The organism is Micromonospora sp. NBC_00421 (genome assembly GCF_036017915.1).
In the GTDB taxonomy this organism is placed as follows: domain Bacteria; phylum Actinomycetota; class Actinomycetes; order Mycobacteriales; family Micromonosporaceae; genus Micromonospora.
In genome coordinates, this window is record NZ_CP107929.1 from 4,664,395 (window position 1) to 4,779,737 (window position 115,343).

Consider the following 115,343-nt stretch of genomic DNA (forward strand, 5'->3'; position numbering starts at 1 on the left):
GTGCAACCCGGAGCCGCAGGACTTCGCCCCGGCGCAGCTCGGCAGGACCGGGCTGCCGACCGCCGCCAAGCCCTGCCCGCTGCCGGCAGCCGGTGCGCTCGGCGGGCAGAACGGCACCCGGGAGAACAGCCCGGTCAACCACTCCTACGGCCGACAGCTCACCCTCGCCTGGGAGCCGGGCTCGACCGCGTCGCTGACCGCCGCGATCCCGGCCGCGTCCGGCGACGTACGGCACCTGAAGGCGCTCGCCCTCAGCGCCGCCGTGAACTTCTTCGACACCCGCAACCCGGGTGCCGACAACCGGGGCGACAACACCCGGGACACCACTGTCAACGGCACCCCGACCAACCCGGTCTGGCCCAACGAGAAGCCCACGTCGTACGACCCGTCGTCGACCACCCAACGGTTCGTGATCGCGCTGCGCGACACCGCCGGCCACGAGGGGACCGTCGACGCCGGGGATCCCCGCTGGGGCAACGCCCTGCACATGTCGACGGGCACCAACACCCCGAACACCCACGTCGTCCTCGACCAGATCCGGGTCCCGCTCGCCGAGTTCGCGGCGCAGGGCGTGGACGTGGGCGCCCTGGCGAAGCTGGAACTCCGCTTCGGCGTGGGCGACCTGCCGAAGTCCGGCTCGATCGAGCTGGCCGACGTACGTTTCCAGGAGACCGAGGCGGGGGCGCAGATCCTGTCCGACGGCGACAAGGCCGACGGCGCAGGTCACGGCCCGGCCGCCCTCGGCGGCCCCGACCCGGCGACCTACCTCGCCGGCTACGACAACACCCCGGGCAACGTCGCGCTCGTCGACCCGGTGGCCAACCCGCAGGGCAACACCACCTGGACTGTCGACGACGACCGGAAGCAGTGCCCGACGGCGGACTTCACCTCGATCCAGCGGGCAGTCGACTTCGCGTCGCCGTGGGACACCATCGTGGTCTGCGCGGGGGTCTACCAGGAGTCGTCGACGCCGGTGAACCACGCGTCCAACCTGGTGCAGACCGGCGCCCGTAACGGCCTGACCATCACCAAGCCGCTGAAGATCAAGGGGGCCGGCGCGGACAAGGTGACCATCAAGCCGGACCCGTCGTTGGGGAACCTGGCGGGCGACCAGCCGTACCTGCGCGACGGCGGCGGCAACGTGATCACCGTTTCCCGCCAGTCGCTCGGCTCGACCGACACCAACGAGATGTTCCTCGACCTGTCGGGGGTGACGGTCACCTCCGGTGAGGTCTGGGCCGAGGCGGGCATCGCGTTCTTCGGCGCGGCCGGCCGGGTCGCGGACAGCGTCGTCGGCCCGCTGCGGGTGGCGAGCACCGACGAGGAACTGGCCGCGCACCCGCACGGCTGGGGCATCGTGAAGACCGGCGTCATCCGGGGAGCGGGCACCGGCACGGTGGAGAGCGAGGTGACGGTCACCGGCAGCGTGGTCAGCGGCTACCAGTCCGGGGGCATCCTCTTCGACGGCGCGCGGGGCCGCGACGGCACCCCCGACACCACCGTCCGCAGCGGCATCAGGCAGCACGGGTACGTGACCGACACCGTCGTCACCGGCGAGCCGAACAGCCGGTTCCCGCAGACCGGCATCGCGTACACCAGCGGGACGGACGGCTTCGTGAACACCAGCCGGATCACCGGGAACTACTATGCGCCCGCGCCGTCGCGGTCGTACGGCATCCTGCTGACCGACGCCGGCACCGGGACGGCCGGGGCGCTCGCCGGCACCCGCAACGTGCTCACCGGCAACGGGTTCGCCGTCTACAACGCCAACGCCGACAACACCGCCGTCCGCGAGGGTGCACCGTTCGCGCTGACCGGCAGCTACCTCGGCAGCGGGCAACCGGTGCCGGGCGGCCCGGCGGTCCCGGAGACCGGCGTCGAGGCGGTCTCCGGCGTGGACAGCACCGGTGCGGCCACCGTCACCGTCACCAAGCGCCGCCCGACGCCGCCACCGGCGGTGCCCACCGGAGTGGGTCGGGTCGCCGACGCCGCGCCCTCGGCCGAACTGGCCGACCCGGGACGCGGCGCGGTGTTCCAGGTCGGGACGACGGTGCACCCGCTGATCCGGGGCACCGACGACTTCGCCATCGCCTCGACGAGCCTGTTCGTCAACGGCACCCTGGTCGGCACCAGCACCACCGCCCCCTACCTGTTCGACTGGACGCCGACGGCGAAGGACGCCGGCCGGCAGGTCAGGTTCCAGGCGATGGTGGTCGACTCGTCCGGGCAGTCGACGCTGTCCAAGCCGATCGTCGGCACCGTGGATCCGGCGACGCCGCCGCCGACGGTACGGATCGACAAGGTGGAGGCCAACGCCGCGTCGGGGACGGCGACGCTCACCGCGACTGTCAACACGGCCGGCACCCTCACCCTCACCGGTGAGAAGGTGAATGCGGTCACCCGGCAGGTGGCGAAGGCGAACACCGTGACGATGACCGTGATGGTGGCACCCGCGTACCGCCAGACCCTTGTCAAGACCGGTCGACTCGACGTGGCGTTCACTGTCGGGTTCGCCAACGCGGCCGGGCAGAGCCCGGACGAGACGGTGCAGATGACCCTGATCAGGTCGTGACGGCCCGACGCTGAGGGGAAGGGTCTCTCCGCAAGGGGGCCCTTCCCCTCGGTGTGTCCGGGGTCGCCGACGTGCCCTGCCCTGTGCGGATCGGGCGTCGGCGTGACTAGCTCGTCGGGTCGGCCTTGAGGCTGGTCAGGAAGCTGGCCCAGGAGCGGCCGTCGAAGGCGAGCACCGGGCCGCTGCGGTCCTTCGTGTCGCGGACGTCCACCGCTCCACCGACGAACCGCACCTCGACGCAGGCCGCGTTGTTTGAGCTGCGAGAGGACTTGAACCAGCCACGATCGGGGGTGGGGAGAATGGTCATCACGTCATCTCCTTGGCGATCCGCCGGATCAGCTCCAGCGACTCCGTCGAGCTTAACGCCCGTTCCCGCGCCTCGGCGAAGGTGACGACGTAGTCCGCGACCCGGCTGGACTGGTCGATGATGTCGCTGGAGGTCAGCACCTCCTGCCACACCAGGTCGGGCAGTCGGGGCGACGGGAACGACAGGATCTGGAACGGGCCACCGAGCGCGGGATGCGCTCCGGCGGTGAACGGCATCACCCGGATCTCGATCTGCTCCGGGCGCTCGGTCAGCAACCGGCCGAGGTGGTCGAGCTGGGCGCGCATCACCTCCGGCCCGCCCACCTGCTGCCGCAGCACGCCCTCGGCGATCACGGTGGTCACGCGGATAGGGTAGTCACCGTCCAATCGCCGTTGCCGCGCCATCCGCGCGGCAACGCGCCGGTCCATCTCGGTCAGTCGCACGTAGGTGTTGCCGCCCCGGATGACGGCGCGGGCGTATTCCTCGGTCTGCAACAGCCCATGGAGCAGCTCGTTATCGTAGGTGCGGATGTGGTCGGCACCTGCCTCGTAGCCGAGGAAGCGCAGGAACTCGGCCGGGAAGAGCTGCGAATACTGGTGCCACCAGGCCCGCTGCGCGGCAGCGACCCGCAGCCCCTCCAGCTCGGCCGCGTCGGCAGGATCGAGTTCGTAGACCGTGACCAGCTGGGCCAGTCGGTCGGCGGGCAGCTTGACCCGCCCCGCCTCCACCCCCGAGATGTACGCCTGCGTGATGCCGCTCGCGCGGCCCGCCGCGACGGCTGTCATCCCCACCTCTTCCCGGCGCTCCCGCAGCCGCATGCCCAGCTCCCACGCCTGCACGGTGGGCGACACGAGCGGCGGTGGCGACTTGCGGCGCGTCTTTGCGGGGTTCGGTGTCATCTCAACTCCATCCGTCCATGGTCTGCATGGCAACCATGACCATAGTCGGCTGACACTCCGAAGACCAGGGTCTTGATATCATCATCTTCATCGGTAATGCTCTTTGGCAGGAGGTTCATCGACAGGAGGAGGCAGCATGTTCGAGCCGGGCAGCTGGACCAGCCAGGAGCCGCAGGTGCGGCACGCGTTCTCGCTCTGCCGGGTCGTCGACGCCGGCACCCCCGACCAGTGGTACGACCTGCTCGGTGTCGTCCGGGTGCCGGTCGACCGGCTGGCCCCCGACAAGCAGCGTGACCAGCTCCGCCCCTGGGCGCTGGCCACGCTGACGGCCGGCGGTTACGGCTTCGGCCGCTACTACGCGTGCTACTCCACGCTCGACGAAGACGACGAACCCGACAAGGCCATCACCGACGAGGACATCAACTGGTCCGGCAGCACCATCCTGGTCCCCGCCACGCCACCGGCCACCCCGTGCTGAAACGTGGCCTTCATTAGACTGCCCTGGTTGAGACGTAAGTCAATTTCTGCGGAGGCGCTGCACACCCAGGGGGTCACGAACGAAGCGCGGTACAGCCGGCAGCACTAGCTGCGGCGTATGTCGCGTTACCGCAAGCTCAACATCCGAGTCACTGACGCTGCGGGCAGGCGGGAATCGGATGGCCCCCACCGCGGGCCAGATGGGTACCCAACAGTCTGGGCGACGCCGAGGAACTGGCACTCCCCAACCTGTGACGGTATAGGTCAACAGCGCCACACCCCGGAAGACGAGGCACGTCCACATAGCGTGCCGCACCTCGGAGTCATCCCATGACCGGTCTCTTCGGATAATTCTCACCGTGGCTTGAGGAAGCGAGAACTCGCGCTCTCCAACGTGCCTCCCCAGCCAAACCGAACTGTGCTCGGGTGGAAGCTCAGTCTGTTGGAGCCGGCGACGCATTGCTAAGGTTGTCGTCGCCGGCGTCGGTGTGGAAACTTCCCGCATCCACGCCGTCTTGATTGCCCAGGTAGCAAGATCGGCTGCCCGATCTGGCTGAATCACAATTGCCTGCCGGCTACCCGCCGAGTCGATCAGGTCTGACACGGTGGGTTGCACCCGCTGCTCAAGCCGACTCATCCACCCGTTGTTGCAGCCCCGACAAACCTCTCGCGCAACCAACGTCAGGACAGAACCTTGGCGTTCAGTCACTACAGTCGGATCCTCGGTGAAAGCATCGACAGCGGTTCGCCGAAAGCCGGCATGGTGTACGTAACGGGTGGGGTTCGGAGTCTCCAGGTACCCGTGCATCCACCGTGGCCAGATGTGCTCTTTGCTGAGCGATCCGGTGAGGCCACAAAACGCACACGCCCGCCCCTGGCGTGTCCGGCCGCGCTGTCCATTCGCCACGGTGCCCTTCCCCGTCCACGCTCACCCCGCCGGGTCCTCTATCAACTTTCATCATCTGGCGTCAGGAAGGTAGCTTCCACCGCACGAGCGCGTCGCCATACTCGCACCTGACCTGCCTCAAGAAACCTGGCAGCCGGACCGAAGAGGGCAAACTGCGACCTCGGGCCACCAAGAACCGAAGGCCATTGCTTTGTAGCAGGTGGCGGCCGTACCGTCACGTCCACTTCATGATCCACCCACCCAGGTCGGGCAAAGTGACCGCCGTCACGTAGTAGCTTCGGACGGGTCGTGGACCGCGTCCGGGGCCGAATAGGGTCAAACAATCAAGGGCTTGCTCATCAAATTCGATGAGCAAGCCCTTGATTCGCTACCTAAGGGTGGAGCCGAGGGGACTCGAACCCCTGACCCCCACACTGCCAGTGTGGTGCGCTACCAGCTGCGCCACGGCCCCTTGCGGTCGGCCCGGTCGCCCGGGCACGGAGAGAACTATACACACGACGCCCGGCATGGTCATCTCGCGGGGGTGCCCCCGGAAGCGCCCGGTGGATCAGTTCAGTGCCACGTCCGGGGGGAAGTGCGCGACCGCCGCCATCATGCCGCCCTGCCGGCGCAGCACCATCGGCCAGAGGTCGTCCGGGCGGTCGACGAAGGCGTCGCCGGGCAGCGCGTCGAGCACGAACCAGGAGCCGTCCTCGATCTCCTGCTCCAACTGCCCGGCGCCCCAGCCGGAGTAGCCGGCGAAGACCCGGATGCCGCCGATGCTGTCCCGCATCCGCTCCGGGTCGACCGACAGGTCGACGGTGCCGACCGCGCCGGAGATCGGCTGGAAGCCCTTCAGCCGCCGCATCGGGTGGCGCATCCGGGCCAGGCAGATCGCCGACTCCGGCTGCACCGGGCCGCCTTCGAAGAGCACCGCCGGGTGCCGGGCGAGGTCGCTCCACTCACCGAGGACGTCCGCGACGGCGACCTCGGTGGCCCGGTTGAGCACCACCCCGAGCGCCCCGTTGGCCTCGTGGGCGACAAGCAGCACCACCGTACGATCGAAGTTCGGGTCTTTGAGGGCCGGTGTCGCGACCAGCAGTCGCCCGGTCATCGACTCCACGGCACGACCGCTGATCGCCGGTCCCTCCCCCTGCATCTCGGACATCGTCAGCCGCGCACCGGGTCCGACAACCGGGCACCACCGACCATCCGTGCTGTCACCGCCATGTCTGGCACCATAGCCTGCACCCGGTGCGGTGGCTAAGGTCTGACCGACAGGTGATCGAGGGCGGTCGAGGGAGGGTCGATGGGTCCGACGGCGGACATCGCGGTGATCGGCGGTTCGGGGTTGTACGCGCTCCTCGACGACGCGACGGAACACCGGGTGGAGACACCGTACGGCGACCCTTCGGACGTGATCACCGTCGCACCGGTGGGCGGCCGGCGGGTGGCCTTCCTGCCCCGGCACGGGCGTGACCACCGCCACCCCCCGCACCTGATCCCGTACCGGGCGAACCTGTGGGCGCTGCGCACGCTGGGGGTACGCCAGGTGCTCGCCCCGTGTGCCGTCGGCGGGCTCCGCCCCGAGCTGGGCCCCGGCACCTTCGTGGTGCCCGACCAGCTGGTCGACCGGACCAGTGGCCGGGTGCAGACCTACTACGACCAGGGCGCGGTGCACGTGGCGTTCGGTGACCCGTACTGCCCGGTGGGGCGGCGTACCCTGCTCGACGCGGCGACCGGGCGGGACGTGCCGGCGGTGGACGGCGGCACGGTGGTGGTTGTCGAGGGCCCCCGCTTCTCCACCCGCGCGGAATCCCGCTGGTACGCCTCGATGGGCGGCGCGGTGGTCAACATGACAGGCCACCCGGAGGCGGTGCTCGCCCGCGAACTGGCCCTCTGCTACACCTCCATCGCCCTGGTCACCGACCTGGACGCCGGTGTGGAGGCCGGCGACTCGGTCACCCAGGACGAGGTCTTCCGGGTCTTCGGCGAGAACACCGACCGGCTGCGGGGCGTACTGCTGGACGCGGTGGGCGCCCTGCCCGCCGACCGCGACTGCTCCTGCGGGCACGCGCTGGACGGCATCAGGACCCCGTTCCCGCTCCCCTGAGCCGCGCCCGGCGGGCGCGGTCCGGGAGGCGATAGCCGGCAAAGCGCCTGAACCGCAGCCTGCCGCCCGATAGATTCGGCAGGTCGGGGGCGGATCGCCGGGGCCCGGCGGGCAGCGGCGCGGGCCGGGGACACGGAGGCGGGGGCGATGGCGACCGTCCGGGAGACCACCTACGACCTGCTCCGCGCCCTCGGCCTGACGACGATCTTCGGCAACCCCGGTTCGACCGAGGAGCCGTTCCTGCAGGACTTCCCGGCCGACTTCCACTACGTGCACGCCCTGCACGAGGCGTCGGCGGTGGCGATGGCCGACGGGTACGCCCAGGCCACCGGCCGACCGGCGCACGTCAACCTGCACACCGCCCCGGGCACCGGCAACGGCATGGGCAACATCGTCACCGCCTGGCACAACCGGACCCCGCTGATCGTCTCCGCCGGGCAGCAGAGCCGGGAGATGCTGCTGCTGGAGCCCCGGCTGGCCAGCCGGCGACCGACCGAGCTGCCCCAGCCGTACGTGAAGTGGAGCCACGAGCCGGCGCGGGCGCAGGACGTGCCGGCGGCCTTCATGCGGGCGTACGCCACGGCGGCGCAACCGCCGACCGGACCGGTCTATCTCTCCCTGCCGCTCGACGACTGGCAGCAGCCGGCGGACCCGCCGCCACAGGTGCGGACGGTGGCCACCCGGTTCGCCCCCGACCCGCGTCGGCTGCGGGAGTTCGCCGCGGTGCTGGCGGCCGGCCGCAACCCGGTGCTGGTGCTCGGCGCGGCCGTGGACCGGGCCGCCGCCTGGCCGGTCGCGGTGGCGGTGGCGGAGCGGCTCGCCGCGCCGGTCTGGTCCGCGCCGGCACCGGAGCGGGCCGCCTTCCCGGAGCACCACCCGCATTACCGGGGGGTGCTGCCGTACGCGATCGCCCCCCTGGCCGAGAAGCTCACCGGGCACGACGTGGTGCTGGTGGTCGGTGCGCCGGTGTTCCGCTACTACCCGCACGTGCCCGGCGACCACCTGCCGCCCGGGGCCCGGCTGCTGCACGTCACCGACGACCCGGACGAGGCGGCCCGCGCCCCGGTGGGCGACAGCCTGCTCGGTGACGCCGGGCTGACCCTGGCCGCGCTGCTGGACCTGCTGCCGGCGGCCGACCGGCCCCCGCCCGCGCCCCGCCCGACACCGCCGCCCCCGGAGCCCGGTGACCCGCCCGGCGCGGACGCGCTCTTCGCCGCGTTGGCCGCCTGCTGGCCCACCGACGGGGTGCTGGTGCAGGAGTCACCGTCCAACCTGGCGGCGCTGCGTCGCCGGCTCCCGGTGACCCGCCCGGCGTCGTACTTCACCATGGCCAGCGGCGGGCTCGGCTACGGGCTGCCGGCCGCCGTCGGCATCGCCCTCGCCGAACGGGACACCGGGCGGGGCCGGCCGGTCGTCGCGGTGATCGGGGACGGCTCCTTCCACTACTCGGTGCAGGCACTGTGGACCGCCGCCCGGCTGCGGTTGCCGGTGGTCGTGCTGGTCCCGGTGAACCAGCAGTACGCCATCCTCAAGGCGTTCGCCGAGCTGAAGTCCACACCCGGCGTGCCCGGACTGGACCTGCCGGGCCTCGACCTCACCGCCATCGCCCGGGGCTACGGCTGCGCCACCCGCGTCGTCGACACCCCGGCCGACCTGGACGACGCCCTGACCGAGGCACTACGCGCGAACCGACCGACCGTACTGGCCGCCCCCATCAGCCCCACCATCCCCAACCTCCTCTAACCCCCCACCCCCCCCCCACCCCACCCCACCCCCACCCTCCCCCTCGCCCCACCCCCCACCCTCGCCCCGTTGATCAAGAGGTTTACGTCAAGTTGATCGCCGGGGATGACGCAAACCTCTTGATCAACAGCGGCATCGGGGTGGGGGCGGCGTTCGCGTCAGGGGGTGGTGAGGGTGAGGAGTCGGCCGGTGGCGACGTCGAGGACCGGGCGCGTGCCGAGGGGGGCCGCCAGTGTCACGGTGACCGGTTTGAGTGCCGCGAGATCTATGCACTCCCCGGTGGCCTGGACCACGCCGCCGCCGACCACCACCACGTCGTCGCTCTCCCGCACCAGGGCGGTGGGCCCGCCGTCGCAGGCGCCCAGGGCGACCGTGTACGTCAACCGGGTCCCGTCGACCCGTTGGAGCCGATCGGCACCGGCCACGCCAGCCGGAAGTGGCCGGGTCGGCGTGGACGGTTCGGGCACGGCGGTGACCGCCCGGGGGGCCACCGCGAGCCGGGCCACCTGGGTGGTCAACTCGGCCACGGTGAACAACCAGGCCGGCACGACGGCGACCCCCCGGCTGGTGCGTACCTCGGTGGTGCCGAGGACCACGCCGGTGACGGTGAGCGGGATACAGGGGGTGACGGCCTGGGTGGAGACCGAATCGTCCGGCCTGGCGGCGTCGGTAGAGGTGGGAGCCTGCGGTGCCCGGGGCCGCCCCTCGCACGGCTGCGGATCCCCCTGGTCCAGTTCCCGGTACGCCTCGGCTGCGCTGACCAGCGGAACAGTCAGGGCACCGTCCGGGAAGCGGATCGCCGCGTCGGCGGGCACGGCCGTCGGCAGTGCGATCTGGTCCCGGTACCAGCCGGCGCGGAAGGCCGCCTCGGTCTCGGCGCTGAAGCCGGGATCGCCGACGAGCACCGTGACGTCCTGCAGCGGCAGGTAACCGCCCGACCAGTCGGCCCCGGGCCGCCACGCCCCCGCGACCTCGGCGGCCCGCTTGTCGAACTCCTCCCGATGCCACCCCGGATCACCCCCAGCCACCCCACCCGGCCCAGCCCCGGCTGGCGCACACCCACCCACCCCCACCACCAGAAGGCCCAAGCCCACCAAAACAAGTCGCCGCATACCCCTGAGACGCCCCACCCCCGCCCCCGGTTCCCCACCCGCCCCGCCCTCGCCCCGCCCCGTTGATCAAGAGGTTTAAGTCAAGTTGATCGCCCCAGATGACGCAAACTTCTTGATCAACGGGGCCGGGGCCGGGGCCGGGGCAGGAGCCGGGGCCGGGGCAGGGCAGGGGCAGGGCGGGGCGGGGAGAGACGGGCGGGGGCGGGGAAGGCCCGGGAGTGCGGGGGCGGGTGGGTCAGGGAGGAATGGCGATGCGCCCCGGTCCTTGGGGACCGGGGCGCATCGTGTGGTGGAGGTGCCGGGAATCGAACCCGGGTCCTTCGCCGGTTTGTCAGGGCTTCTCCGAGCGCAGCTCGCTATGCCTCTACTCGGCCCCACCGCTCACGCGAGCAAGTTGGTGTGACGGGCCCAGTCGCTGATTGATCTCGCCGCACGGACCCCGCGACCGGGTCCGGTTGGCCAGCCTCCTAACTGATGCCGGCTATTGGGACGAAGGCGTTCCCAGGCCGACAGACTCAGCTACTCGCCTCAGGCGGCGAGAGCGAAGTCAGCGCGATTTTGCTTGGCGCTTATAGTTTTCCGACGACCGATTCTCGAGACGACGTCGGCTTCCTCGGCTCGCTTCCCCTGTCGCTGCGTACGAAGTCGAAACCAGTCACCCCCTCGACGGGCCGCCGATGTGGCGGCACTGACAAGACTAACGCCTACCGCAACGGGTTTCATCCCGAGCCCCGGGTCGGCGCGTCCAGCCCGACAAACGGGACGAATCAGTCGTCCATTCCCTTGCCCCGCCGGCCCGAGACCCGGGCGATCTCCCGGTCGGCGTCCCGCTTGGCGAGGTCCTGCCGCTTGTCGTACGACTTCTTGCCCTTGGCCAGGGCGATCTCCACCTTGGCCCAGCCGTCGGAGAAGTAGACCTGCAACGGGACCATGGTCAGGCCGCCCTCGCGGGTCTTGCCGACCAGCTTGTCGATCTCCAGCCGCTTCAGCAGCAGCTTGCGGGTACGCCGGGGCTCGTGGTTGGTCCAGGTGCCCTGGGTGTACTCCGGGATGTGCATGCCGTGCAGGAACAGCTCGCCGTCGCGCTCCTGGGCGAAGGCGTCGACAAGCGAGGCCCGCCCCGCCCGCAGCGACTTCACCTCGGTGCCGGTCAACGCCATGCCCGCCTCGTACGTGTCGAGGATGGCGTAGTCGTGGCGGGCCTTCCTGTTGGAGGCGACCACCTTGCGGCCCTTTTCCCGTGGCATCGGCGCACCCCCTTCCTGGTCCGCGCACCGGCCGTCCGGCCGGCGAGCGGGGATCATGCTACCCGAACGACAAGGACCCTTCCGCGCCGTTTGTTCCCGGCGCGGAAGGGTCCTCACGGAACACCCCTGCGGTGACTAGACCCGCAGGTAGAAGCGGAGCGTGACCCAGGCGGTGGCGGCGCTGATCAGACCACCGACGCCGGCCATCAGCGGGAACATCAGGAAGATGTCCGACCACTGGATCGGCGAGAGCAGCCCCTCGAGCGCCTTCAACGAGCCGCTGAACAGCAACTGCTTCGCACCGATCAGCGCGACCAGGCCCAGCAACGAGCCGATCAGGCCGGCGACCACCGCCTCCAGCACGAACGGCGCCTGGATGAACCAGTTCGACGCGCCGACCAGCTTCATGACCGCGACCTCACGCCGCTTGCTGTAGGCGGCCACCTGGATGGTGTTCGCCACCAGCAGCAGCGCGGCGATGGCCATCACCACCGCGGCGGCCAGCGCGATGTTCTGGATCGCGGTGAGCACGTTGAAGATCTTGTCGAGCAGCCGGCTCTGGTCGACGATCACGTCGACCCCCTCGGTGCCCTGGTACTGGTCGTAGATGTTCTTGTACTGCTCCGGGTTGACCAGCTTCAGCCGGAACGACTCGGGCAGCAGGTCCGGCTTCACGGCGTTCACCAGGTCGGGCGCGTCCTGGTACATCTCCTTGAAGGTCTTGTACGCCTCGTCCTTGTTGACGTAGAGGACCTCCTTGACCAGGGGATCGCCCTTCAACTTGGCGTCGAGGTCGGTGCGCTGCTGCTCGGTGACGTCGGTCTTCAGGAAGATCGAGACTTCGACGTTCTTGTAGTAGAGATCCTTCATGTCGCCGACCTGTTTGTACATCAGGCCACTGGCGCCGAGCATGGTCAGCGAGACCGCCATCGTGATGATCATCGCGACGGTCATGGTGACGTTGCGCCACAGTCCGACCAGTACCTCGGACAGGACGTACTTCATCCGCATCGGGTGTTCCTCCGGCTCTCCGGCGTGAGGTGTTCGTCGTCAGGTCGTACGGCAGGGGTGGAGCGCCGGCTCACCCGTAGACGCCGCGGGCCTGGTCGCGCACGATCCGGCCGCTCTCGATCTCGACGACCCGGCGGCGCATCTGGTTGACGATGTTGGAGTCGTGCGTGACCATCACGACGGTCGTGCCGGTGCGGTTGATCCGGTCCAGCAGGCGCATGATCTCGATCGAGGTGTCCGGGTCCAGGTTTCCGGTCGGCTCGTCGGCCAGCAGGATCAGTGGACGGTTCACGAACGCCCGCGCGACCGCGACCCGCTGCTGCTCACCACCGGAGAGCTCGTGCGGGTAGCGGTGCTCCTTGCCACCGAGACCGACCAACTCCAGCACCTCGGGCACGACCCGGCGGGCCACCGCCTTGGTCTTGCCGATCACCTCCAGGGCGAACGCCACGTTCTCGTAGGCGGTGCGGTTCGGCAGCAGCCGGAAGTCCTGGAAGACACAGCCGATGGAACGCCGGAAGTGGGGTCGCTTCCAGGAACGCATCGAGGTGACGTCCTTGCCGTTGACGACGACCCGGCCCTTGTTGGGGGCGACCTCGTGCAGCAGCATTTTGATGATCGTGGACTTCCCGGAGCCCGATGGCCCGATGAAGAAGACGAACTCGCCCTTCTCGATCGAGACGGACACGTTGTCGAGCGAAGGCCGGGACGCCTTCGGGTACGTCTTCGTCACTTGCTCAAGCTGAATCACGGGTCGTGAGTCTACGCGGTGTAACCGCAGAGCCAAGTGCCACGCCCCGCCGATGCGAGGCGCGTCGTCGATTCACCCGGTCAACCCGGCATCGATGACGCGCCCCGTCCACGATCGATCACGCAGCGTCGTTGGCGAGCTGCTGCTGTTTGCGCCAGCGGATACCGGCTTCGATGAAGCTGTCCAGCTCGCCGTCGAAGACCGAGGACGGATTGCCGGTCTCCTGCTCGGTTCGCAGATCCTTCACCATCTGATAAGGGTGCAGCACGTACGAGCGCATCTGGTCGCCCCAGGAGCTGGTGCTCCCGGTCTTCAGACCGGCCAGCTTCGCCTCCTCCTCCTGCCGCTTGCGCTCCAGCAGCCGGGACTGGAGCACCCGCATCGCGGAGGCCTTGTTCTGGAGCTGGGACTTCTCGTTCTGGCAGGTCACCACGATGCCGGTGGGGATGTGGGTGAGTCGCACCGCCGAGTCGGTGGTGTTGACGCTCTGCCCACCCGGGCCGGACGACCGGTAGACGTCCACCCGTACCTCGTTCTCCGGGATGTCGATGTGGTCGGTCTGCTCGGTGACCGGCAGCACCTCGACCCCGGCGAAACTGGTCTGCCGACGGCCCTGGTTGTCGAACGGGCTGATCCGGACCAGCCGGTGGGTGCCCGACTCGACGCTGAGCGTGCCGTAGGCGTACGGGACCTTCACGGTGAAGGTGGCGGACTTGAGGCCGGCCTCCTCGGCGTACGAGGTCTCGTAGACCTCCGTCGGGTAGCCGTGCCGCTCGGCCCAGCGCAGGTACATCCGCAGCAGCATCTCGGCGAAGTCGGCGGCGTCCACCCCGCCCGCGCCCGCCCGGATGGCGACAAGCGCCTCCCGGGAGTCGTACTCGCCGGAGAGCAGGGTGCGGACCTCCATCTCCTGGATGGCCCGGGTCAGCCCGGCGATCTCCGACTCGACCTCGCCGAGCACCCCGGAGTCTGCCTCGTCCTCGGCCAGCTCCAGCAGCACCCGGGCGTCGTCCAGCCCGGACCGCAGGCTGCCCAGCTTGCTGATCTCGCCGTTGACGTACGACAGCTGCGAGGTCACCTGCTGTGCCCGGGCCTGGTCGTCCCAGAGATCCGGCGCGGACGCCTGCTCCTCCAGCCGGGCCTTCTCCTCCCGCAGGCGGTCGAGGTCGAGCACCGACTCGATGTTGCGCAGGGTCGCGTCGAGTTCCTTGAGTTGTTCGGCGTAATCGGCAGCGGTCACGACAGACAAGGGTACTGTGCGTGCGGCGGTCCGCTCACTGCACACCACCTACCAGGGCGGATGATCAGCCGACCGGGGCGGTCTTGAGCCAGGACAGCGCGGCCTTGTGGTAGGCGACGGCGAACTCCAGCGCGCTGGCGTCGTACTCGTCGCCCTCCTTCTTGGCGGTCTTGACCTGCTCCCGGACGTACGCGAGGGCCTCGGTGTGGTATTCGTTGGCCGAGGTGTAGAGGTTCTTGAGCTGACTGGCCGAGTGCAGGTTGCCGAACGCGATCCGCAGGGCGATCGGGTTGCGGATGGTGTCCCGGCCGGGGTTCTCCGCCAGCCAGCGGGAGAAGGTCCGCTTCCCGGACGCGGTTATCGCGTAGGGTTGGCTCATCCGCGGCCCGGGCTTGCCCAGCCGCACGAAACCACGCTCCGCCAGCACCGGCAACTCACGGTAGACCTGACTGCGTGTCATAGACCAGTACGGCGCCAGTCGGCGCTCAGCGGCGGCCATCAGCTGGCCGCCTGTCATCGGGCCCTCATGCAACAACCCCAGCAGGGCCGCCGCAGTGGGGTTGACTCCGGAATCCGCCATGCCCTCTAAGCTGCCACTTTGCGGTCCCGGCGTCCAGGATTTCCGGATTTGCCACCCGGGAGGATTTCCAATGTGCACTGTCGGCCGGCGACAGTGCTCCCAGGACCACCGTCGGTCACCCCGCGCGGCGGCGTGGCCGGCGGTGACCTGGGGCGCGGCACCGCCGGCCGACGCCGGTTCAGCCCATGTGCGGGTACGTGTGGTCGGTCGGCGGCACGAACGTCTCCTTGATGGTCCGGGGTGACATCCAGCGGACCAGGTTGTGCCACGACCCGGCCTTGTCGTTGGTGCCGCTGGCCCGCGCGCCGCCGAAGGGCTGCTGCCCGACCACCGCGCCGGTCGGCTTGTCGTTGATGTAGAAGTTGCCGGCCGCGTACCGCATCTTCTCGGCGACCGCGTCGACCACCCGGCGGTCGGTGGCGAAGATCGACCCGGTCAGCGCGTACGGGGCGATCGACTCGGCCTGGGCGACCACGTCGTCGAACCGGGCGTCGTCGAAGACGTGCACGCCGAGGATCGGGCCGAAGTACTCGGTGGTGAACGTCTCGTGTGCCAGGTCGGCGCACTCGAACAGGGTCGGCCGCACGAACCACCCGACCGAGTCGTCGGCGGTGCCCCCGGCCAGCACCCGGCAGCTGTCGTCCCCGGCGATCAGCTCCAGCGCGGCGGTGTGCCGGGCGTACGCCCGGGCGTCGATCACCGCACCGCCGAAGTTGCCGAAGTCGGTCACGTCGCCGTAGGTCAGCGAGTCGGCGGTGGCGGCCAGCCGGTCCCGCAGCCCACCCTCCCAGAGCGACCGGGGGACGTACGCCCGCGAGGCGGCCGAACACTTCTGGCCCTGGTATTCGTAGGCGCCCCGGAGCAGCGCGGTGTGCAGGGCGTCGACGTCGGCGCTGGAGTGCGCCACGACGAAGTCCTTGCCGCCGGTCTCGCCGACCAGCCGGGGGTAACCCCGGTAGCCGGCGATGTTCTCGCCGACGGTGCGCCACAGCTGCTGGAACACCCTGGTCGAGCCGGTGAAGTGGATGCCGGCCAGGTCGGGGTCGGCGAGCACCACGTCGGAGACCTCCTCGCCCCGCCCGGTGACCATGTTGATCACGCCGGGGGGCAGCCCGGCCGCCTCGAACAGCCGCATGGTGAAGTGCGCCGCGAACTGCTGGGTCGGGCCCGGCTTCCAGACCACGGTGTTGCCGAGCAGAGCCGGCGCCGAGGGCAGGTTGCCGGCGATCGCGGTGAAGTTGAACGGGGTCACCGCGTAGACGAAACCTTCGAGCGGACGGTGGTCGAACCGGTTCCACACCCCCGGCGACGAGTTCGGCTGGGCCGCCAGCAACTCGCGGGCGAAGTGCACGTTGAACCGGAGGAAGTCGATGAACTCGCAGGCCGAGTCGATCTCCGCCTGGACGGCGGTCTTGGACTGGCCGAGCATGGTGGCCGCGTTGAGGGTGTCCCGCCATGGGCCGGCGAGCAGCTCGGCGGCGCGCAGGAAGATCGCGGCCCGCTCCTCGAACGGGAGCGCCCGCCACATCGGCGCGGCGTCCTTGGCGGCCTGCACCGCAGCACGGGCGTCGTCGTGGGTGGCGTGGCCGGTGACCCCGAGAACGTGCGCGTGCCGGTGCGGCTGGACCACGTCGATCGGGTCGCCACCGGCCATCCGCCGGGTGCCCGCGATGGTCATCGGCAGGTCGATCCGCTCGGCGGCCAGCTCGGTCAGCCGTCGCTGGAGCCGCTCCCGGTCGGCGCTGCCCGGCTCGTAGGTGCGTACCGGCTCGTTGTGCGGCTCGGGTACGGAGAAGACGGCGTCCATCACAGGCTCCTGGGCGATCTCGACAGCGGCGGCGAAATCGGCCCCGCAGGCGTCGACCGGACGGCCGGACGCCGGACGCCACGCGGCGTACCTGGCGCGGCGGCGGGACCTGGCGACGATTCTCCCACGCCCATCCCGGTCGACTCACGCCCCGCCCGGCCTGCGCCGTGGATAGCGAGGCACAATCGCCCATCCGGCGACGATTCCCTTCGGAACGCGTCGGTGGGCCGACGAAAAGCAGGGTCGCCGGTTCGGGCGGCCGAGGCCGACCGGGCCGGTCGGGAGCGCCCACGCCCAGCCCGGGTCGACCCGGCCCGCCCGCGTACGCTGGTTGGCGAGAAGGGCCCGTCCCGGTGCCGGGGTGGCGCGGTGTCGAGAGGGAGACGATGAGCAACCAGCCCGGCAGTTCGACGGCCGCGTCCATCGACCCGCCGACCGACGAGCCGGCCGGGCGGACGGGCTACGCCCCCGGCACGCCGGTGCTGGCGCTGCTGGCGGTCGGCTGGCTGGCCGCGATGCTGTGGTCCACCCGGGAGGCGATCCACTCGGCGGCGGTCGGCCTCACCGCGATCACCCTCTCCGCCTTCGCCCTGCCCGGGGTGATCTCCGCCGCACTGGTCGCCGGTGCGGCCGTCGCGCTGGCCGCGAGCGAGCTGACCGCCCGCCGGCTCGGCGACCGCGCCTCGCTGCGCTTCGCGGCGGCGATCGGCGCCGGCATGCTGCTCGGGCTGGGCACCGCCCTGGCCATCAACCTGACGTACGCCGACAACGCCACCACCAACACCATCGCCGGCACCAGCGCGGCGGCGGCAATCATCGGTGGGGCGCTCGCCGGAGCCCGTACCCCGGGACCGGTCGGCGCGGCGGTCACCGCCGCGCTCGGCACCCTGCTCTTCGTGGTGCTCTTCAGCCAGGCCCGCGACCCGCTGTTCGACCTGTTCGGCGCCGACGACTCCCAGGCGTCGCTGGTCGGGGCGGCGAAGTGGGTCTCCCGCACCGAGTCGCTGCTCGCCGGGCTGCTCGCCGGGCTGCTCGCCTTCGGCTACCTCACCTGGGCCCGCCGCCGGGCGATCCGGCACGCCCCCGACGCCCCGGCCCCGCGCTGGCCCGCCTACCTGGTCGCCGGGGGCGGCCCCGGCCTGCTCCTGCTGCTCACCGAGGTGATCATCCGGGTCGGCGGCCGGACCCTGCTGGACCTGGCCGGCGCGTTGAGCGAGGCGGACGCGGTGGCCCAGACCAGCATGGGCACCTCGCGGGTCGACAACGGCATCTGGGTGCTCTTCGTCGGCGCACTGACCGCGGTCGTCCTCTTCGGCCGCACCCTCGGCCCGACCCCCCGCGACGACGACCCAGAGCCCGCCGAGGACTGATCCCGGCCGTCACCCGGCGTCCCACCGCCGCCAGGCACCACTCCCGTCCCGCCGGCCGGCGGGCCCGCTTCGGCGGGAGGGTCAGGAGGCGGTGCGGAGCAGCAGTTCCCACTCGGAGGGGGCGTACCACTCCAACTCGTGGTCCTCGGCCCCGTCGACGGTGAACTGGGCGTCCGGGTCACCGTCGAGCGCCTCGACCACCACGTCGACGGCGGCGGCCACGTCCTCGACCGCGTCGGTCCCGTCCACGTGCAAGGCGGCCACCGCCGACGCCGGCACCGGCCCGTCGAGCTCCACCACGCTGGAGCCCAGCTCGCCGTCGCCCCGACCGACGGCGGTCGCGGGCAGGTCCACCGAGACGACCACCCGACGGCGGGGCGCGGCCGAATCCTCCCGCAGCAGTTGCAGGGCGTCCTGGGCGGCCCGGGTGAAGGCGACGTACTCCAGCTCCTCCTCGTCGCCCTCGGCGTACCACTCCCGCAGCATGGGGGTGACCGCGTGCCCGCCGCTGGCCGGCAGTCCCCGCTCGCGCAGCAGGGCCAGCATCGGCACGGTCGCCGGCACGTACACCCGGACCAACTCGTCGCCCACCATCGTCTCCCCTGTCCGTTACGGTCCCACCCGGCCGTGCTCGCCGGGCCTCTCGACCCGGGCCCACGCCGGCTCGTGACGGCCCTCGCCGTCCGGGAGGGACCATGGAAACCCCGAAGGCCGATCATGCCGTACGCCGAGACCGTCATACACCGCGCACCGCCCCGGGGGAAGCCGCCGCACCGACGGACGACACCACCCTGCGCCCGGGGGACCGCTCCACACGGACGGGCACCGACGGCCGGGGCCGGTCGGGTCAGAGCCGCTCGGTCAGAGCCGGTCCGAACCGGTGGGTCGGTCGGAGCCGGTCGGTCAGAGCCGGTCGGTCGTGGACCTGACAGTGAGGGCTGGCCGGCAGGGTCCGGTGCTGGGCGGGGAAGGCAGTCGGTGGCAAACTGAGCCCAACGACGCCAAGCCGAGGGGTTTCCGTGGAGCCGAGGTTTCTCCTGCTCTCCGACGTGGCCGCCGAGCTGAACGTGTCGGACTCGCAGGTCTACCACATGGTACGCAGCGGCGAGCTGCCCGCCATCAAGATCGGCGGACGGGGTCAGTGGCGGGTCGAGCGCGCCCGGCTGGAGGAGTACATCCAGCTCAAGTACGCCGAGACTGCCGAGTGGGTACGCGGCAACCCGCTCACCGACCGCGACCCGGAGTGATCACGCCAACCCGCTGAGCCATTGACCCCGCGCGTTGCCATGCCCGACAATCGACGCTGTCGGAAGCAAACGTAGGCAAACGTAGAGAACGAGGGGGCAGCGATGGCCGACTCCCGCCGTCCGGGGCCGACCCGACCGCCGATCCGGTTGCGCCCCGCCCCCGTCGCCGATCCGCCCTACGTCGACGAGGTGCCTGATCTGTGGCCCCGGCCAGCCGGCCAACTCGCCCTCGACCTGTTCGGTACGGGACAACCGCCCGTCGGCCGCCCGGCCAGCAGGCGACCCGACCCCCGGCCCCGCCCCGGGCATCCGGCCGCCCCGCCACCGCCACCGCCCGCCACCGCCACTCCCGAGGCGACCCGCGCGGCCCACCGGTTCGTCGGCACCTGCCTGGAGATCCTCAACGGCTACCGGCCCCCCGGCCAGATCCGGGCCCTGGTCGAGCCGGGCTCCACCGTCGAGGTGACCGAACAACTCGCCCGCGCCGCCTCCCGCACGCCGCCGGTGCGTCGGCGCTCCACCCGGCCCGCCGTACACCTACGCCGGCTGCGGGTGTGTGAGCCACGAGCCGCAGCGGTCGAGGTGGCCGCCGTGGTCACCGCCGGCGGTCGCACCTGGGCAATGGCGCTCCGCCTGGAACACCGCCGGGGCCGCTGGCTCTGCACCACCCTCCAGGTCATCTGACCCCGCCCCCCACCCCGCCCCGCGCCCCGCCGCCCCGCGCCCCGCCGCCCCGCCCCGCGCCGCGCCGCGCCGCGCCGCGCCGGCGGAGTGTTGATCAAGAGGTTTAGGTCATCCCCGGAGATCGAACTGACGCAAACTTCTTGATCACCGCGGAAGGCGGCACACGGGGGTGGCAGGACGGGGGTGGCAGGACGGGGCAAGCGTCACGACAGGAACGGCAGGACGCCCGCCCGCTAGGCAGCGCGGGCGGGCGTCCTTTCGGTGCGGATCAGGCGCCGCCGTTGGGTGCGCCGTGGCAGCGCTTGTACTTACGGCCGGAGCCGCACGGGCAGGGGGCGTTACGGGACGGGCCACCCTCGGCCGCCCGGTCGACCGGGCCCGTGTTGCGTCGGGCGGTGCTGGCCGCGGCGGCCTGGCCGCTCGCCCCGGCGGCAGCCGGGCGAGGCGACGGACCGGCGGCGGGCCGGGCCTGGGGCCGGGGCTGCTGCTGCCCGCCCCCGATGCCGAGCGCCGGCGCCGAAGGCGCCGGCTCGGGCCGCTCCACGGTCACCGCGCCCGCGCCGGCCTCACCGTCGATGGTGGGGGCGGAGTATTGCAGGCCCTGCTGCTGCGGCGCGCGGTTGAGCCCCTTGGCCCGGATCTCGACCGGCTTCTCCAGCAGCTGGACCTCCTCGGCCTCCGGCTCCGGCTCCTGGACCTGCACCTCGAGGTTGTAGAGGAAGCCGACCGTCTCCTCCTTGATGCCCTCCATCATGGTGGCGAACATGTCGAAGCCCTCGCGCTGGTACTCGATGACCGGGTCGCGCTGGGCGTACGCCCGGAGGCTGATGCCCTCCTGGAGGTAGTCCATCTCGTAGAGGTGCTCACGCCACTTGCGGTCGATGACCTGGAGCAGCACCATCCGCTCAAGCTGCCGGGTGGCCTCCTCGCCGAGGCTCTCCTCGCGCCTGTCGTACGCGGCGTTCGCGTCCTCCCGGAGGCGGGCGAGCAGGAAGTCCTGGTCCAGGCCGGCCCGGGAGCCGACCTCCTCCTCCAGTTCCTCCACGGTGACGCCGACCGGGTAGAGCTGCTTGAGGCTCGTCCAGAGCTGGTCGAGGTCCCAGTCCTCGGCGTAGCCGTCGCTGGTGGCTCCCACCACGTACGCGCCGACGGTGTCGTCGATCATGTTGCGGACCTGGTCGGAGAGGTCCTCGCCGTTGAGCACGCGCAGCCGCTCGGCGTAGATCACCTGGCGCTGCTTGTTGAGCACCTCGTCGTACTTCAGGACGTTCTTGCGGATCTCGGCGTTCTGGCCCTCGATCTGGGCCTGGGCGTTCTTGATCTGCCGGGTGACCATCTTCGACTCGATGGGCACGTCCTCCGGGATGTTGAACCGCTCCATCACCGCCTCGACGGCACCGGCCCGGAACCGCTTCATCAGCTCGTCCTGCAGCGACAGGTAGAACCGGGACTCGCCCGGGTCACCCTGCCGGCCGGCCCGACCGCGCAGCTGGTTGTCGATCCGGCGGGACTCGTGCCGCTCGGTGCCGAGCACGTAGAGGCCACCGGCGGCGGCGACCTCCTCGGCCTCGGTCTCGCACGCCTGCTTCCAGGTGGGGAGGACCTCCTCCATCGCCTTGGCGTACTCGTCCTCCTGCTCGGCCGGGTCGAGGCCACGCTGGCGCAGCTCGTTGGCGGCGAGGAACTCGGCGTTGCCGCCGAGCAGGATGTCGGTGCCGCGGCCGGCCATGTTGGTGGCGACGGTGACCGCACCCTTGCGGCCGGCCTGGGCGACGATCTCGGCCTCGCGGGCGTGGAACTTCGCGTTGAGCACCGAGTGCGGGATGCCCCGGCGGCGCAGCAGCGTGGACAGGATCTCGGAGTTCTCCACCGAGACGGTGCCGACCAGCACCGGCTGGCCGGCCTGGTGCCGCTCGGCGATGTCCTCGATGACCGCGTTGAACTTGGCCTTCTCGGTCTTGTAGATGACGTCGGCCTTGTCCATCCGGACCATCGGCCGGTGCGTCGGGATGGTCACCACGCCGACCTTGTAGACCTTGTTGAACTCGCCCGCCTCGGTCTGGGCGGTACCGGTCATGCCGGAGAGCTTCTCGTAGAGGCGGAAGTAGTTCTGGAGGGTGATGGTGGCCAGGGTCTGGTTCTCCTGCTTGATCTCCACCCCCTCCTTGGCCTCGATCGCCTGGTGCATGCCCTCGTTGTAGCGGCGGCCGTGCAGGATGCGCCCGGTGAACTCGTCGACGATCAGGACCTCGCCGTCGCTGACGATGTAGTCCTTGTCGCGCTTGTAGAGCTCCTTGGCCTTGATCGCGTTGTTGAGGTAGCCGACCAGCGGGGTGTTCACCGACTCGTAGAGGTTGTCGATGCCGAGCCGGTCCTCCACCTTGGCCACGCCGCGCTCGGTGACCGCGATGGTGCGCTTGGCGTAGTCGACCTCGTAGTCGCCCTCGCCGTCCTTGCCGGACTGGAGGCGGGCCACCACCCCGGCGAACTCGCCGTACCAGCGGGCGGAGTGCTCGGCCGGGCCGGAGATGATCAGCGGGGTCCGGGCCTCGTCGATCAGGATCGAGTCGACCTCGTCGACCACCGCGAAGTTGTGCCCACGCTGCACCAACTCGTCATGCGACCACGCCATGTTGTCGCGCAGGTAGTCGAAGCCGAACTCGTTGTTGGTGCCGTAGGTGATGTCGCACTCGTAGGCGGCCTTGTGCTCGACGGCCGGCCTGTTGGGCAGCACCACGCCGACGGTCAGGCCCAGGAACTCGTGCACCTGGCCCATCCAGGCGGCGTCGCGCTGGGCCAGGTAGTCGTTGACGGTGACCACGTGCACGCCCTTGCCGGAGAGCGCGTTGAGGTAGACCGCCATGACCGAGGTCAGCGTCTTGCCCTCACCGGTCTTCATCTCGGCGATGTTGCCGAAGTGCAGTGCCGCGCCACCCATCACCTGGACGTCGTACGGCCGCTGGCCGAGCACCCGGGCAGCCGCCTCGCGCACCGTGGCGAACGCCTCGGGCAGCAGGTCGTCGAGGGTCTCACCGTCGGCGAGCCGCTCCCGGTACTGATCGGTCAGTGACCGCAGCTCGTCGTCGGTGAGGTTGACGTAGTCGTCCTCGATCGAGTTGACGGCGGCGGCGATGGCCTTCAGCCGGCGCACCATACGGCCCTCGCCCGCGCGGAGGACCTTTTCCAGAATCGACACGGATCAACGCTCCCCTAGACAGTCTCGAACCATCGTAGGCGCTCCGTCGGCGCGATGGTCACTGGTGGCGGCGGTCCGGCCCGACTAAACCGACATAACACTCGGCTCGGCCCGCCACCGGCGGTTATCCGGTTACGCCTACCGCGAACGATCCGGCACGATGACTCGGATGGAGCCTGTGGAGATCATCGAGGGCGGCATGCTGCTGCGTCCGTGGCTCGCCGCGGACGCCGACGACGTACACCGGGCTTGCCAGGACCCGGACATCCAGCGCTGGACCACCGTACCGCGTCCGTACCGGCCTGAACACGCCCACGGATTCGTCACCGAGATCGCTCCCCGGGCCTGGGCCGACGGCACCGGCGCGCCGTTCGCGGTCTGCGACGCGGCCACCGGCGAGCTGCTCGGCTCCTGCGGCCTGGTCTCGATCGACCGCGCCCTCGACTCCGCCGAGATCGGCTACTGGACCGCCCCCTGGGCCCGCGGCCGGGGGGTCACCGTCCGGGCCGTCCGGGCGGTCGCCCGCTGGGCCTTCGGGGCGCTGGCGCTACGCCGACTCGTCTGGCAGGCCGAGGTCGGCAACCACTTCTCCCGGCTGGTCGCGCTGCGGGCCGGCTTCCAGGTCTCCGGCGAACTGCGGCTCGCCCACCCCGTCGAGGGCGGTCGGGCCGAGGGCTGGATCGGCTCGCTACTGCCCGGCGAGGTGCCGGCCGGCCAGGTGCCGGCCGGCGGTGCACCCGGTCCGGCCGGGCCGGGCACCCTGGACGCCCGCCGGGCCGCCGTGTTCGGCCGACCGCAACCCGTCCTGTTCGCCACCACCGGCGGCACCGAGCTGCGGCTGCGGCCGATGGAGGAACGGGACCTGGACGGGGTGGTCGCCACCTGCCGGGACGCCGAGACCGTCCGGTGGACCAGCGTGCCGCACACATACCAGCGCACCGATGCGGAGGACTACCTGGGCTACGGCGGGCTGTCCTGGGCGCGGGGCAGCAGCGCGTGCTTCGTGCTGGCCGACCCGGACGACGCCTACGCCGGCACCGTCGACCTGCGGTTGAGCCCCACCGATCCGCTGCTGGCCGAGGTCGGTTTCATGACCGCGCCGCACGCACGGGGGCGGGGCTGGATGCCGGCCGCGCTCGGCGCGCTCGCCGCCTGGGGTGTCACCAGCCTGGGCCTGGCCCGGGTCGAGTGGAAGGCCCACGTCGGCAACACCGCCTCCCGCCGGGTCGCCGAGAAGGCCGGTTTCACCGTCGAGGGCACGCTGCGGGGCGGGGTGTCGCAGCGGGGGAACCGGATCGACGCCTGGGTCGGCGCGCTGCTCGCCGAGGACCTGACGTGACGCCGGAGATCATCGAGGCCGGCCGGCTGCGGCTGCGGCCGTACCGCCTGACCGACACCGACGACCTCGCCGCCGGGTGTGCCGATCCGGTGAACCTGCGGTTCAACCCGACGATGCCGAAGCCGTACACCCTGGCCGACGCCCACCGGTGGATCACCGAGGGCGCCCCGGCGGCCTGGCGGAGCGGCGGCGTCGCGTACGCGATCGTCGACGCCGGCACCGACCGGCTCGTCGGCGGTGCCGGGCTCGGCCACCTCGCGCCCGGCCGGGGTCAGGCGGAGCTGGGCTACTGGGTGGCACCCTGGGCGCGGCGGCGCGGGATCGCCACCGCGGCCACCCGGGCGCTGGCGACCGCCGCGTTCCGGGCCGGCCTGACCCGGCTGGAGCTGCTCGTCCACGCCGAGAACCCGGTCAGCCAGCGGGTCGCGCTGGCCGCCGGTTTCCACCCCGAGGGGGTACGCCGGTCCGCCGGCCAGGACCGCGACGGCAGCCGGCACGACCTGCTCGCCTGGGTACGCCTCGCCGGCGACCCACCCGGCCCGGCCCCGCGCCCGCTGCCGGATCTACCCGACGGCCGGCTCACCGACGGGGTGGTGACGTTGCGGCGGCTCTCACCTGCGGACGCCGAGCCGCTGTACCGGCTGTACACCCGCCCCGAGGTGGTGGCGACCCGGGTCCGTCAGGCCCCACCGACCCGGGCAGACATCGCCCGACGTTGCGCCGTCGCCGAGAGCGAATGGCTGACCGGCCGGTCGGCCGACTTCGCGCTGCTCGACGCGGTGACCGGCGCGATGGTCGGCGGCTGCGCCCTGATCTACGACGAACCGGCCACCGGCCAGGCGATGATCGGCTACAGCCTGTTGCCCGAGGCGCGCGGCCGGGGTCTGGCCACCCGGGCCGTCCGGCTGCTCTCCGGCTGGGCGTTCGGCCCGGTCGGCCTGGCCCGCCTCTGGGCCGGCAACGCCCCCTGGGACACCGCCTCCCAGCGGGTCCTGCAACGGGCCGGCTTCCACCAGGAGGGCCTGATGCGCGCCCGCCTCCCCGCCCAGGGCACCACCCCCCGCCCCGACACGGTCCTCTGGTCCCTCCTCCCCACCGACCCCCAATAACCCCGCTCCCCCACCCCGCTCCCCCCACCACCCCACCCACCCCGCCCACCCGCGCCCACCCCCGCCCACCCCGGTGATCAAGAGGTTTGCGTCATTCTTGAAGATCGAATTGACGCAAACCTCTTGATCAACACGGCGGGGGCGCGGGTGTGGCCGGCGCGGGAGGGGCGGGGGGCGGGGGGCGGAGGGCGGGAGGGTCAGGTGTCGAGGGAGATGATGCCGTAGTCGTAGGCGTGGCGGCGGTAGACGACGCTGGGGCGGCCGGACTCCTTGTCGTGGAACAGGTAGAAGTCGTGGCCGACGAGCTCCATCTGGAACAGGGCGTCGTCGACCGTCATCGGGTCGGCGGGGTGCACCTTGGCCCGGGCGATGTGCCAGGGCTGGTCGTCGTGCTCCTCCGGGCGCTCCTCGACGGCGGTCGCGGTGGCCGTGCCGGTGGCGGCGACGGCGACGTCGTCCAGGCCGGCCACCGGCAGACCGGCGGTGGCGGCGGCGACGGAGATCGGCGCGTGCCGGCCCCGGTGTACGCGGCGGCGGTCGGCCGCCCGGCGCAGTCGGGTGTCCAGCTTGGCGATGGCCGCGTCCAGCGCGCTGTAGAAGTCGTTGGTGCAGGCCTCGGCCCTGATCACCGGCCCCCGGGAGACACAGGTGATCTCCACTCGCTGGCAGGTGTCGGACTGCCGGGGATTGCGTTCGTGGAACAACTCCACATCGACCCGGATGAGCTTGTGATCGTAGCGCTCGATCTTCGCGAGTTTCTCCGCTACGTGTACCCGGTAATGGTCCGGCACTTCGACGTTTCGACCCTTGACCACGATGTCCACGTGACCTCCCTTTTCCGGATGGTCGGCTGATCTACGAATCCGGTCGAGCACCCTCGGGAGGGCCCCTGGGAGCGTCGACCGGTCAGGTACGGCTACGCCTCCTTCCACCGTCGGGGGCGGGTGGGAAACCCTTCCTACCCCGACACGAAAACGCTAACTCCTGTTCGCCCGACAGTCACCCCCGGTTGTGGGAAACCCTCAGAGAATTAACAGCAACCAACACCATGGGGTGAAACGGAAACACGAAGCGTCACCAATGCCGCCGCTTTTGCGTTGCACCCAACACGGCCGCGCCGTATGGCGTCATTCCCGCCGCGCGCAAGGTACGACTCATCGCCGCCAGGGTCGCCCCGGTGGTCAGGATGTCGTCCAGCACCACCACGGTCCGGCCGCCCGCGCCCCGACCGGCCCACCCCGGTCGCAGCCGGAACGCCGACGCCGCCGCCTCGGCCCGTCCCGCCCGGTCCAGCTCCACCGAGTCCGGCCGGGGTAGGGCCCGCACCGGCACCGCCGTCCGTACGTCCCAGCCGGCCCGCCGCAACCTGGCCGCCGCATGCCGGGCCAACCGGGTCAGGTGGTCGCCGTAGCGCGCCCGGGCCGCCGCCGCCCGGTCCGGCACCGGCACCAGCAGCACCGGCCGGGCCGCACCCACCGATGCCGCCACCACCTCCGCCAGCAACCCACCCAGCGGCCGGGCCAGCCCGTGCCGACCCCGTTCCTTGTACGCCAGCAGCGCCTCCCGCAGCGGGCCCGCGTACGGACCGAGGGCGTGGCAGGGCGGCAGGTCGGGCGGGGCAGGGGTGGGGCGGGCCGGAGCCGGACGCAGTGCGGCGAGCCGGTGTACGCAGTCCGGGCAGCACCCCTGCCGCAGGGTCGCGTCCCGCCGACCGCAACCCGCGCACCCGGTCGGGAAGACCAGATCGGTCAGGTCCGCCCAGAGTCCGCCGACGTCCCGCACGACCGGCTCAGAACAGGAAGAACGGCGCGGTCGGGCTGCCCGCCCGACCACCGGCGGGCGGGGGCGGCACGTCCAGCACCTGCTCGGCCCGGATCGTCTCGACCGACGGTGACCGGTAGCGGTAGGCGACGCCGTTGGCCTCGTACATCATCATGCCCGTGGGCAGCACGTACGTGGGGTTGGCCGGGTACACCGACAGGTGGGTGACCCGGGCACCGACATCGGTGACCAGCCCCGACTGCTGCACCCCGTCCACGCCCAACTCGTACACCCCGGAACGGTCGGTCGATCCGGTCACGGCCAGGGTGTTCTCCTGCGCCCAGTCCACCGCCGACAGCTCGGTCAGCGTGGTGGCGACCTGCCGCACCGGCCCGAGCGAGACCACCCCGCCGTCGAGGCCCGCCGCGCTGAGGTAGAGCCGACCACCGACGATCAGTGCGATCCGGTGCCCGTCCAGCGAGGCGGCGACCGCGCTCACCGGCCCCGCGGCGCCCACCGCGACCGGGAGCATCCGGGCCCGGTCGTCGAACCGGTAGAGCCGCCCGTCGGCCACCACCAGCCCGTAGGGCTGGGCCGCCGCGAGCGGGCGTAGCCAGACCGGCCGCCCGATCGCCGTGAACGTCTGCGTCCCCACGGTCATCGCCTGCACCGGTGCGGCACCCGACCCGGCCACCAGCCGCTGCCGTCCGCCGGGGGCGGTGCCCACCAGGGCGGCGAGGATCTTCCCGTCGGCCCGCCGCAGGGCGGCCGAGACGATGTCGTGGTTGTCCTCCGTGCGGATCGGGACGGCGCCGACAGCCTCGCCCTCGGAGGCGAGCGGCCGGATCGCCCTCTCGTAGACGGTGAACCGCTGCGGCCCCTCGGTGAGGGGGTATACCGGGTTGTCGGCGCGGTGGGCGGCCAGATCGTCGATGGTCACCCGGGACTGGTTACGGGTGGTGAGCTGAAGCGGCCCGTTCAGATCGGACAGCGTCCAGGCCAGCTGGATGCCGAGCTTCTCCAGCTTGCGGCGGTCGTCCCCGGGCAGGTCGAGGTTGACCTCCCATCGGCCGTCGGTCTTCACCGCGTTGTTGATCAGGGCGGTCCGGTCCGGCAGGCCGCTCACCCCCTGCCGGAGCCAGTCCGACGGCCCGGCGATCAGCCACTTGACCGCCTCGCTGACCAACCGCTCGGCCGGCACGGCACGGGGCAGGTAACGCTGGTCGGCCACCAGCCGGGTGGAGTCGGAGTTCCAGAAGTAGACGTTCCGGCTCTGGTAGTACGTCAGCAAGGCCACCGTGTTCAGCAGCAGGACGCTGGGTGGATCGGTGACGTAGTACCCGGCGTCCTCCGCGTCCTCCCGGCCCGGCTCGGCGGATCCGCGCAGCGAGAACCGGTACTCCGTGTCGGTCGCCACCGGCGGGCCGAGCACCCCGTTGGACCGCAGCACCCCCACCTGCTGCACCGGCACCCGGACGGTGAGCAGTCCACTGGCGTTCTGGGTGATCACCGGCTTCTCGGTCGGCCGGACCACGTTGATCACGACCTCGCTGCCCTGCTTCTCGGCCAGCCGGTCGCGGTCCTCCCGGGCGATGAACTGTTTGACCCGCGCGTACGCCCGCTCCGGCTCGCCGGCTGCGGCGGCCAGGAAGTTCTCGACGAATTTCTCCCGGTCGCTACCGCTTGCCGCGCGGGTGGGTGGCTCACTACGACCGAAGCTGGACGCGCCCGCCGAGACGGCCGGTCCCGAGCCGTCCACCTGCACGTCGGTGTGGTCGGGGATGCCGCAGCCGGCCGGGACGAGCGCCAGCAGCACGGCGCAGAGCAGCCCGGCCAGCGCGCGACGGCGGTCCACGACCGGGCCTCCAGCCGCGCGGCGGCGGTCCACGACCCGACGTCCGCCCGCGCGACGGCCGTTCACGACCCGACCTCCGCCCGGTCATCGGTGGCGGTCGGCCCCGGGCCGATGGCCAGGACGCCGTCGCCGCCGGGGCCGATGGCCAGCAGGTCGCCGTCGCGGGGGCCGCCGAAGGGCAGGGTGGCGTCGGCCGGCACCAGCCGCAGCGGTGAGGTGGTGAGTCGGTCCCCGGAGCGGACCGGCAGGGTGAGCCGGAACTGCGCGCCCTGCCCGGGTGCGCCCCACGCCTCCAGCCAGCCGCCGTGCAGGCGGGCGTCCTCCAGGCTGATCGACAGGCCGAGCCCGGTCCCGCCGGTCTGCCGGGCCCGGGACGGGTCGGCCCGCCAGAACCGGTTGAAGACCAGCTTCTCCTCGCCCGGCTTGAGCCCGACCCCGTGGTCACGCACAGTGACCGCGACGGTGGTCTGGTCGACGCCCAGGGTGATCACCACCGGTTTCGCCTCGCCGTGCTCGACGGCGTTGCCGACCAGGTTGCGCAGCACCCGCTCGACCCGGCGCGGATCCACCTCGGCGATCACCGGGGTCGTCGGCACGGCCAGTTCGATGGTGACGCCGACCCGTTCGGCCAGCCCGGCGAGGCGGTCGGCGACCCGGTGCACCACCGGCACCAGGTCGGTCGGCTCGGAGTCGAGCATGGCGAAGCCGGCGTCGAAGCGGCTGATCTCCAGCAGGTCGGTGAGCAGCTCCTCGAACCGGTCCAGCTCCGCCTGGAGCAACTCGGCGCTACGCGCCACCGCCGGGTCGAACTCGTCGCGCTCGGCGAAGATCAGGTCGGCGGCCATCCGGACGGTGGTCAGCGGGGTACGCAGCTCGTGCGACACGTCGGAGGTGAACCGGCGCTGCAGCCGGGACATCTCCTCCAGGCGCAGGATCTGCCGTTGCAGGTTGGTCGCCATCTGGTTGAAGGAGGCGGCGAGCAGGGCGAGGTCGTCCTCGCCGTTGACCACCATCCGTTGGTCGAGCAGGCCGGCGGAGAGCCGCTGGGCGGTCCGCGCGGCCACCCGGACCGGGGTCACCACCAGCCGGGTGACCAGGGCGGCGAGCAGGCCGAGCAGCAGCACCAGGGCCACCCCGGTGGCCAGCACGGTGGACCGCGCGTCGGCGGCGGTGGCGTCCTGCCGGTTGAGCGGGACGAGATAGTAGAGCTCCAGCTGGCCGAAGCTGGTCGGCACCGGGGAACCGTAGACCAGGTACTTCGTCCGCTCGCCGTTGAGCCGGCCGGTGCGGATCTGGTGGGCCACCTTGCCGTCGGCGACGGCGGCCCGCAGCTCCCGGCTGACCAGCGGCCGGACGTCCGTCGCCGGTGAGGTACGGGTCTCGATGATGCCGACGTAGTTGTCGGCGGTGATCGCCACCACCACCCCGCTGGTCTGCTGAGGATCGCCCCCGGCCAGGTAGTTGACGGTGCCCTCGATGGTGTCCTGGAGCTGCGCCTCCTGCGGCTGGCTGTAGAGGGTGAACTGCTTGGCCGAGTAGTCGCTGCCGTTGCGCAGCCGCAGCAGCACGTCGGTCTCGGCGTTGTCGAGCAGGATGCTGGTGATCTTGTCAGCGATCAGGTAGGCGAAGCCGCCGACCAGCAGACTGGACACCACCAACGTGATGGTCACCACCCGGACCTGCAACGACCGCCGCCAGGTCTGCCGCAGGCCGGCGGTCACCCGCAGGCAGCGGCCCACCAGCACACGGTGCAGCGCCCGCGCGGCAGGACGCCAGCCGGCGGTGTGCTCGGGGGTGGGGTTCGGTGCGCTGGTCACTGTGTAGACCAGGCTATCCGGTACCCGCCTTGTAGCCCACGCCCCGCACGGTCAGGATGATTTCCGGCCGCTCCGGATCCGGCTCGATCTTGGCGCGGAGCCGCTGGACGTGCACGTTGACCAGGCGGGTGTCCGCCGCGTGCCGATAGCCCCAGACCTGCTCCAACAGGACCTCCCGGGTGAAGACCTGACGCGGCTTGCGGGCGAGCGCGACAAGCAGGTCGAACTCCAGCGGCGTCAGTTTCACCTCCTCGCCGTCCCGGCTGACGGTGTGGGCCGGCACGTCGATGGTGATCTGGTTGCCGGGCGGCCCGATGGTCAGCATCTCCGGTGCCACGTCCTCGCCCCGACGCAACCGGGCCCGCATCCGGGCCACCAGTTCCTTGGGCTTGAACGGCTTGACCACGTAGTCGTCGGCACCGGACTCCAGGCCGAGCACCACGTCGACGGTGTCGCTCTTGGCGGTCAGCATGACGATCGGCACGCCCGACTCGCCCCGGATGGCCCGCGCCACGTCGATACCGCTCATTCCAGGCAGCATCAGGTCTAGTAGCACGATATCGGGGCGACTGTCCCGGAACGCGGCCAACGCCCGTTCCCCGTCGGCGACGAACGAGGGCAGGAAGCCCTCACTGCGCAGGACGATGCCGAGCATCTCGGCGAGCGCGGGGTCGTCGTCGACCACCAGTACCCGGGCTCTCATGGGGTTTATGTTTCCATCCCCGTTCAGTTGGTGGGATCGGAGTCTGGATGGCACGGTACTGCCGGAAGAGGTGTCACCGCACGTCCCACGCGCGATATCTCCCCCGATGGCCGCATCGATGGGCCGCACGGCGGGTCCACCCGGCCCGTCGGGCCGTGTCACCATGATCCCCGGGCAGGTCGCCGCCCGCCAGCCACCATCCGCAGGAGTACGCGTGCCCGACGTCGGCCCGACCGCCGTGCTCCCCAGGCGTCCGCTCACCGTCGGTGAACTGCTCGACTCCGCCGTGCTGCTGCTGCGCTCCCAGGGGCGGGTGCTGGTCCCGGCGGGCGTCCTGCTCGCCACCGGTGAGCAACTACTGCTGTACCCGCTGCGCCGGCTCGCCGACGCCGTACCCCCGGTGTGGTGGAACGACAGCGGGTCGTTCCCGCTCTGGTGGCAACTGCTCGCGGTGGGCGCGGCCAGCGAGGCGGTGATCGTCCTGCTGCTGGGCAACCCGGCCGCGCGGGCGGCCGGCGTGGCGCTGCTGGGTCGCCGGGCCGGCGTGGGCGAACTGCTCCGCCCGGCCGGGGCCCGCTGGGGCGTCACCCTGCTGCTCGCCCCGGTGGTCGGCCTGCTGATGCTGGTCACGGCGCTGCTCGGCCCGGCCTGGCTGGTCGGCTACGGCCTGCTCGGCTCGGTCGCCGCGGCGGTGGTGCTGGACCGGACGCCCGGGGTGTCGGTGGTGGTCCGCGCGGCCCGCGTCGCGACCCGGGGCCGGGCCGCCGCCGTCCGGGTGCTCGGATACCTCGGCTGGTGGGTGCTGCGGGTCGGCCTGGCCCTCGGCCTCTTCTTCGGCGTCCAGTCGCTGCACCTGGTCGACCTGGCCGACCCGACCGTCCGGGTCGCCGCCACGATGGTCGCCTGGGCGGCGGTGAACAGCGTCGCCTACCCCGCTCTGGCCTGCCTGGACGCGGTGCTCCACCTGGACACCCGGATGCGCACCGAAGGGCTGGACATCCAGCTGGCCCGTACCCCCGCCCGGGTCCTCGCGGCCGGCCTGCCGGCGGCCGACCGGTGAGCCGGTGGTGGACGGAGTCCGTCGCCGCGCTCGGCGACGTGCTGCCGCTGCCGCTGGCGGCGCTGCTGCTGGTGCTGGCCGCCGGGCTGACCGCGCTCGCCTGGTACCACTTCCCGGCCTGGGTGCCGCGCCGACTGCCCCGGTTCCGGCTCCGGTTCCCCCGGCTCCGGTTGCCCCGGTGGCGGCGACGATGCCGGGCGCACCGGCCGGCCGACGGCACGGCCGCTGCCGGGCTGCCCCGCCCCCGCACCGGTGACGACACCACCCCCGTCGGCCCCGGGCGGTCCCTGGCCGACCGGCTGGCCGCCGAGGGCCGGTACGCCGAGGCCGTCCGGGAGCGGCTGCGCGACATGGTCCGCCGGCTGGTCGCCGTCGGCGCGGTGGCCCCCCGCCCGGGGATGACGGTCACCGAGTTGACCGACGCGGCGGCCCGCGCCCGCCCCCAGGTCGCCCCGCCGCTGCGCGCCGCCGGGGCGATCTTCACCGAGCTGTGGTACGCCCAACGCCCGGCCGCCGCCGGACACGACCACCGGATGCGGGAACTCGCCGACGACCTGGACCGGGCGCTCGCCACCCCACCGCCGGACGGGAGCGCCACGTGACCCGACCCACCACCGCGCGACGGCACCCGGTGACCCGGTCCACCGCCCCAGCCGCGCCCCGGGATCTGCCGTGACCCGTCCCGCCACACCGCCGACCGGCGGCCCACCTGTCGCACCGCCGACCGGCAGCCCACCACCTGTCGCACCGCCGACCGGTGTACGCCCGCAGGCCGGTCCGCCGGCACCGGCCCGGCGGCGGCGACGCCGGCACCGGGTGCTCGTTCCGTTGGCGCTGGCCGCCGCACTGATCGCCGGCACCATCGGTGCGCACGCCCTGGACCAGCCCGACCCGACCGATCCCGGTTTCCTCTCCCCGGTCGCCACCGACGACGACGGTGGCAGCCGCCTGGCCGACGCGCTGCGCGCCCGGGGCGTCACCGTCCAGCGGGAGACCGACCTGCTGCCCGCGCTGCTCGCCCTCGACAGCACCGCGTCCACCCTCTTCGTCCCGGCACCGGAACTGCTGCATCCGGACACCCTCGGTGCGCTCGGCGAACTGCCGGCCGGGCGGCGGCTGGTCCTCGTCGACCCCTCCCGGCGGGTACTGGAATCGGCCGGCCTGCCGCTGGTGCCGACCGACCGTCGGTGGGCCACCCGGGCGGTCGGACCGGAGACCGACGGCCGGCCCTGCCCGCTGCCCGAGACGACCCGGGCCGGGGTCGCCGCCGCCCAGCTCCAGCGGTACGCCGCCGCACCCGGCATGCCGGTCGCCCTGGACCGCTGCTACTCCGCCGGCCTGGTCCGGCTGCCCGGCCGGGCCGAGACGGTGGTGATCGGCGCCAGCGACCCGTTCCGCAACGACCGGATCGCCGAACGGGGCAACCGGGCGCTCGGCACCGGCCTGCTCGGCGTCCACGACCGGGTGGTCTGGCTGGACCTGGACGGTCCGGCACCGGCACCGTCGTTCGGCCGTACCGACGGCAGCGGAGAACCCGCCTGGTCGCCCACCCCCGGCGGCTCCACCGAGTACGACGGCGGCGGCACCGGTGAGGGCGAGGGTCGACCGGGTGGCCCCCGTCCCTCCTCCGGCGACGACGGGTCGGGCGACCCTCCGGACCAGGCCGGTCCTCCACCACCGGCCGACCATCCGCTGCTGGACGCCTTCCCGCCCTGGTTCTGGGCGTTGCTGGTGCAGCTCGCCCTGGTCACCCTGCTGGTCGTGCTCTGGCGGGCCCGCCGACTCGGCCCGCCGGTGACCGAGCCGCTGCCGGTCGAGGTCCGCGCCGCCGAGACCGTCCTCGGCCGGGCCCGGCTCTACCAGCGGGCGCGTGCCCGGGGTCCGGCCGCCGCGACCCTGCGTACCGCCGCGCTGGACCGGCTGCGTGGCCGGCTCGGTCTGCCCGCCGCCACCGGGCCCGGGGAGCTGGCCGCCCGGGTGGCCGAGCGGGTCGGCGGCACCCCGGAGCAGATCCGCGAACTGCTCTACGGCCGGGCCCCGGAGACCGACGCCGAACTGCTGGAGCTGGCCCGGTCGCTGGACCGGCTGACCCGTACCGTGGCGGCAGCCCCCGGCCGCCCGACCGAAGGAGACCACAGGTGACCCGACCCGCCACCGCCGTCGAGCCCACAGCCGGCCCGGACGACGCCCGGGCCGCCCTGCACCGGCTGCGCACCGAGGTGGCCAAGGCGGTCGTCGGCCAGGACGCCGTGGTCACCGGCCTGGTCATCGCGCTGCTCTGCCGGGGGCACGTCCTGCTGGAGGGGGTGCCGGGGGTGGCCAAGACGCTGCTGGTCCGCACCGTCGCCACCGCCCTCGACCTGGACTCCAAGCGGGTCCAGTTCACCCCCGACCTGATGCCCGGCGACGTCACCGGTTCGCTGATCTTCGACCCGCGCACCGCCGCGTTCACCTTCCGGGAGGGGCCGGTCTTCACCAACCTGCTGCTCGCCGACGAGATCAACCGGACCCCGCCGAAGACCCAGTCGGCGCTGCTGGAGGTGATGGAGGAACGTCAGGTGTCGGTCGAGGGGGCCCGCAGGCCGCTGCCGGACCCGTTCATCGTGGCCGCCACCCAGAACCCCGTCGAGTACGAGGGCACCTACCCCCTGCCCGAGGCGCAGCTCGACCGGTTCCTACTCAAGTTGACCGTGCCACTGCCCAACCGGGACGAGGAATTGGGCGTGCTGCGCGCCCACCACGCCGGGTTCGACCCGCGGGACCTCGGCGCGGCCGGCGTACGACCGGTGGCCGGGGCCGCCGACCTGGCCGCCGCCCGGGAGGCGGTCGGCCGGGTGCACGTGGCCGAGGCGGTGCTCGGCTACATCGTGGACCTGTGCCGGGCCACCCGGGCCACCCCGGCGCTGGAGCTGGGTGCCTCGCCCCGGGGCGCGACCGGGCTGCTGAGCACGGCGAAGGCGTGGGCCTGGCTCGCCGGCCGCGACCACGTCACCCCCGACGACGTGAAGGCCACCGCCCGCCCCACGCTGCGGCACCGGCTGCGGCTGCGCCCCGAGGTGGAGTTGGAGGGGGTCGGGGTCGACGCGGTGCTGGACACGGTGCTGTCCACCGTGCCGACCCCGCGATGACCTGGCGGGCGGCCGTCCTGCTGCTGGCGGGCGTGCCCACCCTGGCGTTCTGGCCGGACCCGTTGGGCGGGGTGGCCGTGATGACCGGCGCGGTGCTGCTGCTGACCGCCGTGGACTGGGCGCTCGCCGCCCCGCTGCACGGGATCACCGTCGACCGCGAAGGTGACCGGGCGGTCCGGCTGGGCCACCGCGCGACCGTCACCCTGCGCCTGTCCAACACCTCCGGCCGTACGCTGCGCGCCCAGGTGCGCGACGGGTGGGTGCCGTCCGCCGGGGCCCGTCCGGACGTACCGCCGGGTCGGGTGTCGCGGGTCGGACCCGGCGGGGTGCTGGTGCTGCCCAGCCGGCTCACCCCCACCCGGCGCGGCGACCGGCCGGCGGTGACGGTGACGGTGCGCTCGCTCGGGCCGCTCGGGTTGGCCTTCCGGCAGCGGGCCGGTCGGCCGGTCGCCCCCGGCTGGACGCTGCGGGTGCTGCCCCGGTTCGACTCCCGGCGGCACCTGCCGGAGAAACTGTCCCGGCTGCGGGTCATCGACGGCACCCAGGTCACCCGGGGGCGGGGCCAGGGCACCGAGTTCGACACCCTGCGCGAGTACGTGGTCGGCGACGACGTCCGGTCGATCGACTGGCGGGCCAGCGCCCGCCGCTCGGACGTGCTGGTCCGCACCTGGCGGCCGGAGCGCGACCGCCGGTTGGTCTGCGTGCTGGACACCGGCCGCACCTCGGCGGTACGCGTCGGCGACGAGCCCCGGCTGGACACCGCCATCGACGCGGCGCTGCTGCTGACCGCGCTGGCCTCCCGGGCCGGCGACCGGGTCGACCTGCTCGCCGCCGACGCCGGGATCCGCGCCACGGTCACCGGCAGCGGCCAGCCGGCCCTGCTCCACCGGCTGGTGCACGCGCTCGCGCCGCTGCACCCGGCGCTCGTCGAGACCGACTTCGAGCTGATCGTCGCGGAGATCCTGCGCCGGCACCGGCGACGCAGCCTGGTGGTGCTCTTCACCGCCCTGGAGGCGGGCGCGCTCGCCGAGGGTCTGCTGCCGGTGCTGCCCCGGCTGGCCGCCCGGCACCGGGTGATCGTGGCGGCCGTGCACGACCCGGTGCTCACCACGCTGACCACCGCCCCGCCGGTACGCCCCGAGGACGCCTATGCCGCCGCGGCCGGCTGGCGGGCGCTCGCCGAACGGAACCAGGTCCGCACCGCCCTCGGCAGGTACGGCGTGACAGTGGTGGACGCCCCGGCGGCCCGGCTCGCCCCCGCCCTGGCCGACACCTACCTCCGCCTCAAGGCCCTCGGCCAGCTCTGACAGTGGGATCCCACCCTCCGACAGTGGGGAGGTCAGCGCGGGCGGTGGGTGGGGTACCAGGCGCGGGCGGGATCGGTGGAGGGCCAGAGTTCGGCCAGCCACGGGTCGGCCCGCTCGGCCGGTACGCGTCCGGCGGCGACCGCCCGGCGACCGAGCAGCACCACGTACGCCAGGAAGCCCAGCCACACCGCCGCGCCCACGCCGACCCGCAGCGCCACCGGCACCGGTGACGGGGTGACGAACGCCTCCAGCAGTGCGGAGATCGCGAAGAGCCCCACCAGGCCCACCGCGACCAGGATCGCCGAGCGGCCCGCCTCGGCGACCGCCCGGCCCCGGCCCAGGTGATCCGGCGGTGAGATCCAGGCCCAGGCGGTCTGCAACCCCACCCCGGCCGCGACGAAGACCCCGGTCAGCTCCAACAGCCCGTGCGGGGTGATCAGTCCGAAGAAGACGTCGGCCCGGCCGTAGGAGACCATCACCCCGCCCACCACGCCGACGTTCAGCGCGTTCTGCCACAGCAGGTAGAGCACCGGCACCACGAGCACCCCCGACGCCAGGCACTGGGCGGCGATCCAGGCGTTGTGGGTCCACAGGTGGAAGGCGAACGTCGGTGCCGAGAACTCGGTGTAGTAGCCGGCGAAGCCGGAGTCGACAAGGTCGGCGGCGGCCTCCTGGCCGATGAACGCGGCGGCGGTGCCGGGGTTGGCCGCGACGTACCAGATGAGGAAGCCGCTGAGCAGGCTGAACCCGGTGGCCACCGCACACCACCACGGCCAGGCCCGGTAGACCGCGCCGGGGAACCCGACGGTGACGAACCGCCCGAGGGCGGCCCAGGACGGCCGGCGGCGGCCGGTGATCCGGGCGCGGGCCCGCAGCACCAGCTGGGAGAGCCGGCCGACCAGGGCCGGATCGGGTGCCCGGCTGCGCAGCGCCGACAGGTGGGTGGCGGTGCGCTGGTAGAGGACGATCATCTCGTCGATCTCGTCGACGTCGAGCCGGCGACGGTCGCAGTACAGCTCCAGCCGTCGCCACTCGTGGCCGTGCTCGGCGACGTACGCGTCGAGATCCACTGGTCCTCCCCCGTCCCGCGCCCATAGTGTTCACTGTCCGGGTGAGCGCGCAACCACCGGTGCCGGCCGGCGTCGGCCCGGCGGGCAGTTGGGCAGACCTCGGAGCAGCCGTCGGCCCGGCCGATCGAGGGGCGGACGCCGGGCTGGTCAGCGGCGAGGCCGTCGAGCTGGACGTCCGGGCGGCACGACTCGGTTCCCGGGTGCTGGCGCTGCTGATCGACATCGCCGGTCAACTGCTCTGCGCGGTCCTGCTGGCCCTCACGCTGACCCCGCTGGTGCTGATCCTGCTCCCCGAACCGGTGGTGGACCGCGCACTCACCGGAGCACTGGAGACGCTCGGCCTGGTGCTGGTGGTCGTCGGTTACCCGGTCGCCTGGGAACGCCTCAACCACGGCCGTACGCCCGGCAAGCTCGCGGTGGGGCTGCGGGTGGTCAGCGCCGACGGCGGTCCGGTGGAGTTGCGGCAGTCGTTGACCCGGGCGCTGGTGGGGGCGGCGGTGGAGTGGCCGGGGCTGGTGCTGCCGCTGCTGAGCTGGGTGGCCGGGGCCACGGTGATGCTGACCGACCCGCGCGGCCGACGGCTGGGCGACCTGGTGGCCGGCACCATGGTGGTGCACACCCGGACCACGCAGACCTGGCGACCGGCCCCACGGATCATCCCACCGTTGGCCGGATGGGCGGCCACCCTGGACCTGACCAGGCTCGACGACGCGCTGGCCCTGGCGGTACGGCAGTACCTGACCCGGGGCGAGCAGATCGTCGAGCCGTACCGGAGCCGGTTGGCCCGGGGGTTGTGGGGCGAGGTGGCGGCGGTGACCACCCCGACGCCGCCGCCCGGCGTACCGGAGTCGTTGCTGTTGGCGGCGGTGCTGGCGGAACGCAACAGGCGGGGTGCGCTGCGGCTGCACCGCAACCGGGCACTCACCGCCACCATCTGGTCCGACCCGAATCCGGCCCCGGCCAGCCCCGCCCCCGCCGGTCCGCCGACCACCACCGGTCAACCGACCACCCTCGGGCCGCCGACCACCACCGGTCAACCGGCCACCGCCGGGGTACGCCCGGTCGGGCCGGCGCTCCGGGCGGCATCGCCGGACCGGCCGGCCTGACCGGATCGGTGCTCAGCTGAACAGGGCGCGGCCCCACCAGTCGGCGGCGTCGCGCACCCCGGGCGGGCAGGCGAACAGGCCGCTGGAGACGTGCCGCAGGTACTCGTTCATCGAGTCGTTGCGAGCGAGCTGGGTCTGGATCGGCACGAACTGCCGGCGCGGGTCCCGCTGGTAGGCCATGAAGAACAGCCCGGCGTCGAGCCGGCCCAGCCCGTCCGACCCGTCGACGTAGTTGTAGCCGCGGCGCAGCAACCGGGCACCGTTGTTCAGGGTGGGATGGGCGAGCCGCACGTGCGAGTCGACGGCGATCACCGGCTGGCCGTCGTCGCCCTTCGCGGCGAAGTCCGGCTCGTCGAACTCGTCCCGACGGCCCAGCGGAGCGCCGCTGCCCTTGGTCCGGCCGACGATCTGTTCCTGCTCGACGAGCGAACTGCGGTCCCAGGTCTCGATCTGCATCCGGATCTTGCGAGTGACCAGGTAGGACCCGCCGGCCATCCAGTCCGTACCGTCGTCCGGGTGGGCCCAGAGCTGCTCGCGCAGCAGCCCGGCGTCCTCGGCCTTCAGGTTGGCGGTGCCGTCCTTGAAGCCGAAGAGGTTACGCGGGGTCGCCTGGTCCCGCGACGTCGACGAGGTACGCCCGAAGCCGAGCTGCGACCAGCGGACGCTGACCACGCCCATCCCGATCCGGGCCAGGTTGCGGATGGCGTGCACCGCCACCTGCGGGTCGTTGGCGCAGGCCTGCACGCACAGGTCACCACCGGAGATCTCCGGGCGCAACGCGTCCCCGGCGAAGTGCGGCAGGTCGGCCAGCGCGGCGGGCCGGCGGGCGGCGATGCCGAACCGGTCCCCGCCCTGCGCGTCGCGGAACAGCGTCGCACCGAAGCCGACGGTCAGGGTCAGCTGCGACGGGGGTAGGCCCAGCGCCTCACCGGTGTCGTCCGGCGGCGCCTCCGGCATGCCGCCGACGGCGCCGATCACCCCGGCGTCCTTCCCGCCGGTCATCCGGGCGGCGGCGGCCGTCCACTCCTGGAGCATCGCGACCAACCGGTCCCGGTCCTTGGTGATCACGTCGAAGGCGACGAAGTGCAGCCGGTCCTGGGCCGGGGTGGTGATCCCGGCCTGGTGCTCACCGTGGAACGGCACCGCCCCGGCGGCCCCGTCGTACGCGGCGGCCCGGTCACCGTCGCGGGTCAGCGCGCCCGCTCCGGCGGCCACCCCGGCGACCCCGGCGACGCCGACCCCGGCGAGGGTGATCGCCCGCCGTCGGGACAGCCGGCGCCGACCCCGGCCGGCGGTGCTGCTCTGCTCGCTCATCGACTCTCCTGGGAGGGACCGGCCACCCTCGGGCGGCGGCGACCTTGCTGACCCGTCGTCACCTGGCGACGGCGGCGGCGACCTTGCTGATCGGCTCGGCGAGGGCGTTGATGCTGTCCGACAGCTCCTTGAGCTCGGCCTTGCTCAGCTGGGTGTGCAGCTTCCAGCCGTCGCCGTCGCGGTGCTTGCCGAGCGCCGCCTCCACGTTGGCGAACTCCTTGTCGAGCTGGGCGACCAGCTCCGGGGCGCGCTGTTCCAGCGCCGGGCGCAGCGCGGCGACGGCCGCCTTGGAGCCCTCCAGGTTGGCGTTGAAATCCCAGAGGTCGGTGTGCGAATACCGCTCCTCCTCGCCGGTGATCTTGCCGCTGGCCACCTCGTCGAGCAGTGCCTTGGCCCCGTTGGCGAGCTGGAGCGGGGTGAGCTTCTCGGCGTTGGCCCGTGCCACGATCTCCTTGACGTCGGCCAGCAGCCGGTCGGCGATCGGACCGTCCTTGCTGATGTCGCCGGTGGTCCAGAGGTCCTTCTCGATGCGGTGGAAGCCGGTGAACTCCATGCCCTCCTCGACCACCTCCTCCCGACCGTCGATCTTGGGGTCGAGGTCGCCGAAGCTCTCCGCGACCGGCTCGATCCGCTCCCAGTAGGTGCGGGCCACCGGGTACAGCGCCTTGGCCTTCGGCACGTCGCCGGCCTTGACCGCGGCGACGAACTCCTCGGTCTTGGTGAGCAGGGCGGCGGTCTGGCTGGTCACGTACCGCTGGTAGCTGGCGGTGGCCTCGGTCAGCGCGGCGTCCGGGGCGACGGTCGCGGCGGTGCCGCTGACCTTCAGCGCGCCCCGGATGCCCCGGCCGCTCATCCCCGGCTTGCAGGCCGTCTCGTACGTCCCGGCGGGCAGCTCCACCCGCAGCTCCCGGCTGAGCCCGGGGGCGATGTTCTCCACCTCGCCCATCACCCGGTCACCGGCGGCATAGACGTAGAACTCGTTGACCTTGCTGCCGGAGTTGGTCACCGTGAACGTCGCCTGGCCGGCGTCCAGCTCGGTCACGTCGACCTCGCACACGCTGTCGGTGGCCTTGACCTTGACCGTGTTGCCGGTGCCGGCGTCCTGCCGGTCGTCCTTGGCACCGCAGGCGGTGACACCGGTGAGGGCCAGCGCGCCGACGGCGGCGGGCACCAGGAAACGGGTGGTACGCATGTTGCTTGTCTCCTCGCAGAGGGCGGTGGATCAGACGCGCCGCGACCCGGCCGGCTGCGCGGTGGTGTCGGGGGTGGCGGGTCGCTCGGGTGCGTCGGCCGGCACGGGCTTCGCGGGGGTCGCCGGTCGACGCAGGAACAGCACAAGCACCGGTACGGCGTACGCCACCCAGGCCACCGTCTCCAGCACGCTCGGCGCGGCGGTGATGTTGAACATGCCGGCGAGCAGGGCGGCGTACCAGGTGCTGGGGTCGAGCACACCGGTGATGTCGAAGGCCAGGTCGTTGAGGCCGGGCAGCACCCCGGCCTCCTGGAAGTCGTGCACGCCGTACTTGAGGATGCCGGCGGCGACCAGGATCAACAGCGCGCCCGTCCAGGTGAAGAACGTCGACAGGTTGATCCGCAGGGCGCTGCGGTAGATCAGGAAGCCGATCCCGACGGCGGTGGCGATGCCGCCGACCAGGGCCAGCAGCGGCCCGGAGCCGGTGCCCCCGGTCGCGCTCTGCGCCGCCGAGTAGAAGATCAGGGCGGTCTCCAGACCCTCCCGGATCACCGCGAGGAAGGCCATCCCGGCCACCGCTAGGGAACCGACGGCGAGCGCCTCGCTCAGTTTGCCGCGCAGCTCGCCGGCGATCGTCCGGGCGGCCCGGCGCATCCAGAAGATCATCCAGGTCACGAAGACCACGGCGGCCACCGAGGTGACCGCCTCGAACAGCTCCCGGTCCTCGGAGCGGGCCAGCAGCGAGGTCGAGGTGTACTCGATGAGCCAGCCGAAGAGGATCGAGAGCGCCACGGCGAGCCCGACGCCGGCCCACACCTGGGGTAGCCGGTCGCGGCGCTGCGACTTGACCAGAAAGGCGATCAGGATGCTGACGACGAGCGTCGCCTCCAGGCCCTCCCGCAGGCCGATCAGGTACGTGGCGAACATCGGTACTCCGTGTGGTGGTCAGGCATGCCTCAGGTAACTTAGGGCAGCCATACCTTCCTCCTGATCGAGGGCCACGTCAAGTCGTTCATGACAAGGTTCACCCTGGTCGGGAGCAGCGCTCGGAGAGCCTGCCGAGGGGTGTCCCACCGCCGCCCGACGTGACACGATCCCAGGTGTTCCCCAGGACAGGACGGTCATGCCCGACGCGCTGCGCAGCCCCCTCCGCCGCCCACCGGCCGGTTCGCCCGCCCCGGGTGCGCTTCACCACCGTCGGCCGGGACACCGCCGGTGAAGGGCTTCGGCCCGTGGCTGGGCGTACTCACGCTGGTGCTCGTCCTCAACGCGCTCCGGCTGCGCCCGCTGGCCGTGGCGGTCTCCCTCGCCTGGCTCGTCTGGTGCGTGTGGACCTGGATCCGCCCGGCCCGCCGCAGACCCGACGCACCCTGACCTCGACACGAGGGAGGGGGCCGGCCATGTCGCGGTCGGCCCCCTCCCTCGTCAGGCGCGGTGCTCAGTAGCGGTAGTGCTCCGGCTTGAACGGGCCCTCCGTGGAGACGCCGAGGTAGGCGGCCTGCTCCTTGGTCAGCTCGGTCAGCCGGGCGCCCAGCGCACCCAGGTGCAGCCGGGCGACCTTCTCGTCCAGGTGCTTGGGGAGCACGTAGACGCCGGTCGGGTACTCGTCGGTCTTGGTGAACAGCTCGATCTGCGCGATCGTCTGGTTGGCGAACGAGTTCGACATCACGAAGCTCGGGTGACCGGTGGCGTTGCCCAGGTTCAGCAGGCGGCCCTCGGAGAGCACGATGATGGCGTGACCGTCGTCGAAGCGCCACACGTCGACCTGCGGCTTGATGTTCTCCCGGGTGACGTCCGAGCGCTTCATCAGGCCGGCCATGTCGATCTCGTTGTCGAAGTGGCCGATGTTGCCCACGATGGCCTGGTGCTTCATCCGGGCCATGTGCTCGTTGGTGATCACGTCGAAGCAGCCGGTCGCGGTGATGAAGATGTCGGCCTGCTCGACCACGTCCTCCAGGGTGGCGACCTGGTAGCCGTCCATCGCCGCCTGGAGGGCGCAGATCGGGTCGACCTCGGTCACCACGACCCGGGCGCCCTGGCCGCGCAGCGACTCGGCGCAGCCCTTGCCCACGTCGCCGTAGCCGAGCACGACTGCCATCTTGCCGCCGATCAGCACGTCGGTGGCCCGGTTGATGCCGTCGATCAGCGAGTGCCGACAGCCGTACTTGTTGTCGAACTTGCTCTTGGTCACCGAGTCGTTCACGTTGATCGCCGGGAAGAGCAGGGTGCCGGCCCGGTGCATCTCGTAGAGCCGGTGCACGCCGGTGGTGGTCTCCTCGGTGACGCCCTTGATGCCGGCGGCGATCCGGGTCCACCGCTGGTTGTCCTCGGCGAGGCTGCGGTGCAGCACCTCGAGGATGACCGCGAACTCCTCGGAGTCGGCGGACTCGACAGGCGGGACGACCCCGGCCTTCTCGAACTCGACGCCCTTGTGGACCAGCAGGGTGGCGTCACCGCCGTCGTCCAGGATCATGTTCGGGCCCTGGCCGTCCGGCCAGGCGAGCACCTGCTCGGTGCACCACCAGTACTCCTGGAGGCTCTCGCCCTTCCAGGCGTAGACCGGGACGCCGGCCGGTGCCTCGGGGGTGCCCTCGGGGCCGACCACGATGGCCGCGGCGGCGTGGTCCTGGGTGGAGAAGATGTTGCAGGACGCCCAGCGGACCTGCGCGCCGAGGGCGACCAGGGTCTCGATCAGGACGGCCGTCTGGATGGTCATGTGCAGCGAACCGGTGATCCGGGCGCCGGCGAGCGGCTGGGCGTCGGCGAATTCACGGCGGATCGCCATCAGGCCGGGCATCTCGTGCTCGGCGAGGCGGATCTCCTTGCGCCCGAACTCGGCGAGCGACAGATCCGCCACCTTGTAGTCGCCCTCGGCGAGGGCGCTCGGCCGGGCGTCGCTGGATGACGCCGGGAGGGTGCTGGTCATGAAGGCTCCTGTCGAACGATGGCTGCGCAACCATCCACCTTACGCGCATCCGAGGGATGCACGGCGGGCCGTCCCCGGAACGACGCACGGCGGTGGGTGCCGGACAGCGCACGGGACGGTCGGTGCCCGGACAGCGCGCGGGGCGGCCGGCGTCGGACGGAAACTCCGCCCACCTGCCGACCGCCCCGTGCATCCCCCCGGTTTGGTTCCCCCGCGCGCCGCCGGACCTTCGTCACGACAACGCTGCGCACACATGAAGTTACCCTAAGCCATGGCGCTATCACGCCAATTCCGGAAAGTCGGATTTGTGGCGTGTCGGGGTTTCTATGATTTTTCGCTGCCGACAACGATCTGACCGCCCCGCCCCGCCCCGCCCCGCTGCGGGCTGCGGGCTGCGGGCTGCGGGCTGCGGGCTGTCGGCTGTCCGTACCGTCAGGCGCCGCAGGTGGCGACGAACGCCTCACCCGTACCTGAGACGACCAGGGTCGTCGCGGTGGCCGCGCCCACGGCGGCCTGTCCCGGCCCGAGCGTCACCGCGCCGGCCCCGTCGTCCACCGCGACCCTGCCCCGGTGGCAGAGCACCACCCGGGGGCCCGGCAGCGGCAACCGCACCTGCGGCCCGGCCGCGTCCACAGTCACCCGGTGCAGCGCGAACTCGTCCACCGGCACCGGCCAGCGCACCACGCCGGGCATGACCGGACAGGCGACGACCACCGGATCGTCGAGCACCTCGAAACGCAGCACCCGCAGCAACTCGTCGACGTCCACGTGCTTCGGGGTGAGCCCGCCACGCAGCACGTTGTCACTGGCCGCCATGATCTCCACCCCGGTGCCGTGCAGGTAGGCGTGCAGGTTGCCGGCCGGCATCCAGATCGCCTCCCCCGGCGTCAGCCGCACATGGTGCAGCAGCAACGCCACGAGCACCCCCGGGTCGGCCGGGTAGCGGGCCGACAACTCCCGGGCCAGTTCCGCATCCGGCCCGGCGACGTCCGCCGTGCGCACCGCGTCGATCAGCCCGGCACGGTCCACGTCCGGCCAGCTCAGCAGCGCGCGTACGGCCTCCCTCAGCCCCGCCGGCCCGGCCCGCAACGCGGCCACCACCGGCGACAACTCCGGTACGCCGAACCCGGCCAACGCCGTCGCCGACACCCCCGGGTCACGGAACCCGCAGAGCGCGTCGAACGGTGTCAACGCGACAAGCAACTCCGGCTTGTGGTACGGATCGACGTAGTTGCGCGGCCCCTCCGCCCGGCCCGCCTCGGCCGCGTGCCCGCCCCGGGCCTGCTCGGCCGCGTAGCCGGCGCGGGCCTGCTCGGCGTCCGGGTGGGCCTGGAGACTCAGCGGGGCGTCCGCGGCGAGCACCTTCACCAGGAACGGCAGTCGGGTGCCGAACCGGCCGACCAGCCGGTCGCCGAGCCAGTGACCCGGCTCGGCGACCAGCAGGTCGGTCAGGTTCACCCGCTCGCCGCCGCGGTCGACCGTGGCCGGGCCGCCCGGGTGGGCGCCCAGCCACAGTTCCGCCTCCGGGCCGGCGCTGGGCACCGGTCGCCCCTGCAGCTCGGCGATCGCGGAGCGGGATCCCCAGGCGTAGTCGCGGATCGACCCGTGCAGCAGTTCCACGGTCAGCCTCCGGCCCGACCGGCCACCTCGTCCGACTCGGTCGCCGGGGATACCACCGCGGTCGGCGCGGCCGTTCCGGTGCCCGCCCGCTCGGCGGCGACGCTGTAGATGTCCGGCTCCAGGTAGATCACCCGGGCGATCGGCACGGCCGCGCGGATCCGCGCCTCGACCGCGTTGATCCCCCTGGCCAGCTCCTCGGCGCTCTCACACGCCGGGACGCCGATCTTGGCGGCCACCATCAGCTCCTCCGGGCCGAGGTAGAGCGTCTTCATGTGGATGATCCGCTCGACCTCCGGGCCGCCGGTGACGGCCCGCTCGATGGTCGCCAGGTCGCCCGGGTCGGCACCCTCACCGAGCAGCAGGCTCTTCGTCTCGATCGCCAGCACGATCGCGATGATCACCAGCAGTACACCGATCATCGCGGTGCCGGCGGCGTCCCACATGCCGTTGCCGGTGATCAGCGTGAGCCCCACGCCGAACAACGCGAGCACCAGACCGACCAGCGCGCCGAAGTCCTCCAGCAGCACCACCGGCAGCTCCGGCGCCTTCGCCCGGCGGATGAAGTTCACCCAGGACTGGTTGCCCCGGGTGTGGTTGGACTCCTTGATCGCGGTACGGAACGAGAAGCCCTCCATCACGATGGCGGCCAGCAGCACCGTCACCGGCACCCACTGCCACGCGGTGATCGGGTGCGGGTCGGACGCCTTGTGCCACGCCTCGTAGAGCGCGAAGAGACCACCGAGGCTGAACAGCACGATCGACACGATGAACGCGTAGATGTAGCGCTCCCGGCCGTACCCGAAGGGGTGCTCCGGGGTGGCCGCCCGCTTGGCCCGCTTGCCACCGAGCAGCAGCAGCGCCTGGTTGCCCGAGTCGGCCACCGAGTGGATCGACTCCGCCAGCATCGACGAAGAGCTCGTCAGCAGGAACGCGATGAACTTGGTGATCGCGATGCCGACGTTCGCCAGCAGGGCGGCGATGATCGCCTTGGTCCCGCCGTTCGCGCTCACGCCGCCACCCCGCCGCGCGACGCGGCGACGTGGGACGCCGCACTCCTAAGCCCGATGGCGCGGTCCCTGCGTCCGTTCACTGGTTCGACAGCTCCTTCATCTCGGTGACGGCCGGAACGGCCATCGGGTCCAGCCCATGGGCCAGGGCCAGATAGATCGACGCGAAGTCGGGCACCGCGATGAGCGAGGCGAGCCGTTCCAGCGCGGAACCACCCTCGGCGGTGACCACGTCGCAGCGCACGCCGCGCCGCTCCGCGAGGGTCTGTACCGCGTCGGCGCGGCGCTCCTCGACGGCGAGCGGCTCGTCGGTGTCGTCGTCGGCGTTGAGGCCACCGTCGCGCAGCAGCACCAGCCGCAACCGGGTCGGGTCGGGCTCGGCCTCGTCCGCGTCGGCGAAGATGTCCCGGGTCGACTCCACCAGGCCGCCGAAGACGCCGTCGAGCAGGCCGACCCGGCCCCGGCCGGCCTCACCCAACGCCCCGGTGACCACCGGGTAGCGGGCGTTGGCCGACAGCGTGTCGCCGAACCGGCGGGCCGCCACGGTGGCCAGCGGGGACGAACCCCAGACGATCGGGATCGACCCGGCCAGCCCCAGGGCCAGCGACTTCGCCGGGTTGACGAAGGACTCGGCGGTCGACCGGCACCGGTCGGCGTCGGCGTCCAGCCGGGCCGCCGTCTCGGCCAGATCCGCCTCGTTGACCTTCACCAGGCCGAGCGTACGGGCGGCGAGCAGAACCGGCACGGTGAGCGCCCAGAGGCTGGCGCGGGCCGGGGCGCGACGGGGCACCGGGATGAACGGTGCCCTGGCCCGTTCGGCCACCGACTGCAACTGCGAGTCGGGGGCGCCGACCGCGACCAGCCGGGCACCCCGGCGGTGCGCGGCCTCGGCGGCACCCAACGCCTCCGGGCTGCGACCGGACGCGCTGACCGCGATCACCACGTCGGCCGCGCCGACCCAGCCGGGCACCCCGGCGCTGCGATGCGGGATGACCGGCACCGGGCAGCGCGGCCCGGCGACCGTGGCGAGCACGTCCCCGGTACGCCCGGCGGTGCCGATGCCGGCGATGACTACCGCCCGGGGGCGGCCCTCGTCCTCCAGCAGCGCCAGGTTGGCCTCGGCGGCCAGCGCGGCGGACTCCCGCACCTGGGCCCCGGCCGAGGCGGTGAAGCGCAGCATGCCACCCGGGTCGTGGCTGGCGACCGCGTCCGGGTCGTCAAGCATCGATTCGTTGGCCACCCGCCGGCCACTGACGCCGGCCGTTCCGTCCATCACCGCTGCGCCTCCGGCCCGCCGCGCGCCTCGTCCAGCAGCAGCACCGGCACGTCGTCACGCACCTCGAAGATGCGACCGCACTGCGTGCAGGTGAGGGTCTGGGCCTGAGCGTCGTAGTCCAGCGGTGCGTGGTGTGTGTCCGGGCAGGCGAGGATCTCGAGCAACTGCGGGTCCAGGGCCACGGCGCGGCTCCTTCCACGTGTGTGGTCTGTGCCGGTCGGCGGTGCCGACCGGCGGAGGGGATCTTATCGGCGAACCCGTTCCAGCACCTCGTCGCGCAGCGAGGTCATCCGCTCCTCGGTCGGGCCCTCCACGTTGAGTCGCAGCAGCGGCTCGGTGTTGGAGGCGCGCAGGTTGAACCAGGCACCGTCGGGGAAGCGCAGGGTGAGCCCGTCCAGCTCGTCGGCCTCCGCCTGCGGGTACGCGGCGCGCACCTCGGCCACCCGGGCGGCCTGGTCGGTCACCGTGGAGTTGATCTCGCCGGAGGCGACGTACCGTTCGTAGACGCTGGCCAGCAGCGACAGTGGCTGGGACTGCTCGCCCAGCGCGGCCAGGGTGTGCATGGCGGCGAGCATGCCGGTGTCGGCGAACCAGAAGTCCCGGAAGTAGTAGTGCGCGGAGTGCTCACCGCCGAAGATCGCGTTGGTGCGCGCCATCTCGGCCTTGATGAAGGAGTGGCCGACCCGGGCCACCACCGGCACGCCCCCGTGCTCCCGGATGATCTCCGGCACCGCCCGGGAGGTGATCAGGTTGTGGATCACCGTGGAGCCCGGGTGCTTGGCCAGCTCGCGGGCGGCGACCAGGGCGGTGATCGCCGACGGGGAGACCGGCTCACCCCGCTCGTCGACCACGAAGCAGCGGTCGGCGTCGCCGTCGAAGGCCAGGCCGAGATCGGCGGAGTGCGCCACCACCGCGCGCTGGAGGTCGACCAGGTTCTTCGGATCGAGCGGGTTGGCCTCGTGGTTCGGAAAGGTGCCGTCCAACTCGAAGTAGAGCGGCACGATCTCCAGCGGCAGCGCCGGCAACGCCGCGTCGCCGAGCACGCTCGGCACCGTGTAGCCGCCCATCCCGTTGCCCGCGTCCACCACCACCTTGAGCGGGCGGATGGTCGACAGATCGACCAGCTTGCGCAGGTGGGCCGCGTAGTCGGGGAGCAGGTCGCGCCGGTCGACCGGGGCCGGCGACGCGGCGGGCGGCCGGGTGCCGGCGTCCAGCAGTGCCTGGGCCCGGACCCGGATGTCGGCAAGACCGCTGTCCTGACCGATCGGGCGGGCACCGGAGCGGCACATCTTGATGCCGTTGTACTGCGCCGGGTTGTGACTGGCGGTGAACATCGCCCCGGGCAGGCCCAGCGCGCCGGAGGCGTAGTAGAGCAGGTCGGTGGAGGCCAGCCCCAACTCGATCACGGCCCGCCCCTCGGCCCGTACGCCGACGGCGAAGGCGGCGGCCAGCCCCGGGCCGGTGGCCCGCATGTCGTGCGCGACCAGCACGGCGTCGCCCGGCTCCCCGGACTCGTTGAGCACCTGGGTGAGGGCGGCACCGAGCGCCTCGGCGGCCCGCTCGTCCCACTGGTCGGGCACCGTCCCCCGGACGTCGTACGCCTTCACGATCTGGGACAGGTCAGACACCGGTTTCAGCTCCTCGGCAGGGGTCGTCAACGACCCTGAGCGTATCGGAGCGGTGGCGTCCACCCCCTCCTAGCCGGGGAGCTGGGGCGTGATCGCCGTCGGGTCACCACCGGTCGAGGGCACCGAGGCCGGTCGGCCCTGGGCTGGCGGAGCCGGGACCGGACCGCCCTGAGCGGGCGGGGCCGAGACCGGACCGCCCTGAGCGGGCGGGGCCGAGGACGGCGCGGTGGACGACGGGCGGGCACCGTACACCCCGCCGGCCGGGCGCGGGGTGGGTGTCACGGCCGGGTAGGTGCCGGGCGCCCCGTACAGACCGCCGGGGCGGATCGGCGCGGACGGCGGCCCGCCGTCGGGGCGAACCGGCGCGGACGACGGCCGCTGTCCCCCGTACACCTGGCCGGATGGCGTCGGTGCCGGGCCTGGCACCACGCCCCCGGAGCGGTAGGTGGTCGGACCCGGGTTGCGGGGTTGCGGCAGGGCCGGAAAGTCACCCGGGTCGGCGTGGCCAAGATCGGCACGGGCCGTGTCGGCGTGGGCGGTGTCGGCACGGGCCCGGTCGGCGCGGGACCGAAAGATCAGCAGGGCGATGAGCCCGGCGCCCAGGATCACCAGGGCGATGCCGGCAAACATGATCATGGATCCTCCGGAGGTCTCTGCGGCGGCGCTGGCTCGGCCGGCGGGCGGGGCGGCGAGCACGGCCTGGGTGGTCGCCGGCTCGGTCGCGGGGATGGTCGCGTCGGGGGTGGGGGTGGAGGTGGGCTTCCTGGTCGGGGTGGGACTCGGGGTCGGGGTGGAGGCGGCCCGCCCGCCGACCCTGGACGTGTCGGCGCCCCGGCCGATCAGTCGGCCGACCGCCGTCGTCGCCTCACCGACCACCTCCAGTCGACCCGCGGGCGCCCCGGCCAGGAACGCCACCCGGTAACGGACGGTGCTGCTCTTCCCCTTGCACAACGCCGACTCTGCCGGCGAGGTACGGGAGACCCGCACCATGCCACCGTCACCGGAGACGGGCACGGCGGACCAGCGCCCCCCGACATTCACCTCTACCCGCACCTGATCTGCGGTAACCCCGGTGAGGCTCAGCCCCAGACCGGTGCGCAGCAGGACGCACCCGTCGGTGCGCTTGCGCACCTCGATCGAGACCCCGCCCGGAGAGCCGCCGGCGGCGAAACCACCCGGGGCCCGGACCCGCACCCGGTCCGCGTCCGCGTACGCGGGGAGCGCGCCGACCGCCACCAGGCCACTGAGCAGCGCGCCGATGGTCACCACCCGCGCCGCCTGTCGACGCACGGACATCTCCCACCTCACCATCCCGCCCCGGCGGCGGCCGCCGGTCAGGGTACTACCAGGTCAACAGGGCACCCGTCGACAGCGCGCCCCGCATGTGTGCCGCATTACCCTCCTCGGGAGGCGGCACCGAAGCCGTCGCCGATGCGGTGCGGGACCGCGGGCATCGGTGACGCTCGACCCGTCGCCGGGTGGCTGCCGTGTCCGCTCAGCCGGTGCGGGCGGGACCGGTGGCGGTGGCGAGGGTGTCGCGGCAGAGCCGGTCCGCGGTACGGGTGGTCTCCGGCAGCCGGTACCGCGGCGTCAACGCGAGCACCTGGTCCACCGCGTTGTCCAGACTCATCCCATGCCCGACGCTGACGAAGACCGGCCGCACCCCGTCCCGGGTACGCAGCACCCGTCCGACCACCTCACCGGCGTCGACCAGTGGGGCATCGTCCCCCCGGCGTGGACCCGGCCCGGCCCACTCGCCGACCAGCGGGGTCTTGCCCACCCCGATCGCCGGGAGCCCGGTCACCACGCCCAGGTGACAGGCCAACCCGAAACGACGCGGGTGGGCCAGCCCGTGCCCGTCACAGACCAGCAGCTCGGGACGGGTCGTCAGCCGGTCAAGAGCGGCCAGCAACGCCGGCAGCTCCCGGAAGGCGAACAGCCCCGGCACGTACCCGAAGGAGGGCCGGCCGACACTGACCGCCTTGTCCACCACCTCCAGGGTCGCGGCGTCGAGCACGGTCACGGCTGCGGCAAGCAGGTCACCATCCTCCGCGTACGCCACGTCGAGGCCGGCCACCGTCGCGGGCCGACGGGGACCCGGCCCGACCAGGTCCGCGCGGGGCCGCAACCGATCCTGTACGGCCACCGCCTCGGCGACCGTCAACTCCTGCGGCCCGGTGCCGTGGTGTCGCTCCGGCCGCCGGGCCGGCTCAGCTCGGCCCACCGTCGCGCCCGTCCTGCTCTTCCTTCTTCCTGTCGAAGGCACCGAAGGCGACGGCGAAGGCGATGCCGATGGAGATCCCGAACGCCACGCCGACGGCGTCCTGGAACAGGATCCATCCGACGATGACGCCGATGACCAGGCCAGACACCCAGGCGGTGGTCCGACGTGTCTTGGCAGCGGGGTCCGTCATCGCTTCATCCTATGTGAACACCGCAAATCACCCTTTTCACCAGCAGACCAACCCTGGCACCCACCTCACCCGCCGAGATCCGGATCAGCAGCCGAATCCCCGGCGGAGCGGAGCGCCTCCTCGAACATCACAAATGTCCTCCGCCTGATACCCCGCACGATCGCCTGTTCCTTGGCGGTCGGACTGCGCCGCTCGCGCCGAGCCGAATCGAGAATCGCCGCTGCAGTCTCGTACAGAGCGAACACCGGCCCGTCGCCGGACAGATAGTCCGACCTGTACCTCTCCACGTCCTGCACGAACTCTTCAGCCGAACGCTTCGAGATCTCACCAGCGGTGGCGAACACGAGCTCGTCAAGGATGCTGTCGTCCCGCTGCCACCCGCCCGTCTCCATGGCGATGCGGCACACCTGCGGGGACCCGTCCTCCGCCGCGACGACCTTCACGGGAGAGTCGTAGTAGGAGTAGTAGGCCGGCAGGTCCCCGCCTGCGCCCATGGCGGACATCATGTCTCCCCGAGTGTCGACATCAACGCGCGCCAGAACAACTGTTGCTGCTGACGCAGAATGCTGGTCACGAGTGCCCACTCCACCCCGGTGAGGGTCCGGCCGTCCTGACGAGCAAGGCTATCCAGGTCACGGCGGACCTCATAGAGGGCATGCTCCCAGGCGGCCACCTCATCGAGCGCCGCCAGGTGCAGCCGGAACTCGGCGAGATGGCCGTTCGTCATCTCAAGAACGAGCTGCACATCCCGGTAACCACTCTCCTGCGGGACGACGAATCTATCCTCGCAACGCACGATCCGGGCTTCGGGATAGCTTCGCAGGCGGTCAAGGGCGCGATAGAGATCGTGCAGGGACTGGAACTCCACCTTGGCACCGGCAAGGTCCCGTAGCCGGGACACGTCACCCCGATACTTACGGACCTTGTCCTCGGCCCGCTGGCGATCCTTCGGGCCTCGCCGCCAGCCAGCCGAGCCGACGACCCCGCCACCGTCGTACGTCAGGTCGACGGCGAGTTTGTTCAACTCCAGTTGAGCCACCGCAGCGGCGGCATACAGCGAATCCAGGTATGTCGCCCGATAGGCCGGGTCCACCGCACGACGACGATCGAACCCGGGCTGCCGGACATCCTCGCCGGTGGTCACGACACTGGCACTGACCAGAAGCTGCTCCGGAGAGAGCGGTGTCGGCAGGGGTACCGGTGGTTGTTGCCTGGCAATGGTGTCCGCATCCCTCACAGCCACCTCGTCGAGCAGCGAGCCGAGTGCATCGACTGCTGCTGGATGTGCGGCGAGATGGTGCAGCGTCAGCGGGCGTGCGGTCAGCGAGTTGGCCAGTTCGGGTGTCGTCAGGATCATGCGGGCGAGTTCTGGTCGCTGCGTCAACTGTCGTACGAGTGTCAGGGCGAGGGCTCGTTGACCGTCGGGCGGGTTGCGCCAGGTCTCGTCCAGCATCCGCAGGACCCTCGAATCGCCGAGCAGCCTCGCCACGTCCGCCGCGCCGGCCTCGTCCAGATGCGGGACGAGCCGTCGGATGGTCGAAGCGTCGGCGCCCGCGGCGATCTCTGCGGGCGGCAGACCGGCGCTGAGGACGGCATCGAGGCCGGCACCGCTGGACAGCAGCTCACGCAACCGGTCGGCAGGGCCTCCTGGTGATTGATCGGCCACCCGCTGCGGTTCCTCGTCGGCATGGTGGCCGGCAGGTGCCGGCGGTCGCTCGGGGTTCCCGCCCGCTGGTCCCACCTGCTCGGCAGATCCATGCCCGTCGAGCAGGTGCATCCGGTTGAGGTACGGGTCGCCGTACCCCTGTTCGTCGTCGGGTGCCGGCGGGTGGTCGGGCAGGTCGGGATGGACGCTGAACCGCCCCCGGGCCAGTCCGCCCAACGGCATCGGTCGGCCGTCACCGCCGAGGATCAACGCGTCGACGCCGACGACGTTGTCGGGGTGCCGCCGACCGGCATGTGCATAGAGCGGACGGTCGTGCACCGCTCCCGACTGCGGGTCGAGGTAGAGCACCGTGCCGTTCTGGTTGAGCGCCACCCAGGCGTGCGAGCCGCCGTCCTCCCACTCGGTGATCAGGAAGGCGTAGCTGCCGTGACCGCCGAGGACGAGCTGGTCGTGCAGGTTGCGGTAGCCCCGCTCGACGGACCGGCGCAGGGCTGCCGGCCCGGGTGTACCGCCCTCGTCGACGGCGAACAGCTTCTGGAACCGTCCGCCGGTGACTTCCTCGACCCGGCCGGGTCCGCCGGTCTCGCCATTGACCGGACGCCGGACGTCGCCCTGCAGATATCCGTCGAAGGTACGAGGCGCGGCAACCCTGGGCCGACCGTGCAGCCACGTCTCGTACAGGGACAGGGTGCAGTCCAGGCAGTTGATGCCCCGGGTCGGATCGGCCTGTGGCCCACCGTCGTTGGCCAGCGCGAACCACCCGCCCTGCCGGGGGTCTGCGGTACGCACCACGCTGCCGTCCGGATGCCGGGGCAACTGCCGTTCGAGGTCGGTCTGGTGCAGGGCGAGCGGAGGACGCAGTCCACCGACCTCCCCGTACCGGCGGGAGCGGTCGATGGGCGGCGGATCGTCGTCACCGCTCAGCGCCGACCGGTCACCCGTCTCGACCGCACCCCTCGCCAACTCGGCAACATCGTCGTTGATGCGGTGGAAGTCATCAGGATCCTCGACGAAGGTGTCTTCCGGGGCAATCGAACCGTTGCTGATCGCGTCGGCCAGGTCCAGCTCTCGGTAGCTGTCGGCCTGTTCCAGGTTCGCGATCTGCTGGTACCAGCCGGCCATCTCAAGACGGCCTTCACGCTGCAGCTGAATCGCACGACGGGCGGCCCGATGTGCCCTGGCTTCGTGCTCACGAGCGACCTCCCTGCGGAAACCGGCGTTGTCTCTTCGCCGCCGGTCCTCGAACCAGTGCCGCTGCGACTCGAAGTAACCCTGGTAGCGACGCCGTTCGAGCGCTTCCCGTTCCGCCGCCCACTTGGCGGCGTACCACTGCGGTGTTCTCGGGCGCGGTGGCCCGTCGCCTGCGGACGGTGTAGAGGCGATCGGCTCGGGAGCGGGCGAGAGGACGGGAGCGGGCGAGACGACCGGGGCCGGTGCCAGCGCCTCCAGGAGCGGGAACCGCCTGGCACCCTGTCGGTCGACGTCGCTGTCGTCGATGCCCGGTGGACCCGGGTCGCGGGCGGTCGGCGGGGTGTGCGGCCCCGCGACCGGTGCGCCGCCGTGGTTCGGGGGACCCGACGTCGGTCCGCCCGCTGTCGTCACGGTCGCGGCCGCACCGGCCTGTGCGGTGTCGGCACCGGGCGGTGCGGTGACCGCAGCGGTCGTCGTCGTGACCGTCTCGACGGGCCGACCTGCCAGGGGTGGGGAGGCTGGCTGATCCGCCAGGGGTGGGGAGGCCAACTGATCCGCGGTGGCCGATGACAGAGTGGGGCTGGACGCCACCGACTCGACGACGGCCGGCGGTGCGGCAGCATCGGCGGAGAGGTGGGCGGCCGGCCCGGGTGGAGGCGGATATGCCGCCGGGGCGGGTTCCGCCTGCCTGTCGAACTGGCCGAGGGCGGTGGCGCGACCGTGGTCGGTCGTCACCGGCAGATCGTGTGGTAACGGCGTCTCGACACCAGCGCCTGGTCCGCCACCGGTCCCGACGACCGACCCGGCCGCCACCGCCTGTCCCGGCCCGGACGCGCCGACAGACGGCGTTGTCTGGTCACCCACGGCCGGAGGCGGCAGTGGTGGGGCCGGAAGACCGGCGGACAATGGGGATGCATCGGTCAGTGAGCGCAGCCGGGCGTGCAGCGCGGCGTCCGCCTGCCCGGTCGCCGACCCGCTGACTCCGGAGACGGCGGCCCGGGTCGCATCCTCCAGCGACATCGCTCCCTGGCCGGTGACCAGGCCCGCCGCGCCCTCCGCCAGCACCTCACCGGTCATCTCTCGGCCGAAGTGCTCGCCGATCCGGGCCGCCCGGCCGGTGGCGTGCCGTCCCAGACCCGCCAGCGGCGCGACCGCGCCACCGGCCAGCCCACCGAGCGCCGACGCACCGAGGTCGGCCAGGTCGAGGCCGTGCCGGCGACCGGCGGAATTCTGGTACGCCTGCGTCGCCAGACTGACGCCGGCCTCCTGCCCGGCCTCGAACAGACCCCCCTTGACCGCCTGCCTGCCGAGCCCGCGCACTCCGCCCCTGGCCACCTCCTTGACGGCCCGCTCGCCCGCTTCCTTGAGCCCCTGCCGGAGCGCCTTGTCGGCCAGTCGCGCCATCAGCCGACGGAAGATGTTCTGGATCACGAGTCGGCTGGCGGTGACCGCCGCACCCGCGGCCGGGGAGGCGGCCCCGGCGGTGAGCGCGGCGGCGACGGCGAGGGCGAGCAACTCGACGACCAGGAGACCGAGCTCGATCCACACTTCGATCTTGGCGGCCTCGATGTCGCAGCCGCACTCCTCGACCAGCCGCCCCAGGTCGGTGCTGGCCGCGAGCAGCACCGGCAACGGGGCTTCGTCCCCCTCGGCCAGCCGCCGCCAGGCCGCCTCGAACGCCTCCGGGACCGCTCCCACCCCGCCGTATCCGCTGCGGACCTCGGTGGCGGCGGTGATCGCGTCGTCGCGCGGGCCGGCCAGGGCACCCGCCATGGCGTACCACTTGTCGGCGAGGTCCCAGACGGCGCGTTCGTTTCCCTCCGGCCATTCCACGCCGACCACCCAGTCGAGCGCCTCGTAGGCCCAACCCGGGAGGTCCCACGGGCTGTATTCGAGGGGGTGCGGAATCGGGCTCGGTAGCACGCTCAAGGCTTCCCCTGCAGGTCAGCGCCGGCGGTCGCGCGGGTCGACCACCCCGTCGAGGCGTCGGCCGCTCGCTTCGTCGGTCCGCACGTCGGCGTCGACCGAGCTGACCACGTCGGTGCCGAGCCTCTCCAGCGACCGGCCGAGCCCCGCCCAGGCGCGCAGCAACGTCTCTTCGTAGGACCGGTAGTTCTTCTCGAAGGCGGCGCCGATGTCGTCGCGACCCCACGGGCGGATAGCGCTCGCCGCCGCGATCTCCCCACCGTGGGCGGCGCGGCGGGCAGACATCGATTCACCGGCCAGGTGCAGGTCGGTGCCGCCCCGGCGGGCCCGGCCCGGGTCGAGCCAGAGCTGCCCGTCACCCATGCCGCTCCCCCTCCCGCCGGAGGACCGCGTCGGCCCGCCCGAGCAGCGCGCCGAAGTCGCCCGTACGCAGGAACTCCACCGACCCCGAGCCGGCCGGCAGGTGCGTGGCCACCAGTTCCTGGGTTGCCCGGCTGGCACGGGCGCAGGCCCGGTGCACGGTCGTGGTGATCTTCCGGCTCAGCGCCTGGTGGTCGCGGTCGTGATAGACGGCACCGGTCAGCTCCACCGAGATCAGCTCACCCCGGGCACCCACCGTCGCGGTGACCTGGCCGTCGTCCGAACGCTCGGTGATCCGCAGCGCGGCCAGCTCGGACCGGAGATCGTCCACGCCGGACCGCAACCGCTGGTATTGGCCGTACACCTCGTCGAACCGCGCCCGGAGCGCCTGGTTCGCATCGCGGTCCACCTTCTCGGCCAAGGCCACCCTCCCCGGTCACCGTCAGTCAGGCGAACCATACCGGGCGCCACGAATCCGTGGGGTCCGGTACTTTCGGGCGGTGATCGATCGCCAGCAGGCCGAGCAGCTCGCCGACGTGTGGGCCCGGCGTGACTCGCAGCGCCTCGGCTACGAATGCCGGGCCACGCTCGACGAGTTCGACCTCGGCTACGTGATCAGGTCGACCGTCGACCGCGCGGTCGACACGAACCCCGGCGACCTGCCGACCACCGTCGTCGACAAGGAGACCGGGGAGGTCACCACCTGGCCCCGGGTGCCGGCGGCCGTGGTGCAGCAGATGTACCGCCGCAGCCGGCCGGCCGGCGTGCCCGCGCCCCGGACCGTCGACCCGGCCATCCTGCTGTTGCGCGAGATCCGCCGCCTACCGACACCCGCCACGGTCGCGCACCTGACCGTCGACGGCCGCACCTACGTCGGCCACGGCGCCAAGGGCGACGTGGAGCTACGCCACCACCCGCTGGTCCGGGCCTACCTGGACGAACTGCCCCCGGGCCACCTGGTCCGCGGCGGCGACCGGCACGCCGAGCTGATCGTCGTCTCCGACCTCCTCCACGAGTACGACCACCGCCGCGCCGCCGCCGGCCAGCCCTCGCTGACCATGCCCGAGGCGGAGTCGCTGCTCCTGGCCACCGGAGTGGACGTGTTCCTGGTCCGCGAACCCGGCGACCCGAACGCCGGCCCGGCGGAACGCCCGTGCGACTCCTGCCTCAACTTCCTGGTGCACTTCGCGGTCGTCGGCTGGTCGGAGCTCGCATTCACCAGGCAATGGCGACCAGGCCGACAAGCCGCCCCCGAGCCGGGGCGCTTCCCGCCCGAGGTCGCCGATGCGCTGGTGAGTGCCGGCTGGCGGCCCGGCTTCGGCGACGACGGGCTTGCCGAGGAGGCGATCACGGAGACGCGGGAGATCTCCAGCCGACACCCCGCCCTCGATGCCGCGCTGGACGCCCTCACCAAGTTCCCAGGGCTCGCCTCCGGTCGGCGTGGTCCGGGTCGGCAGGTGTGGATATCGCGGTTCTCCATCGACCCCGTGCACGCCGCGTACACCGTCGACACGCTGGCGGACTTCGGTGCCGTGCTCGGCGTGCGGCTCTTTCCGATCGGGGCGCAGCACCCGGACGGCATCCTGGCCGTCGACGAGCACGGCCGGGTCTTCGCGTTGGACCAGGCCGGTGAGTGGTTCCTCGGCGACGACGTCGACGCCGCGCTGACCACCCTGCTCCTCGGCCTCACCCCGCCCCGGGTCCGGGACGACGGCACCTGGTGAAACGGCTGTGCCGGGCCCACAGCTGCACCCCGGTCAGCGCATCGGCAGCGTAGACGACCCGGGGTCGCACGGAAACAGTCGCTCAAGCCCTTGTCTGCCGCGAATTCAGTAGCCAAGATGGCAGTCAGACTGCGATTACCTCCGCTGACCCGACCCTCAGCCACCCTGGAGCGACCTCACCATGAGCGACCAGCAGCAGCTGCGCAACTTCGTCGACGGTGCGTACGTCGACCCGGTGGACGGCGGGTACGCCGACCTGATCGACCCCTGCACCGGTGACGTCTTCGCCCAGGCACCGGTCTCCGGAACGGCGGACGTGGACGCGGCGATGCGGGCCGCCGCCACCGCCTTCGAGACCTGGCGGGACACCACCCCGGCGGAGCGGCAGCGGGCGATGCTGAAGCTCGCCGACGCGGTGGAGTCCCGGGCCGCCGAGCTGGTCGACGCGGAGGTGCGCAACACCGGCAAGCCGCGTCAGCTCACCGCCGAGGAGGAGCTGCCACCGGCGGTGGACCAGTTCCGCTTCTTCGCCGGGGCGGCCCGACTGCTGGAGGGCCGCTCGGCCGGGGAGTACCTGGCGGGGCACACGTCGTACGTGCGACGGGAGCCGATCGGCGTCTGCGCGCAGGTCACCCCGTGGAACTACCCGCTGATGATGGCGGTCTGGAAGATCGCCCCGGCGTTGGCGGCCGGCAACACGGTGGTGTTGAAGCCGTCGGACACCACGCCGGTGTCGACGCTGCTGCTGGCCGAGATCGCCGCCGAGTTCTTCCCGCCGGGGGTGTTCAACGTGGTCTGTGGCGACCGGGACACCGGTCGTACCCTGGTGGCGCATCCGACCCCGCAGCTGGTGTCGATCACCGGCTCGACCCGGGCGGGCATGGAGGTCGCCTCCGCTGCCGCGCCGGATCTCAAGCGGACCCATCTTGAGCTGGGCGGAAAGGCCCCGGTGGTGGTCTTCGACGACGCGGACGTGGCGGCGGCGGCCGAGGCGATCGCGATGGGCGGCTACTTCAACGCCGGTCAGGACTGCACCGCGGCGACCCGGGTGCTTGTCGGTCCGGGCGTGCACGACGACTTCGTGTCGGCCCTCGCCGAGCAGGCCCGCAACACCAGGACCGGCGGCCCGGACGACGCGGACGTGCTCTACGGCCCACTGAACAACGCCAACCAGCTGGCCCGGGTCAGCGGCTTCGTCGACCGGTTGCCCGACCACGCCGAGCTGCACACCGGTGGCGCGCGGGTCGGTGGGCGCGGCTACTTCTACTCCCCCACCGTGGTCTCCGGGGTACGCCAGGCCGACGAGATCATCCAGCAGGAGGTGTTCGGCCCGGTCATCACCGTGCAGCGGTTCGACGACGAGGACGAGGCGGTGCGCTGGGCCAACGGCGTCGACTACGGCCTGTCCGCCTCGGTCTGGACGAAGGACCACGGCCGGGCGATGCGGATGACCCGCCGGCTCGACTTCGGCTGCGTCTGGGTGAACACCCACATCCCGTTCGTCTCGGAGATGCCACACGGGGGCTTCAAGCACTCCGGGCACGGCAAGGACCTGTCGGTCTACAGCCTGGAGGACTACACCCGGATCAAGCACGTCATGCACCACATCGAGGGCTGACCCATGGTCTCCAGCGCGGAGCTGCACCGGCGGCGGGGTGCTGCGGTGGCCCGGGGTGTCGGCAGTGTGATCAGTTCCTACGTGGACACCGCGAGCGGCGGCACCATCGTCGACGTCGAGGGGCGGGAGTGGATCGACTTCGCCGCCGGCATCGCGGTCACCAGCGTCGGCAACTCCGCACCGCGGGTGGTCGAGGCGGTACGGGCGCAGGTCGAGCGGTTCACCCACACCTGCTTCATGGTCGCGCCGTACGAGTCGTACGTGGCGGTCTGTGAACAGCTCAACGCGTTGACCCCGGGCACCTTCGAGAAGCGTTCCGCGCTGTTCAACTCCGGTGCCGAGGCGGTGGAGAACGCCGTGAAGGTCGCCCGGCACGCCACCGGGCGGCAGGCGGTGGTGGTCTTCGACCATGCGTACCACGGCCGGACCAACCTGACCATGGCGTTGACCGCGAAGAACATGCCGTACAAGCACCGGTTCGGGCCGTTCGCCGGGGAGATCCACCGGGTGCCGATGTCGTACCCGCTGCGCGACGGTGGGCTGTCCGGGGCCGAGGCGGCGGCCCGGGCGATCGACACGATCGAGAAGCAGGTCGGGGCGGAGAACGTGGCCGCGCTGCTGATCGAGCCGATCCAGGGCGAGGGCGGTTTCGTCGTACCGGCGGCGGGTTTCCTGCCGGCGATGCGCCAGTGGGCGACGGCGGCCGGGGTGGTGTTCGTCGCCGACGAGATCCAGACCGGTTTCTGCCGTACCGGGGACTGGTTCGCCTGCGACCACGAGCGGGTCGTGCCGGATCTGGTCACCCTGGCCAAGGGCATCGCCGGCGGGCTGCCGCTGGCGGCGGTGACCGGCCGGGCGGAGCTGATGGACGCGGTGCACGTCGGTGGCCTCGGCGGCACCTACGGCGGCAACCCGATCGCCTGCGCGGCGGCGCTGGCGAGCATCGAGACGATGCGGGAGCTGGACCTGGCCGCCGCCGCCCGGCGGATCGGGTCGGTGCTCGCCGACCGGTTGCGTGCCATCGCCGCCCGCGACCCCCGGATCGCCGAAATACGCGGCCGGGGCGCGATGCTGGCCGTGGAGCTGGTCCGGCCGGGCACCCTGGTCCCGGACCCGGCCGCCGCCAGCGCCGTCTCGGCGGCCTGTCACGCGGCCCGCCTGCTCACCCTCACCTGCGGCACCTACGGCAACGTGCTGCGGTTCCTGCCGCCGCTGGTGATCTCCGACGACGAGCTGGCCCGTGGCCTGGACATCCTGGACGCCGCCTTCGGCTGACCGCCGACGGCGCTCAGCGCACCAACTCGACCAGGTTGCGCCGGATCACGTTCTTGCCGGGCTCCCGGACCAGCTCCATCGCTGCGGCGTTGAGCAGCACACAACTGCCCGACGGCCCACTCACCGACACCGTCGCCGCCCTGCCGTTGTCCAGATTCGTCACCCGCAACCGGGTGCCCACCGGGAACCGGTCACTCGTCGCGGCCGGGGCACCGCCCTCGGCGGAGAAGGTGATCGATCCACTGCACGCACCCGGTTGGGCAGCCACCCCCGTCGACGGCTTCGTCGGCCGGGGGGCGGCCGGAGGCTGGGCGGCACCGGGCCGGGTCTCGCCGGGCGCGGGGGCCGCCGGCACCTCGGCGACGGCCCGCTCCACCAGGTTGCGCCGGATCACGTTCTTGCCAGGCTCCCGGACCAGCTCCATCGCGGCGGCGTTGAGCAGCACACAACTGCCCGACGGCCCACTCACCGACACCGTCGCCACCTTGCCGTTGTCGAGATTTGTCACCCGCAACCGTGTCCCGACCGGAAACCGGTCACTCGTCGCGGCGGGCTCCCCACCCTCGGCGGAGAAGGTGACCGACCCGGAGCAGAGGCTCGGGCGGGTGGGCGTGGTGTCGGCGAACCCGAATCCGGTCCCCACCGCCACCACCGCCGTGGCGATCACCGCCACCCCCGCCGCCAGTACGTGCTTGCGCTGCACCTTCACCACGTCTCCCCTCGCCGCCGTTGCCTGCACCGCCTGATACGGCCCCCGACCCTCCCCCGTTCAACCCCACCCGCCACCACCCCCGCGATCCCAATGTCGATCAAGGAGTTGCGGTGGGCCTTTCACCCCTCTGATGCCGATTTCCGCTCCCCACAACTCCATGATCGACCAGTCAGGTTCGGAGGAGTTCGGCTATCTGGGTGGTGATGTGGGAGGGGCGGTGGTAGAGGTCGCGGGCGGTGAAGTGGCGCATGCGCCAGCCGCGGGCGGCCAGCCAGTTCATCCGGGTACGGTCGTGGTCCAGGCGGTCGCGGTCGAGATGGGACAGGCCGTCGTACTCGATGCCGACCCGTGATCGTCGGTATCCGAGGTCCAGTCGGTAGCGCTGGAAACCCGCGTCGTCCGACACCCAGATCTGCGGTTCTGGCGTCGGCAGCCCGCCGTCGATCAGGACCAGCCGGAGTTGGCTCTCCTGCCGGCACTCCGACCTGGGATCGGCGAGCCGCACCAACTGCCGCGCCTGGTCGACACCCCGCAACCGCGCGTGCCGACCAAGCTCGGCAGCCAGTTCCTCAGCGTGGCAGGCACCCACCCGTAGGCACAGGTCGAGAAGTGGCAGTGCGTCCAGCCGGGCGACCGTCCGGGCCAGGTCCACCGCGCACCGGTCCGCGGGTGCGCACGGGAGGCCGGCCAGCAGGACCGGATCAGGTACGGGAAGCACCGCCTGATGCACCACGACGCCCCGAATCTGCGGCACCCGCCCGCCGACCGGCACGATCACATGAAGATCCTCGCTGGGTACGGCACCGAACCCGTGCAGTTGAGCACCCGAGTGAAAGCCGACAACGGCCCCCTCCGGAAGCCGATGCAAGAGGGCCTGCCACCGGACGCCCTCCTCACCCCCCGCCCCGCCGACACCCCTCGGGTGCCGCCCACTCCCCGACAGCCGCCCAATCCCCGGCGGCCGGACACTCCCCGACGGCCGGACACTCCCTGGCCCACCGACATCCCCCGGCCCGTAGACGCCTCGCGACCACCGGCGCAGTTCCCCATCACCGACCGCCCGCCGAACCCCCTCCCGACTCCATCCAGCCGACAACAACTCCGCATACCGAAACAGCTGCCCCGCCACAGTCACCCACCCTGCCCACCACCCCACCTCCCCACCACCCCCTGTGGACAACCCCCACCCTTATCCACAACCCCCACCCCACCCCACCCCCACCCCCACGCCCACCCCCACGCCCACCCCCACGCCCACGCCCACGCCCACGCCCACGCCCACGCCCACGCCATGATCGACGTCGATCATGGAGTTATGGTGGCCCAAAAAGCCACGGAAAGAGACAAATTCCCCACCACAACTCCATGATCGACGGGCAGAGTGGACGGGACGGGCAGCTTGGGGCGGGGCAGGGCGGACGCGTGAGGAGGGCGGGGGGCGACGCAGAGCGGGGCAGGACGCGGGGGCGACGCAGGGCGGGGCAGGGGCGGGGCAGGGGGTTATCGTTCCTCCATCGCCCAGGGGGAGCCGTAGGCGGTGAGCAGGTCGAGGAACGGGCGCGGGGGCAGCGCCTCCGGGCCGAGCACCCCGACGCCGGACCAGCCACCGGTGGCGAGCAGTTCCAGCGCCACCACCGGGTTGACCGCGGTCTGCCAGACCACCGCCTGGTGGCCGTACTCCCGCATGGACCACTCGTTGTCGACCACGTGGTAGAGGTAGACCCGGCGCGGCCGGCCGTCGGTCCCGGTGCCGGTGACGTACGTGCCGGCACAGGTCTTGCCGCGCATCCGGTCGCCGAGGGTGGCCGGGTCGGGCAGGCTGGCGGCGACCACGTCGCGGGGCGAGACCTGCACGCCGCGCACCGACACCGGGATGGTCGAGTCGAGACCGACCTTGTGCAGCGCCCTGAGCACCTCGATGAACTCGTCGCCGAGGCCGTACTTGAAGGTGACCCGCCTGGCCTTCACCCAGCGCGGGATCAGCAGCACCTCCTCGTGCTCCACGTTGACGCACTCGACCGGGCCGATGCCGGCCGGGAAGTCGAAGACCTCCGGCTCGCTGAACGGTTCGGTGGTGAACCAGCCCCGGTCCTTCTCCCAGATCACCGGCGGGTTCAGGCACTCCTCGATGGTGGTCCAGATGGAGAAGGACGGGGCGAAGTCGTACCCGTCGACGGTGAGGTTCGCGCCGTCACGGATGCCGATCTCGTCGATCTCGCTGAACAGCTCGTCGGCGGCGTACCTGGCGAACACGTCGGACAGGCCCGGTTCGATGCCGATGCCGCACAGCGCCAGCCGGCCGGCGTCCGCCCAGGTGGTGGCGGCGGCGAACTGCGCGTCGCCGAGCTTCACCCCGGTCTGGGTGTACGGCAGCGCCGGGTGCGGGTGGGACAGCGACATCGCCATGTCCAGGTAGTCGGCCCCGGCGGCGAACGCCCCCTCGAAGATCGGCATGACGAAGCGCGGGTCGACCGCGTTGAGCACGTGGGTGATCCGGTGTTCCCGGCAGAGCGCGGCGACCGCGTCCGCCGAGGAGGCGTCGAGCCGGGCGGCGACGAACCGGTCGCCGTGCCCGGCGACGGCCCGTTGCGCCCGGGTCAGGTCGTAGTCGGCGACGACGACGGTGGCGAAGAAGGACCGGCGGGCGGCGATGGCGACGGCGGCGGAGCCGACCCCGCCGGCACCGACGAGCAGGATGCGCATCAGGAATCGAACCCCAAACCGAGACGATCGAGCGTACGGAGCCAGTGGTTGCGCCGGCCGTCGTGCGCGTCGGCACGCGCCAGCGACCAGCGGGTGAGGTGGATGCCGGCGGCCCGGACGGGCTCCGGCGGGAACGGCAGCGGTGCCCGGCGGACCAGGTCGAGCCGGGTCAGCGGGGTCGGCTCGCCGGCCAGCAGGTCGAGCATGACCCGCGCGCCGAACCGGGTGGCCCCGACCCCGAGACCCGTGTAACCGGAGGCGTACGCCAGCCGCCCGCCGAAGGCGGTGCCGAAGTACGCGCAGAACCGGGTGCAGGTGTCGATCACCCCGCCCCAGCGGTGGCTGAAACGCAGCCCCGCCAACTGCGGAAAGGTGGTGAAGAAGTGGTCGGCGAGGGCGGTGAAGGTGGCCTGGCGCTGTGCGAGTTCCGGGGCGACCCGGTTGCCGAAGTGGTAGACCGCGTCGTAGCCACCGAAGAGGATCCGACCGTCGTCGGTGATCCGGTAGTAGTGGAACTGGTTGCCGGTGTCGGCCAGCCCCTGCCTGTTGCGCCAGCCGATCGACGCCCGCTGCTCCCCGGTCAGCGGCTCGGTCATCAGCGCGTAGTCGTAGACCGGCACGGTCCGGGCGCGCAGCCGGCGCAGCAGCGGCGGGAAAGCGTTGGTCGCCAGCACCACCTGCCGGGCCCGCACCACCCCGGGCACCCCGGCCGCGCCCGGCACCGTGCCGCCGCCCGTCGACCCGCCCCGTGGGCGACCACCGTCGAGTGCCGGGCTGCCACCTGTCGACCTGGCACCCGGGCCACCACCGGGGCGTGCGGCCGGGCTGCCGAGGGTGTCAGCGCGCAGCCCGGCTCCCTCGCGGCGCAGCCCGGTCACCCGGGTGTGCTCGTGGATCCGCACCCCGAGCGTCAGGCAGGCACGGCGCAGGCCCCAGGCCAGCCGCGCCGGGTCGACCAGGGCCACCCGGTCGGCGTCCCACAACCCACCGAGGTACGTCGGCGAGTCCACCTCGGCGCGCACCTCGTCTGCGTCGAGCAGCCGCACCCGGTGGCCGTACCGACGGGCCAGGTCGGCGTCCTCGGCGAGCCCGGCGAGCTGGTACGGGGCCACCGCCACCGCCAGTTCGCCGGTGCGGGCGAAGTCGCAGTCGATGTCGTACTCGGCGATGGTGGCGGCGATGGCGTCCAGGTTCTCCCGGCCGAGGCGCTCCAACTCGTCGATCTCGTCGGGAAACCGGGCCACCCCGTTGGCCAGGCCGTGGGTGAGCGAGGCGGCGCAGAACCCGCCGTTGCGCCCGGACGCCGCCCAACCGCAGACGCCCGCCTCGACCAGCAGCACGTCCCGCCCGGGGTCGGCCCGCTTGGCGAGCAGGGCGGCCCAGAGTCCGCCGTACCCGCCGCCGACGACGAGCAGGTCGGCGGGGTGCGTACCGTGCAGGGGCGGCAGCGGGTCGGGGCGTTCCGGGCGGTCCAGCCAGTAGGGCACGGGCGTCGCGTCGGCGAGCGCCCGGCCGGTATGCGGGAGGATCATGACGGGCCCGTCGCCCGTCGGCCGGGCCGGATCGGTGCCGGTGCTCCCCGGCCGCCGGTCGCGGCGACCGGGAGTGCGGCGCGGCGGGACCGTCGACCGCGCAGCGAGCTGAGCCCGACGAGCAGCAGCGCGATGGCGAACATCGCCGTGCCGATCACGTTGACCTGGGGCGGGATGCCCCGCTGGGCAGCGCCCCAGACGTACATCGGGAAGGTGACCGTGGTGCCGGCGTTGAAGTTCGTCACGATGAAGTCGTCGAAACTCAGCGAGAAGGCGAGCAGCGCGGCGGCCACGATGCCGGGCAGCACCAGCGGCAGGGTGATCCGCCGGAAGGTCTGCCACTCGCTGGCGTAGAGGTCCATCGCGGCTTCCTCCAGCCGCCGGTCCATCCCGGCGAGCCGGGCCTTGACCGTCACCACCACGAACGACACGCAGAACATCACGTGCGCGATGACGATGGTCCAGAAGCCCTGCGGCACCCCTGCGGAGACGAACAGGGCGAGCAGCGAGGTGCCCAGCACCAGCTCCGGGGTCGCCATCGGCAGGAAGATCAGCAGGTTGATCCCGCTGCGGCCCCGGAACCGGTGCCGGACCAGGGCGAACGCCATCAGGGTGCCGATCACGGTGGCCCCGACTGTGGCGAGGAAACCGATCTGCGCGCTGCGGACCACCGCGTCGCACATCTCGGGCGTGGCGCACGGCTGTCGCCAGTTGTCCAGGGTGAACTCGTTGAAGTCGTACGACAGCCGGCTGGACGGGCGGTTGAGGGAGAGCCCGGCCACCACGGCGATCGGCAGGAACAGGTAGCCGAGCACCAGCAGGGCGACGATCACCACCCACCGGTCGGCCAACCACCGCGACACCCTCAGGAGCCCACCTTCATTCGCGACTGCGGGGCTCCGCTTCGCTGCACTCCTCGCGCTCATCAGAGCCCACCTTCATTCGCGACTGCGGGGCTCCGCTGCGCTGCACTCCTCGCGCTCATCACAACACCTCCTCCGTGCCGGCCCGGCGCAGGTAGACGAAGACCACCGCGAGGATCGCCGCCATCAGCAGGAAGGACAGGGCGGCGCCCTGCGGATAGTCCAGCCGGACCAGGAACGCCGAGTCGATGACGTTGCCGATCATGTACTCGTTGGGGGTGCCGAGCAGTTCGGCGTTGATGTAGTCGCCGGTGGCCGGGATGAAGAAGAGCAGCGTGCCGGCGATCAGGCCGGGCATCGACAGCGGCAGGGTGACCTTGCGGAAGGCGTGCAGCGGGCCGGCGTACAGGTCACTGGCCGCCTCCAGCAGCCGGTGGTCGAGCCGCTCCAGGCTCGCGTACAGCGGCAGCACCAGGAACGGCAGGAAGTTGTACGTCAACCCGAGCACCACCGCGACCGGGGTGGCGAGCAGCCGCCCGTCCGGGCCGAGCAGGTGCACGTCCCGCAGCAGCCCGACCAGGGCGCCGTTGTCCGACAGGATGGTCTTCCAGGCCAGGGTGCGCACCAGGAAACTGGTGAACATCGGGGCTACCACGCAGACCAGCAACAGGTTCTTCCACCGGCCTGCCTTCTGCGCTATCGCGTACGCCAGCGGGTAACCCATCAGCAGGGCCAGCACCAGCGCCGCCCCGGCATAGCCGAACGACCTGGCGAACTGCGGCCAGTACGCCTGTACCGCCTCCGGATAGTTGCCGAACGCCCAGGTCAGCACGTACCCGGTGGAGAGCGAGCCGGTCGGGTCGTAGAGGCTGGCGGCGGCGAGTTGCAGCAGCGGCACGGCGAAGAAGACGAGCAGCCAGGCCGCCCCCGGCAACAGCAGCAGGTACGGCAGCAGCCGGTGCCGACCCGGCCGGGCCGGTGACGGCTGCCCGGTCGCCGGCGTCCCGCCGCCCAACTGCGCCAGTGCGGTCACGACGGTGCCCCGACCGGCTCGTCGACCAGCGGGACCGTCCGGTCGTCCTGCCCCGGCTCGCGGGGCAGCAGGAAGGCGTGCCGGGGGTCCCAGTGCGCCACCACCGACCCGCCGACCGGGTGCTGCCCGCCGACACCGCTGTTCGCCGCGAACGCGGACAGTTCACTGCCCCACCCGGTGCGCACCAGATACTGGGTGCTCACCCCCACGTACGACGCGTCGGTGATCACCCCGGTCACCTGCTGGTGGCCGGCGGGCACCTGGTCGGCGGCCTCGACCAGGTGCAGCTTCTCGGGACGTACCCCCAGGTAGACCGCGCCCCGGTCGGCGCGGGCGCGGGCGACGGGCACCGAGAAGCGGACGCCGTGTGCGGTGACCGGCACCTCGGACCCGGCCGGGCCGGCGGCCTCGGCGGCGAGCAGGTTGGACTGGCCGAGGAAGTTCGCCACGAACGCCGTCGCCGGGTACTCGTAGAGTTCGGCCGGGGCCCCGAGCTGTTCGATCCGCCCGGCGTTCATCACCGCGACCGTGTCGGCCATCGTCATGGCCTCCTCCTGGTCGTGGGTGACGTGCACGAAGGTGATGCCGACCTCGGTCTGGATCCGCTTCAGTTCGATCTGCATCTGCCGGCGCAGCTTCAGGTCGAGCGCGCCGAGCGGCTCGTCGAGCAGCAGCACCTGCGGGTGGTTGATCAGGGCGCGGGCCAGCGCGACCCGTTGCTGCTGGCCGCCGGAGAGCTGGGTCGGGCGACGCCGGCCGTAGCCGTCGAGCTGGACCAGTGACAGCATCCGCCGGACCTGGTCGTCGACCCGGCGGATGCCCCGCCGGCGCAGCCCGAAGGCCACGTTCTCGGCGATGTCGAGGTGCGGAAAGAGCGCGTAGCTCTGGAAGACCGTGTTGACCGGCCGCTTGTACGGCCGTAGCCGGGTTATGTCCCGGTCGCCGAGGAGCACCTGCCCGCTGGTCGGCTCCTCCAGCCCGGCGATCATGCGTAGGGTGGTCGTCTTGCCGCAGCCGGACGCCCCGAGCAGCGCGAAGAAGGAGCCCTGCGGGACGGTCAGGCTCAGCTCGTCGACGGCGGTGAAGATGCCGAACCGCTTGGTCAGGTGGGCCAGCCGCAGGTCACCGGCCGGTGCCTCGTTCGCCATCCCGCTCACGCCCCGATGACCTGCTGGAACTTCGACTCGTATTCCTTTTCCTGTTTCTCGTCCAGGGCCATGAAGACCTTGGACTTCGCCAGCAGGGCGTCGTCCGGGAAGATCAGCGGGTTGGCGGCCAGCTCCGGGTCGATCTTCTCCATCTCGGCCTGGGCACCCTTGACCGGGCAGATGTAGTTGACGTACGCGGCGAGCTTCGCGGCCACCGCCGGTTGGTAGTAGTAGTCGATCAGCGCCTCGGCGTTGGCCTTGTGGGTGGCCTTGTTGGGCACCAGCATGTTGTCGCTGAACAGCATCACGCCCGAGTCCGGCGCGACGAACTTCACCTTGGGGTTGTCGCCGGCCAGTTGGATCACGTCGCCGGACCAGCCGACGCACGCGGCGATGTCACCCTTGGCCAGGTCGGGGGCGTAGTCGTTGCCGGTGAACCTGCGGATCTGCTTGGACTCGACGGCCTTGCGCAGCTTGTTGAGCGCGTCGTCGAACTGCGCGGCGGTGAACTTCGCCGGGTCGTGCCCGTTCGACTGGAGCAGCAGGCCCATGGTGTCCCGCATCTCCGACAGGGCGGTCACCTTGCCCTTGAGATCGGGGCGGGTGAGCAGCTCGTCGACGGTCCGGACCTCGCCGGTGACGCTGCCGTTGTAGGCCAGCCCGGCCAGGCCGGACTGCCACGGGACGGCGATCCGGTCCTCCGGGTCGAAGGAGCGCCCCCGCAGGGACGCCAGCAGGTTGGCCGCCACGTTCGGCACCTTGGCCGGGTCGAGCTTCTGGATCCAGCCGAGCCGGATCATCCTGGCGGCCATCCAGTCGGTGAGGACGATGATGTCCCGCCCGGTGCTCTGGCAGCCGGCCAACTGGTTCTGCACCTTGCCGAAGAACTCGTTGTTGTCGTTGATGTCCTCGGTGTAGGTCACCTTGATGCCGCTGCCGGCGACGAAGGCGTCGAGGCTGGGGCGCTTCGCGGCGTCCTTGTCGTCCACGTCCATGTACTGCGGCCAGTTGGAGAAGGCGAGGGTCTTCTCCGTGGCGGACAGGTCGTCGCTCTTACAACCGTCCTCGGTCTGGGTCGCGGCCTTCGTGCCGCAGCCGGCGAGGCTGCCGCCCGCAGCGAGCAGGGCGGCCGATCCGAGGGTGCCGGTGAGCAGTCCACGCCGGGTGAGGGGCCGGAGGGGAGTACGCATGTGACGACTCCTAGGGGGTCGTCCGTCGGCGGCGGGGACGGGGGTGCGGCGCCGGCGGGAGGGGTCGGGTGCCTGAGACGAATGATCCTGGCATGAGGTCACCAGCCCCACAAGGGATTCCGTTGCCGCAATAGCCTCTGACGACGAATTACGCCAGACTGCGCGATGGCACTAGGCTCGGCTCGGAGAACGGACATGGGGAGCGGTCGATGACGATCCGGCAGCAGGAGAACGGCACCGGGGGGCGGCGCGTCACGGTACGTGAAGGTTCCAGCCACGCACTGTTGGACGACGTGGCGAAACAGATCATCGAACAGCTACAGGAGGACGGCCGTCGGCCGTACGCGACCATCGGCAAGGCGGTCGGGCTCTCCGAGGCGGCGGTCCGCCAGCGGGTGCAGCGGCTGCTCGACGCCGGGGTGATGCAGATCGTCGCGGTGACCGACCCGCTCCAGCTCGGCTTCCCCCGACAGGCCATGATCGGCCTGCGCACCGACGGCGACCTGGAGGCCGTCGCCGACCGGCTCGCCGAGTTCGACGAACTCGACTACGTGGTGATCACCGCCGGCTCGTTCGACCTGCTCGCCGAGGTGGTCTGCCGCAACGACGCCCACCTGCTGGAGATCCTGCAACGGCTGCGCTCGGTGCCCGGGGTGCTCGCCACCGAGGCGTTCGTCTATCTCAAGCTGCGCAAGCAGACCTACACCTGGGGTACGGCCTGAGCCCACCCGCCGTGGTCCACTCCCCGGGGCTCAGCGGGCGGCGACGAAGGCACGCCAGGCGTCGGGGCTGAAGCTCAGCGTGGCACCTGCCCGGTCCTTGCTGTCCCGCACCAGCACCCGACCCGCCAGATTGTCCGCCACCTCGACACAGTCACCGCCATTGCTGCTGCTCCGAGTTGCCGTACGCCAGCGGGGCTCGATCACGTCCACGGCAGCGGCACTCACTTCTGGGCGGCGACGAAGGCTCGCCAGATCTCGGGGGTGAAGCTCAGCGTGCCGCCGGCCCGGTCCTTGCTGTCCCGCACCAGCACCCGACCCGGCAGATTGTCCGCCACCTCAACACAGTCACCGCCGTTGTTGCTACTGCGGCTGGCGGTCCGCCAGCAGGGCTCGTCGATCACGTCCATCTCTCCACCGCTTCCCGGATCAGCTCGTTCGATCGACGAGCGGGCAGCGCCTCGCCGGCCACGCTCTCCCACCTTCTGCCCAGGCTAGCAATGTCGGCGCTCTCAGTCACCAGCTCGCCACGGAGCTGGTTGTCCAGATAAGCCAGCTCGCTGCCGTCGGGCAACCGCGCCAGCATGAACGGCCCAGCCAGACCGGTGTGCCAGGGTCCACCGAGCGGAATTACCCGCACCTGCACGTGCTCCCGCGCGGCGACGGCCGCCAAGTGGGCCACCTGTCCGGCCATGGTCGCGCGATCGCCAACCACTCGATGGAGCACCGCCTCGTCGATCACGAAAACCAACTGGGCCGGAGGGTCACGGTCGAGCAGGACCCGTCGCTCCAACCGCCCGCCCACCAGTTGAGCAACCTCGTCAGGCGGGAGCAGGCCGCCGGTCCCCAACACCGCTCGGGCGTACTCCTCGGTCTGGAGCAGGCCCGGCACGAGCAATGACTGGTACGAGCGGATCGACGTGGCGTCCTGCTCCAGCTCTGCCCACGGGCGGAACCAGGGCAGGTCGCGGCGACGGTAGGGCTCGGGCCAGAGTTCGGCCGGTTCCCGACCGAGAATCCCGGCCACCGCGACCCGGGTCCGGGGATGCGGCACCCGCCCGGCGCTGAGCCACCGGCCGGCCGTCTTCGGATCGACACCGACCTGATGCGCGAGGGACTCGACCGTCTCCCCGCGCTCGGCCATCGCTACGCGAAGCACCTCGTTCACCGGCAGTTCCTCCCGCCCGATCAACACACTCCGGCGCACCCTAGCGACAGTGCGTGTCGATGTCCGCCCGGCATCGGCGTGTTGGCCCGGGACCTCTCCGAAAGCCCCCGAGGTGCACCGGAAGTGCACCGGAAATGCCCCACCCCGGTCACCCCCTTCCCACCGGACCACTCCGGGGTGCCGGAGTAGCGCCGTCCCACGCCCCGGACGCCACCGTTCAGCCCGCAGGCTCTCTTCGTCCACCCCTGAAGGCCGGAGTAGCGGCATCCCGCACCCCGGACGGCCCCATGCGCGGCCCGCAGGCTCGCTTGATCAACTCCCGTGGGCCGAGGTTGCGGTGTCCGGGATACCGCAACCTGGACGCCGTTGAGTCGATCATGGAGCCGGCGGAGGTCGAGTCGGTCGCACCGTCGCAAAGCGTGTGCGGATTCCGTTGCCAACCACCCGCAGTCGCGCTGAATCCGTCGCCTTGAAGGCGAAGTGGGCTTGCATTTCGCGGTCGGGCTGTGGGATAACCGTGGGCAGAGCGGCCGGTGTCACAGCTGCCCGGCCCGAGACCCGATGGGGCTGACATGGCCGACGCCACCGACCACCTCTGGATGCACTTCACCCGGATGGCCAGCTACTCCGCCGGCGAGGTGCCCACCATCGTGCGCGGCGAGGGCGCGTACGTCTGGGACGCGCAGGGCCGCCGCTACCTGGACGGGCTCGCCGGGTTGTTCGTCGTCAACGCCGGGCACGGGCGTACCGAGCTGGCCGAGGCCGCCGCGAAGCAGGCCGGTGAGCTGGCGTACTTCCCGCTCTGGTCGTACGCCCACCCGAAGGCCGTGGAGCTGGCCGAGAAGATCGCCTCGCTGACGCCCGGTGACCTGAACCGGGTCTTCTTCACCACCGGCGGCTCGGAGGCCGTCGAGACGGCGTGGAAGCTGGCCCGTGCCTACTTCAAGCGCACCGGCAGGCCCAACAAGCACAAGGTGGTCAGCCGCTACCTCGCCTATCACGGCACCTCGATGGGTGCCCTGTCGATCACCGGTCTGCCCGGCATCAAGAGTGACTTCGAGCCTTTGGTGCCCGGCGGGATCAAGGTGCCGAACACCAATTTCTACCGGGCCCCCGAGCACGGCGACTCGCCCGAGGCGTTCGGCCGCTGGGCCGCCGACGAGATCCGCCGGGCCATCGAGCGGGAGGGGCCGGACACGGTAGCGGCGGTGTTCCTGGAGCCGGTGCAGAACTCCGGCGGCTGCTTCCCACCGCCGCCCGGCTACTTCCAACGGGTACGCGAGATCTGCGACGCGTACGACGTACTGCTCGTCTCCGACGAGGTGATCTGCTCCTGGGGCCGGCTCGGCGAGTACTTCGGCGCCGCCCGGTACGGCTACCAGCCCGACATCATCACCACCGCCAAGGGCATCACCTCCGGCTACGCCCCGCTCGGCGCGATGATCGCCAGCGACCGGCTGATGGAGCCGTTCCTCACCGAGACCGGCATGTTCGCCCACGGGGTGACCTTCGGCGGCCATCCGGTCTCCTGCGCGGTGGCCCTGGCCAACCTGGAGGTGTTCGCCCGGGAGGACCTGACCGGCCACGTCCGGGCCAACGAGGACGCCTTCCGGTCCACCCTGGAGAAGCTCACCGACCTGCCGATCGTCGGCGACGTCCGGGGCGACGGCTACTTCTACGGCATCGAGCTGGTCAAGGACAAGACGACCCGGGCGACCTTCGACGAGGCGGAGTCGGAGCGGCTGCTGCGTGGCTTCCTGTCGTCGGCGCTGTTCGCCGCCGGGCTCTACTGCCGGGCCGACGACCGGGGCGACCCGGTGGTCCAGCTCGCCCCGCCGCTGATCGCCGGGCAGGAGCAGTTCGACGAGATGGAGCAGATCCTGCGCGCCGTACTCACCGAGGCGTGGTCCCGCCTGTAGCCCCTGCGGCCCGGCCAGCCGGCTCACCTCCGCCGGCCGGACCGGTCGCCGACCCCGCCGGCCGGACCGGTCGCCGACCCCGCCGGCCGGACCGGTCGCTCGCAGGCCGACCGGCCCGGCACTGTCCCCCCGGAGCCCCCATGCGCTACCAGGAGTTGTCGCACTGGCTGTCCACGATGGACGAACCGTTGACGCCCGGCCCCTCGCTGCCCGGTGACACCGACGCGGACGTGGTGATCGTCGGTGCCGGCTACACCGGGCTGTGGACGGCGTACTACCTCGCGGTGGCCGATCCGACGTTGCGGATCGTGGTGCTGGAGGCGGAGATCGCCGGGTACGGCGCGTCCGGGCGCAACGGCGGCTGGTGCTCGGCTCTGTTGCCCACCTCGCTGCCGGCGCTGGCCCGTCGGCACGGCCGGCCGCAGGCGCTGGCGATGCAGCAGGCCATGCACGACACGGTCGCCGAGGTGGGCCGGGTGGCCACAGTGGAGAGAATCGACTGCGACTGGCGGCACGGCGGGACGGTGCTGCTGGCCCGTACCGACGTCCAGCTCGGACGGGCCCGCGCCGCCGTCGCCGAGGCCCGCGAGCACGGGCTCGACCCCGACGACCTGGTCCTGCTCGACGCCGCCGGGGCCGCCGCCCGGTGCGCCGCCGAGGGGGTACGCGGTGGCACGTACACCCCGCACTGCGCCGCCGTGCACCCGGCGAAGCTGGTCCGTGGCCTGGCCCGCGCGGTGCAACGGCACGGGGTGCGGCTGTACGAGCGTTCTCCGGTCACCGCGATCCGGCCCGGCGCGGCGGTCACCCCGCACGGGACGGTACGGGCGGCGGTGGTGGTCCGGGCCACCGAGGCGTACACGCCGGTGCTGCCCGGCCACCGCCGGACTCTCGTCCCGGTCTACTCGCTGATGGTGGTCACCGAGCCGCTGCCCGAGCCGACCTGGGCGCGGATCGGGCTCGCCGGTCGGGAGACCTTCGCCGACTACCGGCACCTCATCGTGTACGGCCAGCGCACCGCCGACGGACGGCTGGCCTTCGGCGGGCGCGGTGCGCCGTACCACTTCGGGTCCCGGATCTCCCCCGGGTACGACCGGGAGCCACGGGTCTTCGCCGCGCTGCGTCGGACGCTTGGCGAACTCTTCCCGGTGCTCGGGCCGCACGTGCCGGTCGCCCACGCGTGGGGCGGCCCGCTGGGGGTGGCCCGGGACTGGTCCGCCTCGGTCGGGCTGGACCGGTCGTCCGGGCTGGGCTGGGCCGGCGGCTACGTCGGTGACGGGGTGGGGACGAGCAACCTCGCCGGCCGTACCCTGGCTGACCTGATCCGGGGCGTGGAGTCGGAGCTGACCGCCCTCCCCTGGGTCGGCCACCGCTCCCCCCGCTGGGAGCCGGAACCACTGCGCTGGCTGGCGATCAACGCCGGCCTCCGGGTGATGTCCTCCGCAGACGGTGCCGAAACCCGCACCGGCCGCCCCGCCCGCCGCGCCACCACCTTCACCCACCTCCTAGGCCACTGACCCACCCCCACCCCCACCCACCCCCACCCGCCGACGCCCGCCGCCCGCCCCACCCGCTGACGCCCCGGTGATCAAGAGGTTTGCGTCAAGTTGAAGATCGAAGTTGACGCAAACCTCTTGATCACCGGGGCAGGGCGGAGGCCGGGGGGAGGGGGGAGGGAGGGGGGAGGGCAGGGGGGTGGGGTTAGTGGTTGGGGGGGATTACGCGGAGGTGGCCTCGGCGGCCGGTGGGGGGGTTCTGGGGGTGGTGGGTTGGGGGGTGGGGGTCGTCCTGGGGTGGGCGGGGGGCGACCGGGCGGGCTGCCTCGCGGACGGCCTCGGCCAGGGCGACCAGGTCGTCCGTGGTGGGCGGCGGGGGCTCGAACTCGCCCTCGTGCCGCACGACGTCCCAGCCCCGGGGGGCGGTCAGGCTTCGCGCGTGCTGCTCACACAGGTCGTAGGTGTGCGGCTCGGCGAAGGCCGCCAACGGGCCCACGACGGCGGTCGACTCGTTGTAGACATAGGTCAATGTGGCAACCGCTTGCCGGGGGCAGGCGTTACGGGAGCAGCGCCGTGGTGACCTCACGTGCGGCAGGGTATCCCCATTACCGGGTCCGACGCACCGGTTCGCTTTGCGACACGCCCGTCACCGTGATCACAATTCGCACCTGGTGCTTCCGCCGCGCCCGTCGACAGGCGCTGCCGTGGGCCGGACCGGGCTGAGGACTACCCTTTGCCTCATGACGAGCCCGGAACACCGCCGCCCCGGCTCCGGCCGGCGCAACCACCGCGACCGCCACGGACGTGGCCTGCGCGGGCGGCTGGTGCCGGCGACAGTGCCACTGGCCCGGACCAAGGCCGAGATCTTCGACGACCTGGTACTAGACACCGTGGAAACCCTGGAGCGCCGGTTCGCCAAGGAACTGGCCGGGGTCGAGTTCGCCGTCGAGGACGTCCCACCCGACCTGAACGTCTACGACTCCGACGTCCTGGAGGACGGCGAGGTGCCGCTGGCCCGGCTGCTGCCCGGCCGGCCGGGGCAGCGGCAGGAGGTGCCGCCCCGGATCGTGCTCTACCGCCGGCCGTTGGAGTTCCGCGCGATGGACCGCGAGGACCTGGCCGACCTCGTTCATGACGTGATCATCGAACAGGTGGCGAACCTGCTCGGGGTCGACCCGGACGAGCTGGCCTGACCCGCGCGGCCGGTCACGGCCACCGCACCGCATTCGGGCACGACCCCGCGCACCGCCGCGCGACCGGCCACGACCCACCGCACCGCGACCGGCCACGACCCACCGCACCGCGACCGGCCACGACCCACCGCACCGCGACCGGCCACGACCCACCGCACCGCGACCGGACACGACCCACCGCACCGCGACCGGACACGACCCACCGCACCGCGACCGGACACGACCACCGCGCCGACGCGCGACCACTGCACCGCTCCGACGTCGGTCACCCCCGCGACCTCGTCGGGCGTGAGCCGGGCGGCCCCCACCGCCCCGGCCCGGCCCTTCGACTCAGGCGGCCCGCCGCTTGAGCTTGCGCCGCTCCCGTTCGGAGAGCCCGCCCCAGATCCCGAACCGCTCGTCGTGCCCGAGAGCGTATTCGAGGCACTCCGTCTTGACCTCGCACCGCGAGCAGATCCGTTTCGCCTCGCGGGTCGAGCCGCCCTTCTCGGGAAAGAACGCTTCCGGGTCGGTCTGCGAGCACAGCGCCCGCTCCTGCCACTCCGGCGCGTTTCCGAGCAGGTCGGCCACCTCAAGCTGGCCGTCCATCAGATGCCTCCTTGTCGCGCACCGACGTCACCGCCGCTGCGACCCCCCACGCGAAAGGCGTGCTTGTCCGTCCGGTCCCTATTTGTTGCGTTCCGCGCGAACAACCCCATCGAAATTACACGCGTGTAATGCGTGCGCCGTCAAGCCGGACTTGATAATGGAGTCGCCCTCCCGACATGCCACCGGACGGTCACCCGGACCATCCGGCCCTCGCAACCTGCCCTATCGATTCAGACCCCGGGCGAGTAACGCCCCGTCCGGCGAGTTGCCCCAGATTTCTGCTGTGGCGTCGCCGCCCCGGACGCCGTCGGAGCACGCCGACGGACACTCCGCGCAGTCGACCCGCCAAGATCATGAGCATGGTGGGGGACAGGTTAACGCGGTTGGCCCCGGACCGCTCGTCGAGCCGGAAAAGCCGACAGCGCCCCGTCCACAATGTGGACGGGGCGCTCGGGTCGGTGGGTTGTCGTGGCGCTCAGACCGACCGTGGTGGGCTGCTCGGCCAGACGAATTCGGCGATCGCCCCACCGTCGACGGAGATGGCCCCTGCGGGCGTCTCCTCGTCCCACCAGACGGTATACAGGCCCGCCGTCAGGTCCGGGTAGACCGCACTGTGGAACACCCCGTCCCGGACGATCCGCTCTCGCACGGCCGAGTGCGTGCGTACCGCGCCGTCCTGGTCGACCCGGCTGATCTCGATCTCCCGACCGTGCAGGTCACGTCCGGTGTAGATGATCAGAGCACCGGTCTCGCCCCCGACGTCGAGCATCACGGTGCCGCTCTCCGTCGGCCCGTACTGATGGTGATGGTGGTGGTGTCCGCTCACGCCGGTCTCCGTCCGGTCAGGAGTTCGCCGCGGGCGGGTTGTTGAACCCGTCGTACGGCGTGCCGAGGAAGGGGAAGTCCCGCAGGAAGGGCGCCGTCACGTCGGCAGCACTCAACCCCGGAGTGACCGCGCCGGCCGCCGCGTCCGGCGTGAACTTCTTGTCCACCAGTGGCACGGTCACCCCGGCCACCGCCCGCAGCGCGATGCTCACCACGTCGTCGACGACCCGGCGGCCGTTGGGGAAGCCGGCCAGGTCGCCCCCGAGCAGACCGAACTGGTTCGGCCTGCTGCTCGGCTTGATCGCGGTGTTCAGCCGCAGCATGTCGGCCTGCACGTCACCGGTGAGGTTGGTGAAGCCGTCGATCAGCCCGGACGGGATGCCGGTGAGCAGGATGGCGACCAGGTCGGCCCGGGGCTTCTTGGACTTGTTGAGCGCGTCCAGGTTGGGGAAGACCCCCGGGTAGAGCACCGGCAGCAATGCGGCCAGCTCCGGCTGCTCGACGAACCGGGCGAACCGCTTGTCCTCGGTCGGTGGCAGCGTGTTCCACAGGTCCTTCTTGGACATCGGCACGATGACCTCGTTGAACAGCGGATTGCCCAACCGGGACACCTGGGTCCACGGGCCGACGGCGGAGTCCGCGGCGACATGGTCGCCGAGCACCCGTACCTGCTGCCGGGAGGCGGTCGTCCACACCCCGATCGTCGAGGCCCGGTCGCCCGCGCCGTACCGGCTGGCCTTGCGGCGCACCTTGCTCAGCGGCACCTGCACCGCGATGCTGTGCACGTTCATCCGGTCCACCGAGTTGACCGGCTCGCCCTCGGTCTTGAACAGCTTCTTGCCGGCCACGTGCAACTGCTGGAACGGCCGCAGCGTACCCAGGTCGAAGATCGCGCCCAGGTCGACGAAGAAGCCGTCCGCACGCTGCCCGGCGAACACCTTCTCCCCCGTCGACAGCTTGTACGTCGCCTGCCGGACCAGGTCGTTGTACTTCGGGATGGACAGCGGCCCGACGTTGCACGGCGGGCAGGGCAGCTTGTGCGCCAGCACGTGCTCCTTGCCGTCGGTCACCCGGGTCAGCTTGTAGAACTGCCGCCGGTTCCAGTTCTTGCTGTCAAGCGACTCGATCGGCCCTGTGTTGTAGAGAAAGCTGTTCTCGTTCGTGATCTCGGTACGGAATTCGAACCGGTAGGTCACGTCGGGATGGCCGTCACCGTCGTTGTCGATATGGATCTCATACCGCACGTCGTCGCCGAACTCGAAGAAGTTCGGGCCGCCCGAGGGGAGCTGCAACGGCACGTAGTTGGCGATCAGCGTCACCGAGTCGGGCCGGTCGGGGCTGACGAAGGCGTACAGGTCGGAGCTGTCGGCGACCGGGTCCTTGCTTATTTCCGGCGCTTCGCGGTGGGACGACATGGCGGACCAACCTTTGCGGGATCATGAGGAATCAGGGCATGACGAACCGGGCGCGGAGCCTGCGCCTGGCGGTGAAGGGGAAGAGGGCGGGCGGTTCAGGCCACCCGGGGCAGCGGGCGGGTCACCCCCACCCGGTGACGGCGGACGGGTCAGCCGCGTCCGGCGGCACGTCGCAGCCGGTCCGCCAGCCCTCGGTCGCGTACCTCGATCCGGGACGTGCCGACGAAGACGTCCAACGTCCCGGACCTGGCGTCGCGCAGGTGGACCACGATCGGACCCTCCGCGCTCGTGGTCGACGGGGAGTTCTGTGCCGCCGACACGCCGGTCACCGTCAGGGCCGCCGCGCCCAGCGTGGCACTCGCCGCAGCGGTCAGTGTCTGCCTGCGGGTCAGTCGCGGCCAGGAACGCTTCCGCACTTCGCTCGTCATGGGGGAACCTTTCCTCCGGCGGCGCGTGAGCGCGCGCGGTGTGGAGCGCGAGGTCGCCGGCGGCGGCCCTCGCCTCAACCGCCGCCGGCGAACACTGGTACGGCCCGCACGCGTGAAAGGTTCGATGTCACCGCGACGGATGACCGTACGCGGTCGTCCGCTTGCGCGCCGGTCGTCCGGCGGCGGCGGCGATCGACCGCAACTGCTCCTCGGTACGCGCCGATCCGTTGCCCGAACCGGCCATCCGGGAGATCGTCTCCTCCATCAGGGTGCCGCCCAGGTCGTTGCAGCCGCCCCGCAACATCGACACGGTGCCCTCGTCGCCGAGCTTCACCCAGGAGCACTGGATGTTGTCGATCCGCCCGTGCAGCAGCAGCCGGGCCATCGCGTGCACCACCCGGTTCTCCCGCCAGGTCGGACCGGGCCGGGCGATGCCGGCCAGGTAGATCGGCGCGTTGGTGTGCACGAACGGCAGCGCCACGAACTCGGTGAACCCGCCGGTGCGGTCCTGCACCCCGGCCAGCACCCGGAAGTGCGCCAGCCACTGTCCGGGGTGGTCGACGTGCCCGTACATCATCGTGGAGCTGGAGCGGATGCCCAGCTCGTGAGCGGTCGTGACCACCTCGACCCAGGCGGCGGCCGGCAGTTTGCCCTTGGTGAGCACCCAGCGCACGTCGTCGTCGAGGATCTCGGCGGCGGTGCCCGGGATGGTGTCCAGGCCGGCCTCGCGCAGCATCGTCAGCCAGTCCCGCACCGGCACGCCCGCCTTGGCGGCGGCGGTGACGATCTCCATCGGGGAGAACGCGTGCACGTGCATCCCGGGCACCCGGGCCTTGATCGCCCGGACGATGTCGGCGTAGCCGGTCACCGGCAGCTTCGGGTCGATGCCGCCCTGGAGGCAGACCTCGCCGGCACCGGCCGCCCAGGCCTCCTCGGCCCGGTCGGCCACCTGCTCCACCGACAGCCGGAAGGCGTCGGCGTCCCGCTCCCGCTGGGCGAACGCGCAGAACCGGCAGCCCACGTAGCAGACGTTGGTGAAGTTGATGTTCCGGTTGACCACGTAGGTGACGTCGTCGCCGACGGTGTCCCGCCGCACGTCGTCGGCGAGCCGGCACAGCGCGTCCAGGGCCGGGCCGTCCGCGCCGAACAACGCCAGCGCCGCGTCGGCGTGCCGGGGCTCCAGCAGCGCCGCCGGATCGTCGGCCGCCAGCCTCAGCCCCGCCCGCAGGTCACCGTCGGCACCCGGCACCGGTCCACCCGACGCGGCGGGGCTCACCTTGCCGGCGACCTCCGCCCAGCCGCCGTAGACGCTGTCGAAGTCGCCCCGCCGGTCGTCGCTGCGGCCGGTGGTGTCGATGGTGGCGTGCAGATCGGTCCGGCCGCCGCCGAAGACCTCCTCCGGCTCCTGCCAGGGGCGACCCACCGGCCGGGCCGCCTCGACGGCCAGCCCGGTCGCCGGATCGGCGAGCGCGGTGACGTGCGGCAGCAACCGGGGGTCGAGCCACGGATCACCGGCCCGGACGTACTCCGGGTAGACCGTCAGCCGCTCGCGCAGGGTGAAGCCCGACTTCTCGGTCTGCCGGGCCAGCTCGTCGAGCTGCGGCCAGGGCCGCTCCGGGTTGACGTGGTCCGGGGTGAGCGGGGACACCCCACCCCAGTCGTCGATGCCGGCCCGCAACAGCAGGTCGTACTCGTCCTCGATCAGGTTGGGCGGGGCCTGGATGCGCGCCTTCGGGCCGAGCAGCAGCCGGGCCACCGCCACGGTGGCCGCCAGGTCGTGCAGCTCGGCGTCGGGCAGGCCGCCCATCGCGGTGTCCGGCTTGGCGCGGAAGTTCTGCACGATCACCTCCTGGAGGTGGCCGTACTCCCGGTGCGACCGGCGGATCGCGAAGATCGCCTCGACCCGCTCGGCCGGGGTCTCGCCGATGCCGATCAGGATGCCTGTGGTGAACGGCACCCCGACCCGGCCGGCGTCGTCGAGCACCCGCAGCCGGACCGCCGGTTCCTTGTCGGGGGAACCGAAGTGCGGCCCGCCCGGCTCCGACCAGAGCCGGGTGGCGGTGGTCTCCAGCATCATCCCCATGCTCGGCGCGACCGGCTTGAGCCGTTGCAGCTCCGACCAGGAGAGCACCCCCGGGTTGAGGTGCGGCAGCAGGCCGGTCTCCTCCAGCACCGCCACCGCGCAGGCCCGCAGGTAGTCCACTGTGGAGTCGTAGCCCCGCTCGTCCAGCCAGGCGCGGGCCGCCGGCCAGCGCTCCTCCGGCCGGTCACCGAGGGTGAACAGGGCTTCCTTGCAGCCCAGCGCCGCACCCTGCCGGGCGATCGCCAGCACCTCGTCGGTCTCCAGGAACGCCGCCGGCAGTCGGTGCGGCACGGTGGCGAAGGTGCAGTAGTGGCACCGGTCCCGGCAGAGCCGGGTCAACGGGATGAACACCTTCTTCGAGTACGTCACCACGCCCGGCCGGCCGGCGTCACGCAGCCCGGCGTCCCGGACCTCCCCGGCGGTCCGGAGCAGCTCGTCCAGCTCGTCGCCCCGGGCCGCCAGCAGCGCGGCGGCCTCGTCGACGTCGAGCGCGCGCCCGGTGGCGGCCCGGTGCAGCGCCCGTCGCACACTCGCCGAGGTCGGGCCGGGATCGGTGCGGTGAACCATCCGCCCAGCCTAGGCGCTGGGCGGGACGATCCGGCAGACATGCGACCCGGGTGTGACATCATCCCCGACCCGGCCGGCGCCCGGCCCCACCGCACCGGCCGGGTCTCCGGTCGTACGCCGCAGCGTCGACCCGACCCGGCCGGGTGTGCGGGTCAGTGCGGGGTGTTCGGGTCGTCGCGACGGAAGGGCTGGGTACGGTCCGCGTCCCCGGTGCCGGTGGGCGGCTCGCCGGCCTGACGCGGAATCGTCTGGGTCGGATCGGCCGACGGGGGCTGCCCGAACGGCGGAGCCACCGGCGGGGCGGACTGCGGAGCAGCCCCGAACGGCGGCGCGGACTGCGGAGCCCCGAACGGCGGGCCCGACTGCGGCGGGACACCGGTCGGTGGCCCGGACTGCGGCGGGGCGGACTGCGGCGTGCCGAACGGCGGAGCCGACTGCGGCGGCGGGGCGAATCCGGGCTGGCCGTACTGCCCGGCGCCGGGGTGGCCCGGGGGCGGGTAGCCGGCACCCGGGTAACCACCGGGCTGCTGCGGCCAGCCGGGCTGCGGCTGGCCGTAGACGCCGGGCTGGGGCTGCGGCTTCGGCACGTGGTAGAGGGTGCGCCAGATCCGGTACACCACGAAGGCGGCCAGCCCGAAGAGCGCCAGCCAGGCCGCCCGGGTCAGCATGCCGAGCAGGGCGTCCAGCACCTCCGCCTCGGCCAGCCGGCCGACCAGCCAGATCAGGAAGGTCAACACGCCGAACAGGGCGCCGAAGGCGTACTCGGCGAGGGCCACCTGGGTGAACTGCTTCGCCCGGCCGGACACCGGGGCGAGATGGGTGACCAGCAGGACGGCAAGCAGCGGCAGCACCGTCGCCTCGATGCCGACGAAGGCGAAGAACTCGCTCCCCGCCCGCCCTGAGAAGGTGCTGTAGTCCGATGTCGGTACGAGCAGCCGGACGAACCCGACGAAGAGCAGCACGGCGTTCGCGCCGAGCAGGACGAGCGCGGTGAGTTCGCGCAGGGGTGCGGTGATCTGGCGGGCCTGCGACGCGTCGTGCGACGCGGGCTCGGCGGGGCTGGTCACGAACTCTCCCTCGGGGCGAAACGGACAGATGCCGACGTGAGCCTAGTCTCCCGGGACACCCACCGGCGGGACGCGTCCCGTACGGGAGGATGGACGACATGCGCATCGTGGTTCTGACCGGCGGGATCGGGGGTGCCCGATTCCTGCTCGGCGTCCGGGCGTACGCCCGCGAGGTGGGCGCCGAGGTGACCGCCGTGGTCAACGTCGGCGACGATCTCTACCTGCACGGTCTGAAGGTCTGCCCCGATCTGGACAGCGTCCTGTACACCCTGGGCGGGGGCGCCGACCCGGAACGCGGGTGGGGTCGGGTCGGCGAGAGCTGGACCATCAAGCAGGAGCTGGCCGCGTACGGCGCCGAGCCGGGCTGGTTCTCCCTCGGTGACAAGGACGTCGCCACCCACCTGGTGCGCACCACCATGATCACCGGCGGTTATCCGCTGTCGCAGGTCACCGAGGCGCTGGCCGCGCGCTGGCAGCCCGGCGTACGGCTGCTGCCGGCGACCGACGATCGGCTGGAGACGCACGCGGTGGTCGACCTGGACGGCGAGCGGCGGGCCATCCACTTCCAGGAGTGGTGGGTCCGGTACCGGGCGGGCGTGCCCACCGACCGGTTCGTCTTCGTCGGTGCGGACAGCGCCAAGCCGGCCCCCGGGGTGACCGAGGCGCTGGCCGCCGCCGACGTGGTGCTCGTCGCGCCGAGCAACCCGGTGGTGAGCATCGCCCCGGTGCTGGCGGTGCCCGGCCTGCGCGACGCGGTCGCCACCGGCCCCGCCCGGGTCGTCGGGGTGTCACCGATCATCGGCGGCGCACCGGTACGCGGGATGGCCGACCGGTGCCTGGAGGTGCTCGACGTCGAGTGCAGCGCCGCCGGGGTGGGCCGGCTCTACGGCGGTCGCAGCGAGGGTGGCCTGCTCGACGGTTGGCTGGTCGCGCCCGAGGACGACGGGGTGACGGTGCCGGGGGTGACGGTGCGCGCGGTCCCGCTGCGGATGACCGACGAGGCGGCGACCACGGCGATGGTCCGGGCCGCGATGGAGCTGGTGTGAGACTGGAGATCCTGCCGGTGCGGGGCATCGGTGACGTGACCGAGGGCGACGACCTGGCCGTGCTGATCGGCACCGCCGCACCCTGGCTGCGCGACGGCGACGTGCTGGTGGTCACCAGCAAGATCGTGTCCAAGGCGGAGGGCCGGCTGGTGGACGTGCCGGCCGACGGGCCGGAAAGGCTCGCCGCCCGGGACGAGATCCTGGCCGCCGAGACCGCCCGCGTGGTGGCGACCCGGGGGCAGACCCGGATCGTGCAGACCCACCACGGTTTCGTGATGGCCTCCGCCGGGATCGACGCGTCGAACGTCGACAAGACCCGGCTGGTGCTGCTCCCGGTGGACCCGGACGCGTCGGCCCGGGAGCTGCGCGCCGCGCTGCGGGACCGCTACCGGGTCGACGTCGCGGTGATCGTCAGCGACACGATGGGACGGCCGTGGCGCAACGGGCTGACCGACGTGGCGCTCGGCGTCGCCGGGATGGCCGCGATCCGGGACCACCGGGGCGAGGTCGACCCGTACGGCAACGAGCTGCAACTGACCCAGATGGCGGTGGTCGACGAGCTGGCCGGCGCGGGTGAGCTGATCAAGGGCAAGTGCGACCAGGTCCCGGTCGCGGTGGTCCGCGGCTACCTGCCGACGACCCGACCGGCCGACGACGGTCCCGGGGCGGCGGCCCTGGTGCGGGAGAGCGCGTTGGACCTGTTCTCGCTCGGGACCGCCGAGGCGACGGCGGCCGGGCTGCGCGCCGCCGCGACGCTCGCCGACGGCCCCGGCGGGGCGCCGGCCGACCCGGCCACGGTCGACCGGGCGATCGCCGCGGTGGCCGAGGTGGTCGCCCCCGGCACCACCTTCACCCAGATCACCGACGACGAGGTACGCGCCGGTCTCGCGGCGACCGTCGACGGCTGGCCGGCCGGGGCGACCGGTCTGGTGCTCGGCGCGGCACCCACCCCCGTCGACCGGCCCGACCTGGTGCGTTTCGGCGCCGACCTGCACCGGCTGCGGATCGCGCTGGCCGCCGAGGGGATCGCATCGGCCCTGCTGCCGCCGCCGACGGGCAGCATCGCCAGCGCCTGCCTGGCCCTCTGAGGGCCGCCGGTCAGGCGTCGAGCATGGCGCGGCCGAGGGGGGTCAGGGTGTGCAGCACCGTGTTGCGGTCCCGCCGGCTGACCAGCAGGCCGGCGTTGCGCAGCACGGCCGTGTGCTGGCTGGCGGCGGCGGCCGAGATGTGCAGGCGACGGGCCACCTCGCCGGTGGTCGCGCCGTCGTCGCTGACCTCGAGCACCGCCGCCCGGGTCCGGCCGAGCAACGCCGCCAGTGCCTCCCGACCACCGTCACCGGCGGGCCTGCCACCCTCGCCGGGGGGCGGGTCCAACCCGCCGAGCCGGTCCGCCGGGTAGACCAGCACCGGCGGCAGCGCCGGGTCGAGCAGGGCGACCGGGGTACGCGCGCAGAAGAACGACGGCACCAGCAGCAGCCCCCGACCGTCCAGGTGCAACTCCCGACGGTTGGGATAGTCCATCACCTGGAGTACGCCGGACTCCCAGCGCATCCCCGGCCGGAGGCTCGCCAGCAGCCCCTCCGCGCCACCGTCGAGCAGGGCTCGGGCCCGTACCGCCCGGTCGGCCTCCACCGCGGCCCGGATCCGCGACCAGTACGGGTCGATCGCCACCGACCGGTACTGCGCCATCGACTCCGTCAGGTGCCGGAGCACCTCCGGCTCGCCCCTGGCCAGCGCGGCGGCCGACGACGGCAGCGGGTTCGTCCCGGCCAACAGGCTCAGGTCCCGGCGCAGCAACTCGGTCGGGGTGGACCGGACGGCGTCCAGCCCCGCCTCGAAACCGTCCAGGCTCTGGTAGGGGGTGAGGAAGTCGGGGAAGTAACCGCGGGGCGGGTTCAGCGCGAACAGCAGCCGGAACTGGTCGGCGGCGGTCTCCCGGCGCAGCCCGCCCGCTACCCCCCGACGCCAGCCCGCCATCAGCGGGTCGCGGGTCCGGCCCTGGAGCAGGTGCAGGCTGAGGACCAACTCCCAGACCGGGTCGGCGGTGGGGGCGACCCGGGTCCGGAGGATGTCCTCCCGGGAGAAGTGAATGGTCAGCATGGAGCGCTCCTGGGGCGGGGCAGGGGGATGCCCGCCGACCCACTGAACTGTACCGGGCGGCACTTATCTCCACTTTTAAGCGTGGACTGAAAGACCTCGACGCAAGTTCCACCGGTTGACATGCTCCTACTGCCCGGTACGACGTGTGGGTTCATCCCGCCGCCGCCCGGGTGGCCGGGGGCCGTGGCACCCGGGAGGCACCACGAGGGTCTGCGGCCCTGGTTCCGCAGAGGTGTCACCCGGGTCCACCGCCCGTCCGGCGGGTCGACTCAGCCGATCCAGAGCGCCACCCGATGGTCCTCGTCGGTGACGTAGAAGCTGCGTCCGTCCACCTCGGCCACCCCCTCGACATTCCGGAACGGCGTCAGATCGGTCACCAGCTCGCCCGCGATCCGGCCGTCGTCGGTCGGCTCCCACCGGAACCGGACGTGCCGCGAGGTCACCTCACCGCCGGTCGGATGGTCGTCCAGCAGCACCGATCCCTTGCCGAGCGCATCGATCGACCCGACCACCGCCGCGTACCCGCCGTCGGCCGTCGGGGTGACCGCGCGGAAGCCCACCAACGCGCCGGGCGGCGTCACCCCGGTCACCGCGTACGCCCGGCCGACGCGCGGCCAGCCGCCGCCCGGGGTGAACATCTCGGGCACACCGGCCAGCTCGACCAGGACCGGTTCCCCGTCCACGGTCACCGGGAAGCGCAGCCCGAGCAGCACCGTCCCGTGCGGGGTGAACGCCGCCGCCTCCACGTTCAACGGCACGTCGTCGTCGGCCAGCCGGCGTACCCAGGACTTGGCCTTTGCCGTGCCCCGGGACACCGTCTCGCCGATGAACCGCGCCCGGACCCGCTCGCCCGGCGGCAACGGGGTGAACGCCGCCTTCACCAGCGCGTCGTTGACCGCCCGGTGCACCCGGAACCGGTTGCGGACCACCTGCACCGGCAGGGTGCCGGTGGCCGCGTCGTCCTCGCGGAACCTTGCCACGAACGCCCGGCGGGGGCGCAGTGGGCCGGCCTTCGAACCGAAGTGCGACCCGAAGACGTACACCCAGCCGTCGTGTGCGGCAAGCGCCTCGCCGTCCTCGGTGCGGCCGTTCTCGACCCCGGCGTCGGCTGCCACGTGGTGGGCCACCCACTCGCCGTCGGTGCGTTCCAGCAGCAGGGCCAGGCACTGTTCCACCGGCCCCTCGTCGAGCACCGTCCAGAAACCACGGACGGCGTCGTGCGCCCGCAGCAGCGACCGGGACCGGACCGGCAACAGGTCGCTGGCCTCGTTGCCGGCCACCACGAACTCCAGAAGTCTCAGGCTCACCGCGCCAGGGTACGGAGCACACGCTCGTAGAGTGGCGGGATGTCCGACGCCTCCCCCGCCAACCGCCCCGGCACCCGGCTCCCCACCGCCGACCCGTCCAGCAACCCAGATCCGGCCCGGGTGCCGGGCGACGGGAACGTGGCGCTGCACGCCGACGCGGTCGCGGTGCTGACCGGCTGGACGCCGACCCGGCCGGCCGCCGCCGAGGCCCGGGACCGCACCCTGGCCCTGCTCGCCGACGGCCCGGCCGCCCTGACCCGCCACCACCTGCCCGGCCACCTCACCGCGAGCGCGCTGCTCCTCGACGCCGCAGGTACCCGGGTGCTGCTCTGCCTGCACGGCAAGCTGCACCGTTGGGTGCAGTTGGGCGGGCACTGCGAACCGGGCGACGAGACGTTGGCCGGGGCGGCGCTGCGCGAGGCCACCGAGGAGTCCGGCATCGCGGGTCTGGTCATCGACCCCGTCCCGATCGACGTGGACATCCATCCGGTGGCCTGTCAGGGCGGCTCGCTGCACCACGACGTCCGGTTCGCGGTCTTCGCCCCCCAGGACGCGGTCGAGCGGGTCAGCGACGAGTCCGAGGCGCTTGGCTGGTTCCCGACCGACCGGCTGCCGGAGCCGCTGGCCGGCGGGACCGTCCAACTCGTCGCCCCGGCCCTGGCCGCCCACGCCCGCCGCCCGGCTGAGCGTCAGCCCGGCCCCTGACCTCTAGGCCCCTGAGCGCCCGGCCCCCGACCGCCCGGCGGTCGGAGCGTCACGCCGCCGGGCGGGGTCAGGCGTCCGGCGCTCAGACCAGTCCGTCCTCGCCCCTGGCCTTCAGCTCGTCGACGAGGGCCTTGACGTCCTGGGCCCGGTCACGGGGGCAGACCAGCACCGCATCGGGGGTGTCCACCACGATCAGGTCGCGGACCCCGAGGACGGCCACCAGCCGGCCCGACTGCGGCACCACCACCAGGTCGTGGGCGTCGTGCAGCAGGACTCCCGGCTTGGCGTCGGTGCCCAGCACCACGTTGCCCGCCGGATCGGCGGGCAACACCTCGCCGAGGGTGTGGAAGTCACCCACGTCGTTCCACCCGAAGTCGCCCGGCACGGTGGCGACCCGGCCGGCGGTGGCCGCGCCCTCCATCACCGCGTAGTCGACGGAGATCTTCGGCAGCGTCGGCCAGACCGCGCCGAGGACGTCGTCCTGCTCCGGAGTGCCCCAGGCCGCCGCGATCGAGACCACCCCGGCGTGCAGCTCCGGCTGCTGACGGGCCAGCTCGGCGAGGAAGACGTCCACCCGCCAGACGAACATGCTGGCGTTCCAGAGGTGCCGACCCGAACGCAGGTACGCCTCGGCGACCGGCGCGGCCGGCTTCTCCTTGAACTCGGCCACCGGGCGCAGCGGGCCGTCGCCGGTCGGCTCGCCGGTCTCCAGGTAGCCGTAGCCAGTCTCGGCCCGGGTCGGGGTGATCCCGACCGTCATGAGCAGGCCCTGCTCGGCGCCCCGGACGGCGGCCCGGACGGTCTGCACCCAGGCGGCGGGGTCGCGGATCAGGTGGTCGGCGGCGAAGGAGCCCATCACCGCCGTCTCGTCCCGCCGCGCGATCACCGCCGCCGCCAACGCGATCGCCGCGCAGGAGTCCCGGGGCGAGGGCTCCACCAGGATGTTCTCCTCGGGCACCCCGCTCAGCTGCCGGGCCACCGCCGCCGCGTGGGCGGCCCCGGTGACCACCAGGGTGCGCTCCGGTGTGGTCAGCGGCGTCAGCCGGTCGACGGTCGCCTGGAGCAGCGACGCGTCGGTGCCGGTGAGCGGGTGGAGGAACTTGGGGTGCCCCGCGCGGGACAGTGGCCACAACCTCGTGCCACTGCCACCCGCCGGGATGACGGCGTAGAGCATCAGCACATCATGCCCGAACCGCCACAGGTCGGATGGCGGCTCGGCCGTACCGTCAGCGACCACTCAGGAACGGGCCCGGCTCCAGGCGGCGATGTGCACTTCGGCGCTGGACGCCCAGGTGAACTCCTTGGCCCGGTCGACACCCGCCTTGGCCAGCGACAACCGGCGCTGCTCGTCGTCGAGCAGGGCGGCCAGGTCGGTGGCGATCTGGTCCGGGTCCTCACTGGTGTAGGCGACCGCGTCGCCGCCCACCTCGGGCAGCGAGAGCCGGGGGGTGGTCAGCACCGGGGCGGCGCAGGCCATCGCCTCCAGGATCGGCAGGCCGAACCCCTCGCCGTACGACGGGTAGGCGGCGACCAGGGCGCCGCCGAGGAAGCCGGGCAGGTCGGCGTAGCGCAGGTAGCCGGGGCGCAGCAGCCGCAGGTGGGAGGGGACCTCGGCCACCGCGCGGTCGATGTCCTCGTCGTGGCCCTGGCCACCGGCGATCACCAGGGCCGGCGGATTCTCCCGGTCGCCCACCGCCCGCGCCCAACCCCGGATCAGGTTGGGTACGTTCTTGCGCGGCTCCTTGGCCCCGAGGAACGCGATGTAGCTGCTGCCCGCGAGCCCGAGCCGGGCCCGCACCCGGGCCTTCTCCTCCTCGCCCGGGGCGTGGAAGGCAGTCTGGTCGACCCCGTGGTAGGCCACGTCGATCCGGGTCGGGTCGGCGTCGAGCAGCCGGATCAACTCGTCGCGGGTGGCCTTGCTCGGCACGATCACCCGGCTGGCCCGGCGTAGCGACGTCTTGATCGCGCTGCGGAAGAACGTCCGCCGGGACTTGTCGTAGTGCTCCGGTTCGGTGAAGAACGTCGCATCGTGCACGGTCACCGTCACCGGGCAGCCGGCCCGCAGCGGGCAGGTGTAGAACGGCGAGTGCAGCACCTCGGCACCGACCTGCTGGGCGAGCAGCGGCAGGCCGGTCTGTTCCCAGGCGAGCCGGGCCGGGCGGTGGGCGACGGCGGCCGGGGCGGGGATCACCTCGGCCCCGGGCAGCATCCGGGTGTAACGCTCCAGGTCGGTGCGCAGGCTCACCACGACCAGGTCGACCGTCTCCCCGCAGACTGTGCCGAGGGCTCCGAGCAGGCCATCGACGTATCTACCGACGCCGCCACGGTCGGCGGGGACACTCGTGGCGTCGATGAGCACGCGGGGCGGGCGACCGGCGGTCACGGGGCGACTCCTTGCACTGACTGGTCTGTGGGGAACAACACTCCGGGCAAGCCTACGCCGGAGCCCGGCGCGGACGCTGACTCCGACCCGACCGTACGCCGACTTGTCATCGCCATCGGATACGGACGGCGGGGGCGTATCGTTCGCGCCGATGGCCGACAACATTGCCCGGGTGTTCGCCGCCGCGATCGCGGCCGACCCCGCCCGCCCCCTGCTGACCTGGTACGACGACGCCACCGGCGAGCGCACCGAACTCTCCGGCGCGACCCTGGCGAACTGGGTGGCCAAGACCGCCAACCTGCTCGTCGACGAGCTGGCCCTGAGCCCCGGCGATCCGGCCGGGGTGCTGCTGCCACCGCACTGGCAGACCGCCGCCGTGCTGCTCGGCTGCTGGTCGGCCGGGCTGACCGTGCGCGACGAACCGGGCGAGGTGGACGTGCTCTTCGCCGCCGCCGACCGGGTGACCGAGGCGGACGCCTGGCCGGCCGGCGACCGGTACGCGCTGGCGCTCGCCCCGTTCGCCGCCCCGCTACGCGAGGTGCCCGCCGGGTTCGCCGACTACGTCGTCGAGGTACGCACCCAGGGTGACCACTTCACCCCGTCCGCCCAGGGCGGTCCTACCGACGCGGCCCTGCTCACCGAGGCGGACGCCCGCGCGACGGCCCTCGGCATCTCCCCCGGCGACCGCCTGCTCATCGACGCGACCACCCACCCCGACCCGCGCGACTGGCTACTCGCCCCCCTGCTCCGCCAGGCCACCATCGTGCTGACCGGCAACCCCGACCGGTCCCGCTTCCCCACCCGCACCACCACCGAACGCACCACCCACACCCTCACCTGACCCCCCTCCCCCGCCCAACCTCCCCCCGCCCACCCCCGGCCCTGCCGCCCCCGGCCCTGCCGCCCCCGGCCCGCCCGCCCCCGGCCCGCCCGCCCCCGCCCCGGTGATCAAGAGGTTCGCGTCAACATTCCACCGACAGATGGCGTAAACCTCTTGATCACCCGGCCCCGACAGCGCCAGTGTCCGGTGATCAAGAGGTTTGGGGCAGGAACTGTGGGCGGATTGACGTAAAGCTCTTGATCACCGGGGCGGGCCGGGGGCGGGGGCGGGCGGAGTGGCAGGCAGGGGCGGGAGCAGGCAGGGCGGGGTGGGGTGGGGTGGGGTGGGGTGGGCGGGGTGGGGTGGGCGGGGTGGGTTACGGGGTGGGGCGGGATTGGGCGAAGGTGGCGAAGGCGGCGAGGGACTCGGGGTTGGCCAGGGCGCCCTTGGCGGCGGCCGAGTCGACCGGGGTGCCGGTGAGGATCTTCTTGACCGGCACCTCCAGTTTCTTGGACGACAGGGTGCGCGGGACCGCCCTGACCTGGTGGATCTCGTCGGGGATGTGCCGGGGCGACAGCGCGGTACGCAGCTCGCGGGCGATCTTGCGGCGTAGCGCGTCGTCGAGCTCCAGGCCCTCGGCGAGCACCACGAACAGCAGCAACTCCCCCGCACCGCCCTCGTCGTCCTCCAGGTGCACCACCACCGAGTCGACGACCTCGTCGAGGCTCTCCACCACCGAGTAGAACTCGGCCGTGCCGAGGCGTACCCCGCCCCGGTTGAGGGTGGCGTCGGAGCGACCGGTGATCACGCACCCGCCCCGCTCGTTGATGGTGATCCAGTCGCCGTGCCGCCATACCCCGGGATAGACGTCGAAGTACGCCTCGGCGTAGCGGCGGCCGTCCGGGTCGTTCCAGAATCCCACAGGCATGCTCGGCATCGGCGCGGTGATCACCAGTTCGCCCAGCTCCCCGAGCACCGGGGTGCCGTCGGCCGAACGGGCCTCCACCTTCGCCCCGAGCGCCCGGCAGGTGATCTCACCGGCGTACACCGGTAGCAGCGGCACCCCGCCGACGAAGCCGGTGCAGACGTCCGTCCCGCCGGACAGCGACTGGAGTTGGAGGTCGGTGCCGACCGTCTCGTACACCCAGGTGAAGCCCTCGGCGGGCAGCGGCGCACCGGTGGAACCGACCCCGCGCAGCGCGGACAGGTCGGCGATCTCGCTGGGCACCAGGCCGGCCTTGCGGCAGGCCAGCAGGAACGGCGCGGACGTGCCGAAGTACGTGGTGCCGGTCTCCTCGGCCAGCCGCCACAGCGAGCCGAGGTCGGGGTGGCCGGGGTTGCCGTCGAACAGCACGATCGTCGTCCCGACGGCCGGCCCGGAGACCAGGAAGTTCCACATCATCCAGCCGGTGGTGGTGAACCAGAAGAACCGGTCGGCCGGGCCGAGATCATGGTGCAGGGCCAGCATCTTGAGGTGTTCCAGCAGGATGCCGCCGTGCCCGTGCACGATCGGCTTCGGCAGGCCGGTGGTGCCGGAGGAGTAGAGCACGTAGAGCGGGTGGTCGAACGGCACCGGCGTGAAGGTCAGCGGCTCGTCGGTCTCCGCCGCCAACTCGGCCCAGCTCAGGCCATCCTGGGGTACGCCGTCCGGCGCGGCCTCCGTGCGATCGGCGGGGCCGTCAGGGCTGGCCGAGACAGAGCCGACGGGGTTGGCCGGGCTGGCCGGGACAGAGCCGGCAGCGGCAGGACCGGCAGCGGCAGCGGCAGCGGCAGCGGCAGGGCTGACGGAAGCAGGGTCGGCGGGGGCCAGCGGGTGCAGATAGGGGATGTCGACGGTATTGGTCAGCGACGGCAGGGCGGCCCGGATGGCGGCCACCTCGGCGCGTCGGTCGACAGGCTTGTCGCCGTACCGGTAGCCGTCCACGGCCACCAGGACCTTCGGCGCGATCTGCTGCCAGCGGTCGACGACGCTACGGGTACCGAACTCCGGGGCGCAGGACGAGAAGATCGCCCCCAGGCTGCTGGTCGCCAGCAGCAGCACGTACGTCTCGGGGATGTTCGGCGCGTACGCGGCCACCCGGTCCCCGGCGACCACGCCGAGCCGGCGCAGCCCGGCCGCCACCCGACGGACCTGTTCGCGCAGTTCGGCGGCGGTCAGGGTGACCGGCGGACGGGTCTGGGAGTGCGCGACCACCACCGGGTCGGCGTCGGCCCGACCTGGCATCCGCAGCACGTTCTCGGCGTAGTTGAGCGTCGCGCCGGGGAACCACCGGGCACCCGGCATCGCCGGATCAGACAGGGTCGCCGTCGGCGGGGTGTGCGCCACCACCTCGAAGTGGTCCCAGATCGAGCGCCAGAAGGCGTCCAGATCGGTGACCGACCACTGCCACAGCGCGTCGTAGTCGGCGAAGTCCAGCCCCCGGTGCTCCCGCAGCCACCGCAGGTAGCCCCCGATCCGGGACCGCTCGCGTACGTCCGCCGGCGGCGTCCACAGCACGTCACCCACCGCTCCACCCTCCCTGAGGCCCCGCACGGCACTGTGCCCCGGGCCGTGACGCCATCTTGCCTACCTGCCAGCGCCATCATCCACACCGGCCCCCACCACCGAAACGTGCCCCGCGCACACAATCCGGCCTGCCACCCCCGGCAGCCCGCCCCGCACCGCCCCCGCCGATCAAGCAGCCAGCTCCCACTGATCAAGCCGCCAGACCCCGCTGATCAAGAGGTTCGGGTCAACATCCCGCCCGGACCTGCCCCAAACCTCTTGATCACCCAGCCGGGGCATCCCGCCCCGGCCGCACCGACGGGCTGGAGCCGGTGATCAAGAGGTTTGCGTCAACATTGAGCCCACACCTGACGCAAACCTCTTGATCACCGGGCCGGGACGCCGCAGCCGAAGGGCTGGGGGGTGGTGATCAAGAGGTTTGGGGCAGGACTGGGCGCGGAGTTGACGTAAGTCTCTTGATCACCGGGGTGGGAAGGGGAGCCGGGCGGGGGTGGGGGGTGGGGGTGGGGGGTGGGGTGGGGGTGGGGGTGGGGTCAGGAGGCGCGGTGGGCTTGGATGGCGCGGCGTTTGGCCAGGCGGTGGGCGCGGCGGATTTCCGCCTCCTTGTAGCGGCGGTGGTCGTCGGGGGTTTCCGGGAGGACTGGGCGGACCGGGCGGGGGGCGCCGGCTACGTCCACGCCGACGAAGACGAGGTAGGCCGTGGCCACCCGGACGGGTTCGTCCTCGGCCGAGTCCCAGCGCTCGGCGACCACCTTCACACCCACCTCCATCGAGGTGTTGCCGGTCCAGTTGACCTGGGCGTGGGCGTGCACCAGGTCACCCACCCGGACGGGTTCGGAGAACACGATCTCGTCGATCGAGGCGGTCACCGCCGTGCCGCCGCTGTGCCGGGCCGCCGCCGCGCCGGCCACGTCGTCGACGAACTTCATCAACACCCCACCGTGCACGGTTCCGTACAGATTGACATCGACAGCGGTCATGATGCGACTCAGCGTGACCCGGGAGTACGACGTCGGCTTGCCGGCAGGGGTGGTGGGGTGCTCGGTCATGGCAGAAACGGTACGGTGCGCCAATGCGACATCTCTGGAGCTTCCTCGCCGGGTTGGTGGTGGCACCCGTCACGTGGGTGCTGATCACTCTCGGGCAGGACGGGTCGGGCCGGACCGTGGACCGCTGGGTGGAGATCGGCACGTACAGCACGGCCAACCTGATCGAGCCGGCCGTCTACCTCGGCGTCGCCGGCATCCTGCTCGGCCTGGTCGGCACGCTGCGCACCTCACCGGCCGGCCCGCTCGTCGCCGGGCTGCTGCTGGTCACCCCGTACGTCGGGATGTTCATCGCACCGTTCACCGTGCTCGACCGGATCCCGACCGGCTGGAAGGTGCTCGGCGACCCGCTGCCGCTGCGCCAACCGGTGCAGAACGGCACCCTGTTCCTGATCGGCCTGCTGCTGCTGGTGGCCGTGTTCAGCGCCCAGCGGTGGCGGCGCTGGCCGCAACCGGTGACGGGGACGGAACCGGCCCCGGCCGACTACGACACCCCGCCGCCGCCCAGCTACGCCACGAGCGACTGGCCGCCGGCCGGTCCGCCCGCCCGCAGCGAGCCGGACACCGCGCCGCTCACCCTCGGCTACCCGGACCTGGACACCCCCACCGAGCCACTGCCCCGGCGGACCGGCACCGAGTCCCCGTGGTCCGCGCCGCCGCGCTACGGCGCGAAGCCGGAGAACAGCACCGAGAACCGTTGACCGCCGTCGGGTGGGCCGGCAGGACCGGCCCACCCGAGCCGACCCATCTACTCGCCAAGGTTGAGGGCGGCCACTGCAACGAGGTGAAGCGACGGGCGGCAGGTCAACCGCCGTCCTGCCGTCGCCGGATGGCAGGCCAGAGCAGTCAGTGCGACGCCTTAAGGCCGCTGATGAACGCATCCCAGACGGCAGGCTCGAAGCTCAGCGTGCCGGCGTCGGAGGCCTTGGAGTCGCGGACGTCGACCTGCACACCCCGATCCCGCACCTCGACGCACTGGCCGTTGCTGCCGGACCGGCTCGACGTGCGCCAGGCGTTACGTTCCATGCTCGCTCAACTCCCTGATGAACTTGATCGACTCGGCGGGCGACATAGCCAGCGTCTTCAGATTGTCGTACGCCGCCGACAGCCGCGCCAGGTCGCGGCTCGACTCCAGGAACAGTTCGCCGGCAAGGGTTTCGATGTAGCCCAACGGCGGGTCGTCCGGCTCGAAGGCGAGCAGGACGAAGCCACTACCGTCGGCCAGATGAGCGCCGGCCTCGAAGCGCAACACCTGGATCGTGACGTTCGGCAGCCGACTCAGCGTGACCAGGTGGTGGAGTTGCTCCCGCAGTACGTCCGGACCGCCGACCTCGGTCCGCACCGAGGCCTCGGAGAGGATCGCGTGCATCCGCAGCGGTGTCGGCTTGCGGTGCAGGACCTCTTGACGGGTCATCCGGGCGGTGACCCGCTGCTTGATCCCCTCCGGGTCGGTCTCCCGGCCGATGACGCTGACCTCGCGGGCGTACGCCTCGGTCTGCAGTAGACCGGGCACCAGCATCGGCTCGAAGTTCTTGAGCTCGACGGCTTCGGTCTCGTACGCGATGTAGGTGGCGTACTTGCCGCCGAGCCGCTGCCACCAGCCCTCCTCACGCAGGCCACGGGCCTGCTCCAACAGGGAGATGCCGGCTTCACTGTCAATCTTGACGCCGTAGGTGACCAGCAGCTCCATGACGTCCCCGGCACGAAGCTTGATCTCGCCGGACTCGATCCGGCTGATCCGGGACGACGAGCAGCAGACGATCTCTGCTGCCCGATCGCCGGTCAGCCCCTTTGCCTCGCGGAGCTTACGCAGCTCCCGGCCGAGTCGGCGAGATCGTGGCGTTGCGGGAGTGAATCGAGACATGCACACATCGTCACCCAGCATCACCAGATTGTCACCCCTAACCTGAGGAGCATCAACCCGACAGGGAACTTAGGCTTGCGCAGCATCACTTGATGGGGGACTCTAGTTACGCGCTGAACACGCTCCGCAACGTCCACAGTCAAGTGCGTGACGGGAGCACGCCAGCGTCCCGCCCTTGGCATGCCAGAAAGTGAGGATGCTGTGGTTTCCGGAGTGGTGATGTTGGTGTTCGGTGGCCTGGTGCCGGGCTTTCTGGTCGGGTTGCTGGCGTTCCGGGTCAAGTCGAGGTGGTGTCCGCGCTGCGGGGAGTCCACCACCACCGCCGTCCACCCGCCGATAGGGCGGAACCGGTGACCCGGCCGGTCCTGCCCGACGCCGACGAGTTGCCGATCGGCCGGCGGGTGGCCCGCTGGCGGGTGCGCCGCCGGATGACCCAGCAGATGCTCGCCGACCGCCTCGGCAAGTCCAAGAGCTGGGTGGACAAGGTCGAACGCGGCGTGCGCAGCCTCGACCGGTACTCGACCGTCCAGGAGATCGCCGAGGTGCTGCGCCTCGACCCGGCCGCCCTGCTCGACCCCCGCAGGCCGCTACCGGCCGTGACAGTCGGCCTCGACGGGGTCGACGCGGTCCGCGCCGCCCTGGCCCGCTACCACCACCGGCCCGCCCGGACGGTGTCGCCCGACGAGGTGCAACGGCACGTCGCGCATGCCTGGCTCACCTACCAGCATGCCCACTACACCCAGCTTCTCCGGGCCCTGCCCACCCTGCTCGACGCCGCCCACGCCACGCCGGGACCGCTGGTGTCCGCGTACCGGATCACCGCCTCGGTGCTGGTCAAGCTCGGGGAGGCCGACCTCGGTTGGCTCGCCGCCGACCGGGCCGTCGCCGCCGCCGTGGGCGACCCCGTCCGCGCCGGCACCGCCACCATCGCCGCAGCCCAGGCACTGCGCGCGCTCGGCCGCGACCGGCTCGCCCTCACCGCCGCCGTCGCCGCCATCGGCACCGCCGCCGACGACGCGGTACGGGGAACGCTGTTCCTCCAGGCCGCGCTGGCCGCCGCCGGCTGCGGCGACGGCCGCCGCGCCGACCACCTGATCGACCACGCCACCGTTCTCGCCGACCGGTGTACGAGCGACGACGACCCGCACCACACCGCATTCGGCCCCGTCGCCGTGCTGCTGGCCCGATTCCTCACCGCCCAACGTCTCGGTGACACGGCCGAGGCCGTCTACCGCCACGAGAAGGCCATCGGCCGCGACGACTGGCGTCGGCTCCCCGTCGAGCATCGGGCCGCGCACCTCGTCGACGCCGCCCGCGCCTACCTCGACGCCGGTGACCCCACCGCCGCCGGTCGTACGCTGGTCGACGCCGACGCCATCGCGCCCGCCGAGGTCCGCTACCGCCCCGCCGCGCGTACCCTCGTCGCCGAGATCGCCCGCAGCGGCCCGCCAGCCGCCGGCGTGGCCCGCCTCGCCACCACCCTCGGCCTCACCCGCTGACCCGCCGGCAGCCTCACATCGAGGTCGACGGCAGCTCACGGAACTTGACACCTACTTCGCACCTTGCCTGTCAGGTGCGAAGTAGGCGTCCGGAACGGAAGAGCTACGAGACAGGCGGTCATTCCTTGAGGAGTTGGCGGGCCATGACGATGCGTTGGACCTGGTTGGTGCCTTCGTAGATCTGGGTGATCTTGGCGTCGCGCATCATCCGTTCGACGGGGTAGTCGCGGGTGTAGCCGTACCCGCCCAGCAACTGCACCGCGTCGGTGGTGATCTCCATCGCCGCGTCCGACGCGAAACACTTGGCCGCCGCACCGAAGTAGGTCAGGTCGGCGTCGCCGCGCTCGGACTTCCCCGCCGCCGCATACGTCAACTGCCGGGCCGCCTCCAGCTTCATGCCCATGTCGGCGAGCATGAACTGCACGCCCTGGAACTCCGCGACCGCCTTGCCGAACTGCTTACGCTCCCGCACGTAACCCTTGGCGTAGTCGAGTGCGCCCTGGGCGATCCCGACGGCCTGGGCGGCGATCGTCACCCGGGTGTGGTCCAGGGTCCGCATCGCGGTGCCGAACCCGGTCCCCGGCTCACCGATGATCCGGTCGGCCGGAATCCGCACGTTGTCGAGGTAGACCTCCCGGGTCGGGGAGCCCTTGATACCGAGCTTCTTCTCCGGCGCGCCGAAGCTGACCCCCGGGTCGGACTTCTCCACCACGAACGCCGAGATCCCCCGGGACCGGGCGGCCGGGTCGGTCACCGCGAACACCGTGTAGAACTCCGAGACACCGGCGTTGGTGATCCACCGCTTCACCCCGTTGAGCACCCAGTGATCACCGTCACGCACCGCCCGGGTGCTCATCGACGCCGCGTCACTGCCCGCCTCCGGCTCCGACAGGCAGTACGAGAACATCCCCTCACCGGCGGCCACCGGGGTCAGGTAACGCCGCTTCAACTCCTCGGAGCCGGCCAGGATCAGCGGCATCGTGCCGAGCTTGTTCACCGCCGGGATCAACGACGACGACGCGCAGGCCCGCGCCACCTCCTCGATCACGATCGCGGTGGCCAGGGCATCCGCACCGGCCCCGCCGTACTCGACCGGGACGTGCGGGGCGTGGAAGTCGGCGGCCCGCAACGCGTCGTACGACGACCGGGGGAACTCACCGGTCTCGTCGGCCTCCGCCGCGTACGGTGCGACCTTCGCGGCACAGACCGCGCGGACCGCCTCGCGGATCGCGTCGTGCTCCTCGGGCAACCGGTAGACGTCGAACGTCTGCTCTGCGGCCATGTCGACCCTCCCATTTCACCGCTATCATGCGCAGTCTGTGACGTCCTGCCGGCCGCCGACTGCCGCAGAATGAAGAATAGCCATCGCGACCCCTGCCATGTTACCGACAGGTAGGATCACGCCGCACGGCCCCCGGAAGCGCACAACTACGCTGACAGGACGACAGGTTTTCCATCGGTGCCGGGCCAGGCGCCGCAGCCGATTGCGACGCAGTGAAGCGCCGCCAGCGCGAGCGGAGAAGACAGGCGTGACGATCCCGTACCCGAACATCCAGCCGGCGCCGACCATCTCCCCGGTGACGCCCCCCTCGGGTGCGCCGCGTCCCCGGGTGACCTTCCTGGGCACCGGCTACCTCGGCGCGACGTACGCCATCTGCTACGCCGAGCTGGGCTACGAGGTCCTCGGCTTCGACGTCGACGCCGACAAGATCGCCAAGCTGAACGCGGGCGAGGTGCCGATCCACGAGCCGGGCCTCGACGAGCTGCTGCGGCGCAACCTGGCCGCCGGCCGGCTGCGGTTCTCGACCGACATCGCCGAGACCGCCGAGTTCGGCGACGTGCACTTCATCTGCGTCGGCACCCCGCAGCGGGCCGACGGCATGGGCGCCGACCTGTCGTACGTCGAGGCGTCGGTGACCGCCCTGGCCCAGCACCTGACCCGCAAGGCGCTTATCGTCGGCAAGTCCACCGTGCCGGTGGGCACCGCCGAGTGGGTGGAGCAGCTCGTCGGCAAGCACACCCCGGCCGACCTGGCCGTCGAGGTGGCCTGGAGCCCCGAGTTCCTCCAGGAGGGCTTCGCCGTCGACGACGTGCTGCGCCCCAACCGGATCGTGGTCGGCGTCAAGAGCGAGTGGGCCAACGCCATGCTCTACGCCGCCCACAAGGGCGTCTTCGACCTGGCCGCCACCGAGGACCGGGAGGTCCCGCTGGTGGTCACCGACTTCGCCACCGCCGAGCTGGTCAAGGTCGCCGCGAACGCCTTCCTGGCCACCAAGATCTCCTTCATCAACGCGATGGCCGAGGTCTGCGAGGCAAGCGGCGGCGACGTCACCCAGCTCGCCCGCGCCATCGGCTACGACCCGCGGATCGGCAACCGGTTCCTCCAGGCCGGCCTCGGCTTCGGCGGCGCCTGCCTGCCCAAGGACATCCGCGCCTTCCAGGCCCGCGCCCAGGAGCTCGGCGCCGGCGAGGCGCTGCGCTTCCTGCACGAGGTGGACCTGATCAACCTGCGCCGCCGGACCAGGGTCCTCCAACTCGCCGCCGACCTGCTCGGCCGTCGCTCCGGCCCGGCCGGCCCGGACTTCTCCGGCACCCGGGTCGCGGTGCTCGGCGCGACCTTCAAGCCCAACACCGACGACGTCCGCGACGCCCCCGCGCTCGCGGTCGCCGCACTGCTCGCCAAGGCCGGCGCCGACGTGCACGTGTACGACCCACAGGGCACCGAGAACGCCCGCCGGGTCGCCCCCGAGCTGGTCTACGAGGCCAGCGTGAACGACGCGGTCTCCGGTGCCGACCTGGTCTGCGTACTCACCGAGTGGGCCGACTTCCGCAACGCCGACCCGGTCGTCCTCGGTGAGCTGGTCGCCGGCCGCAAGGTCGTCGACGGGCGCAACTGCCTCGACGCCGCACTGTGGACCCAGGCCGGCTGGGAGTACCGGGGCATGGGCCGCCCCTGACGCCTGCCGCGACGCGCCGGTGCGGGGATTGACGATCCCCGCACCGGCGCGTTTTTGTTACCCGCAACGCAACGGTAGGTGTCGAAATCCACGCCCGCTCAGGGCATGCTGCGTGGGGACGGCGTCCACAGTGCGGCCGGCCGGGGTGGAGGGATGTCGTGGAGAGCTTCCAGTGCTCCTCGTGCGGGCGGCAGATCAAGCCGGCGGCCCGCTGCCCCAACTGTGGGGCCGAGCAGTCGCAGTGGCGCGAGCACCTGGCCGGGATCGAACGCTCCATCGCCGAGATGAAGGCCCGCGAGGCCGAGATCGCCCGGGAGCAGCGACAGATCGCCGCCAAGATGCAGGCCGCCCTCTTCCAGCGGGACACCCTCGCCCACGCCGGCGAGGAACGCATCAAGCAGGCCACCCGGCCACGCCGGGTGCTCCGCCGCAAGGCGGGCCGCCGACCACCGACCGCCGCCACCGGAGCGCCACCCAAGGTGCCCCGGCAGGGCACCACCGCCGGCCCGGACGAGCCGCCGCTCCCACCGCCCTACCGGACGGCCACCTGGCTCGGCGCAGACAACCCGGAGCATCCGGCGGAGGCCTCCTCCCGGGAGGTGCAGAACATCCCGCTCGGGTTGGGCGCGCTGGTGCTGGCGGTGGCCGCGGTGGTCTTCGCCGCCGTCGCGACCAGCTCGATGGACGCCCTGGCCCGGCTCGGCATCCTGCTCATCGCCACCGTCCTGCTGCTGCTCGCCCCACCGGTGCTCGCCAAGCGGGGGCTGACCTCCACCGCCGAGACGATCGCCACGGTCGGTCTGCTGCTGGTGCCGCTGGCCGGGTACGCGCTGTGGGCGGTGGACCGGATCGGCGCCTCCGGGGCGGTCTTCTCCGGGATGATCTTCGCGTTGACCACCGGGGTCGCCCTCGCCTACGCGGTCGGCACCGGTCTGCGGTCCCCCCGGTTCGCGGCGGTGCTGGCCGCCCAGCCCGTGGTGCCGTTGCTCGCCCACGGCTGGATCAGCGGCCCGACCGGCTGGGCGGTGGTGTTCACCCTCGTGGCCGTGCTCGACCTCGGGCTGGTCCGCTCCGGCATCATGCGGGAACGACAGGCCCGACCGGAACCCGCCGCCCCCGGTCCCGCCACGCCGCCCCGGCAGCGGGTCGCCCCGGACGGCCGGCCGGAGGGGGATCCCGAGGAGTCGGCCGAGGTGCTCGACGGCACGGCGGCCACCCCGAGCGGCGCGCACCGGCCGGTGCCCGGGCTACCCGAGACGACCTGGCTGCTGCACGGGGTGGCGGTGGCGCTCGCCCTGGCGTACGCGGTCACCGCCCTGCTGCGGGTGCAGACCGTACCGGCGGCCACCGGGGCGGGTGCGGCGCTGCTGCTGGCCGCGGTGGTGGCCCTGGCCGGCACCCTGCTGCTGCGCCGCCCACCGCTGCCGGACGTGGGCGCCGGCATCCTCACCCTGGCCGCGATCGGCGCGCTGGGGCGGATCGCCGCGGTGGCCTTCCCCGGCCGGGCGCTGCTGTTGATCGCCGTGGTCATCACGCTGACCGGGCTGGCCGTGCGGGCCGTACCGGAAGCCGCCCGACGCGGGCCGCAGCTCGCCTCGGCCGCGGCGCTGACCGTCAGCGGCCTGGTGGTGGCCGGCGGTGCGCTGCGGGCCGGGCTGGCACCGGTGCAGGCGGCGCTGCCGGCCTGGCGGGCCGACCTGGCCCGGTTCCCCGCCGAGGTGACGGCCGCGGCCGGGCCGTCCGCCGGGCAGCTCGCCGCCAGCGCCCTGCTGCTCACCATCGCGGCGGTGCTGGCCCTGCCGCCCGAGATCCGCCGCGAGTTCGCGGTGGTCGGCGCGGGGCTGACCGCGCTGGCCGTACCCGCTTCGTTGGGCCTGGGCTGGGTGGCGGCACCCTGGCCGATGGTGCTGTCGGCGGTCGCGATCGGCGTCGCCGGGATCTCCGCCGGTACGACGCGGGCGGCCCTGGTGCACGCCGGCACCGCCACCGCCGTCGGGTTCGTCGGGGCCGGCGCCGCGCTGAGCCGACCGGCGGTGACCGCCGCCGCCCTGGCCGTACTGATGCTGGCGGGCGTGCTGGTGGCGCTCGCGCCCCGGGTGCGGATCGCCCCGGCCGCCGCCGACGTCGTCTCCGGGTGGGCGGCCGGTGGGGCGGCGTTCGCGCTGCCGGGCGCGGTCGCCGCATTCGTCGCGGCCACCGAGCCGTCCGGGCCGGTGCTCACCCCGGCGGTGCTGCGGGAGCTGACGGTGCCGATCCTGGCGGCGAGCTTCCTCGCCGTCTGCGTCACCCTCGGCTACGCGGCGATGATGCAGGTGTCGCAGCGACACCTGACCCTGCCGCACGCCGTCGGCACCGGGCTTGGCGCGTTGGCGGTGATCGGGGCCGCCTTCTTCGCCCCGGGCCGGACCGCCGCCGACCTCTGGCTCGGTGTGCTCGTGCTGATCGCCACCCTGCTGCTGCTCTTCGCCGGCCGGATCGACGCCGGCCGGCGCTCCGACCTCGCGCTGGACGGCGCCGACCTGGCCGCCGCCGCCGTCACCACGGCACTGATCGCCACCCTGGTCCGGATCACGGCGGTGATCTCCCCCGGCGGGCAGCTCGCGGTCGCCGCCGTGCTGGTGCTGGTGGTCGCCGTCGCCGCCCGGGCGATGCCCGAGGAGTGGCGGCGGGGGCCGGTGCTCGGCATCGCCGTCGGCGCCGCCCTGATCGGGGTGCTGGCCGGCTGGTCGGCGCTGCGCGGCGGGGTGGGTGTGCTGGCCACCCCGGGACCGCTCTGGGCCGGTGACCTCACCGGTTGGCCGGCCGCGCCGACCGGCGGCTCCACCTGGCAGGCCCCCGTCGCGTTGGCGCTGCTCGCGCTGGCCGCCGCGATCCTGCTCCCACCCCCCTGGAAGTACGACGTGGCGGGCGTCGGGGTGGTGCTGGCCACCATCGGCGTGCCGGCCGCCTTCGACCTGCCCTGGTGGTCGCCCGTCCTGGTGGGGCTGACCGTCGCCACCGGCTTCGGGATGGCCGCCGTGGCCTCCGCCGACCCGCGTGCCGGGCTGTCCCGGGCCGCCGTGGCCGGGGTGGTCGCGCTGCACGCCGCCGGGGCCGGGCTGGTGCGCCCGTGGACCACCGCGCTCGCCCTGGGCGGTATCGCGCTGATCGGCCTGACCGTGGCGGCGGTGGCCCGTTCCCTCGCCCCCTCGCTGGTGGAGGACGTCGAGACCGAGGGGATGCCGCCGCACCTGGTGCAGATCGGCGGGGCGGCGACGGCTGCCGCGCTGCTCGCGCTCCCCGGTGCGGTGGCCGCCCTGGCCGCCGAGTTCGGCCACTCCGCGCAGGTGTTGCTGACCGCCGCGTTGGCCGCGTCCAGCTTCGGGCTGGCCGCCGTGGCCGCCGTCCGCCGCCAGGTCCCGCAGTATCTGCCGTACGCGAGCGCGGCGATCACCGGCGGCGCCACCGTCAGCGCGGTGGCCGCCATCTTCGTCGACCTCCCGTCCGGGGTGTTCGCCGCCGCAGCGGCGCTACTCGGTGTCCTCGCCGAACTGGTCCGGGCGGCGACCGTACCGCCGGTCGGCTCCGCCCAACCGATGCGCCGCTGGGAGGTACTGCTGGACGGGGCACTGCGCCGGCTGCCTGACGACGGCACACAACGGCGCTGGCGGATCAGTCCCGCCGCCGGGGCGCTGGCCGCGGCGGCCGTGCCCACCGTGCTGGCCCTGGTCTCCCTCGCGCCGCTGCTCTTCGTGGCGCTGGTCGAGCCGTACCGGATGCTCGCCCACGTCTGGCAGGGCCCACCGCCGCAGCTGCGTACCGCACCGCCGGAGCTGGTCGACCCGACGCACGTGCTCACCGCTCTGCTGCTCACCGGCACCGCCGCGCTGGCCGCCACCGGTCTCAGTGGTGGACGTCGGTCCCGGGCGGTGCCGGTGGTGCTGCCCGGCCTGGCGGTGACGCTGCTGATCACGCCGATCGCCCTGGGTATGGCCTGGCCGGAGAACGCGTTGGCCGCCCTCGCCGTGTTCACCATCTCGATGCTGGGGCTCGCGTTGACCCCGCCGCCGCCGCTCGCCGAGCGGGCCCGGTCGCTGCGGCTGGCCCGGGTGCTGGTCTTCGCCATCGGGCTGGCCGGCGGCGGTGCCGGGCTGGCCGGCAGCCTGGCCAGCCGGGGACTGACCCTGTTCACCCTGGGCGGCGCGGTCGCCGTCGGGGTGATCGCCGCACTCTTCGGCACCACCGCACGGGCCCGCATCCTCGGTTGGCTGTTCGCCTCGCTGACGGCGCAACTCTTCGTGCTCACCGTCGGTCTGGTGGCCGGGTTCGCCGCCGTCTGGTCGGCGTTCGGGGTGCTCGCCGTAGGTGCGGTGTTGCAGGTCCTCGCCGCGACGCTGCCCCGGCTGCGCCGCCCCGAGGCGCAACGGGAGGCCGCCACGGTCGAGTGGAGCGGGTACGCCGCCGCACTCATCGCACTGGCCCTGGCGTTCGACTCCCCCCGCCACATCGCCGCCCTGCTCGCCGCCTGGGGTGCCGTACTCGGAGTCGCCGCCGCCCGGCCGGGACGGCGACCGGTGGAGCGGCGGATCCTCTTCTGGGCGGTGGTCGGCTGCGAGATCGTCGCCTGGTGGATCCTGATGCGGGTCGCCGACGTGGCGCTGCCGGAGGCGTACACGTTGCCGTTCGCGGCGCTCGCCCTGCTGGTCGGCCTCCTGGAGCTGCGCCAGCGCCCCGACCTTTCCAGCTGGGTGGCGTACGGCCCGGCGCTGGTCGCGGCGTTCGTGCCGACCCTGGCGATCGTGCTGGCCACCGACTCCAGCATGCTGCGCCAGGTGCTGCTGCTGCTCGGCGCGGTGGCGGTGCTGGTGTTCGGCTCGACCAGCCGGCAGCAGGCCCCGGTCATCGTCGGCGCGGCGGTGACAGCGATCGCAGCGGTGCACGCCCTGTTCAGCCTCGGGCCGTGGCTGATGCTCATTCCGGTCGGCCTGGTGCTGCTGGTGCTCGGGGCGAGCAACGAACGTCGCCGCCGTACCCAGGACAGGTTGCAGATGGCGCTGCGCGCGATGAGATAGATCGGAGGGTCACGGCGGGGTCGGACCGGGTCGGGCCGAGTCCGCCGGGTGGACGCGGGCGTTGACGCCCTGGGCCGGGTGGTCGCGGGGTGGATTGAGCGGATCGGGTGGCCCGGGTTCCTGCGCTTGATGAGGGCGGTGCAGGGGGGTACGACGGCACGAGGGGGAGTAGCGGGCGGGGTGGCGGTCAGCCGAGGGAGGCGCGGAGGGCGGCGTCCTTCTCGGCGACCAGGGCCTCGAGGGCGTTCTGGAAGGCGGTCATCCGCTTGAGCAGCGCCGGGTCGGCAGCGCCCAGGATGCGGACCGCGAGCAGGCCGGCGTTGCGGGCGTTGCCGATCGACACGGTGGCCACCGGAATACCGGCCGGCATCTGCACGATGGACAGCAACGAGTCCATCCCGTCCAGGTGCTTCAGCGGGACAGGTACACCGATCACCGGCAACGGGGTGACCGAGGCGACCATGCCGGGCAGCGCGGCGGCACCACCCGCCCCGGCGATGATCACCTTGAGCCCCCGGTCGACGGCGTCCCGGCCGTACTCGATCATCTTGACCGGGGTGCGGTGTGCGGAGATCACCGCCACCTCGTAGGGCACCTCGAACTCGTCGAGCGTCTCGGCGGCGGCCTTCATCACCGGCCAGTCCGAGTCGCTGCCCATGATCAGCCCGACGGTGCTCACGCGTGCCCCTCCCGCAGCCAACGGGCGGCCCGTGCAGCCCGCTCCCGTACGTCGTCCAGGTCGTTCCCGAGCACCGTGACGTGCCCGATCTTGCGGCCCGGTCGGACCTGCTTGCCGTACAGGTGGACCCGGGCGCCCGGTTCGGCGGCGAAGAGGTGGTGCAACCGCTCGTCGATGGAGATCCCGCCCGGCTCACCACCGAGCACGTTCGCCATCACCACCACCGGGGCGGTCAACGAGGTGTCCCCCATCGGGTAGTCGAGCACCGCCCGCAGGTGCTGCTCGAACTGCGAGGTACGGGCCCCCTCGATGGTCCAGTGCCCGGAGTTGTGCGGGCGCATCGCCAGCTCGTTGACGACCAGCCCGGCATCGGTCTGGAACAGCTCCACCGCCAGCAGGCCGACCACACCGAGCGCGGTGGCCAGGTCGATGGCGAGCTGCTGGGCGGCGACGGCCAATTCCTCCGGCAGACCCGGCGCGGGGGCCAGCACCTCGATGCAGATCCCGTCCCGCTGCACCGTCTCCACCACCGGGTAGGCGGCGACCTGCCCGAACGGCGAACGGGCCACCTGCACGGCCAGCTCCCGGCGCAGCGCGACCCGCTCCTCGACGATCAGCGAAGTGCCGCCGGCGAGCAGGGTGGCGGCCAGCTCGGCGGCCTGCCCGGCATCGTCGACCAGCCACACACCACGCCCGTCGTAACCACCCCGGGCCGCCTTGAGCACCACCGGCCAGCCCTGCTCCGCGCCGAAGGCGAGCAGGTCCGCCGGGTCGTCCACCGGCCGCCACGCGGGGTTGGGGGCACCGAGCGCACCGAGCCGTTCCCGCATGACCCGCTTGTCCTGAGCGTGCAGCAGCGCGTCGGCCGGCGGGAAGAGCTTCACCCCCTCGGCGGCGAGGGCCCGGATGTGCTCGGTCGGGACGTGCTCATGGTCGAAGGTGACCACGTCGCAGCCCTTGGCGAAGGTACGCAGCGCGGCGAGGTCGGTATGGTCGCCGTACTGCACGTCGGCGGCGACGAGCGCGGCGCCGTCGTCGGGGGCGAGTGCCAGCACGCGCAGTGACTGGCCGATGGCGATGGCGGCCTGGTGGGTCATCCGGGCCAGTTGGCCGCCACCCACCATGCCGACGACGGGCAGACCGGTACGGGAATCCATAGCGCCGCCAGCCTAACCGGGCCGACCCGCCGACCCACCCGAGGGCCACCCACGCCAGACGGACCGGCTCAGGTGAGCTGGGCGATCAGGTCGTCGACCGAGGTCACCGGCCGCTGGCAGACGAAACCCCGGCAGACGTACGCGGTGGGCCGCCCGTCGACCAACGGCCGGTCGGCGAGCAGCGGCACACCGGGCTGGTCGGGCCGGCCGGCGACCACCACCGCGCCGGGCGGGGCGTGCCGGTGCGCGGCGGCGACCAGCGGGTCCCCGGCCGGGTCGTCGGTGACCACCGCGATCTCGTACGGCCCGGAGAGCAGCGCCTCGCCGGTGGCCGCCGCGTACCCGGTGAACCGGGCGTGCCGGCCGACGATCGGCGCGACGGTCGACAGGGCCGCCTCGGCCACCTCCCGGTAGCGGGTCTCCCCGCTCAACGCCGCGTACGCGGTCAGCGCCGCCACGATCGCCGACCGGCCCGACGGGGTGGCGTTGTCGGTCGGGTCGGCCGGTCGGGCGACCAGTCGTTCGGCGTCGTCGGCGGTGTCGTAGAAGCCTCCGTCCGGGGCGGCGAACCGGGCCAGTGCGACGTCCAGCAGGCCCCCGGCCAGCTCCAGCCAGCGGCCCTCGCCAGTGAGCTGGTGCAGCGCGCAGAACGCCTCGGCCACGCAGCCGTAGTCCTCCAGCACGCCGGCCGGCTCGCCGACCGTCTTGTCGCGGGAGGCCCGCCGCAGCCGGCCGTCGACCAGGTGTACGCCTGCCAGGTGTTCGGCGGCGTCCCGCAGCGCCCCGTCGGCGACGATGGCGACCCCGTCCATCAGGTTGGCGTCCTCGTCGTCGGGGGCCACCCGGATCGCGGCGACCTGGACGAACTCGACGAGCGCGGTGATCGCCAGGCCGTTCCAGGCGGCCACCACCTTGTCGTCGCGGGCCGGTTGGGGACGGGTGTCCCGGGCGGCCAGCAGCCGGCCCACCACGCTGCGCCAGCGGTCCCGGATCGCCGGGTCGGCGTCGTCGACGTCCCGGGCCAGCCGCAGCACGCTCGTGCCGGACCCCGCTGCGTCCGCCGCGCCGTCCTGAGCGGCGGCGGAACGCGGCTCGAAGGTGCCCTCCTCGGTGACGTCGAACAGGTCGGCGGCCCACCGGCCGTCCTCCTCGCCGAGCGCCTCGACGAGCTGGGCCGGGGTCCAGGCGTAGGTGAGGCCCTCCACCCCGTCGGTGTCGGCGTCGAGCGCGGAGGCGAACCCGTCCCCGGGGCGGTGGAGCTCGTCGGCGAGGAACCGGGCGGTGTCGCGGGCCACCCGACGGGCCAGCCGGTCGCCGGTGAGCCGCCACAGGTGGGTGTAGACCCGCAGCAGCAGGGCGTTGTCGTAGAGCATCTTCTCGAAGTGCGGCACCGTCCAGTGGGCGTCCACCGAGTACCTGGCGAACCCGCCGGCGAGCTGGTCGTACAGGCCGCCCCGGGCCATCGCCTCGGCGGTGTGCCGGACGATCTCCAGGCTTTGCGCCGAACCGGTGCGCCGGTGGTGCCGGAGCAGGAAGAGCAGGTTCATGTGCGGCGGGAACTTCGGCGCGCCGCCGAAACCGCCGTTCGTCTCGTCGTACTCGCGGGCCAGTTGGTCGGCGGCGACGTCGAGCAGTTCGGCGGTGAGCGGGGCGGTGGGTCCGCCGACGGCCTGGGCGCCGCCGATCGCCTCGACCACGGCGGCGCCCTGCCGCAGTACGGCCTCCCGCTGCTCCCGCCACGCGGTGCCGACCGATTCCAGCAGCCGGACGAAGTTGGGCTTCGGGAAGTACGTGCCACAGAAGAACGGGGTGCCGTCGGGCGTGGCGAAGACCGTCATCGGCCAACCGCCCTGGCCGGTCATCGCCTGGGTGGCGGTCATGTAGACGGCGTCGACGTCGGGCCGTTCCTCGCGGTCCACCTTGATCGCCACGAAGCCGGCGTTGACCAGTGCGCCGACCGTTTCGTCCTCGAACGACTCGTGGGCCATCACGTGGCACCAGTGGCAGGCGGAGTAGCCGACCGAGATGAGCACCGGGACGTCCCGCCGTCGGGCCTCGGCGAACGCCTCGTCGCACCACGGCCACCAGTCGACCGGGTTGTCGGCGTGCTGGAGCAGGTACGGCGAGGTGGCCTGGGCGAGTCGGTTCACCCGACGACCCTACCCAGCCCCGGTCGCACCCGCCGGGGCAACCGTCCCGCCGAAATCGGGTCTTCCCCCGTTCACATTCATCGACTTTGATCTGTGCGGGTGCGGTGAACGGCACCGGCCCGCGAGGAGGTACCCCCATGCGCGGTTCCCGTCTCCTGTCGGCGCTCACGTCGGTCGCGGTGGTCGCGGCGGTGTTCAGCACCGCCGCACCCGCCTCGGCCGCGGTGGACCCCGGCACCCGGGTCTCGGCGACCACCGTGGTCGGCACGCACAACGCGTACGAACGCGGGACGTACAGCTACCTGGCGCAGGCGCTCGACGCCCGCCCCGGCCTGATCGAGCTGGACGTCTGGCCGGACATCATCACCAAGCAGTGGCGGGTCAGCCACTCCAACCCGCTGGGCAACGACAACAACTGCGTCGCCGCCACCACCCCCGCGCAGCTCTACACCGGCACCCGCAACAAGAACCTGGAGAACTGCCTGGACGACATCCGGCTCTGGTTCGACGCCCACCCCGACGCCGGCCCGCTCCAACTCAAACTGGAGCTGAAGACCGGCTTCAGCAGCCGTACCGGGCAGGGGCCGGTGCAGCTCGACGCCGTGCTCGCCGCCCGGCTCGGCAGCCGGGTGTTCCGCCCCGCCGACCTGCGCGGCGGGTACGCCACCCTGGACGCCGCCGCCCGCGCGAACGCCTGGCCGACCCGGGGGCAGCTCGCCGGGAAGGTGATCGTCGAGCTGATCCCCGGCACCGTCGAGGAGGGCAACCCCACCGACACCCTGTGGACCGACATCGAGTACGCCCAGCACCTGGTCGGCCTGGCGGCGGCCGGCACCCTCGGCCAGGCGCAGGCGTTCCCCGCGGTGCACCGGGCCCAGTCCGGCGACCCGCGCAGCCGGTACGCCGACACCGGCCTGCGCCCGTGGTTCGTCCTCTTCGACGGCGACGCCAGCGCGTACGTCACCGGCGGGATCGACACCTCCTGGTACGACACCAACCACTACCTGCTGGTGATGACCGACGCGCAGAACGTCCCCCCGGCAGTCGGCAACACCGACCAGGCTGCCGCCCGCGCCCGCCTCGCCCAACTCGCCGCCGCCCACGCCAGCGTCGCCTCCGCCGACTGGGCCGCGATGCCGGCGGTCGTCGCCGAGGTCCTCCCCCGCGGCTGACCCCACCCCCACCCCTCGCACCTTCGCACCCTCGCCCACCCCGGCGGACCCTGCTCGCAATGTCGCCGATGTAGCGGTATCCGGTCGGCCGGATACCGCTACATCGCCCCCCGGGACGCGGACCACGTCGTGCCGCACCACCGCGCCGGCCCCCGCGCTCACCGCGCTCACCGCGCTCACCGCGCTCACCGCGCTCACCGCGCTCACCGCGCTCACCGCGCTCACCGCTGGATCGTGCCGGATCCACGATGTAGTGGCCTCGGGGCCCTCCGGCACCACTACATCGTGGATCCAGCACGATGTCGCCTCGCTCCTGACGTCGCCGCACGCCTGGGGCGGGGCGGTGGTTCAGGAGGCGCCGTCGGCGCGGAGGGGGAAGACGTTCGACTCGGCGGAGTCCCGCAGCGAGCCGAGCACCGCGCCGATCTTGTCGGCCGGCATCGGCTTGAAGAAGTGGTAGCCCTGGGCGGCGGTGCAGCCCAGCTCGGCCAGGGCGGCCCGCTGTTCGGCCGTCTCCACCCCCTCGGCGACCACCCGCAGCCCCAACTCGTGGGCGAGACCGACAGTCGCCCGGACGATCGCCGCCGCCTCCGGCGAGTCGGCCATCCGGATCACGAAGGAGCGGTCCACCTTCAGCTCGTCCACCGCGATCCGGGTCACGAACGACAGCGACGAGAACCCGGTGCCGAAGTCGTCGACAGCCAACTGGACGCCCATCGTGCGCAGGGTGGCCAGCACCTCGTCGATCACCTCCAGCTCGCTCATCATCACCGTCTCGGTGATCTCCAGGACCAGCTTGTGCGGCGGCACCTGGTGCCGGCGCAGCGCGTCGGCGATCTCCGCCGGCAGTCGGGGGTCGAGCAGGCTGCGCGCCGAGAGGTTCACCGAGATCGGCACGTCCAGCCCGTCCCGGGCCCACGCGGCGGCCACCGAAAGCGCCTTGTCCAGCACGTACCGGGTGAAGGTGCCGAGCTGCTCGCTGTGCTCCACCGGGCGGATGAAGTCGGCCGGGCCGAGCCAGCCCCGCCGGGGATGCTGCCAGCGGATCAGCGCCTCCACCCCGGTCGGGGCACCGGTGGCCAGGTCGACCGCGGGTTGCAGGGCCAGCACCAGCTGGTCGTCGGCCTGCAACGCCTCCCGCAGCTCGGCCAGCAGGGCCAACTGGTCGGTGCTGGCGGCGTCCCGGGTGCTGTCGTACGCGGCGACGCTGCCGCCGCCCTCCTTTGCCTGGTACATGGCGATGTCGGCCCGGCGCAGCAGCTCGGTCAGGTCGGCGGTGCCCGCCCCGGCCACCACCACCCCCACCGAGACCTCGACCGACATCCGCACCCCGGCCACCTCGGTCGGTGCGGCCAGCCGCTCGGCGATCTCCCGGGCCTGCCGCAGCGCGTACGCCATCGGGGCGGTCCGGTCGCCGATCACCGGGACCGACGTCAGCAGCAGGGCGAACTCGTCGCCGCCGAGCCGGGCGAGCAGGTCACCGGGGCGGGCCAGGGTGCCCAGCCGGTTGCCGGTGAGCCGCAGCAACTGGTCGCCGGCGGCGTGCCCGAGCGTGTCGTTGACCTCTTTGAACTGGTCGATGTCGAGCAGCAGCAGGGCCACCGGGTGGTCGTGGGCG

The 115,343-nt window shown here is 72.4% G+C and carries 98 protein-coding genes, 1 tRNA gene, 1 other RNA gene and 2 pseudogenes (2 of these 102 only partly in view); 33 read left to right on the forward strand and 69 right to left on the reverse strand.

Features of this window, described 5'->3' with window-relative positions:
• Positions 1–2,572 carry the 3' portion of an Ig-like domain-containing protein gene (locus tag OHQ87_RS19465; protein WP_328339815.1) on the forward strand. 1,523 nt of this gene lie to the left of the window's left edge, so the window shows 2,572 of its 4,095 coding nt (coding positions 1,524–4,095); its start codon lies beyond the left edge, outside the window; its stop codon occupies positions 2,570–2,572.
• A 106-nt stretch (positions 2,573–2,678) separates the two neighbouring features.
• On the opposite strand, the gene OHQ87_RS19470 is transcribed toward OHQ87_RS19465, so the two are convergent.
• Together OHQ87_RS19470 and OHQ87_RS19475 are read right to left on the reverse strand one after the other, a co-directional pair.
• Entirely contained in the window at positions 2,679–2,879 is a 201-nt protein-coding gene (locus OHQ87_RS19470) for a DUF397 domain-containing protein (protein ID WP_328339817.1), read from the reverse strand.
• Positions 2,879–3,778 carry a helix-turn-helix domain-containing protein gene (locus OHQ87_RS19475; protein WP_328339819.1) on the reverse strand — a complete coding sequence of 300 codons (900 nt, stop codon included), beginning with the start codon at positions 3,776–3,778 and terminating at the stop codon, positions 2,879–2,881. Before OHQ87_RS19475 ends, OHQ87_RS19470 begins: the two co-directional genes overlap by 1 nt.
• Positions 3,779–3,914: 136 nt before the next feature.
• On the opposite strand from OHQ87_RS19475, the gene OHQ87_RS19480 reads away from it, so the two are divergent.
• A complete protein-coding gene (locus OHQ87_RS19480) occupies positions 3,915–4,256 on the forward strand; it encodes a hypothetical protein (RefSeq protein WP_328339821.1) in 342 nt (113 codons plus the stop codon).
• A gap of 1,284 nt (positions 4,257–5,540) precedes the next feature.
• Here the strand turns inward: OHQ87_RS19480 and OHQ87_RS19485 are convergent.
• Positions 5,541–5,613 (reverse strand) — tRNA-Ala (locus OHQ87_RS19485).
• Between the two features lie 96 nt (positions 5,614–5,709).
• Positions 5,710–6,300, reverse strand: coding sequence for a YqgE/AlgH family protein (locus OHQ87_RS19490; protein ID WP_328339823.1), 591 nt, complete (start codon positions 6,298–6,300; stop codon positions 5,710–5,712).
• A gap of 150 nt (positions 6,301–6,450) precedes the next feature.
• Between OHQ87_RS19490 and OHQ87_RS19495 the strand changes: the two genes are divergently transcribed.
• Both OHQ87_RS19495 and mdlC read left to right on the forward strand, forming a co-directional pair.
• The gene (locus tag OHQ87_RS19495; RefSeq protein ID WP_328339825.1) at positions 6,451–7,254 is read left to right on the forward strand and encodes an S-methyl-5'-thioadenosine phosphorylase; all 804 of its coding nucleotides are present in this window, start codon (positions 6,451–6,453) and stop codon (positions 7,252–7,254) included.
• 147 nt (positions 7,255–7,401) lie between these two features.
• On the forward strand, positions 7,402–8,997 hold the full coding sequence (mdlC, locus tag OHQ87_RS19500; protein ID WP_328339826.1) for a benzoylformate decarboxylase: 1,596 nt from the start codon (positions 7,402–7,404) through the stop codon (positions 8,995–8,997).
• Positions 8,998–9,155: 158 nt separating this feature from the next.
• On the opposite strand, the gene OHQ87_RS19505 is transcribed toward mdlC, so the two are convergent.
• The 8 genes from OHQ87_RS19505 to pruA form a co-directional block, all read right to left on the reverse strand.
• Positions 9,156–10,109 (reverse strand): hypothetical protein, encoded by a 954-nt coding sequence (locus OHQ87_RS19505; RefSeq protein WP_328339828.1) that lies wholly within the window; start codon positions 10,107–10,109, stop codon positions 9,156–9,158.
• A gap of 287 nt (positions 10,110–10,396) precedes the next feature.
• Positions 10,397–10,772, reverse strand: a transfer-messenger RNA (tmRNA) gene (gene ssrA, locus OHQ87_RS19510).
• A 104-nt stretch (positions 10,773–10,876) separates the two neighbouring features.
• Positions 10,877–11,356, reverse strand: a complete 480-nt coding sequence (gene smpB / locus OHQ87_RS19515; RefSeq protein ID WP_328339829.1) for an SsrA-binding protein SmpB — start codon at positions 11,354–11,356, stop codon at positions 10,877–10,879.
• A 135-nt stretch (positions 11,357–11,491) separates the two neighbouring features.
• The gene (gene ftsX, locus OHQ87_RS19520) at positions 11,492–12,367 is read right to left on the reverse strand and encodes a permease-like cell division protein FtsX (protein WP_328339831.1); all 876 of its coding nucleotides are present in this window, start codon (positions 12,365–12,367) and stop codon (positions 11,492–11,494) included.
• A 70-nt stretch (positions 12,368–12,437) separates the two neighbouring features.
• On the reverse strand, positions 12,438–13,118 hold the full coding sequence (gene ftsE, locus OHQ87_RS19525) for a cell division ATP-binding protein FtsE (protein WP_030331491.1): 681 nt from the start codon (positions 13,116–13,118) through the stop codon (positions 12,438–12,440).
• A gap of 118 nt (positions 13,119–13,236) precedes the next feature.
• Positions 13,237–14,358 (reverse strand): peptide chain release factor 2, encoded by a 1,122-nt coding sequence (prfB, locus tag OHQ87_RS19530; protein ID WP_328339834.1) that lies wholly within the window; start codon positions 14,356–14,358, stop codon positions 13,237–13,239.
• 64 nt (positions 14,359–14,422) lie between these two features.
• Positions 14,423–14,938 carry a PadR family transcriptional regulator gene (locus tag OHQ87_RS19535; protein WP_091248492.1) on the reverse strand — a complete coding sequence of 172 codons (516 nt, stop codon included), beginning with the start codon at positions 14,936–14,938 and terminating at the stop codon, positions 14,423–14,425.
• Between the two features lie 178 nt (positions 14,939–15,116).
• Complete coding sequence (gene pruA / locus OHQ87_RS19540) at positions 15,117–16,745, reverse strand: L-glutamate gamma-semialdehyde dehydrogenase (RefSeq protein WP_328339839.1); 1,629 nt, start codon at positions 16,743–16,745, stop codon at positions 15,117–15,119.
• A gap of 386 nt (positions 16,746–17,131) precedes the next feature.
• Here pruA and OHQ87_RS19545 point away from each other — a divergent pair, with 386 nt between their 5' ends.
• Entirely contained in the window at positions 17,132–18,115 is a 984-nt protein-coding gene (locus OHQ87_RS19545; protein ID WP_328339841.1) for a hypothetical protein, read from the forward strand.
• Between the two features lie 81 nt (positions 18,116–18,196).
• Here OHQ87_RS19545 and OHQ87_RS19550 read toward each other — a convergent pair whose 3' ends face one another.
• Entirely contained in the window at positions 18,197–18,706 is a 510-nt protein-coding gene (locus OHQ87_RS19550; protein ID WP_328339843.1) for a DUF6912 family protein, read from the reverse strand.
• Between the two features lie 428 nt (positions 18,707–19,134).
• Between OHQ87_RS19550 and OHQ87_RS19555 the strand changes: the two genes are divergently transcribed.
• Positions 19,135–19,362 carry a helix-turn-helix domain-containing protein gene (locus tag OHQ87_RS19555; RefSeq protein WP_067306191.1) on the forward strand — a complete coding sequence of 76 codons (228 nt, stop codon included), beginning with the start codon at positions 19,135–19,137 and terminating at the stop codon, positions 19,360–19,362.
• Between the two features lie 102 nt (positions 19,363–19,464).
• Entirely contained in the window at positions 19,465–20,046 is a 582-nt protein-coding gene (locus OHQ87_RS19560; RefSeq protein ID WP_328339849.1) for an Rv3235 family protein, read from the forward strand.
• A gap of 268 nt (positions 20,047–20,314) precedes the next feature.
• Here OHQ87_RS19560 and secA read toward each other — a convergent pair whose 3' ends face one another.
• Positions 20,315–23,242: a preprotein translocase subunit SecA gene (gene secA, locus OHQ87_RS19565; RefSeq protein WP_328339851.1), complete on the reverse strand. Its 2,928-nt coding sequence runs from the start codon at positions 23,240–23,242 to the stop codon at positions 20,315–20,317.
• A 169-nt stretch (positions 23,243–23,411) separates the two neighbouring features.
• Here secA and OHQ87_RS19570 point away from each other — a divergent pair, with 169 nt between their 5' ends.
• Together OHQ87_RS19570 and OHQ87_RS19575 are read left to right on the forward strand one after the other, a co-directional pair.
• A complete protein-coding gene (locus tag OHQ87_RS19570; RefSeq protein WP_328339853.1) occupies positions 23,412–24,581 on the forward strand; it encodes a GNAT family N-acetyltransferase in 1,170 nt (389 codons plus the stop codon).
• The gene (locus tag OHQ87_RS19575) at positions 24,578–25,690 is read left to right on the forward strand and encodes a GNAT family N-acetyltransferase (RefSeq protein ID WP_328339856.1); all 1,113 of its coding nucleotides are present in this window, start codon (positions 24,578–24,580) and stop codon (positions 25,688–25,690) included. Before OHQ87_RS19570 ends, OHQ87_RS19575 begins: the two co-directional genes overlap by 4 nt.
• A 197-nt stretch (positions 25,691–25,887) precedes the next feature.
• Here OHQ87_RS19575 and hpf read toward each other — a convergent pair whose 3' ends face one another.
• The 5 genes from hpf to mtrA all read right to left on the reverse strand — a co-directional run bounded on the left by hpf (position 25,888) and on the right by mtrA (position 31,826).
• Complete coding sequence (gene hpf, locus OHQ87_RS19580; RefSeq protein ID WP_328339858.1) at positions 25,888–26,514, reverse strand: ribosome hibernation-promoting factor, HPF/YfiA family; 627 nt, start codon at positions 26,512–26,514, stop codon at positions 25,888–25,890.
• Between the two features lie 250 nt (positions 26,515–26,764).
• Positions 26,765–27,472 (reverse strand): ComF family protein, encoded by a 708-nt coding sequence (locus OHQ87_RS19585; protein WP_328339860.1) that lies wholly within the window; start codon positions 27,470–27,472, stop codon positions 26,765–26,767.
• A gap of 7 nt (positions 27,473–27,479) precedes the next feature.
• Positions 27,480–29,306, reverse strand: coding sequence for an LpqB family beta-propeller domain-containing protein (locus tag OHQ87_RS19590; RefSeq protein WP_328339862.1), 1,827 nt, complete (start codon positions 29,304–29,306; stop codon positions 27,480–27,482).
• A gap of 62 nt (positions 29,307–29,368) precedes the next feature.
• Positions 29,369–31,123 carry an MtrAB system histidine kinase MtrB gene (gene mtrB, locus OHQ87_RS19595; protein ID WP_442930552.1) on the reverse strand — a complete coding sequence of 585 codons (1,755 nt, stop codon included), beginning with the start codon at positions 31,121–31,123 and terminating at the stop codon, positions 29,369–29,371.
• 13 nt (positions 31,124–31,136) lie between these two features.
• Complete coding sequence (gene mtrA / locus OHQ87_RS19600) at positions 31,137–31,826, reverse strand: MtrAB system response regulator MtrA (RefSeq protein ID WP_067306208.1); 690 nt, start codon at positions 31,824–31,826, stop codon at positions 31,137–31,139.
• Between the two features lie 214 nt (positions 31,827–32,040).
• Here mtrA and OHQ87_RS19605 point away from each other — a divergent pair, with 214 nt between their 5' ends.
• The 5 genes from OHQ87_RS19605 to OHQ87_RS19625 all read left to right on the forward strand — a co-directional run bounded on the left by OHQ87_RS19605 (position 32,041) and on the right by OHQ87_RS19625 (position 37,321).
• Positions 32,041–32,886, forward strand: a complete 846-nt coding sequence (locus tag OHQ87_RS19605) for a hypothetical protein (protein WP_328339866.1) — start codon at positions 32,041–32,043, stop codon at positions 32,884–32,886.
• Positions 32,883–33,488, forward strand: a complete 606-nt coding sequence (locus OHQ87_RS19610) for a DUF4129 domain-containing protein (protein WP_328339868.1) — start codon at positions 32,883–32,885, stop codon at positions 33,486–33,488. Before OHQ87_RS19605 ends, OHQ87_RS19610 begins: the two co-directional genes overlap by 4 nt.
• A 70-nt stretch (positions 33,489–33,558) precedes the next feature.
• Positions 33,559–35,028: a DUF4350 domain-containing protein gene (locus tag OHQ87_RS19615; RefSeq protein ID WP_328339870.1), complete on the forward strand. Its 1,470-nt coding sequence runs from the start codon at positions 33,559–33,561 to the stop codon at positions 35,026–35,028.
• Positions 35,025–36,014: an AAA family ATPase gene (locus OHQ87_RS19620; RefSeq protein ID WP_328339872.1), complete on the forward strand. Its 990-nt coding sequence runs from the start codon at positions 35,025–35,027 to the stop codon at positions 36,012–36,014. The genes OHQ87_RS19615 and OHQ87_RS19620 overlap by 4 nt, the downstream gene beginning before the upstream one ends.
• Positions 36,011–37,321 (forward strand): DUF58 domain-containing protein, encoded by a 1,311-nt coding sequence (locus OHQ87_RS19625; RefSeq protein WP_328339874.1) that lies wholly within the window; start codon positions 36,011–36,013, stop codon positions 37,319–37,321. Before OHQ87_RS19620 ends, OHQ87_RS19625 begins: the two co-directional genes overlap by 4 nt.
• A 32-nt stretch (positions 37,322–37,353) precedes the next feature.
• Here the strand turns inward: OHQ87_RS19625 and OHQ87_RS19630 are convergent, their stop codons facing one another.
• Positions 37,354–38,391, reverse strand: coding sequence for a stage II sporulation protein M (locus OHQ87_RS19630; RefSeq protein ID WP_328339876.1), 1,038 nt, complete (start codon positions 38,389–38,391; stop codon positions 37,354–37,356).
• A gap of 41 nt (positions 38,392–38,432) precedes the next feature.
• Between OHQ87_RS19630 and OHQ87_RS19635 the strand changes: the two genes are divergently transcribed.
• A complete protein-coding gene (locus OHQ87_RS19635; RefSeq protein ID WP_328339878.1) occupies positions 38,433–39,497 on the forward strand; it encodes an RDD family protein in 1,065 nt (354 codons plus the stop codon).
• A gap of 12 nt (positions 39,498–39,509) precedes the next feature.
• Here the strand turns inward: OHQ87_RS19635 and efeB are convergent, their stop codons facing one another.
• The 3 genes from efeB to efeU are packed head-to-tail and all read right to left on the reverse strand — an operon-like array spanning position 39,510 to position 42,930.
• Positions 39,510–40,811 carry an iron uptake transporter deferrochelatase/peroxidase subunit gene (gene efeB, locus OHQ87_RS19640; protein ID WP_328339880.1) on the reverse strand — a complete coding sequence of 434 codons (1,302 nt, stop codon included), beginning with the start codon at positions 40,809–40,811 and terminating at the stop codon, positions 39,510–39,512.
• Between the two features lie 58 nt (positions 40,812–40,869).
• A complete protein-coding gene (gene efeO, locus OHQ87_RS19645; protein WP_328339882.1) occupies positions 40,870–42,003 on the reverse strand; it encodes an iron uptake system protein EfeO in 1,134 nt (377 codons plus the stop codon).
• 30 nt (positions 42,004–42,033) lie between these two features.
• On the reverse strand, positions 42,034–42,930 hold the full coding sequence (gene efeU / locus OHQ87_RS19650; RefSeq protein WP_328339884.1) for an iron uptake transporter permease EfeU: 897 nt from the start codon (positions 42,928–42,930) through the stop codon (positions 42,034–42,036).
• Positions 42,931–43,218: 288 nt separating this feature from the next.
• On the opposite strand from efeU, the gene OHQ87_RS19655 reads away from it, so the two are divergent.
• On the forward strand, positions 43,219–43,377 hold the full coding sequence (locus OHQ87_RS19655; protein WP_328339886.1) for a hypothetical protein: 159 nt from the start codon (positions 43,219–43,221) through the stop codon (positions 43,375–43,377).
• A gap of 64 nt (positions 43,378–43,441) precedes the next feature.
• Here OHQ87_RS19655 and ahcY read toward each other — a convergent pair whose 3' ends face one another.
• From ahcY to OHQ87_RS19720, 13 genes are all read right to left on the reverse strand, one after another.
• Positions 43,442–44,929 (reverse strand): adenosylhomocysteinase, encoded by a 1,488-nt coding sequence (gene ahcY, locus OHQ87_RS19660; protein ID WP_328339888.1) that lies wholly within the window; start codon positions 44,927–44,929, stop codon positions 43,442–43,444.
• Positions 44,930–45,361: 432 nt separating this feature from the next.
• Positions 45,362–46,549: a mannose-6-phosphate isomerase, class I gene (gene manA / locus OHQ87_RS19665; protein ID WP_328339890.1), complete on the reverse strand. Its 1,188-nt coding sequence runs from the start codon at positions 46,547–46,549 to the stop codon at positions 45,362–45,364.
• Positions 46,550–46,551: 2 nt separating this feature from the next.
• On the reverse strand, positions 46,552–47,559 hold the full coding sequence (locus OHQ87_RS19670) for a cation diffusion facilitator family transporter (RefSeq protein ID WP_328339892.1): 1,008 nt from the start codon (positions 47,557–47,559) through the stop codon (positions 46,552–46,554).
• A 76-nt stretch (positions 47,560–47,635) separates the two neighbouring features.
• Complete coding sequence (locus OHQ87_RS19675; protein WP_328339894.1) at positions 47,636–48,832, reverse strand: SIS domain-containing protein; 1,197 nt, start codon at positions 48,830–48,832, stop codon at positions 47,636–47,638.
• Entirely contained in the window at positions 48,829–49,014 is a 186-nt protein-coding gene (locus OHQ87_RS19680) for a Trm112 family protein (protein ID WP_088642951.1), read from the reverse strand. The genes OHQ87_RS19675 and OHQ87_RS19680 overlap by 4 nt, the downstream gene beginning before the upstream one ends.
• 63 nt (positions 49,015–49,077) lie before the next feature.
• Complete coding sequence (locus tag OHQ87_RS19685) at positions 49,078–50,460, reverse strand: phosphomannomutase/phosphoglucomutase (protein ID WP_328339898.1); 1,383 nt, start codon at positions 50,458–50,460, stop codon at positions 49,078–49,080.
• Positions 50,461–50,529: 69 nt separating this feature from the next.
• Positions 50,530–51,756 (reverse strand): hypothetical protein, encoded by a 1,227-nt coding sequence (locus OHQ87_RS19690; protein ID WP_328339900.1) that lies wholly within the window; start codon positions 51,754–51,756, stop codon positions 50,530–50,532.
• 199 nt (positions 51,757–51,955) lie between these two features.
• Entirely contained in the window at positions 51,956–52,624 is a 669-nt protein-coding gene (nfi, locus tag OHQ87_RS19695) for a deoxyribonuclease V (RefSeq protein ID WP_328348913.1), read from the reverse strand.
• Between the two features lie 46 nt (positions 52,625–52,670).
• Positions 52,671–52,874 (reverse strand): hypothetical protein, encoded by a 204-nt coding sequence (locus tag OHQ87_RS19700; RefSeq protein WP_328339902.1) that lies wholly within the window; start codon positions 52,872–52,874, stop codon positions 52,671–52,673.
• Between the two features lie 65 nt (positions 52,875–52,939).
• Positions 52,940–53,377 carry a hypothetical protein gene (locus tag OHQ87_RS19705; protein WP_328339904.1) on the reverse strand — a complete coding sequence of 146 codons (438 nt, stop codon included), beginning with the start codon at positions 53,375–53,377 and terminating at the stop codon, positions 52,940–52,942.
• Positions 53,377–57,654: a toxin glutamine deamidase domain-containing protein gene (locus OHQ87_RS19710; RefSeq protein ID WP_328348914.1), complete on the reverse strand. Its 4,278-nt coding sequence runs from the start codon at positions 57,652–57,654 to the stop codon at positions 53,377–53,379. The genes OHQ87_RS19705 and OHQ87_RS19710 overlap by 1 nt, the downstream gene beginning before the upstream one ends.
• Positions 57,655–57,675: 21 nt before the next feature.
• Positions 57,676–58,020, reverse strand: a complete 345-nt coding sequence (locus tag OHQ87_RS19715; RefSeq protein ID WP_328339906.1) for a hypothetical protein — start codon at positions 58,018–58,020, stop codon at positions 57,676–57,678.
• Entirely contained in the window at positions 58,013–58,444 is a 432-nt protein-coding gene (locus tag OHQ87_RS19720; protein ID WP_328339908.1) for a YbaB/EbfC family nucleoid-associated protein, read from the reverse strand. Before OHQ87_RS19720 ends, OHQ87_RS19715 begins: the two co-directional genes overlap by 8 nt.
• A gap of 73 nt (positions 58,445–58,517) precedes the next feature.
• Between OHQ87_RS19720 and OHQ87_RS19725 the strand changes: the two genes are divergently transcribed.
• The 3 genes from OHQ87_RS19725 to gabT all read left to right on the forward strand — a co-directional run bounded on the left by OHQ87_RS19725 (position 58,518) and on the right by gabT (position 62,634).
• A complete protein-coding gene (locus OHQ87_RS19725) occupies positions 58,518–59,741 on the forward strand; it encodes an SUKH-3 domain-containing protein (RefSeq protein ID WP_328339910.1) in 1,224 nt (407 codons plus the stop codon).
• A gap of 181 nt (positions 59,742–59,922) precedes the next feature.
• Positions 59,923–61,359 (forward strand): gamma-aminobutyraldehyde dehydrogenase, encoded by a 1,437-nt coding sequence (locus OHQ87_RS19730; protein WP_328339912.1) that lies wholly within the window; start codon positions 59,923–59,925, stop codon positions 61,357–61,359.
• Positions 61,360–61,362: 3 nt separating this feature from the next.
• Positions 61,363–62,634: a 4-aminobutyrate--2-oxoglutarate transaminase gene (gabT, locus tag OHQ87_RS19735; protein ID WP_328339914.1), complete on the forward strand. Its 1,272-nt coding sequence runs from the start codon at positions 61,363–61,365 to the stop codon at positions 62,632–62,634.
• 13 nt (positions 62,635–62,647) lie between these two features.
• Here the strand turns inward: gabT and OHQ87_RS19740 are convergent, their stop codons facing one another.
• The 9 genes and pseudogenes from OHQ87_RS19740 to OHQ87_RS19775 form a co-directional block, all read right to left on the reverse strand.
• The gene (locus OHQ87_RS19740) at positions 62,648–63,343 is read right to left on the reverse strand and encodes a hypothetical protein (RefSeq protein ID WP_328339916.1); all 696 of its coding nucleotides are present in this window, start codon (positions 63,341–63,343) and stop codon (positions 62,648–62,650) included.
• A 172-nt stretch (positions 63,344–63,515) separates the two neighbouring features.
• The gene (locus OHQ87_RS19745) at positions 63,516–64,124 is read right to left on the reverse strand and encodes an endonuclease domain-containing protein (protein WP_328339918.1); all 609 of its coding nucleotides are present in this window, start codon (positions 64,122–64,124) and stop codon (positions 63,516–63,518) included.
• Between the two features lie 285 nt (positions 64,125–64,409).
• Positions 64,410–64,502: pseudogene (locus OHQ87_RS31420) on the reverse strand (hypothetical protein); the annotation flags it as partial.
• 344 nt (positions 64,503–64,846) lie between these two features.
• The gene (locus OHQ87_RS19750; RefSeq protein WP_328339920.1) at positions 64,847–66,049 is read right to left on the reverse strand and encodes a saccharopine dehydrogenase family protein; all 1,203 of its coding nucleotides are present in this window, start codon (positions 66,047–66,049) and stop codon (positions 64,847–64,849) included.
• Positions 66,049–67,581, reverse strand: coding sequence for an NAD(P)/FAD-dependent oxidoreductase (locus OHQ87_RS19755; protein WP_328339923.1), 1,533 nt, complete (start codon positions 67,579–67,581; stop codon positions 66,049–66,051). Before OHQ87_RS19755 ends, OHQ87_RS19750 begins: the two co-directional genes overlap by 1 nt.
• Positions 67,578–68,444 carry an ABC transporter permease gene (locus OHQ87_RS19760; protein WP_328339925.1) on the reverse strand — a complete coding sequence of 289 codons (867 nt, stop codon included), beginning with the start codon at positions 68,442–68,444 and terminating at the stop codon, positions 67,578–67,580. Before OHQ87_RS19760 ends, OHQ87_RS19755 begins: the two co-directional genes overlap by 4 nt.
• 121 nt (positions 68,445–68,565) lie before the next feature.
• A complete protein-coding gene (locus OHQ87_RS19765; protein ID WP_328348915.1) occupies positions 68,566–69,468 on the reverse strand; it encodes an ABC transporter permease in 903 nt (300 codons plus the stop codon).
• Positions 69,469–69,473: 5 nt separating this feature from the next.
• Positions 69,474–70,625, reverse strand: a complete 1,152-nt coding sequence (locus tag OHQ87_RS19770; RefSeq protein WP_328348916.1) for an ABC transporter ATP-binding protein — start codon at positions 70,623–70,625, stop codon at positions 69,474–69,476.
• A gap of 5 nt (positions 70,626–70,630) precedes the next feature.
• A complete protein-coding gene (locus OHQ87_RS19775; RefSeq protein ID WP_328339927.1) occupies positions 70,631–71,815 on the reverse strand; it encodes a polyamine ABC transporter substrate-binding protein in 1,185 nt (394 codons plus the stop codon).
• A gap of 209 nt (positions 71,816–72,024) precedes the next feature.
• Between OHQ87_RS19775 and OHQ87_RS19780 the strand changes: the two genes are divergently transcribed.
• Positions 72,025–72,537 (forward strand): Lrp/AsnC family transcriptional regulator, encoded by a 513-nt coding sequence (locus OHQ87_RS19780; RefSeq protein WP_328339929.1) that lies wholly within the window; start codon positions 72,025–72,027, stop codon positions 72,535–72,537.
• A 30-nt stretch (positions 72,538–72,567) separates the two neighbouring features.
• Here the strand turns inward: OHQ87_RS19780 and OHQ87_RS19785 are convergent, their stop codons facing one another.
• Genes OHQ87_RS19785 through OHQ87_RS19795 form a run of 3 tightly spaced genes read right to left on the reverse strand, consistent with a single transcriptional unit; the run spans position 72,568 to position 73,702 of the window.
• Positions 72,568–72,747: a DUF397 domain-containing protein gene (locus OHQ87_RS19785; RefSeq protein ID WP_328339931.1), complete on the reverse strand. Its 180-nt coding sequence runs from the start codon at positions 72,745–72,747 to the stop codon at positions 72,568–72,570.
• Between the two features lie 11 nt (positions 72,748–72,758).
• Positions 72,759–72,944, reverse strand: coding sequence for a DUF397 domain-containing protein (locus tag OHQ87_RS19790; protein ID WP_328339933.1), 186 nt, complete (start codon positions 72,942–72,944; stop codon positions 72,759–72,761).
• Positions 72,935–73,702 (reverse strand): helix-turn-helix transcriptional regulator, encoded by a 768-nt coding sequence (locus tag OHQ87_RS19795; protein WP_328339935.1) that lies wholly within the window; start codon positions 73,700–73,702, stop codon positions 72,935–72,937. The genes OHQ87_RS19790 and OHQ87_RS19795 overlap by 10 nt, the downstream gene beginning before the upstream one ends.
• Before the next feature lie 572 nt (positions 73,703–74,274).
• On the opposite strand from OHQ87_RS19795, the gene OHQ87_RS19800 reads away from it, so the two are divergent.
• Together OHQ87_RS19800 and OHQ87_RS19805 are read left to right on the forward strand one after the other, a co-directional pair.
• Positions 74,275–75,621: an aspartate aminotransferase family protein gene (locus OHQ87_RS19800; protein WP_328339937.1), complete on the forward strand. Its 1,347-nt coding sequence runs from the start codon at positions 74,275–74,277 to the stop codon at positions 75,619–75,621.
• Positions 75,622–75,761: 140 nt separating this feature from the next.
• Positions 75,762–77,138, forward strand: coding sequence for an NAD(P)/FAD-dependent oxidoreductase (locus OHQ87_RS19805; protein ID WP_328339939.1), 1,377 nt, complete (start codon positions 75,762–75,764; stop codon positions 77,136–77,138).
• 184 nt (positions 77,139–77,322) lie between these two features.
• Here the strand turns inward: OHQ87_RS19805 and OHQ87_RS19810 are convergent, their stop codons facing one another.
• Positions 77,323–77,703: a DUF3499 domain-containing protein gene (locus OHQ87_RS19810; RefSeq protein WP_328339941.1), complete on the reverse strand. Its 381-nt coding sequence runs from the start codon at positions 77,701–77,703 to the stop codon at positions 77,323–77,325.
• A gap of 154 nt (positions 77,704–77,857) precedes the next feature.
• Between OHQ87_RS19810 and OHQ87_RS19815 the strand changes: the two genes are divergently transcribed.
• Positions 77,858–78,310: a metallopeptidase family protein gene (locus tag OHQ87_RS19815; RefSeq protein ID WP_328339943.1), complete on the forward strand. Its 453-nt coding sequence runs from the start codon at positions 77,858–77,860 to the stop codon at positions 78,308–78,310.
• Positions 78,311–78,640: 330 nt separating this feature from the next.
• Here the strand turns inward: OHQ87_RS19815 and OHQ87_RS19820 are convergent, their stop codons facing one another.
• The 6 genes from OHQ87_RS19820 to OHQ87_RS19845 all read right to left on the reverse strand — a co-directional run bounded on the left by OHQ87_RS19820 (position 78,641) and on the right by OHQ87_RS19845 (position 85,283).
• On the reverse strand, positions 78,641–78,898 hold the full coding sequence (locus tag OHQ87_RS19820) for a WhiB family transcriptional regulator (protein ID WP_007455784.1): 258 nt from the start codon (positions 78,896–78,898) through the stop codon (positions 78,641–78,643).
• 475 nt (positions 78,899–79,373) lie between these two features.
• A complete protein-coding gene (locus OHQ87_RS19825; RefSeq protein ID WP_328348917.1) occupies positions 79,374–79,667 on the reverse strand; it encodes a phospholipase in 294 nt (97 codons plus the stop codon).
• Positions 79,668–79,740: 73 nt separating this feature from the next.
• Positions 79,741–81,138: a DUF4331 domain-containing protein gene (locus OHQ87_RS19830; protein WP_328339946.1), complete on the reverse strand. Its 1,398-nt coding sequence runs from the start codon at positions 81,136–81,138 to the stop codon at positions 79,741–79,743.
• A gap of 149 nt (positions 81,139–81,287) precedes the next feature.
• The gene (locus OHQ87_RS19835) at positions 81,288–81,566 is read right to left on the reverse strand and encodes a hypothetical protein (RefSeq protein ID WP_328339948.1); all 279 of its coding nucleotides are present in this window, start codon (positions 81,564–81,566) and stop codon (positions 81,288–81,290) included.
• Positions 81,567–81,693: 127 nt separating this feature from the next.
• A complete protein-coding gene (locus OHQ87_RS19840; RefSeq protein WP_328339950.1) occupies positions 81,694–84,216 on the reverse strand; it encodes a bifunctional FO biosynthesis protein CofGH in 2,523 nt (840 codons plus the stop codon).
• A 152-nt stretch (positions 84,217–84,368) separates the two neighbouring features.
• Positions 84,369–85,283, reverse strand: coding sequence for a hypothetical protein (locus OHQ87_RS19845; RefSeq protein ID WP_328339952.1), 915 nt, complete (start codon positions 85,281–85,283; stop codon positions 84,369–84,371).
• A gap of 98 nt (positions 85,284–85,381) precedes the next feature.
• Here OHQ87_RS19845 and cofD point away from each other — a divergent pair, with 98 nt between their 5' ends.
• Positions 85,382–86,329, forward strand: coding sequence for a 2-phospho-L-lactate transferase (gene cofD / locus OHQ87_RS19850; protein WP_328339954.1), 948 nt, complete (start codon positions 85,382–85,384; stop codon positions 86,327–86,329).
• Positions 86,326–87,417: a coenzyme F420-0:L-glutamate ligase gene (locus OHQ87_RS19855; protein ID WP_328339956.1), complete on the forward strand. Its 1,092-nt coding sequence runs from the start codon at positions 86,326–86,328 to the stop codon at positions 87,415–87,417. Before cofD ends, OHQ87_RS19855 begins: the two co-directional genes overlap by 4 nt.
• A 10-nt stretch (positions 87,418–87,427) precedes the next feature.
• Here OHQ87_RS19855 and OHQ87_RS19860 read toward each other — a convergent pair whose 3' ends face one another.
• Both OHQ87_RS19860 and OHQ87_RS19865 read right to left on the reverse strand, forming a co-directional pair.
• On the reverse strand, positions 87,428–88,429 hold the full coding sequence (locus OHQ87_RS19860; RefSeq protein WP_328339958.1) for an ArsR/SmtB family transcription factor: 1,002 nt from the start codon (positions 88,427–88,429) through the stop codon (positions 87,428–87,430).
• 269 nt (positions 88,430–88,698) lie between these two features.
• Positions 88,699–89,736 (reverse strand): hypothetical protein, encoded by a 1,038-nt coding sequence (locus tag OHQ87_RS19865; RefSeq protein ID WP_328339960.1) that lies wholly within the window; start codon positions 89,734–89,736, stop codon positions 88,699–88,701.
• Positions 89,737–89,775: 39 nt separating this feature from the next.
• On the opposite strand from OHQ87_RS19865, the gene OHQ87_RS19870 reads away from it, so the two are divergent.
• The gene (locus OHQ87_RS19870) at positions 89,776–90,441 is read left to right on the forward strand and encodes an NUDIX hydrolase (protein WP_442930558.1); all 666 of its coding nucleotides are present in this window, start codon (positions 89,776–89,778) and stop codon (positions 90,439–90,441) included.
• A gap of 82 nt (positions 90,442–90,523) precedes the next feature.
• Here the strand turns inward: OHQ87_RS19870 and OHQ87_RS19875 are convergent, their stop codons facing one another.
• Both OHQ87_RS19875 and OHQ87_RS19880 read right to left on the reverse strand, forming a co-directional pair.
• Positions 90,524–91,615, reverse strand: a complete 1,092-nt coding sequence (locus OHQ87_RS19875; protein WP_328339962.1) for a mannose-1-phosphate guanylyltransferase — start codon at positions 91,613–91,615, stop codon at positions 90,524–90,526.
• Between the two features lie 63 nt (positions 91,616–91,678).
• The gene (locus tag OHQ87_RS19880) at positions 91,679–92,824 is read right to left on the reverse strand and encodes a glycosyltransferase family 4 protein (RefSeq protein WP_328339964.1); all 1,146 of its coding nucleotides are present in this window, start codon (positions 92,822–92,824) and stop codon (positions 91,679–91,681) included.
• Between the two features lie 151 nt (positions 92,825–92,975).
• Here OHQ87_RS19880 and OHQ87_RS19885 point away from each other — a divergent pair, with 151 nt between their 5' ends.
• A complete protein-coding gene (locus OHQ87_RS19885; protein ID WP_328339966.1) occupies positions 92,976–93,665 on the forward strand; it encodes a TIGR03089 family protein in 690 nt (229 codons plus the stop codon).
• Positions 93,666–94,020: 355 nt separating this feature from the next.
• Here OHQ87_RS19885 and OHQ87_RS19890 read toward each other — a convergent pair whose 3' ends face one another.
• The 3 genes and pseudogenes from OHQ87_RS19890 to OHQ87_RS19900 form a co-directional block, all read right to left on the reverse strand.
• Entirely contained in the window at positions 94,021–95,868 is a 1,848-nt protein-coding gene (locus tag OHQ87_RS19890; RefSeq protein WP_328348919.1) for an acetoacetate--CoA ligase, read from the reverse strand.
• An 18-nt stretch (positions 95,869–95,886) separates the two neighbouring features.
• A pseudogene (locus tag OHQ87_RS19895) lies at positions 95,887–96,177 on the reverse strand (acetyl-coenzyme A synthetase N-terminal domain-containing protein); the annotation flags it as partial.
• A gap of 506 nt (positions 96,178–96,683) precedes the next feature.
• Positions 96,684–97,199, reverse strand: a complete 516-nt coding sequence (locus OHQ87_RS19900) for an acyl-CoA thioesterase (RefSeq protein WP_328339967.1) — start codon at positions 97,197–97,199, stop codon at positions 96,684–96,686.
• Between the two features lie 23 nt (positions 97,200–97,222).
• On the opposite strand from OHQ87_RS19900, the gene OHQ87_RS19905 reads away from it, so the two are divergent.
• Positions 97,223–97,897 carry a hypothetical protein gene (locus tag OHQ87_RS19905; protein WP_328339968.1) on the forward strand — a complete coding sequence of 225 codons (675 nt, stop codon included), beginning with the start codon at positions 97,223–97,225 and terminating at the stop codon, positions 97,895–97,897.
• Between the two features lie 145 nt (positions 97,898–98,042).
• Here OHQ87_RS19905 and OHQ87_RS19910 read toward each other — a convergent pair whose 3' ends face one another.
• Complete coding sequence (locus OHQ87_RS19910) at positions 98,043–98,222, reverse strand: DUF397 domain-containing protein (RefSeq protein ID WP_328339969.1); 180 nt, start codon at positions 98,220–98,222, stop codon at positions 98,043–98,045.
• Positions 98,212–99,060, reverse strand: a complete 849-nt coding sequence (locus tag OHQ87_RS19915) for a DUF5753 domain-containing protein (RefSeq protein ID WP_328339970.1) — start codon at positions 99,058–99,060, stop codon at positions 98,212–98,214. The genes OHQ87_RS19910 and OHQ87_RS19915 overlap by 11 nt, the downstream gene beginning before the upstream one ends.
• Positions 99,061–99,279: 219 nt before the next feature.
• Here OHQ87_RS19915 and OHQ87_RS19920 point away from each other — a divergent pair, with 219 nt between their 5' ends.
• Both OHQ87_RS19920 and OHQ87_RS19925 read left to right on the forward strand, forming a co-directional pair.
• Positions 99,280–99,414 (forward strand): hypothetical protein, encoded by a 135-nt coding sequence (locus OHQ87_RS19920; RefSeq protein ID WP_328339972.1) that lies wholly within the window; start codon positions 99,280–99,282, stop codon positions 99,412–99,414.
• Positions 99,411–100,559 (forward strand): helix-turn-helix domain-containing protein, encoded by a 1,149-nt coding sequence (locus OHQ87_RS19925; protein WP_328339974.1) that lies wholly within the window; start codon positions 99,411–99,413, stop codon positions 100,557–100,559. The genes OHQ87_RS19920 and OHQ87_RS19925 overlap by 4 nt, the downstream gene beginning before the upstream one ends.
• Positions 100,560–100,677: 118 nt before the next feature.
• Here the strand turns inward: OHQ87_RS19925 and OHQ87_RS19930 are convergent, their stop codons facing one another.
• Positions 100,678–101,841 carry an acyl-CoA dehydrogenase family protein gene (locus tag OHQ87_RS19930; RefSeq protein ID WP_328339976.1) on the reverse strand — a complete coding sequence of 388 codons (1,164 nt, stop codon included), beginning with the start codon at positions 101,839–101,841 and terminating at the stop codon, positions 100,678–100,680.
• A gap of 247 nt (positions 101,842–102,088) precedes the next feature.
• On the opposite strand from OHQ87_RS19930, the gene OHQ87_RS19935 reads away from it, so the two are divergent.
• Positions 102,089–103,516, forward strand: coding sequence for a UDP-glucose dehydrogenase family protein (locus tag OHQ87_RS19935; protein WP_328339978.1), 1,428 nt, complete (start codon positions 102,089–102,091; stop codon positions 103,514–103,516).
• Positions 103,517–103,674: 158 nt separating this feature from the next.
• On the forward strand, positions 103,675–108,567 hold the full coding sequence (locus OHQ87_RS19940) for an SCO7613 C-terminal domain-containing membrane protein (RefSeq protein ID WP_328339980.1): 4,893 nt from the start codon (positions 103,675–103,677) through the stop codon (positions 108,565–108,567).
• A gap of 187 nt (positions 108,568–108,754) precedes the next feature.
• Here OHQ87_RS19940 and purE read toward each other — a convergent pair whose 3' ends face one another.
• From purE to OHQ87_RS19955, 3 genes are all read right to left on the reverse strand, one after another.
• Complete coding sequence (gene purE, locus OHQ87_RS19945; protein WP_328339982.1) at positions 108,755–109,246, reverse strand: 5-(carboxyamino)imidazole ribonucleotide mutase; 492 nt, start codon at positions 109,244–109,246, stop codon at positions 108,755–108,757.
• Positions 109,243–110,403, reverse strand: a complete 1,161-nt coding sequence (locus tag OHQ87_RS19950) for a 5-(carboxyamino)imidazole ribonucleotide synthase (protein ID WP_328339984.1) — start codon at positions 110,401–110,403, stop codon at positions 109,243–109,245. Before OHQ87_RS19950 ends, purE begins: the two co-directional genes overlap by 4 nt.
• A gap of 68 nt (positions 110,404–110,471) precedes the next feature.
• Positions 110,472–112,553, reverse strand: a complete 2,082-nt coding sequence (locus tag OHQ87_RS19955; protein WP_328339986.1) for a thioredoxin domain-containing protein — start codon at positions 112,551–112,553, stop codon at positions 110,472–110,474.
• Positions 112,554–112,690: 137 nt separating this feature from the next.
• Between OHQ87_RS19955 and OHQ87_RS19960 the strand changes: the two genes are divergently transcribed.
• A complete protein-coding gene (locus tag OHQ87_RS19960) occupies positions 112,691–113,725 on the forward strand; it encodes a phosphatidylinositol-specific phospholipase C domain-containing protein (RefSeq protein WP_328339988.1) in 1,035 nt (344 codons plus the stop codon).
• A gap of 348 nt (positions 113,726–114,073) precedes the next feature.
• Here OHQ87_RS19960 and OHQ87_RS19965 read toward each other — a convergent pair whose 3' ends face one another.
• On the reverse strand, positions 114,074–115,343 hold the 3' portion of the coding sequence (locus tag OHQ87_RS19965; RefSeq protein WP_328348920.1) for a putative bifunctional diguanylate cyclase/phosphodiesterase. 1,160 nt of this gene lie beyond the right edge of the window; only the last 1,270 of its 2,430 coding nucleotides appear in the window; its start codon lies off the right edge, out of view — the gene reads right to left on this strand; it ends in the stop codon at positions 114,074–114,076.

What these genes read in the sequence shown, in the direction of transcription:
- mtrA (WP_067306208.1), bottom strand. Translation starts at nt 31,826, where the DNA reads ATGAGAGCCCGGGTACTGGTGGTCGACGACGACCCCGCGCTCGCCGAG.
- OHQ87_RS19950 (WP_328339984.1), bottom strand. Translation starts at nt 110,403, where the DNA reads ATGGATTCCCGTACCGGTCTGCCCGTCGTCGGCATGGTGGGTGGCGGC.
- OHQ87_RS19790 (WP_328339933.1), bottom strand. Translation starts at nt 72,944, where the DNA reads ATGGACGTGATCGACGAGCCCTGCTGGCGGACCGCCAGCCGCAGTAGC.
- OHQ87_RS19505 (WP_328339828.1), bottom strand. Translation starts at nt 10,109, where the DNA reads ATGCGGCGACTTGTTTTGGTGGGCTTGGGCCTTCTGGTGGTGGGGGTG.
- OHQ87_RS19700 (WP_328339902.1), bottom strand. Translation starts at nt 52,874, where the DNA reads ATGACGGACCCCGCTGCCAAGACACGTCGGACCACCGCCTGGGTGTCT.
- OHQ87_RS19860 (WP_328339958.1), bottom strand. Translation starts at nt 88,429, where the DNA reads ATGCTGACCATTCACTTCTCCCGGGAGGACATCCTCCGGACCCGGGTC.
- OHQ87_RS19495 (WP_328339825.1), top strand. Translation starts at nt 6,451, where the DNA reads ATGGGTCCGACGGCGGACATCGCGGTGATCGGCGGTTCGGGGTTGTAC.
- OHQ87_RS19835 (WP_328339948.1), bottom strand. Translation starts at nt 81,566, where the DNA reads ATGACGAGCGAAGTGCGGAAGCGTTCCTGGCCGCGACTGACCCGCAGG.
- efeU (WP_328339884.1), bottom strand. Translation starts at nt 42,930, where the DNA reads ATGTTCGCCACGTACCTGATCGGCCTGCGGGAGGGCCTGGAGGCGACG.
- OHQ87_RS19840 (WP_328339950.1), bottom strand. Translation starts at nt 84,216, where the DNA reads ATGGTTCACCGCACCGATCCCGGCCCGACCTCGGCGAGTGTGCGACGG.
- OHQ87_RS19690 (WP_328339900.1), bottom strand. Translation starts at nt 51,756, where the DNA reads ATGTCCGTGCGTCGACAGGCGGCGCGGGTGGTGACCATCGGCGCGCTG.
- OHQ87_RS19475 (WP_328339819.1), bottom strand. Translation starts at nt 3,778, where the DNA reads ATGACACCGAACCCCGCAAAGACGCGCCGCAAGTCGCCACCGCCGCTC.
- gabT (WP_328339914.1), top strand. Translation starts at nt 61,363, where the DNA reads ATGGTCTCCAGCGCGGAGCTGCACCGGCGGCGGGGTGCTGCGGTGGCC.
- efeO (WP_328339882.1), bottom strand. Translation starts at nt 42,003, where the DNA reads ATGCGTACCACCCGTTTCCTGGTGCCCGCCGCCGTCGGCGCGCTGGCC.
- OHQ87_RS19535 (WP_091248492.1), bottom strand. Translation starts at nt 14,938, where the DNA reads ATGGCGGATTCCGGAGTCAACCCCACTGCGGCGGCCCTGCTGGGGTTG.
- OHQ87_RS19730 (WP_328339912.1), top strand. Translation starts at nt 59,923, where the DNA reads ATGAGCGACCAGCAGCAGCTGCGCAACTTCGTCGACGGTGCGTACGTC.
- OHQ87_RS19930 (WP_328339976.1), bottom strand. Translation starts at nt 101,841, where the DNA reads ATGGCCGCAGAGCAGACGTTCGACGTCTACCGGTTGCCCGAGGAGCAC.
- ahcY (WP_328339888.1), bottom strand. Translation starts at nt 44,929, where the DNA reads ATGACCAGCACCCTCCCGGCGTCATCCAGCGACGCCCGGCCGAGCGCC.
- OHQ87_RS19755 (WP_328339923.1), bottom strand. Translation starts at nt 67,581, where the DNA reads ATGATCCTCCCGCATACCGGCCGGGCGCTCGCCGACGCGACGCCCGTG.
- OHQ87_RS19830 (WP_328339946.1), bottom strand. Translation starts at nt 81,138, where the DNA reads ATGTCGTCCCACCGCGAAGCGCCGGAAATAAGCAAGGACCCGGTCGCC.
- OHQ87_RS19905 (WP_328339968.1), top strand. Translation starts at nt 97,223, where the DNA reads ATGCGACATCTCTGGAGCTTCCTCGCCGGGTTGGTGGTGGCACCCGTC.
- OHQ87_RS19910 (WP_328339969.1), bottom strand. Translation starts at nt 98,222, where the DNA reads ATGGAACGTAACGCCTGGCGCACGTCGAGCCGGTCCGGCAGCAACGGC.
- efeB (WP_328339880.1), bottom strand. Translation starts at nt 40,811, where the DNA reads ATGAGCGAGCAGAGCAGCACCGCCGGCCGGGGTCGGCGCCGGCTGTCC.
- OHQ87_RS19770 (WP_328348916.1), bottom strand. Translation starts at nt 70,625, where the DNA reads ATGGCGAACGAGGCACCGGCCGGTGACCTGCGGCTGGCCCACCTGACC.
- OHQ87_RS19815 (WP_328339943.1), top strand. Translation starts at nt 77,858, where the DNA reads ATGACGAGCCCGGAACACCGCCGCCCCGGCTCCGGCCGGCGCAACCAC.
- OHQ87_RS19875 (WP_328339962.1), bottom strand. Translation starts at nt 91,615, where the DNA reads ATGCTCTACGCCGTCATCCCGGCGGGTGGCAGTGGCACGAGGTTGTGG.
- OHQ87_RS19750 (WP_328339920.1), bottom strand. Translation starts at nt 66,049, where the DNA reads ATGCGCATCCTGCTCGTCGGTGCCGGCGGGGTCGGCTCCGCCGCCGTC.
- cofD (WP_328339954.1), top strand. Translation starts at nt 85,382, where the DNA reads ATGCGCATCGTGGTTCTGACCGGCGGGATCGGGGGTGCCCGATTCCTG.
- OHQ87_RS19780 (WP_328339929.1), top strand. Translation starts at nt 72,025, where the DNA reads ATGACGATCCGGCAGCAGGAGAACGGCACCGGGGGGCGGCGCGTCACG.
- pruA (WP_328339839.1), bottom strand. Translation starts at nt 16,745, where the DNA reads ATGGACGCCGTCTTCTCCGTACCCGAGCCGCACAACGAGCCGGTACGC.
- OHQ87_RS19960 (WP_328339988.1), top strand. Translation starts at nt 112,691, where the DNA reads ATGCGCGGTTCCCGTCTCCTGTCGGCGCTCACGTCGGTCGCGGTGGTC.
- ftsX (WP_328339831.1), bottom strand. Translation starts at nt 12,367, where the DNA reads ATGCGGATGAAGTACGTCCTGTCCGAGGTACTGGTCGGACTGTGGCGC.
- OHQ87_RS19490 (WP_328339823.1), bottom strand. Translation starts at nt 6,300, where the DNA reads ATGCAGGGGGAGGGACCGGCGATCAGCGGTCGTGCCGTGGAGTCGATG.
- OHQ87_RS19890 (WP_328348919.1), bottom strand. Translation starts at nt 95,868, where the DNA reads ATGCCAGGTCGGGCCGACGCCGACCCGGTGGTGGTCGCGCACTCCCAG.
- OHQ87_RS19825 (WP_328348917.1), bottom strand. Translation starts at nt 79,667, where the DNA reads ATGCTCGACGTCGGGGGCGAGACCGGTGCTCTGATCATCTACACCGGA.
- OHQ87_RS19705 (WP_328339904.1), bottom strand. Translation starts at nt 53,377, where the DNA reads ATGTCCGCCATGGGCGCAGGCGGGGACCTGCCGGCCTACTACTCCTAC.
- OHQ87_RS19625 (WP_328339874.1), top strand. Translation starts at nt 36,011, where the DNA reads ATGACCTGGCGGGCGGCCGTCCTGCTGCTGGCGGGCGTGCCCACCCTG.
- OHQ87_RS19545 (WP_328339841.1), top strand. Translation starts at nt 17,132, where the DNA reads ATGAGCAACCAGCCCGGCAGTTCGACGGCCGCGTCCATCGACCCGCCG.
- OHQ87_RS19885 (WP_328339966.1), top strand. Translation starts at nt 92,976, where the DNA reads ATGGCCGACAACATTGCCCGGGTGTTCGCCGCCGCGATCGCGGCCGAC.
- OHQ87_RS19920 (WP_328339972.1), top strand. Translation starts at nt 99,280, where the DNA reads ATGTTGGTGTTCGGTGGCCTGGTGCCGGGCTTTCTGGTCGGGTTGCTG.
- smpB (WP_328339829.1), bottom strand. Translation starts at nt 11,356, where the DNA reads ATGCCACGGGAAAAGGGCCGCAAGGTGGTCGCCTCCAACAGGAAGGCC.
- mdlC (WP_328339826.1), top strand. Translation starts at nt 7,402, where the DNA reads ATGGCGACCGTCCGGGAGACCACCTACGACCTGCTCCGCGCCCTCGGC.
- OHQ87_RS19900 (WP_328339967.1), bottom strand. Translation starts at nt 97,199, where the DNA reads ATGACCGAGCACCCCACCACCCCTGCCGGCAAGCCGACGTCGTACTCC.
- OHQ87_RS19775 (WP_328339927.1), bottom strand. Translation starts at nt 71,815, where the DNA reads ATGCGTACTCCCCTCCGGCCCCTCACCCGGCGTGGACTGCTCACCGGC.
- OHQ87_RS19800 (WP_328339937.1), top strand. Translation starts at nt 74,275, where the DNA reads ATGGCCGACGCCACCGACCACCTCTGGATGCACTTCACCCGGATGGCC.
- OHQ87_RS19870 (WP_442930558.1), top strand. Translation starts at nt 89,776, where the DNA reads ATGTCCGACGCCTCCCCCGCCAACCGCCCCGGCACCCGGCTCCCCACC.
- OHQ87_RS19560 (WP_328339849.1), top strand. Translation starts at nt 19,465, where the DNA reads ATGGCCGACTCCCGCCGTCCGGGGCCGACCCGACCGCCGATCCGGTTG.
- OHQ87_RS19480 (WP_328339821.1), top strand. Translation starts at nt 3,915, where the DNA reads ATGTTCGAGCCGGGCAGCTGGACCAGCCAGGAGCCGCAGGTGCGGCAC.
- OHQ87_RS19570 (WP_328339853.1), top strand. Translation starts at nt 23,412, where the DNA reads ATGGAGCCTGTGGAGATCATCGAGGGCGGCATGCTGCTGCGTCCGTGG.
- OHQ87_RS19715 (WP_328339906.1), bottom strand. Translation starts at nt 58,020, where the DNA reads ATGGGTGACGGGCAGCTCTGGCTCGACCCGGGCCGGGCCCGCCGGGGC.
- OHQ87_RS19805 (WP_328339939.1), top strand. Translation starts at nt 75,762, where the DNA reads ATGCGCTACCAGGAGTTGTCGCACTGGCTGTCCACGATGGACGAACCG.
- OHQ87_RS19820 (WP_007455784.1), bottom strand. Translation starts at nt 78,898, where the DNA reads ATGGACGGCCAGCTTGAGGTGGCCGACCTGCTCGGAAACGCGCCGGAG.
- OHQ87_RS19915 (WP_328339970.1), bottom strand. Translation starts at nt 99,060, where the DNA reads ATGTCTCGATTCACTCCCGCAACGCCACGATCTCGCCGACTCGGCCGG.
- OHQ87_RS19470 (WP_328339817.1), bottom strand. Translation starts at nt 2,879, where the DNA reads ATGACCATTCTCCCCACCCCCGATCGTGGCTGGTTCAAGTCCTCTCGC.